This is a genomic window from Flavobacterium azizsancarii (genome assembly GCF_027980145.1).
GTDB classification, from domain to species: Bacteria; Bacteroidota; Bacteroidia; order Flavobacteriales; family Flavobacteriaceae; genus Flavobacterium; species Flavobacterium azizsancarii.
Genome location: NZ_JAMZNK010000007.1, coordinates 57,672 through 165,853, shown reverse-complemented (window position 1 = coordinate 165,853; position 108,182 = coordinate 57,672). Strand labels below are relative to the sequence as shown.

The 108,182-nt window shown below is 34.2% G+C and carries 93 protein-coding genes and 1 pseudogene (1 of these 94 only partly in view); 51 read left to right on the top strand and 43 right to left on the bottom strand.

Annotated features, from left to right (window positions below; translation table 11 throughout):
- Positions 1–429: 429 nt before the first annotated feature.
- Positions 430–606 (bottom strand): hypothetical protein, encoded by a 177-nt coding sequence (locus tag NJT12_RS06845; protein ID WP_271335137.1) that lies wholly within the window; start codon positions 604–606, stop codon positions 430–432.
- A gap of 158 nt (positions 607–764) precedes the next feature.
- Here NJT12_RS06845 and NJT12_RS06840 point away from each other — a divergent pair, with 158 nt between their 5' ends.
- On the top strand, positions 765–2,684 hold the full coding sequence (locus NJT12_RS06840) for a glycoside hydrolase family 97 protein (protein WP_271335136.1): 1,920 nt from the start codon (positions 765–767) through the stop codon (positions 2,682–2,684).
- An 81-nt stretch (positions 2,685–2,765) separates the two neighbouring features.
- Here NJT12_RS06840 and NJT12_RS06835 read toward each other — a convergent pair whose 3' ends face one another.
- From NJT12_RS06835 to NJT12_RS06770, 14 genes are all read right to left on the bottom strand, one after another.
- A complete protein-coding gene (locus NJT12_RS06835; RefSeq protein WP_271335135.1) occupies positions 2,766–3,227 on the bottom strand; it encodes an OsmC family protein in 462 nt (153 codons plus the stop codon).
- Positions 3,228–3,537: 310 nt separating this feature from the next.
- Positions 3,538–4,722: an aldose epimerase family protein gene (locus NJT12_RS06830; protein ID WP_271335134.1), complete on the bottom strand. Its 1,185-nt coding sequence runs from the start codon at positions 4,720–4,722 to the stop codon at positions 3,538–3,540.
- A 103-nt stretch (positions 4,723–4,825) separates the two neighbouring features.
- On the bottom strand, positions 4,826–6,334 hold the full coding sequence (araA, locus tag NJT12_RS06825; RefSeq protein ID WP_271335133.1) for an L-arabinose isomerase: 1,509 nt from the start codon (positions 6,332–6,334) through the stop codon (positions 4,826–4,828).
- Positions 6,335–6,601: 267 nt separating this feature from the next.
- Complete coding sequence (locus NJT12_RS06820) at positions 6,602–7,303, bottom strand: L-ribulose-5-phosphate 4-epimerase (protein WP_271335132.1); 702 nt, start codon at positions 7,301–7,303, stop codon at positions 6,602–6,604.
- Positions 7,287–8,978 (bottom strand): ribulokinase, encoded by a 1,692-nt coding sequence (locus NJT12_RS06815; RefSeq protein WP_271335131.1) that lies wholly within the window; start codon positions 8,976–8,978, stop codon positions 7,287–7,289. Before NJT12_RS06815 ends, NJT12_RS06820 begins: the two co-directional genes overlap by 17 nt.
- Positions 8,979–9,144: 166 nt before the next feature.
- Positions 9,145–11,130 (bottom strand): alpha-L-arabinofuranosidase C-terminal domain-containing protein, encoded by a 1,986-nt coding sequence (locus tag NJT12_RS06810; protein WP_271335130.1) that lies wholly within the window; start codon positions 11,128–11,130, stop codon positions 9,145–9,147.
- Positions 11,131–11,423: 293 nt separating this feature from the next.
- On the bottom strand, positions 11,424–13,406 hold the full coding sequence (locus tag NJT12_RS06805; RefSeq protein ID WP_271335129.1) for a glycoside hydrolase family 127 protein: 1,983 nt from the start codon (positions 13,404–13,406) through the stop codon (positions 11,424–11,426).
- Between the two features lie 12 nt (positions 13,407–13,418).
- Positions 13,419–14,399: an arabinan endo-1,5-alpha-L-arabinosidase gene (locus NJT12_RS06800; RefSeq protein ID WP_271335128.1), complete on the bottom strand. Its 981-nt coding sequence runs from the start codon at positions 14,397–14,399 to the stop codon at positions 13,419–13,421.
- 119 nt (positions 14,400–14,518) lie between these two features.
- Positions 14,519–15,493, bottom strand: a complete 975-nt coding sequence (locus tag NJT12_RS06795) for a glycoside hydrolase family 43 protein (protein ID WP_271335127.1) — start codon at positions 15,491–15,493, stop codon at positions 14,519–14,521.
- Between the two features lie 257 nt (positions 15,494–15,750).
- A complete protein-coding gene (locus tag NJT12_RS06790) occupies positions 15,751–17,373 on the bottom strand; it encodes an arabinan endo-1,5-alpha-L-arabinosidase (RefSeq protein WP_271335126.1) in 1,623 nt (540 codons plus the stop codon).
- 11 nt (positions 17,374–17,384) lie between these two features.
- Entirely contained in the window at positions 17,385–18,932 is a 1,548-nt protein-coding gene (locus NJT12_RS06785) for an alpha-N-arabinofuranosidase (RefSeq protein WP_271335125.1), read from the bottom strand.
- Between the two features lie 60 nt (positions 18,933–18,992).
- Positions 18,993–20,003: an arabinan endo-1,5-alpha-L-arabinosidase gene (locus tag NJT12_RS06780; RefSeq protein ID WP_271335124.1), complete on the bottom strand. Its 1,011-nt coding sequence runs from the start codon at positions 20,001–20,003 to the stop codon at positions 18,993–18,995.
- Positions 20,004–20,192: 189 nt separating this feature from the next.
- The gene (locus tag NJT12_RS06775; protein WP_271335123.1) at positions 20,193–21,755 is read right to left on the bottom strand and encodes a RagB/SusD family nutrient uptake outer membrane protein; all 1,563 of its coding nucleotides are present in this window, start codon (positions 21,753–21,755) and stop codon (positions 20,193–20,195) included.
- Between the two features lie 30 nt (positions 21,756–21,785).
- The gene (locus NJT12_RS06770) at positions 21,786–24,755 is read right to left on the bottom strand and encodes a SusC/RagA family TonB-linked outer membrane protein (RefSeq protein WP_271335122.1); all 2,970 of its coding nucleotides are present in this window, start codon (positions 24,753–24,755) and stop codon (positions 21,786–21,788) included.
- Between the two features lie 643 nt (positions 24,756–25,398).
- Between NJT12_RS06770 and NJT12_RS06765 the strand changes: the two genes are divergently transcribed.
- Positions 25,399–26,088 carry an NUDIX hydrolase gene (locus NJT12_RS06765; RefSeq protein WP_271335121.1) on the top strand — a complete coding sequence of 230 codons (690 nt, stop codon included), beginning with the start codon at positions 25,399–25,401 and terminating at the stop codon, positions 26,086–26,088.
- A 394-nt stretch (positions 26,089–26,482) separates the two neighbouring features.
- On the opposite strand, the gene fsa is transcribed toward NJT12_RS06765, so the two are convergent.
- From fsa to NJT12_RS06750, 3 genes are all read right to left on the bottom strand, one after another.
- Positions 26,483–27,139: a fructose-6-phosphate aldolase gene (fsa, locus tag NJT12_RS06760; RefSeq protein WP_271335120.1), complete on the bottom strand. Its 657-nt coding sequence runs from the start codon at positions 27,137–27,139 to the stop codon at positions 26,483–26,485.
- Positions 27,140–27,148: 9 nt separating this feature from the next.
- Complete coding sequence (locus NJT12_RS06755) at positions 27,149–29,203, bottom strand: transketolase family protein (RefSeq protein ID WP_271335119.1); 2,055 nt, start codon at positions 29,201–29,203, stop codon at positions 27,149–27,151.
- An 811-nt stretch (positions 29,204–30,014) separates the two neighbouring features.
- Complete coding sequence (locus NJT12_RS06750; protein ID WP_271335118.1) at positions 30,015–31,013, bottom strand: GntR family transcriptional regulator; 999 nt, start codon at positions 31,011–31,013, stop codon at positions 30,015–30,017.
- A gap of 64 nt (positions 31,014–31,077) precedes the next feature.
- Between NJT12_RS06750 and NJT12_RS06745 the strand changes: the two genes are divergently transcribed.
- The 6 genes and pseudogenes from NJT12_RS06745 (at position 31,078) to NJT12_RS06720 (ending at position 37,622) form a co-directional block, all read left to right on the top strand.
- Positions 31,078–32,184 carry an aldose epimerase family protein gene (locus tag NJT12_RS06745; RefSeq protein ID WP_338083383.1) on the top strand — a complete coding sequence of 369 codons (1,107 nt, stop codon included), beginning with the start codon at positions 31,078–31,080 and terminating at the stop codon, positions 32,182–32,184.
- Positions 32,185–32,229: 45 nt separating this feature from the next.
- Complete coding sequence (gene galK, locus NJT12_RS06740; protein WP_271335117.1) at positions 32,230–33,390, top strand: galactokinase; 1,161 nt, start codon at positions 32,230–32,232, stop codon at positions 33,388–33,390.
- Between the two features lie 16 nt (positions 33,391–33,406).
- On the top strand, positions 33,407–34,462 hold the full coding sequence (locus tag NJT12_RS06735) for a UDP-glucose--hexose-1-phosphate uridylyltransferase (protein ID WP_271335116.1): 1,056 nt from the start codon (positions 33,407–33,409) through the stop codon (positions 34,460–34,462).
- 285 nt (positions 34,463–34,747) lie between these two features.
- On the top strand, positions 34,748–36,433 hold the full coding sequence (locus NJT12_RS06730) for a sodium/sugar symporter (RefSeq protein WP_271335115.1): 1,686 nt from the start codon (positions 34,748–34,750) through the stop codon (positions 36,431–36,433).
- A 124-nt stretch (positions 36,434–36,557) separates the two neighbouring features.
- Complete coding sequence (locus NJT12_RS06725) at positions 36,558–37,163, top strand: hypothetical protein (protein ID WP_271335114.1); 606 nt, start codon at positions 36,558–36,560, stop codon at positions 37,161–37,163.
- A gap of 66 nt (positions 37,164–37,229) precedes the next feature.
- Positions 37,230–37,622: pseudogene (locus tag NJT12_RS06720) on the top strand (helix-turn-helix domain-containing protein).
- A 76-nt stretch (positions 37,623–37,698) separates the two neighbouring features.
- Here the strand turns inward: NJT12_RS06720 and NJT12_RS06715 are convergent.
- Positions 37,699–38,952: an NAD(P)/FAD-dependent oxidoreductase gene (locus tag NJT12_RS06715; RefSeq protein ID WP_271335113.1), complete on the bottom strand. Its 1,254-nt coding sequence runs from the start codon at positions 38,950–38,952 to the stop codon at positions 37,699–37,701.
- 101 nt (positions 38,953–39,053) lie between these two features.
- Between NJT12_RS06715 and flxA the strand changes: the two genes are divergently transcribed.
- The 36 genes from flxA to dusB all read left to right on the top strand — a co-directional run bounded on the left by flxA (position 39,054) and on the right by dusB (position 74,844).
- Positions 39,054–40,574, top strand: coding sequence for a flexirubin biosynthesis tyrosine ammonia-lyase FlxA (gene flxA, locus NJT12_RS06710; protein ID WP_271335112.1), 1,521 nt, complete (start codon positions 39,054–39,056; stop codon positions 40,572–40,574).
- A gap of 42 nt (positions 40,575–40,616) precedes the next feature.
- A complete protein-coding gene (locus NJT12_RS06705; protein WP_271335111.1) occupies positions 40,617–41,849 on the top strand; it encodes a WG repeat-containing protein in 1,233 nt (410 codons plus the stop codon).
- A gap of 26 nt (positions 41,850–41,875) precedes the next feature.
- Positions 41,876–42,607, top strand: a complete 732-nt coding sequence (gene flxB, locus NJT12_RS06700; protein WP_271335110.1) for a flexirubin biosynthesis SDR family reductase FlxB — start codon at positions 41,876–41,878, stop codon at positions 42,605–42,607.
- Between the two features lie 173 nt (positions 42,608–42,780).
- Positions 42,781–44,016 (top strand): beta-ketoacyl-[acyl-carrier-protein] synthase family protein, encoded by a 1,236-nt coding sequence (locus NJT12_RS06695; RefSeq protein ID WP_271335109.1) that lies wholly within the window; start codon positions 42,781–42,783, stop codon positions 44,014–44,016.
- Entirely contained in the window at positions 44,009–44,263 is a 255-nt protein-coding gene (locus tag NJT12_RS06690; protein WP_271335108.1) for an acyl carrier protein, read from the top strand. The genes NJT12_RS06695 and NJT12_RS06690 overlap by 8 nt, the downstream gene beginning before the upstream one ends.
- On the top strand, positions 44,263–45,141 hold the full coding sequence (locus NJT12_RS06685; RefSeq protein ID WP_271335107.1) for an LpxL/LpxP family acyltransferase: 879 nt from the start codon (positions 44,263–44,265) through the stop codon (positions 45,139–45,141). Before NJT12_RS06690 ends, NJT12_RS06685 begins: the two co-directional genes overlap by 1 nt.
- 387 nt (positions 45,142–45,528) lie before the next feature.
- Complete coding sequence (locus tag NJT12_RS06680; protein WP_271335106.1) at positions 45,529–47,169, top strand: phytoene desaturase family protein; 1,641 nt, start codon at positions 45,529–45,531, stop codon at positions 47,167–47,169.
- Between the two features lie 44 nt (positions 47,170–47,213).
- Positions 47,214–48,116, top strand: coding sequence for an NADPH-dependent FMN reductase family protein (locus tag NJT12_RS06675; protein WP_271335105.1), 903 nt, complete (start codon positions 47,214–47,216; stop codon positions 48,114–48,116).
- A 16-nt stretch (positions 48,117–48,132) separates the two neighbouring features.
- Complete coding sequence (darB, locus tag NJT12_RS06670) at positions 48,133–49,266, top strand: dialkylresorcinol biosynthesis protein DarB (RefSeq protein ID WP_271335104.1); 1,134 nt, start codon at positions 48,133–48,135, stop codon at positions 49,264–49,266.
- Positions 49,266–49,697, top strand: coding sequence for a hotdog family protein (locus NJT12_RS06665; RefSeq protein ID WP_271335103.1), 432 nt, complete (start codon positions 49,266–49,268; stop codon positions 49,695–49,697). Before darB ends, NJT12_RS06665 begins: the two co-directional genes overlap by 1 nt.
- 8 nt (positions 49,698–49,705) lie before the next feature.
- Positions 49,706–50,164 (top strand): hotdog family protein, encoded by a 459-nt coding sequence (locus NJT12_RS06660; RefSeq protein ID WP_271335141.1) that lies wholly within the window; start codon positions 49,706–49,708, stop codon positions 50,162–50,164.
- Entirely contained in the window at positions 50,165–50,473 is a 309-nt protein-coding gene (locus tag NJT12_RS06655) for a hypothetical protein (RefSeq protein WP_271335102.1), read from the top strand. It abuts the gene before it with no gap.
- 15 nt (positions 50,474–50,488) lie between these two features.
- Positions 50,489–50,893, top strand: a complete 405-nt coding sequence (gene DarG / locus NJT12_RS06650) for a flexirubin biosynthesis protein DarG (protein WP_271335101.1) — start codon at positions 50,489–50,491, stop codon at positions 50,891–50,893.
- Complete coding sequence (gene darH / locus NJT12_RS06645; protein ID WP_271335100.1) at positions 50,893–51,891, top strand: BtrH-related acyltransferase DarH; 999 nt, start codon at positions 50,893–50,895, stop codon at positions 51,889–51,891. The genes DarG and darH overlap by 1 nt, the downstream gene beginning before the upstream one ends.
- 61 nt (positions 51,892–51,952) lie before the next feature.
- Positions 51,953–52,651, top strand: coding sequence for an ABC transporter ATP-binding protein (locus NJT12_RS06640; RefSeq protein WP_271335140.1), 699 nt, complete (start codon positions 51,953–51,955; stop codon positions 52,649–52,651).
- On the top strand, positions 52,641–53,930 hold the full coding sequence (locus NJT12_RS06635) for an ABC transporter permease (RefSeq protein ID WP_271335099.1): 1,290 nt from the start codon (positions 52,641–52,643) through the stop codon (positions 53,928–53,930). The genes NJT12_RS06640 and NJT12_RS06635 overlap by 11 nt, the downstream gene beginning before the upstream one ends.
- Entirely contained in the window at positions 53,905–54,354 is a 450-nt protein-coding gene (locus NJT12_RS06630; RefSeq protein ID WP_271335098.1) for an acyl-CoA thioesterase, read from the top strand. Before NJT12_RS06635 ends, NJT12_RS06630 begins: the two co-directional genes overlap by 26 nt.
- 114 nt (positions 54,355–54,468) lie before the next feature.
- The gene (locus tag NJT12_RS06625) at positions 54,469–55,620 is read left to right on the top strand and encodes a beta-ketoacyl-[acyl-carrier-protein] synthase family protein (RefSeq protein WP_271335097.1); all 1,152 of its coding nucleotides are present in this window, start codon (positions 54,469–54,471) and stop codon (positions 55,618–55,620) included.
- A 113-nt stretch (positions 55,621–55,733) separates the two neighbouring features.
- The gene (locus NJT12_RS06620) at positions 55,734–56,345 is read left to right on the top strand and encodes a hypothetical protein (protein ID WP_271335096.1); all 612 of its coding nucleotides are present in this window, start codon (positions 55,734–55,736) and stop codon (positions 56,343–56,345) included.
- A 92-nt stretch (positions 56,346–56,437) separates the two neighbouring features.
- Positions 56,438–57,055, top strand: coding sequence for a beta-ketoacyl-[acyl-carrier-protein] synthase family protein (locus NJT12_RS06615; RefSeq protein ID WP_271335095.1), 618 nt, complete (start codon positions 56,438–56,440; stop codon positions 57,053–57,055).
- A 2-nt stretch (positions 57,056–57,057) separates the two neighbouring features.
- Complete coding sequence (locus NJT12_RS06610; protein WP_017496902.1) at positions 57,058–57,315, top strand: phosphopantetheine-binding protein; 258 nt, start codon at positions 57,058–57,060, stop codon at positions 57,313–57,315.
- 121 nt (positions 57,316–57,436) lie between these two features.
- The gene (locus NJT12_RS06605) at positions 57,437–58,636 is read left to right on the top strand and encodes a beta-ketoacyl-[acyl-carrier-protein] synthase family protein (protein WP_271335094.1); all 1,200 of its coding nucleotides are present in this window, start codon (positions 57,437–57,439) and stop codon (positions 58,634–58,636) included.
- Position 58,637: 1 nt separating this feature from the next.
- The gene (locus NJT12_RS06600) at positions 58,638–59,699 is read left to right on the top strand and encodes a beta-ketoacyl synthase N-terminal-like domain-containing protein (RefSeq protein ID WP_271335093.1); all 1,062 of its coding nucleotides are present in this window, start codon (positions 58,638–58,640) and stop codon (positions 59,697–59,699) included.
- Complete coding sequence (locus tag NJT12_RS06595; protein ID WP_271335092.1) at positions 59,696–60,478, top strand: polysaccharide deacetylase family protein; 783 nt, start codon at positions 59,696–59,698, stop codon at positions 60,476–60,478. Before NJT12_RS06600 ends, NJT12_RS06595 begins: the two co-directional genes overlap by 4 nt.
- Before the next feature lie 78 nt (positions 60,479–60,556).
- The gene (lolA2, locus tag NJT12_RS06590; protein WP_271335091.1) at positions 60,557–61,183 is read left to right on the top strand and encodes a flexirubin biosynthesis/transport protein LolA2; all 627 of its coding nucleotides are present in this window, start codon (positions 60,557–60,559) and stop codon (positions 61,181–61,183) included.
- Entirely contained in the window at positions 61,149–61,784 is a 636-nt protein-coding gene (lolB2, locus tag NJT12_RS06585) for a flexirubin biosynthesis protein LolB2 (RefSeq protein ID WP_271335090.1), read from the top strand. The genes lolA2 and lolB2 overlap by 35 nt, the downstream gene beginning before the upstream one ends.
- A gap of 37 nt (positions 61,785–61,821) precedes the next feature.
- Complete coding sequence (locus NJT12_RS06580; protein ID WP_271335089.1) at positions 61,822–62,424, top strand: porin family protein; 603 nt, start codon at positions 61,822–61,824, stop codon at positions 62,422–62,424.
- Positions 62,425–62,472: 48 nt separating this feature from the next.
- Complete coding sequence (locus NJT12_RS06575) at positions 62,473–63,114, top strand: outer membrane beta-barrel protein (RefSeq protein ID WP_271335088.1); 642 nt, start codon at positions 62,473–62,475, stop codon at positions 63,112–63,114.
- 6 nt (positions 63,115–63,120) lie between these two features.
- Positions 63,121–63,492 (top strand): ApeI family dehydratase, encoded by a 372-nt coding sequence (locus NJT12_RS06570; RefSeq protein WP_271335087.1) that lies wholly within the window; start codon positions 63,121–63,123, stop codon positions 63,490–63,492.
- Positions 63,493–63,494: 2 nt separating this feature from the next.
- The gene (locus tag NJT12_RS06565; protein WP_271335086.1) at positions 63,495–63,980 is read left to right on the top strand and encodes a hypothetical protein; all 486 of its coding nucleotides are present in this window, start codon (positions 63,495–63,497) and stop codon (positions 63,978–63,980) included.
- A gap of 18 nt (positions 63,981–63,998) precedes the next feature.
- Positions 63,999–65,186, top strand: coding sequence for a DUF2062 domain-containing protein (locus tag NJT12_RS06560; protein ID WP_271335085.1), 1,188 nt, complete (start codon positions 63,999–64,001; stop codon positions 65,184–65,186).
- A gap of 148 nt (positions 65,187–65,334) precedes the next feature.
- Complete coding sequence (locus NJT12_RS06555; protein ID WP_271335084.1) at positions 65,335–69,015, top strand: 1-acyl-sn-glycerol-3-phosphate acyltransferase; 3,681 nt, start codon at positions 65,335–65,337, stop codon at positions 69,013–69,015.
- Position 69,016: 1 nt separating this feature from the next.
- Complete coding sequence (locus NJT12_RS06550; RefSeq protein ID WP_271335083.1) at positions 69,017–70,534, top strand: phytoene desaturase family protein; 1,518 nt, start codon at positions 69,017–69,019, stop codon at positions 70,532–70,534.
- Positions 70,535–70,541: 7 nt separating this feature from the next.
- Positions 70,542–72,209, top strand: coding sequence for a C45 family autoproteolytic acyltransferase/hydrolase (locus NJT12_RS06545; protein WP_271335082.1), 1,668 nt, complete (start codon positions 70,542–70,544; stop codon positions 72,207–72,209).
- Entirely contained in the window at positions 72,206–73,495 is a 1,290-nt protein-coding gene (gene flxY / locus NJT12_RS06540; RefSeq protein WP_271335081.1) for a flexirubin biosynthesis putative acyl-CoA ligase FlxY, read from the top strand. Before NJT12_RS06545 ends, flxY begins: the two co-directional genes overlap by 4 nt.
- Positions 73,496–73,851: 356 nt before the next feature.
- Positions 73,852–74,844, top strand: coding sequence for a tRNA dihydrouridine synthase DusB (dusB, locus tag NJT12_RS06535; RefSeq protein ID WP_271335080.1), 993 nt, complete (start codon positions 73,852–73,854; stop codon positions 74,842–74,844).
- A 223-nt stretch (positions 74,845–75,067) separates the two neighbouring features.
- On the opposite strand, the gene NJT12_RS06530 is transcribed toward dusB, so the two are convergent.
- The 3 genes from NJT12_RS06530 to rbfA form a co-directional block, all read right to left on the bottom strand.
- Positions 75,068–76,495 (bottom strand): MATE family efflux transporter, encoded by a 1,428-nt coding sequence (locus NJT12_RS06530; RefSeq protein ID WP_271335079.1) that lies wholly within the window; start codon positions 76,493–76,495, stop codon positions 75,068–75,070.
- A 171-nt stretch (positions 76,496–76,666) separates the two neighbouring features.
- Positions 76,667–77,866 (bottom strand): ABC transporter permease, encoded by a 1,200-nt coding sequence (locus tag NJT12_RS06525; RefSeq protein ID WP_271335078.1) that lies wholly within the window; start codon positions 77,864–77,866, stop codon positions 76,667–76,669.
- 1 nt (position 77,867) lies between these two features.
- Positions 77,868–78,260, bottom strand: a complete 393-nt coding sequence (gene rbfA, locus NJT12_RS06520; RefSeq protein ID WP_140503958.1) for a 30S ribosome-binding factor RbfA — start codon at positions 78,258–78,260, stop codon at positions 77,868–77,870.
- Between the two features lie 240 nt (positions 78,261–78,500).
- On the opposite strand from rbfA, the gene NJT12_RS06515 reads away from it, so the two are divergent.
- The 3 genes from NJT12_RS06515 to NJT12_RS06505 all read left to right on the top strand — a co-directional run bounded on the left by NJT12_RS06515 (position 78,501) and on the right by NJT12_RS06505 (position 83,887).
- The gene (locus NJT12_RS06515; RefSeq protein ID WP_271335077.1) at positions 78,501–78,875 is read left to right on the top strand and encodes a CBS domain-containing protein; all 375 of its coding nucleotides are present in this window, start codon (positions 78,501–78,503) and stop codon (positions 78,873–78,875) included.
- Positions 78,876–79,297: 422 nt separating this feature from the next.
- Positions 79,298–82,288, top strand: a complete 2,991-nt coding sequence (locus tag NJT12_RS06510; RefSeq protein WP_271335076.1) for a SusC/RagA family TonB-linked outer membrane protein — start codon at positions 79,298–79,300, stop codon at positions 82,286–82,288.
- A gap of 18 nt (positions 82,289–82,306) precedes the next feature.
- A complete protein-coding gene (locus NJT12_RS06505; protein WP_271335075.1) occupies positions 82,307–83,887 on the top strand; it encodes a RagB/SusD family nutrient uptake outer membrane protein in 1,581 nt (526 codons plus the stop codon).
- A gap of 102 nt (positions 83,888–83,989) precedes the next feature.
- Here NJT12_RS06505 and NJT12_RS06500 read toward each other — a convergent pair whose 3' ends face one another.
- The 18 genes from NJT12_RS06500 to NJT12_RS06415 all read right to left on the bottom strand — a co-directional run bounded on the left by NJT12_RS06500 (position 83,990) and on the right by NJT12_RS06415 (position 102,869).
- The gene (locus tag NJT12_RS06500; protein ID WP_271335074.1) at positions 83,990–85,270 is read right to left on the bottom strand and encodes a murein hydrolase activator EnvC family protein; all 1,281 of its coding nucleotides are present in this window, start codon (positions 85,268–85,270) and stop codon (positions 83,990–83,992) included.
- A 23-nt stretch (positions 85,271–85,293) separates the two neighbouring features.
- The gene (gene lolB1 / locus NJT12_RS06495; protein WP_271335073.1) at positions 85,294–86,076 is read right to left on the bottom strand and encodes a lipoprotein insertase outer membrane protein LolB1; all 783 of its coding nucleotides are present in this window, start codon (positions 86,074–86,076) and stop codon (positions 85,294–85,296) included.
- A gap of 6 nt (positions 86,077–86,082) precedes the next feature.
- A complete protein-coding gene (locus NJT12_RS06490) occupies positions 86,083–87,435 on the bottom strand; it encodes a tetratricopeptide repeat protein (protein WP_271335072.1) in 1,353 nt (450 codons plus the stop codon).
- A 48-nt stretch (positions 87,436–87,483) separates the two neighbouring features.
- Positions 87,484–88,500 (bottom strand): sugar phosphate nucleotidyltransferase, encoded by a 1,017-nt coding sequence (locus tag NJT12_RS06485; RefSeq protein ID WP_271335071.1) that lies wholly within the window; start codon positions 88,498–88,500, stop codon positions 87,484–87,486.
- 133 nt (positions 88,501–88,633) lie between these two features.
- On the bottom strand, positions 88,634–89,068 hold the full coding sequence (gene dut / locus NJT12_RS06480; protein WP_041519815.1) for a dUTP diphosphatase: 435 nt from the start codon (positions 89,066–89,068) through the stop codon (positions 88,634–88,636).
- 29 nt (positions 89,069–89,097) lie between these two features.
- Positions 89,098–90,558: a lipopolysaccharide biosynthesis protein gene (locus NJT12_RS06475; protein ID WP_271335139.1), complete on the bottom strand. Its 1,461-nt coding sequence runs from the start codon at positions 90,556–90,558 to the stop codon at positions 89,098–89,100.
- A gap of 94 nt (positions 90,559–90,652) precedes the next feature.
- Positions 90,653–91,099 carry a GNAT family N-acetyltransferase gene (locus NJT12_RS06470; protein WP_271335070.1) on the bottom strand — a complete coding sequence of 149 codons (447 nt, stop codon included), beginning with the start codon at positions 91,097–91,099 and terminating at the stop codon, positions 90,653–90,655.
- 588 nt (positions 91,100–91,687) lie between these two features.
- Positions 91,688–92,548 carry an ATP synthase F1 subunit gamma gene (atpG, locus tag NJT12_RS06465; protein WP_271335069.1) on the bottom strand — a complete coding sequence of 287 codons (861 nt, stop codon included), beginning with the start codon at positions 92,546–92,548 and terminating at the stop codon, positions 91,688–91,690.
- Between the two features lie 93 nt (positions 92,549–92,641).
- Positions 92,642–94,219 (bottom strand): F0F1 ATP synthase subunit alpha, encoded by a 1,578-nt coding sequence (atpA, locus tag NJT12_RS06460; RefSeq protein WP_271335068.1) that lies wholly within the window; start codon positions 94,217–94,219, stop codon positions 92,642–92,644.
- 39 nt (positions 94,220–94,258) lie between these two features.
- Complete coding sequence (gene atpH, locus NJT12_RS06455; RefSeq protein ID WP_271335067.1) at positions 94,259–94,792, bottom strand: ATP synthase F1 subunit delta; 534 nt, start codon at positions 94,790–94,792, stop codon at positions 94,259–94,261.
- Positions 94,793–94,796: 4 nt separating this feature from the next.
- Positions 94,797–95,288, bottom strand: coding sequence for a F0F1 ATP synthase subunit B (locus tag NJT12_RS06450; RefSeq protein WP_271335066.1), 492 nt, complete (start codon positions 95,286–95,288; stop codon positions 94,797–94,799).
- 83 nt (positions 95,289–95,371) lie between these two features.
- Positions 95,372–95,575 (bottom strand): ATP synthase F0 subunit C, encoded by a 204-nt coding sequence (gene atpE / locus NJT12_RS06445; protein WP_039113322.1) that lies wholly within the window; start codon positions 95,573–95,575, stop codon positions 95,372–95,374.
- Between the two features lie 40 nt (positions 95,576–95,615).
- Positions 95,616–96,791, bottom strand: coding sequence for a F0F1 ATP synthase subunit A (atpB, locus tag NJT12_RS06440; protein ID WP_271335065.1), 1,176 nt, complete (start codon positions 96,789–96,791; stop codon positions 95,616–95,618).
- Between the two features lie 517 nt (positions 96,792–97,308).
- Positions 97,309–97,530 (bottom strand): AtpZ/AtpI family protein, encoded by a 222-nt coding sequence (locus NJT12_RS06435; protein ID WP_271335064.1) that lies wholly within the window; start codon positions 97,528–97,530, stop codon positions 97,309–97,311.
- Entirely contained in the window at positions 97,511–97,906 is a 396-nt protein-coding gene (locus NJT12_RS06430; RefSeq protein ID WP_271335063.1) for a bactofilin family protein, read from the bottom strand. Before NJT12_RS06430 ends, NJT12_RS06435 begins: the two co-directional genes overlap by 20 nt.
- A 2-nt stretch (positions 97,907–97,908) precedes the next feature.
- Entirely contained in the window at positions 97,909–100,521 is a 2,613-nt protein-coding gene (gene porW / locus NJT12_RS06425; RefSeq protein ID WP_271335062.1) for a type IX secretion system periplasmic lipoprotein PorW/SprE, read from the bottom strand.
- An 87-nt stretch (positions 100,522–100,608) separates the two neighbouring features.
- Complete coding sequence (locus NJT12_RS06420) at positions 100,609–101,304, bottom strand: ABC transporter ATP-binding protein (protein WP_271335061.1); 696 nt, start codon at positions 101,302–101,304, stop codon at positions 100,609–100,611.
- Between the two features lie 104 nt (positions 101,305–101,408).
- Positions 101,409–102,869, bottom strand: coding sequence for a DUF5687 family protein (locus tag NJT12_RS06415; RefSeq protein WP_271335060.1), 1,461 nt, complete (start codon positions 102,867–102,869; stop codon positions 101,409–101,411).
- Positions 102,870–102,997: 128 nt separating this feature from the next.
- Here NJT12_RS06415 and NJT12_RS06410 point away from each other — a divergent pair, with 128 nt between their 5' ends.
- The 3 genes from NJT12_RS06410 (at position 102,998) to NJT12_RS06400 (ending at position 105,176) form a co-directional block, all read left to right on the top strand.
- Positions 102,998–104,050, top strand: coding sequence for a ferredoxin--NADP reductase (locus NJT12_RS06410; RefSeq protein WP_271335059.1), 1,053 nt, complete (start codon positions 102,998–103,000; stop codon positions 104,048–104,050).
- 216 nt (positions 104,051–104,266) lie between these two features.
- Entirely contained in the window at positions 104,267–104,479 is a 213-nt protein-coding gene (locus NJT12_RS06405) for a hypothetical protein (RefSeq protein WP_271335058.1), read from the top strand.
- A 298-nt stretch (positions 104,480–104,777) separates the two neighbouring features.
- Positions 104,778–105,176 carry a hypothetical protein gene (locus NJT12_RS06400; protein ID WP_271335057.1) on the top strand — a complete coding sequence of 133 codons (399 nt, stop codon included), beginning with the start codon at positions 104,778–104,780 and terminating at the stop codon, positions 105,174–105,176.
- An 80-nt stretch (positions 105,177–105,256) separates the two neighbouring features.
- On the opposite strand, the gene NJT12_RS06395 is transcribed toward NJT12_RS06400, so the two are convergent.
- A complete protein-coding gene (locus tag NJT12_RS06395) occupies positions 105,257–106,267 on the bottom strand; it encodes a glycosyltransferase family 9 protein (RefSeq protein ID WP_271335056.1) in 1,011 nt (336 codons plus the stop codon).
- 288 nt (positions 106,268–106,555) lie between these two features.
- Positions 106,556–107,161, bottom strand: coding sequence for a DUF4254 domain-containing protein (locus NJT12_RS06390; protein ID WP_271335055.1), 606 nt, complete (start codon positions 107,159–107,161; stop codon positions 106,556–106,558).
- Positions 107,162–107,271: 110 nt separating this feature from the next.
- Here NJT12_RS06390 and upp point away from each other — a divergent pair, with 110 nt between their 5' ends.
- Entirely contained in the window at positions 107,272–107,925 is a 654-nt protein-coding gene (upp, locus tag NJT12_RS06385; RefSeq protein ID WP_271335054.1) for a uracil phosphoribosyltransferase, read from the top strand.
- Here upp and NJT12_RS06380 read toward each other — a convergent pair.
- Positions 107,920–108,182, bottom strand: partial view of a DUF6427 family protein gene (locus tag NJT12_RS06380; RefSeq protein WP_271335053.1) — the final stretch only. Its footprint extends 667 nt past the window's final position; 263 of the gene's 930 nt are visible here — the last part of the coding sequence; its start codon lies off the right edge, out of view; the stop codon is at positions 107,920–107,922. The two genes, upp and NJT12_RS06380, sit on opposite strands and share 6 nt — an antisense overlap.

The following is a 108,182-nucleotide window of genomic DNA, read 5'->3' as shown; positions in this document are numbered from 1 at the left end:
TGCCAAAGTAAAAGCATTTAGAAGTCAATTTAGAGGAGTACGAAAAGTAGATTTTTTCTTATTCAGATTATGCAATCTTTTTGCGTAATCCCCAACTTTTGCGTTTGATCCGACAGTTTTAGATTATCTCTCTTTATTCTAACGTTAGGCCTCTTAATCCTTTGGCTTATGGATATGAGGTTTCAAGTCAGGATGCTTTGGCTGATTTGGTGGATTAACTCGTCTTCTTTCATCTGGCTTCCCATCTGGTTTGTTAGGCTTCGGACCTGGTTTAATTGCTTGGATTTGTTCCATAATAAATATTTTAAATTAAATGTTGTTTTCTACAAAACTCACCTTAAGTCTATGTATTACAAACAAATAACACCAATAAAACTATTATGCTAATACGGAAAACCATAATCAACGAATAAATTTTACAATTCAATCCTATCTATTAAATAAATGACGAAACTTTTTTTTAGTTTCTTCCATAACATCTTCATGAGTATGAACTCTTCCATTTGCAACATCTTCTAAAGCTTCATCAATGGCTTTTTTTACAACTTCACTAATCTCACATTTTTTAAAACTGTCTTCACAACCTTTTTTATTAACTTTTTTCACAATCATCTTTTTCACAATAATTCGCTTTCCATCACAGATCAAATACTACAATAAGACAATATTCCCTTCTATTCCAAAACCCACTAAATTATTCGAATCAAGCATTTTATATTAAAATAATTTCGCTATGTTTGTAAGTGTAAAACAAACACTTAACTATGAAAAAACTATTATTACTAACCATTTTTGGAATATTTACCAATTCCTTTGCTCAAAAAAAACCAAATTCATTTTTCACAAATTCTGAGAAGACTATAAAAGTAGACTTCGATATGAATGCGAAAAATACTCCAACCTATTCCATTTCTTATAATGGAAAACCCGTCCTAAATGCTTCTGAATTGGGAATTATCCGCGAAGACGCTAATTTCTATTCTGATTTAAAGGTGATTAAAATCTCTGACGCTAAAAAAGTAACTGACCACTACTCGATGCTTCAGGGAAAACGAAAAGATATTTCTTATTCAGCAAATCAATATATAGTAAGCCTTCAAAATACTAAAGGTGAATCAATGGAAATTATTTTCAAACTTTCAAAAGATGGCGTTGCACTTCGATACAACTTTCCTTCAACTTCAAAAGAATTGAAAAGAATCGTTGAAGAAAAAACAACTTATAATTTTGATACTTCGGCGAAAGCCTGGTTGCAACCCATGTCGAAAGCTAAAACAGGCTGGAAAGAAACGAATCCTGCTTACGAAGAACATTATGCAATGGGCGTGCCTTTGAACACAAAACCTGCATTTGGCGAAGGCTGGGTTTATCCGGCTCTCTTTGAAACGAATAACAATTGGGTTTTGATTACCGAAACTGGCTTACACAATAAATATTGCGGAACACGATTGGTTTATAACGAAAGTGCAAAAGCAATGCAGGTGACTTTTCCTCAAAAGGAAGAAATTTTCCCAAATGGCGCTTTGAATCCGGAATCTCAATTGCCCTGGATTACTCCTTGGCGCATTATTACAATTGGTTCATTAAACACAATTACAGAAAGCACTTTAGGAACTGACTTAGCTGATCCTGCTATAAAAATGGATACTTCTTTTATCAAAAGCGGACTTTCGTCATGGAGCTGGGTGTTATTAAAAGACGATTCTGTAAACTATGAAACCACGCATCAGTTTATTGAATATGCATCGAAAATGAACTGGCCGTATTGCCTCATTGATGCGGATTGGGATACGAGAATCGGTGACGAAAAAATGAAGGAATTAGTGGCTTTTGGAAAAACTAAAAATGTAAAATTATTGGTTTGGTACAATTCATCGGGTTCATGGAATAGTACCGAATATCATCCAAAGAATAAATTATTGACGCATGAAGCTAGGGCTTTTGAGTTTAAAAGAATGAACGATTTAGGTATTGCGGGAATTAAGGTTGACTTCTTTGGCGGCGACGGACAATCGATGATTGCGTATTATCATGATATGCTAAAAGATGCTGCCGATTATAAATTGATGATTAATCTTCATGGTGCAACTTTACCGCGCGGATGGCAACGTACGTATCCAAATTTACTGACTACAGAAGCTGTGAAAGGATATGAATATATTACATTCGACCAAAAAATTGCCGATTTAGAGCCAAGTCATTGTACCATGTTGCCCTTTGCCAGAAATGTTTTTGATCCAATGGATTTCACTCCAATGGCATTAGATAAGATTCCGAATATCAATCGAAAAACAACTCCAGCTTTTGAATTGGCTTTGCCGGTTTTGTTCTTATCGGGTATTCAGCATATTGCTGAAATCCCAGAAGGAATGGCCAAAATGCCTGCTTATGTTGTTGATTATTTAAAAGATATTCCAACGAATTGGGACGACTCAAAATTCATTGCAGGTTTTCCGGGGAAATATATTGTAATGGCGAGAAGAAGCGGAAACACCTGGCATATTGTGGGAATTAATGGAGAAAATTCTCCAAAGGAAATTGAACTTGATTTGTCTTTTGTAAAGAATCAAAAAGGATTTATTATTCTGGAAGATGAAAAAGGTTTTAAACAAGAATCTATTTCTAAAAATCAAAAACTGACCGTAAAAATGAAACCTACTGGTGGGTTTGTGGTTAAGATATAAATTCCAATATTTTAAAATTCCAAATTCCAATGATGTTAGCTATCTATTGGAATTTGGATTTTTTTTGTTTTGGAATTTAATTTATATTTCACAATTTGCATTGTGCGAAACAGGAAAATTGCACGAATTAGCAATAAAGCATAATTGATTTGCCTTTTTATGAAGTTCTATTGCTAACTCAACTTTATCATGATTTGAAATCTTAACTTTCGGATTTAATCGAACTTCTATAAAACGCCCGCTTCCGTCAGGAGAAACTTCTAATGTTGCTTCGGCATGGTCTGAGTATTCGAGAACTTCTATTCCGTTCTGAGAGCAGACATATAAATAGGACATCATGTGACACGAAACCAAACTGCTCAACAACAAATCTTCGGGATTGTATAATTCCGGATCACCTTTGAATGCTTTTGCTGCTGAAACATTTAAAATTGGTTTTCCTTCGATTTTAATTTGATGACTTTTACTGTAAAATCTCTTTGCTGAATCTATTGCATCTTGATTGGAAGTCCATTTTACTTCTGCTTTGAATAGGTGTTTCATTTACATTTTGTTTGCTTTAGCTAAATTAAGATTTTTATACATTGCAAATGAATTAATCGCGCAAAGGCGCAGAGGCGCAAAGTTTAAACACAATCTTGTCATTTCGACGAAGGAGAAATCACACACGAAACTCCGCACAAAAAAGCCTTCAATCTTTATCGAGCAACTAGTGTGATTTCTCCTTCGTCGAAATGACAAAAATTCGTGCTAATTCGTAAAATTCGTGGCAAACTTATCCCATAAAAAACCCCGAAAGCATAACTTTCGAGGTTTCTTAGAGAATTACTGAACTATTAAACAAATTCTAAAACTATTTCTTTACTGAGAATTTAAAAGTAGTTTTAGTTTTATAATTTTCTCCCGGGTTTAAAACCGTTGTTGGGAAGTTTTTCTGATTTGGAGAATCCGGATAATGTTCTGTTTCTAAACAAAGACCCGTTCTATGACCGTACATTCCACCTTTGGGAGTTGGTAAAGTTCCGTCAAGGAAATTTCCGGAGTAAAACTGAATTCCAGGTTCATCTGTTGTCATTTCCAAAACTCTACCGCTTGCTGCGTGGTATACTTTTGCGATGATTGTTTTTCCTTTTTCAGGATTGTTCAATACCCAGCAATGGTCGTATCCTTTTCCTCTTTCTAATTGTTCGTTTTTAACCTCGATGTCTTTTCCAATTAATTTTGCTTTTCTAAAATCGAAAGGTGTATTGGCAACATCTTCTAATTTTCCTGTTGGAATAAGAGTTGCATCAACCGGAACTAATTTATCAGCATTTAAAGTCAATTCGTGATCTAAGATTGTTTTTGTAAAATCTCCTGATAAATTAAAATACGAATGCTGAGTCAAATTCACAACCGTTTTCTTATCTGTTGTTGCTTCGTAAAGAACTTCTAACTGATTGTCATTTGTTAATGTATAGGTTACAAAAACTTGTAAGTTTCCCGGATAACCTTCTTCCATATCTTTGCTTAAATAAGATAATTTTAATGTAGCTTCTGCTCCGGATTTTGCTTCTTCAGCTTTCCATACAACATTAAAATATCCTTGCGGTCCGCCATGCAACGCATTTGGTGCATTATTGATTGCTAACTGATATTGTTTTTCATCTAATGTAAACTTTCCTTTCGCAATTCTGTTTCCATATCTTCCGATCAAAGCTCCAAAGAATGGATTTTCTTTCTCGTATTGTGCCAAAGAATTAAATCCAATTACTACATTTTCAGAAACTCCTTCTTTATTAGGCACCTTCAAATCTGTAATTCTTCCTCCAAAAGTGATGATGTCAACTTCCATCCCATTTTGGTTTTTCAGTTTATAACTGTCGACTTTTTCTCCCTTGGCAGTAGTTCCGTAAGCAGATTTTTCGATTGTAACTGTCACTTTTTCATCTGAAGAAACTGTTGTAGCATCCATTTTTTTATCGTTTTTGCATTGAACTGAAATTGCTGCCAAACTCAACAAGCTAATTCCAAAAACACAGCGTTTTAATACATTCATAAATAATAGTTTTAAATATTGTAAAAAGTAAAATGTGAAAAATTTAAAAGTAATAAAAAAACTTAGAACCTTAGCAACTCAGAATCTTAGCAACTTTAAAAAATTAAAGACCGTGTTGAAACAAATGATAATAAGCTTCATTAGCATTAATCTTATCTTTGAAGTCTCTAACGGTAGTTTTCTCATCAATAACCAATAATTCGATTCCTGCGATATCCGCGAAATCTTCCATATATTCTGTTGTGATGGCCTGACTGTAAACGGTGTGATGTGCTCCTCCTGCTAAAATCCATGCTGTTGCTGCGATATCAAGGTTTGGTTTACAATCCCATAAAACTCTGGCTACCGGCAATTTTGGTAAATCTGCTAAAGGTTTTATTGCTTCAACTTCATTCACGATCAAACGGAAACGGTTCCCCATATCTACCAAAGAAACATTGATTGCTGCTCCGGCAGGCGAATTAAACACCAAACGTGCAGGATCTTCTTTTCCGCCAATTCCTAACGGATGTACTTCGCATGAAGGTTTTGCCTCTGCAATAGACGGGCAAATTTCTAACATGTGAGATCCTAAAACATACGATTTTTGTGGTGTAAAATGATAGGTGTAATCTTCCATGAAAGACGTTCCTCCTTCAAGACCAACGTTCATAACTTTTAATGCACGAACCATTGCTGCTGTCTTCCAGTCGCCTTCGCCACCAAAACCATAACCGTCGGCCATTAATCTTTGTGTTGCAATTCCTGGCAATTGTTTCCAAACTCCAAGATTTTCAAACGTATCTGTAAAGGCTCCAAAACCTCCTTCTTCAAGGAAAGCTCTTAAACCTAATTCTATTTTTGCTGCTTCTACTAATGAACTTCTTTGCGCTCCGCCTTCTTTTAATGAATCGGTTAAAGAATAAGAAGATTCGTAAACTGCCAATAAATCATTTAATTGTTGCTCTGTAACTTTCTCGATATGTTTGGTAACATCTGATGAATCATAACCGTTAACAGACATTCCGAAACGAATCTGAGCTTCAACTTTATCACCTTCCGTTACGGCAACTTCACGCATATTGTCTCCAATACGGGCTACTTTTAAGTTTTGAAGTTCATCCCAACCCAAAGCTACTCTTGTCCAAACACCAAGTTTATTTAAAACACGTGGATCTTCCCAATGTCCAACAACCACTTTACGTTTTTTACGCATTCTGGACATGATAAAACCAAACTCACGATCTCCATGCGCCGATTGATTCAGATTCATGAAATCCATGTCGATTGTTCCCCACGGAATTTCGGCGTTGTATTGTGTATGCAAGTGGCATAATGGTTTCTTTAAAATACTTAAACCGCCAATCCACATTTTAGCCGGAGAGAACGTATGCATCCAGGCAACAAGACCAATACAGTTTTTAGCAGAGTTTGCTTCTAAACATAAATCCAGAATTTGCTTAGGCGATTTTAAAGTGTCTTTGCAAACAATTCTTACCGGAATGTGCGATGAAGCGTCTAAACCTTTTGCCATAATTGCAGCATGTTCTGCCACTAATTTTAATGTTTCCGGTCCGTATAATTCCTGGCTTCCTACTACAAACCAAACTTCTTTTTGAGATATATCTATCATTGTCTTTATTTGTTTATTTTGTTTCAAGTTTCAAGTTGTTGGAATCTGTAAATCTTGAATTGTTAATTTTTTGTTTCAGGTTTTCTTTGTTTCAAGTTTGCTTCGCCTGTTCGAGCAGAGCTCTCGAGTCAAGTTTTGAAATGTCGAAAATCTTTGTTATTTATCTTTTTGTTATTGTTATTTCAAGTTTTTCTTTGTTTCCCGTTTCGGGTTTCACGTTCCAACAACTTGAAACAAAGAAAAACCTGAAACCTGAAACAAAATTCCTTACTGTCCGTAATACGAGTCTTTTCCGTGTTTACGATTGTAATGTTTCTTTATTAAGGAATCTTTTAATCTTGGTGCGTTTGGGTTTATTTGTAAAGTCAGATAAGCCATTTCGGCAACGACTTCTAAAACTTTACTGTTGTACACTGCTTTTGCTGCATTTTTCCCCCAGGCAAATGGACCGTGATTTCCAATTAAAACCATTTCTACTTCTTCGTACGAAAGATTTTTTTCTTTAAAACAATCCAAAATCTGGATTCCTGTATTGTGTTCGTAGTTTCCTTCGATAAGTGAATCTGCCATCGGTGGCGCACACGGAATATCAGCTGTTAAATGATCGGCATGCGTGGTCCCAAAGATTGGAATATCTCGTTGCGATTGCGACCAGGCAACTGAATACGTTGCGTGTGTGTGTGCAACGCCTCCAATATTTGGCCAGTTTTTATATAAATAAGCATGCGTTTTAGTGTCTGAAGACGGACGCATAGAACCTTCGATAATATTATTATCAAAATCGACAATTACGATATCTTCCGGTTTTAAATCTTCGTACGGAACACCGCTTGGTTTTATAGCAAAAACACCATTTTTTCTATCAACCGCACTTACATTCCCAAAAGTATACACAACCAAATTCAATGCGTTTAATTGCATATTGGCTTCGTAACATTCTTGTTTTAAATCTTTATAAAGAGAACTCATGTTTTGCTATTTTTATGGTTGGATCTTCAAAAGCACTTAACTGATCGTACGCCAGCAATAATTTGTGATATGCTGCTACTTTATCTAATTGAGGAAAATATTCTCCGTCAAAATCACTTCCTATTTTTTGGCTTGCTTCAATTACATTAGGGTAAATTCCGGCTGCAACTGCTGCATAAATCGCTGCTCCTAAAGCTGGAGTCTGATCTGAAGCTGCAATTTTAATTGGCTTGTTTAAAACGTTAGCCAAAGTCTGCATGATAAAAGGTGATTTTCTGGCAACACCACCAATCCCGATAACGCTGTCAATTTTTACTCCTTCTTCTTCAAAACGATCTACAATTTTCTTTGCTCCAAAACAGATAGCATTTACTAAAGCTTTAAAAATATGTGGTGCTTTTGTTCCTAATGATAAATTCGAAATTGCGCTTTTTAATTCTTGGTTTGCATCTGGAGTTCTGCGTCCGTTGATCCAGTCCAATGCAATTGGAAGAGAATCTGAAACCGGAATTTTCTCCGCTTCTTTCGTTAATTCTACAATTAATTTATCGCTGAATTCTTCTCTTAATTGTTCTTTTTGAGCATCATTTAAAACTGTTGAAGCAGTCAATAAATGATCTGTTGGCCAAAGCAATAATTCTTTGTACCAAGCCAATAAATCTCCAAAAGCAGATTGTCCGGCTTCTAAACCAATAAATCCGGGAATTACAGATCCGTCCACTTGTCCGCAGATTCCACGAACCGTTTTTGTACCAACTTCATCATAAGAACCAACCAAAATATCGCAGGTTGAAGTTCCCATAACGCGAACCAAAGTATTCTCGCCAATTTTTGCTCCAACAGCTCCTGAATGTGCATCAAAAGTTCCCACGGCTACAACTGTCTCTGAAGAAAGTCCTAAACGATCTGCCCATTCTTTGCTTAAATTTCCGGCAACAACATCAGAGGTATACGTTTCATCATATAAATTCCCACGAAGTGTTGCTAAATATGGATGCAGTTTTCCTAAAAATTCTACTGGTGGCAAACCATTCCAGTCTTCGTGCCACATTGCTTTGTGACCCGCGGCGCAACGGCTTCTTTTAAAGGTTTTTAAATCTTTATCTTCAATTAATAAATAAGTCATTAAATCGCAATGCTCCATCCAGGTGTGCGCTGCATTTCGAACGGCTTCATCTTCTCTGGCAATGTGCAAGATTTTTGCCCAAAACCATTCTGATGAATAAATCCCGCCTACATATTTGGTTACGTTTTTTCCGCCCCAGCTTACTGCCAATTCGTTGATCTCGTTTGCTTCATTTATGGATGTATGGTCCTTCCACAATACCATCATCGCATTTGGATTTTCCTCAAAATCTTTTGTTAAGGCCAACGGAATTCCGTCTTTCGTAACAGGAACTGGAGAAGATCCGGTCGTATCAATGCAAATTCCGCGTACTTGTGAAGGATCAACTTTACTTTCTTTTATAACGGTTTGAATCGTGATTTCTAATCCTTCAATATGATCTAATGGATGTTGACGAAATTGATTTATAGATGCGTCACAATATTGCTTGTTTTTCCATCTTTTATAATGAGAAACATTTGATGCCAGCTCTTGCCCATTTTCAGTATCTATTAGCATCGCCCGAACAGAATCTGTTCCGTAGTCCAATCCTATAACGTAATTTTTCATTGAATTCATTTTTTAATAATGACAAATATAAATATAATTATTTTATAAGTGTATAAAAAACACTTAACAAAAACAGCTGTTGTAATTTTTACAAATAATGCATCAAAACAGCGCTTTAGCATCAAAACAGAAAACAAACGTTGATTTTACATTTATTATGTTGCGATTATTTCATCTTTATCTTCAAAACGGTAACTGAGTATGCCGGAAAATCATACTGCACTTTACTTCCGTTTACCTTAAACTCAGTTTCTTTTGGGCTAATTTTGATTGGAGACTCAAAAGAATTTTCATCATTTATTCCGTCTCCTTTTAAAGTTATCGCTGTTCCTTTTGAATTTAATTTGGCTCCTTTTACATCAATTGAAGCATTTTGTGCCGATGCAGAAGCATTTACAATTTTCAGGATTACTTCCTTAGAGTCAATATCTTTTACTGCTGATGCAAACAAATCGTTTTGTCCTGTAACTGCTTTTCCGTCTTTTGTAATATTGATTAAATCAGTTCCTTTATTGTTAGAGAATAATTTCTGAACATAATAATTGGGCGTTCCATAAGATTGCAAATTGTTGAACCAAATCATGTCCGGTGTCCATTGCCATCCTTCAACATGAGCCAAAAGTGGTGCGTAAGAAGTCAGGTGCACTACCTCAGCATTACGTTCCATTCCCGTCATAAAAGCCGCTTCAGAGAAAGCACATTCCCAGTTATTTTTATTGTCCGGACTTGCAATTGCTACACTTTGCGCTGCATATTCTCCTGCAAAAATCTTTGGTCCTTTACGATCGTAATTATCGTAACGTGTTACATTTTTACGAAACCATGCCGGATCTTTATAATAATGTTCATCAACGATTTCTGCGTTCAGTTTTTTAAGTTCGGTCATACCGTAATCAAAATAATCTCCATCAGGATAAGGTCCAGTTCCGGAAACGATTATGATGTTTGGATATTTTGCTTTGATGGCTTTTTGAAACACTTTGAAACGCTCGATATAATCAGGTCCCCATTGCTCATTTCCAACTCCGATATGTTTTAAGTTGAATGGTTTTGGATGTCCCATATCAGCTCTGACTTTCCCCCAGGCAGTAGTTTGATCGCCATTTGCAAATTCAATTAAGTCTAAAGCATCTTGTACATAAGGATCGATTTGATCCATTGGAACCAATTCTCCTGTGTTGAATTGACACGCCATTCCGCAGCTTAAAATAGGTAACGGCGCAGCTCCAATATCTTCTGAAAGTTGGAAATATTCGAAGAATCCTAAACCAAAACTCTGGAAATAATCCGGCGCCAATTTATGTGCAAACTCGGTATTCCAACGGTTGATCATCGTTTCTCTGTCTTCTACATTTCCAATTGATTTTTTCCATTGGTAACGCAACGCCAGTGTTTTTCCTTCTACAATACATCCGCCCGGAAAACGTAAAAATCCTGGTTTCAAATCGTATAATAATTGTACTAAATCAGCACGCATTCCGTTTTTTCTGCCTTTCCAGGTATCTTCCGGAAATAACGAAATAGCATCTAAATCAATAACTCCGCTTCCTTGAAAAGTGATTCTGATTTGTGCTTTTGCTTCGGTTGCAGTTGCGGTTAATTGTGCAGTATAATTTGTCCATTCTTTTGATGTTGGCGTGATTGAAGTTTCTCCTAAAACCTTTTTGTTTTTATCAATGAATTGGATTTTTATCTTAGAAATATCTCCTGAAATTTTTGAAGCTTTCAAGGATAAATTATATTTCAAATCTTTCTTGATTCCCATTCCTCTGAAACCTTCGTTGATCATTTCATAACCGTTTGCATCGTTGATTGTAACACGGCAATAATTATGATTGGTTCCTTTTTGCGAATACTGAATAATATTGGCGATTCCGGATTGAAGGTTTAATTTGTGGCGGTCGCTGTTGGGTTCGTTCCATCCCATCATAGGCGTTTCGAATTCGAATGATCTGTTTTTGATCATTTCGGCATACAAACCTCCATCGGCAGCAAAATTGATATCTTCAAAAAAGACTCCATACATCGTTGGCTGAATTTTGGTAACTGATTTTGCAGCGTCTACCTGAAGGTTATTTTTTTGTGCCGAAGCATAAAAGCCATTCAGCAATAAACCACAAAGGGTAATTTTGGTAATTAAATTGGACTTCATTTTTATTTTGTTTGTGTTTTAATGGCACGCGGATTATACTGATTCACTAAAGTGAAAACGCGGATAAAAACGGATTTTTATTTTTGTTTCACGCAGATTTTTGCAGATCTGAGCAGATTTTTTTTAATCTTTTTAATTCTTTATTCTGATTGTGCCTGACGGATTGAAATCCGTCTCTACAATATAAATCGTTCCTCCGGAACTTTTTTAAATCTTTTTTAATCCTATTATCTACGGTATTATCTTTCTTCTTGCCTCTTTGTTCCATTTTCTTTGTTCTATTCTCTTTAATCTCAATTCTTATAATCCAACCAAACTTTCATTTTTCCAACACCTCTATTCGACCAGCTGTAATAAGGTATTGCTTTGAATTTTGAATTTTCGATGACGTTTACGCCTTGCAATAAATTCGGTTCTTTTTTTACTGTGAAAGTATCTTTGGCGGCTACATCTATTTTATCAAAATTGGTTTTGTTGTCGATTTCTTCTACGGCGTAAACGATCGGTCCGTATTCTAAAGAGACTTTGTTTTTATTAGATTCTACTTTCGCGTTTGTTTCTACTTCCTGAACTTCCATTTGGAAATTAAGATTGATTTTATCACCTTTTTTCCAATTTCTGGTAATGGTGAGATAACCGTCTTGTGGCTGAATCGCCAATGTTTCTCCGTTCAGATTAATTGATACTTTTTGAGTAGAAGCTTTTTTATAAGTGTATAAATCGCCCGGCAAAACTTCATTTCTTGCCCAACCCGGAACTCTCAATTTGATCGTGAATTGGCTTTCTTTTTTCGGGTTAACCGAGATTACTACTTTTCCATTCCAGGGATATCCTGTTTGTTGTGAAATCTCTAAATCGGTTTTTCCTAAAGTGAAAGAGGCGTTGTTTGAAGCGTATAAATTCACATATAATGCATCTTTTGATTTTGAATAAATCAATCCCGGAATCGATGGCACAAATCGAATTAAATTCGTTGGACAGCAAGAACAGTCAAACCAAGCCTGACGTGTGCAAGATCCTCTGTTTGATTTAAAAACACCATCAGATTCTAAGGCATTTGGATAGAAAAATTGTTTTCCGTTTAATGAAATTCCAGAGATTAATCCGTTGTACATCGTTCTTTCGATCACATCAAAATATTGTGATTTACCCGTTAAATTATGTAATCTGTGATTCCAATATACATCTCCAATGGCAGCGCAGGTTTCGTTGTAAGCGGTTAAATTTGGCAATTCATAATTTTCTCCAAAAGCTTCTCCGTCATGTCTTGAACCAATTCCGCCTGTGATGTACATTTTTTTGTTGACCATATTATCCCATAACTTATTTACGGCATCGGTATATCCCTGGTCTTTTGTCATGGCGGCGATATCTGTCATTCCTGCATACATATAAACGGCTCTTACGGCATGACCAACCACTTCATTCTGTTGTACGACCGGAATATGATCTTGTGCATATTCGCCATATAATTTGTGATTGTTTGGATTTCCGCGATTGTCCAAAAAGTATTTCGCCAGTTTTAGATAGTCTTCTTTTCCTGTAATTTGGTATAATTTGATCAAGCCCGTTTCTACAATCTGATGCCCTGGAACGCCTTTTACCTGACCTGGTTTGTCGCCAAAAGTTTTTACTAATAAATCTGCATTTTTGATCGCAATGTCAAGGAAATTTCTTTTTCCGGTTGCTTCATAATGCACGACGGCAGCTTCAATCAAATGTCCTGAATTATAGCATTCGTGACTGATTTGTAATGATTCCCAACGTTTTCCCTCGATTACGGGAACCCACGGCGCTGGTGGTTTTGCCGGATTTATAGTTCTCCAGGTTGTTAGGTAACCGTCTTTTTCCTGACCAATTTTTACAATGGCAATTAAGGAATCCAATACTTTTTCAAGTTTTGGGTTTGGCGCACTGATCAAAGTATTCGATGCTCCTTCGATAATCTTGTAAACATCCGTATCGTCAAAAGGCATTTCCCCTCTGACTTCTCCTGTTTTTTGTTTTCCTGCGATTAAAAAATTCTCGAATCTCCCTTCTTCATTACATTTCTGAATGGCGTATGCAATCGTAATTTCCTGCACTCTTTTAATAATCGGCAACCAAAAAGAATCTGTCAGTTTTACATTTTGAATGTTGACCGGTTCAATTTCGTAACCCGCTTTTAATGCTGAAGTTTTGCTCGATTGCACTACATCATTCTTCGTTTCTTTACAGGAAACAAAAATTATAAGCGATAGAAAAATCGTTAAAATTGGAAAAGTATATTTTTTCATTATATTGTTATTCTATTTTAAAACGGGCCATAAATCATTGTCCCAAACCATTTCTTTAACTATTAATCTTGGCACTCCATTGGTTTTCTTTTCGTAAGCGTGGTAAAAAATATAATCTTTTCCATCAAATGTATAAGCGCTGTTATGGCCTACGCCAAAGTAATTTTCATCACCCTGAACTACAATACTTCCTCCGCCTTCGTTTAGTGATTTTCCATTTTTATCGACATAAGGTCCTGTTACGTTTTTAGATCTTCCAACAACGACTTTATAGGTGCTTTTTTCTCCGCGACAGCATAAATCCCAAGAAATAAATTGATAATAATAGCCGTTTTTCCTGAAGATAAAAGGAGCTTCAATTGCGCCATCGCCCGGATCTGAATCCGCTAATTCGAAGGTTCTTTTGCGTTTTGCAATCGTATGCCATTCTTGTGGCTGTGCGATTGATTTTAAATCCGGATTTAGTTTTACCAATTTCAATCCTTCCCAAAAAGAACCGAATGATAACCACGGTGTATTGTTTTCGTCGAAGATTAAATTAGGATCGATGGCATTCCACATATCACGATTGGGTTGCGATTGAATCACAATTCCCTGATCGACCCATTTGTAATTTTTATCTTTTGGATCTAAAGTTATATTGGTCGCCACGCCAATCGCCGATGTATTTTTGGCGAAAGCCGAAACGGAATAATACAGATAATAAACCTTGTTGTGTAACGAAATATCCGGTGCCCAAATGTGATTTTTGAAATCGGCTGCAACGCCATCTGCCCAAACTGGTTTGTCTTTGAAAACTTGTGGCTCGGGATTCCAGTTTTTTAAATCTTTAGAACTGAAAACACTGATTCCGTTACCGGTACAATACAAATAGTAAGTGTCTTTTTGTTTGATGACAACAGGATCGTGCACTACTATTTCCTGCGCAAATGAGAGTGAACCAATCAATAAGATTAGAATAAAAAATGTCTGTTTTATGTTTTTATAAACCATATAAGTGATATAAGTAAATTTAAATTTTGCGCTGACTTGAAACTTTTTAAATCATATAAGAAAACTGGAAACTGCGACTGAAAACTTTTTCTATTCTGAAAACTGCGACTGAAAACTATTTACTGAATTCCTTCAGAAGTCATCACTACTCGTTTCATTGTTCCATCTTTATTGTAATACAATTTATCGACACAAACAGATCTTCTGAAACTTCCTCCGTTTGGAATTGACGCTCCATTGTGATAAATAAAATACGATTGTCCTTTAAAATCTATAATTGCTTGATGATTAGTGTTGCTGTTTCCTGCTAATTCATTCAAGATTCCTTTAAATTCCCACGGACCATTAATGGATTTACTCATCGCATAAGCTATTTTTTCAGGAAACTCATAAGCGTATGATAAATAATACCAGTCTTTATGTTTGTGAATCCAAGGCGCTTCGGTAAAGTGAGGTAGATCGATGTGCTGAATTGCCCCGTCTAATTCCAGCATATTGTCTTTTAATTTTGCGTAATGACACGCGGTATTTCCCCAAAACAAATAGGCTTGTCCATCGGTATCGATATAAACCGTTGGATCGATATCGTCCCAGCTTATATTGGCAAATTTGGTCATGTCATTTGTAATCAAGGCTTTTCCTAAAGCATCTTTAAAAGGCCCTGTTGGACTATCCGAAACTGCAATTCCAATGGCTTTTCCGGGTACTGAACCATGCTCAACCGTTACATACCAATAGAATTTTCCGTTTCTTTCAATTACTTGCGAAGCCCATGCGTCACCTTTTGCCCATGCAAAATCAGATGCTTTTAAAGGCACCGGATGCGATTCCCATTTTTTCATATCTGATGAAGAATAGACTACCCATTCGTTCATTTTATAGAAGTTGAAATCGTTTGGCGCTTCGTCATGACCAGCGTATAAATAAACTTTGTCTTTGTAAACCAATGCCGCAGGATCGCCTGTGTATTGATCTTTGATGATCGGGTTATTGAATTTTTTGGGATCGATTTGAGTTTTATTAGATTGTGCCTGAACTACTGGAAAGCAGGCAAGCAAAACTAAAAGCGACAGGCTTGTAATTGTATTTTTCATTATGATTTATTTACACATTATTTTTTCACGCAGATTTTTATTTTTTAAGTCATGATAAATAAGTCCCGTCGGGGTGACATATTTGCAATTCTTGAGAAAAACTTATATATCGCTCCGCTGGAGCTAATAGAAACAACCTATTATATTCGCTATAAATATTACGCTCCGCTGGAGCTTTTAATACCCTAAACTACTTTCTTGAAATCTGTGGCTATTATTGAATGTTGGAATTTGGGATTTAAAAAATTGGAATTTTCTTAATTCATTTTCTTGCCCCAAACCGGTAATCCTGCTGATGTTAAACCGGAATAACTCAAAGTCACTTTTCTGGTGGCCAGTTCCCAATCCCAGGCATCAGATACATTGCATTTTACTCCGTTTACGGTTAGGATCTTTTTGGAGCTGTCATACGACCAAGCACCTGTAACATCTCCGCTTACTTTTTTATCGGCAGTTAAATAAACCGTAACGGCTTTCTGAATGACTTTGTATTGATAATTCATTGTTATTTGTTCCCAAGTTCCCACAAAACTAGCTTCTGTAATTGTTGTTGCCGGAACTCCGGCATAACGTTCTGCTTCTACAACCGGCCAACCATCTTCTGTCCATTGAATACCTCGAACGTGTCCCATCATTACAGCATTCGAAACTGCAATTCCCGGAACTCCTTCGGGCAAACGCGCTTGTGATGCATAATACCATTGTTTGGTATCAGGATTTTGGAAGATTCCACAATGTGAGATTCCTACCCAGCCTGTATGATTTTTAAAAGAATAAGGATGTGTCAACATTGGGAAACAATCTGCTCCTGATGTAATGCTGCTTCCGCTAATGGTTTGATAAGGTCCTAAAATGCTTTTTGAACGAGCTACACGTGTATTATAGGCAACAGATAATTCGTCATAAGCCAGAAATAAATAATAATATTGAGTCTCCGGATTGTAGATAATTTCGGGTCCTTCGAGTGCTTGCCAACGGTTTGAATTTACATTTCCGCGTCCTGCAATACGTGTTCCGTAATCGTCAATTGTTTTTAATTTATCCGGCTTTCCCGTTGTTGGATTCAGTTTTAAGGCTGCGATTCCGGAATGCCATGAACCGTAAATTAAATACTGATCGCCTTCAGGAGTTTGTATAAAACTTGGATCGATGGCGTTGAATTTAAAATAAGCATCCCAATCGTTTCCTCCGTTTCGAACGTAACTTTTTACACCGTCAGGTTCTGAGCAAACTACCATTCCCTTGTCTATCCAATTATTGGAAGCCAAATCATCTGTCTCGGCTAAGCCAATAAAAGCACGTTCTGTCCAGGAAGTATTGGTGTCTGTTCCCACAATTGGGTTTGTTACTACGATGCTGTAATACATTCTGTAGATATTACCCACTTTGCGAACACAAGGTGCCCAATATCCATAATTAGGGTTTGTAATGGCGGGCAATGCAGGAGACATTCTGGCTCTTTTATTGTTTAGGGAATCTTTTACCCAAGCCGGAGCTTCGGTCATGGATGATCCCATAAATTCCCAATTGATTAAATCTTTTGATCTTCTGTAAAAGAAATGACCGTGTCCGTCAGTTGCATTTCCATAAGAAGCATCGGTTTGATACATATAATAGTATTCACCACATTTTTCTACTGTTGGATCGTGCACGTTGGCTAAATTCCATTGTGCTTTACTTCCCCAACTTGAGATTGCGGTATAATTATCTGCGTAAGTTGGTCCGGGAAAAGCAGGCGGAACTACTACAACAGGTGGCTCAACAACCGGATCAGGATCTTTTGTAGGATCATCACTTGAACATCTTGTCAATGCAACTGCAATTAAAAAGAGCCCTCCTATATATGAAACTATTTCTAAAATGGAATTTGATTTTTTCATTTTTTAGCTTTTTATTTTCCTTCTAAAACTACTACGGAGAAAGGAGGAATTGTGATTTCAAGTTTTCCTTTTTTGTTTTCGAAACCTTTAAAAACTGTTGGTACAATTTTGTTTGGCGTATCGAATGAATTGTAATCTTGTAATTTTGCCGATGTTAAAATGATTCCTGTGAAGTTTTTTACACCAAGTTCATTTACATCAATTTCTATTTTATTTTTATTCTTTGCATCCACATTTACTAATGAAATATGAACTGCTCCGCTTTTGTCTTTTGATGCCGAAGCCGAAACTGCCGGAAGTGATTCTCCGTTGAAAGTGTATAATGGTGATTGAAAACTTATTGGTAATAATTTGGCATCCTGATGAACGCTGTATAATTTCATGACATGATACGTTGGCGTTGTAATCATTTTTGCTTTATCTGTAAGGATTACAGCTTGCAAAACATTGACACATTGCGCTAAGTTTGCCATACGAACTCTGTCAGCATGATTGTTGAAAATGTTCAATGTTGCTCCGGCTAAAACCGCATCTCTCATGGTATTTTGTTGGTACAAAAAACCAGGATTTGTTCCTTTCTCTACTTCGTACCAAGCTCCCCATTCGTCAACGATCATGGCTACCTTTTTCTCCGGATCATATTTGTCCATAATGGCTGAATGTTTGGTCACCAATTCTTCCATTTTTAAAGCCGATTGAATGGTATGAAAATAGCCGTCTTCTGTAAAGTTTACGCCATCGCCTTTTTTACCCCAATTGATTACGGCATAATGATGAACACCTAATCCGCCTAACATATTGATTGGAATGTTTTTCATTAAAACTTCTGTCCAGTTATAATCAGCACTGTTTGATCCTGATGCGATACGGGTGATTCCGCCTGTGTTTTCCCAATCTGACATGAAGGTGGCATATTTGCGGTATTCATTAGCATAATATTCTGCAGTCATATTTCCTCCGCATCCCCAGGCTTCGTTTCCAATTCCCCAGAATTTCACTTTCCAAGGTTCTGTTCTTCCGTTTTTTTTACGCAAATCGCTCATTGGGCTTTTTCCGCTAAAGTTGGTATACTGAACCCAATCTGCCAATTCCTGAACGGTTCCGCTGCCTACGTTTCCTGATAAATACGGTTCTGCACCAAGCAATTCACACATATTCAGAAAATCGTGCGTTCCAAAACTGTTGTCTTCTGTTGTTCCTCCCCACCATTTGTTTACAATTGTTGGTCTTTCCGGTTGTGGTCCAATTCCGTCTTTCCAGTGGTACGTATCGGCAAAACATCCTCCGGGCCATCTTAAATTTGGGATTTTCAATTCTTTCAAAGCTTTAATAATATCATTTCTAACTCCTTTTGTATTCGGAATTTTAGATGTATCTCCCACAAAGAAACCTCCATAAATAGAACGCCCTAAATGCTCTGCAAAATGTCCGTAAATATTTTTATCTATGGTTGGAGCATCCGCCGTATTTTTGATTGTAACCACTGTGGCTTGGTTTTGAGCGAAACTTACCTGATTGCAAATGGTAAAAAGAAATGTGATTAAAAGTGCTTTTTTCATAGTTTTATTTATAAGTTATAAAGAGGAAAGCGATATGAAACTTTCCTCTAAATAGTGTTTTTAATACGAAAGTGTTGGCCATCCTGATGACCATGTAAAATAGACGATTTCGAGCTTTGGATTTCCGCTATCGGCTCCGTCATAATAATGAACAGATCCTTTTTGGGTTCCTACAATTCTGGATAAATGTCCTGGTCCTATATAGTTTCCTTGTGTAGCCAAAACTGTTGTTCCACCGCCACTTGTCAGTGCTGTTCCGTTTTTGTCTACAAATGGTCCAAACGGACTTGTCGAACGACCTACTACAATATAATAGGTACTGTTTACTCCATTACAGCAATTGCCTCGGTTAACGAACATGTAGTAATAACTTCCTTCTTTGATTAAACAAGGAGCTTCCCAACTGGCGCTGCTTCCGCCTGCTACAATGGTTCTGCTTCCTGTTGTTTTTCCTGTCGATGGATTAATTTGAATAACTCCAATTCCGGCATGCCAGGAACCGTAAGCCATATAAACGTTGCTTCCGTCTACTAATATTGAAGGGTCAATTGCATTTACATCTGAAGCCGAAGACGACGAAACAACAACGCCTCTGTCTGTCCAGGTTGTTCCTGCTGAAGCACTGATGGCCGGAGCAGTTACCAAACCAATTGCTGATGTGGCTGAACCAAAAGTAGAACAGGAATAATACATGTTCCATCGATTGTTGAACCAGGCTACATCCGGCGCCCAAAATGTTTTTACAAAACCGGGAACATATCCTGTGATCCAACTTGGTGTAGAAGTAAATACTGATGCTCCCCAAGTCCAGGTTGTTAAGTTTGTAGAGTAGGTCATTGGGATATTATCGCCTGTTGTAAAGACATAATAATTGACTCCGCTTTTTACAATTGTGCTTGGATCGTGTGACGGAACTGTTCCGGTAACTGTTTTTTCTGTTAGATTTTTTGTTTGAGAATTTTGAGTTGCTGCAATTGCGGCTGCATCCTCATTGGAAGGGATTATGACATCTTCATTTTGACAACTTACTAATAATACTGCTAATAAAACCAAACTTGTAATTGTTTTCATTTGTTATAATTTTTAGTCTTTGTGTTAATAATTATCTCTTAAAATCTCATTCTATATTTTTAAGATAATATCATGTAAAAATTTTTAGGTCTCTACATGATATTAGTATTCTTAGTTGCAGTTTGCAGTCTCAGTTTTCAGTTTTTCAGTGTAGAATGTGACTACAAACTGTGACTGCGACTGAAAACTTTAATAACTATCATTCTGTATTGTTCCGGGATTGTTATCCATTTCTAATTGCGGAATTGGATAAAATTCTCTTCCCGCTGTATACGAATTAAACTCAGCATCCCTGGATCTTAACCAAGCTAATTTTGTAGCATCCTGCAACCATCCCCAACGACGAATATCATCAAAACGGTGTCCTTCAAGTGGGAACTCCAGGAATCTTTCGTGCCCTATTTGTTCTCTCATTTGAGCTTGTGACATTCCTGGTTTTGTAGTGGCTAAATTTGGTAAACCAACTCTGTTTCTTACCATTTGAATATATCCGTATGCCCCAGGAGTATCACCAGTTTCATTTAAAGTCTCGGCATACATTAAAAGGATATCGGCATATCTTAATAAACGTTCATTAATACCTGAACGCCAATCCATTTCGCTTTCAAATTCTCCATCTGAATTTTGATATTTTCTACAGAATATATCATTCAAATCAGCAGGGCTTTTTGCGTAGTACGTTGCAAAATCTTGTCCATACAATTTCATCCCGCCTGGTTTATTGTAAAATATAGTGGCATCTAAACGAGGATCCAGATCTCCTGATTGGGTTTTCTCATCATGAAATTCGTTGAATAATGCATGCGAAGGCTGCACATCCGTCCATCCAAAACCTCTTGGTGCATAAGTGATAGCGCGCGCTGAAGTTTTCCCCCAATTTGAAGCTGGAATACCTCCCCAGCCTAATGCAACGCCTCCGGCCTCTCTGCTCATTTGTACTTCAAAAAGTGACTCTGAATTATTTTCATTAGCAGTTGTAAAATTATCGCGATAGTTTGATACTAAGGAATAAACGCCTAAGTCTATAACTTGTTTGAAAGTAGCTTTGGCTTTATCAAAATCCTTAGTAAACAAATACGCTTTTCCCAGATACCCCAGAGCCGCCCCTTTTGTTGCGCGTCCTGCCTCCCCGCTATCTAAACCTGAAACACTAGCGTATGAAGCAGGTAATAACTCCGCCGCAGCTGTAAAATCTGCAATGACTTGTGCCCAACCTTCTGCTTCTGTTTTCTGTGGATATTTTACTGCAATGTTTCTTGGAACCGGCACGTTTTTAAACATGTTTACTGCATGAAATAAGTAAAGTCCTCTCAAAAAATAAGCCTGCCCTAAAATTCTGTTTTTTAGCGCTGCATTAGTCATTGCGATATTTGGAACATTTGCCAAAACTTGATTCGCACGGTAAATTCCCTGATAATAGGTTTCGTAAGCCCAGCCATATATGGAAGCATCAGCTACATTTGAATTGAATCTGCCTGCATTATACATCGATCCCCAAGGACTATTCGTGCGGGCATCATCAGATCTTGCATCTAATAATAAAGGGGTACTTCGCATATAAGTACCATCCGTTATTAAACTACTATAAACAGCGTTTATACCTGCAACCGCATCCTCATCTGTTTTCCAGAATGAGCCTGCTGTTTCAACATTAGGATCAACCTGAAGTAAGTCTTCATTATCAACGCAACTTGTTGTTAGCACAGTTACTGAAAAGAAAACCGTTATATAGTTAAATATTTTATATTTCATTTTAATACGTTTTTAATTGATTAGGCTAGTTTAAAAATTTACTTCAACACCCATAGAAATTGTTCTTGGATTAGGGAAAGATCCCGCATCGTATCCTCTGGAAAATAATCCGTCATTGTAATTAAAATCCGGATCGTAGCCTTTGTATTTACTAATAATTAATAAATTTTGTCCGTTGATAAATATCTTCGCTTTTTGAATAAAAGTGTCTTTAGGAACAGGGATTAAATATCCTATTTCCAATGTTTGCAATTTGATATAATCGCCACTTTCAATAAATCTGTTAGAGTCTCTTGAATTTGCATTTGGATCTCCAATGATCGGACGTGGTACATCTGTATTTGTATTTGTTGGAGTCCAGTAATTCAATGCATCAACACTGCTGTTTCCGTATTGTTCTGTCATTAAATTGCGGTACAATCCATTGAACACCTTGTTTCCACCGCTTCCTTGCCAAAACATCGAAAAGTCGAAGTTTTTATAATTAGCACTAAAATTAAATCCGTAACTGTATTTTGGAATCGCAACTCCCTGAAAAGTTCTGTCTGCATCTGTAATTTTACCATCGCCATTTACATCTTTGAACTTAATATCTCCAATACCTGCATTAGTTTGCGTTGGTGACGCAGCTAAATCTGCAGCATTCTGAAAAATCCCTGCCGTTTCATAAGCAAAAAGTTCACCAATAGATCTTCCTACTTCTGTTTTTGAAGCTGCCCCGTAAATTGGATTTCCGTCACGGCCAATTTGTAAAACCTCATTTTTTAAAGTTCCTACATTGGCCGAAACGCTATATTTAAATTTATGATGGTTATTGTTATAACTTGCTGAAAATTCTAAACCACTGTTTTTAACTGCTCCTGCATTTGTTACTACGTTTGCCGGAAATGCTCCTGTTGAAAAAGGCAACGGAACTCCAATTAATAAATCCGTAGATTTTTTTTGATAATATTCCGCCGTAATTTGTAAATCGTTATTAAAGAATCCTAACTCAAGAGCAACATTCGAAGTCGAAGTTTCTTCCCAGTGCACATCCGGATCAATTGCGCTTACTACCGTAGTTCCAGGTGCTAATGCATTGTTAAAATCATATCCTGCAAAAGCATTAATAGTTGGTGAATACGCATATACTCCAATCGTATTATTTCCTAAAATACCATAACCTCCTCTAAGTTTAATTGTATTCCACCATTCCGGTAAGTGAATAAACTTTTCGTTACTCAATTTCCACGCTCCTGAAAAAGAGTAGAAATTACCTGTATTATTCTCTTCACTAAAAAGTGATGTTTTATCTTGTCTGAAGTTTCCGGTAATAAAATAACGATCATCATAAGAATAATTTAATCGGCTTAAATACGAAATATTCGTAATCGTACTTTTATATTCTCCTCCATCTCTTGAATCAGCATATTGAAGTTGACTGATCTCTCCCGGCGTATAGCCAACACCTTTATTCCATAGTTTATAAAAATCCTTTTTCTCCTGAATCCACCCCGCTAGCGCATCAATTTTATGTTTACCAAGTGAAACTTCATATGTCAATAAATTATTCAGGAATGTTCTGGTCTGATTTCCGGTTTCAAGATCTAATGCAGCTTTCTCATTCGTTGTAATATAGTACCATCCTAGATTGCTTGGTGGATTAAATTTTCTGTTTTGCCAATCTAATCTATCATAACTTACATCTAGTTTATATTTAAGTCCTTTAACGATTTCAAGTTCTCCCCAGATATCTCCAATGAAACGATTTCTTTTTCCGTTATTCGTTATTAAATTATTAAACCCAATTACATTCATCGAAATGGCTCTTTGCGTTAAAACATCTGTACCACCGTAACCGCCAAGTCTGTTTGGATCATAAACAGGCATTGTTGGAATAGCGCCCAGCAAATCAACAATCGCTGATTGACCTGCATTATATTCGTTGAAATTCTCTTTGTCAGATTGTGTATAACCTATCTTAGAACCGTATTTAAATTTTCCTTTTTTACCGTATAAATTTAAATTGGTCGATAATCTTTCATAATCTTGCGGAGAATTTAAATAGCTTGTATTTTTAAAATAATCTACATTCATATTATAGCCTAAATTCTCAGCTCCGCCATTAAGTGTAAGCGATTGATTTTGGATAATCCCTGTCTGAAAAGCCTCTTTTTGCCAATCTGTATTTACATTTTTTATATAAGAAGGACTTGTTGGGTCATTTCCCGGAGCAACAGTTAATCCGGCATTTAATTCGGCAGCAGTTGTAATTTTCTGATAGCCGACTCTGTCTGTCAGGTCCCATTTTTTAGCCACATTCTGAAGTCCTACTAATGATTTGAATTTAATGTCAAGTTTGCCATTTTTACCTTTTTTGGTCGTGATAATTACAACTCCGTTTGCTCCCTGAACTCCATAAATAGCAGCCGAGGATGCATCCTTTAGAACTTGCATCGATTCGATATCACCAGGCGCAAAATCATTTGGACTATCAACGATCATTCCGTCAATAACAAAAAGAGGATTGTTGTTTGTAAATGAATTTATACCTCTGATTTTTACATTTACAAAACCTCCTGGTTCTCCTGACGATTGTACTGTAACACCGGCAACCTGGCCCTGAAGCATTTTTGCAGGATCATAGGTTATCGTTTTTTTAGCAGCTTCCATATCAACCACACTTATCGAACCTGTAAGATCAGATTTCTTTTGTGTTCCGTATCCTACAACTACTACCTCATTTAGTTTATTTGTGTCTTCGCTCAAAGCAACATTCACTTTTGTTTGATTTCCTACTGATATTTCCTGATTTTGAAATCCTATAAATGAAAAGACTAAAACATCATTTGGAGATGCTTTAATCGAATATTCTCCATCAAAACCACTTGTAACAACTGTTTTGGTTCCTTTTATCAAAATATTTACACCCGGCAAAGGCAGTTTGTCCTGAGCCGAAGTAACAACTCCACCAATCAATTTGTCCTGCGCCGACATTTGATGGGCTGAAAATACTAGCATTATTAATGCTAAAAGCCATTCTTTTTTTGGCAATAAAAAATTGCAATAAAAAAATAATTTTTGGTTTGTTATCATATTGGTTAGTTTAAGTTGGTTAGCGTATAATTATAAGTGTTAATTCTACATTTGTAAATTTAAATAAAAAAAAACCTCAAAAACAAATTAATTTCACAAAAAAAGGTTGTAAAAAAAATGCATATCGCAAATTAAGTGTAAACATAACATTTAAAAAATCACGTTTATTTCAAAAAGAAAGCTCTTTTCTAATACTTATTTGTGTAAAATCTACACTTTTTATCAAAAAGGCTCTTTTTAATCAAAAAAAGGGAGTCTGAAAAAATTTACTAAATAGGCTTTTTTATAAATATTTGAAGGGAATAAAATCGTTATTTTTGTAAATAAAAACTGATTTTGACTACTAATTTTCAAATTTTGTTTGTACATTTTTTCAAAAAAGTATCCTGTATCTATCCTGTTTTGCTCTTAAAAAAATCACAAAAAGAAAAAGTCGTCATTAATTTTATGTGAAAAGTTGTTTTTTTAACTCTATTTTTGAGTAGGAATTAATGTAAGTGTAAAATCTACATTAATAAATTATGAAACGAATTAGGAAGTTTATATATTTACCAATAAAAAATTGAATATGCTAAACAGTTATAGCACTGCAGATAAAGTCTTATTAGCAGTAGATTGTATCATTTTTGGATTCGACCATGAGGGGTTGAAAATCCTTTTAATCAAGAGAGATTTTGAGCCTGAAAAGGGAAAATGGTCTTTGATTGGAGGTTTTCTAAAACGCGATGAAGTTTTAGATCATGCTGCTATCAGAATCTTAAATACCTATACCGGTTTAAACGATATCTATATGGAGCAATTATATGCGTATAGCGAAATCGATCGTGATCCTGTAGAAAGAACCATTTCAGTTTCTTATTATGCTTTGATTAATATCGAAAATCATAATGCTGAATTGATCAAGAATTATCACGCACAATGGTTTAGTATTACGGATGCCCCAAATTTGATTTTTGACCATGACGAAATGGTACAGCAAGCAATTAGAAGACTTCGTTACAGAACTTCGATAAAACCAATTGGTTTTGAGTTGTTGCCGGAAAAATTTACCATGCGTCAATTGTTAGAATTATATGAAGCAATCTTAAGCAAGGAATTAGACAAACGAAACTTTATCAGCAAGATCAATTCTTTAGAAATTCTAAATAAATTAGAGGAAAAAGATATGCAGTCTTCCCGCAAAGGATCTTATCTATACACTTTTAACAAGGAAAAATATGAGGAAAAATTACTTAACGATTTTGTATTGAATTTGTAGAGAAAGTTTAGCCCACGGATTAAACTGATTTTCACTGATTTTTTTAAATGACAAATATTAAGATTAAAAAAGTTTCACGCAGATTTTGCAGATTAGAGCAGATCTAAATTTAAATCTGTATGAATCTGTAAAATCTGCGTGAAAAAACAAATAAAAATAAAACCCTGAAAGCCACAAACTCTCAGGGTTTTTTCTTCAAATAAAATTACTAAAAAACTAAACAAAAATTATTATTTATAATTAGCCACGGATCAAACAAATTAAACTGATTTTCACGGGTTTTTATCCTTATCAGATCTGCCTGATAAATTTAAATTTGCTATCCCTTTTAAAAAAAATTAAATCTGCGACAACCAATTTCATCCGTTAAATCCGTGGGCCAAAAAAAATTACTTTAACTATTTCCTTTTTGATAATCAGCCAAAAAAGTAGCTAACCCAATATCCGTTAGCGGATGTTTTAGCAAACCTTCAATTGCACTCAATGGTCCGGTGATAACATCTGAACCAATTTTGGCACAATTTATAATGTGCATTACATTACGCACTGAAGCTGCCAGTATTTGGGTTTCGTAACCATAATTATCATAAATCAATCTGATATCTTCAATCAGCACCATCCCGTCAGTAGAAACATCATCAAGACGGCCAATAAATGGCGATACATACGTTGCTCCCGCTTTTGCCGCCAATAATGCCTGACCAACAGAAAACACCAGTGTACAATTGGTTCTGATTCCTTTATTCGAAAAATACCTGATTGCTTTTACACCATCTTTGATCATCGGGATTTTTACCACAATCTGCGGGTGCAATGCCGCCAGCTTTTCTCCTTCTGCAATCATGCCTTCAAAATCTGTCGAAATTACTTCGGCACTTACATCACCATCAACCAATTCACAGATCTTAATATAATGGTCCAGAATATTCTGAGCTCCTGTAATTCCTTCCTTGGCCATTAACGAAGGGTTTGTGGTTACACCATCTAAAACGCCTAAATCATTGGCTTCTTTAATATCTTTTAAGTTTGCTGTGTCTATAAAAAATTTCATTTCTTTCTGTTATTTTGATAAGTTATAATTGTTTTCTTCTAAATATTTAAGGATCTCTTTACGGGCATTTTCACTCGTGAATCCAAATTTCTGATCTAAAACTGATGCCGGTGCTGAATAGCCAAAATGATCCAATCCAAAGACCTTTCCGTTACTGCCCGCCAGATTTTCTAAATTAACAGGAAGTCCCGCAGTAAGCCCAAAGACCAATGAATTTTTTGGAATAACGCTTTCCTGATATTCTAAAGATTGAGTTCTAAAAAGTCCTTCTGAAATAATAGAAGCCACATTTATATTTAATTTAAAATCCTTTTCGAGCTCATTTGCGGCTTCTATAAGTGTTGCAACTTCTGATCCGTTTGCGATCAAAGTGATATCTGGATTCTGATTTGATTTTACCAGATAACCTCCTTTTTTAGCCTGGGAAGCTTCCTCAAATCTTGATTTCCCATTTGTTGGAAGATCTTTGATATCTTGTCTGGAAAGAATTAAACCTGTTGGTGTCTTTTTATTTTCAAGTGCCATTTGCCACGCAACCGAAGTTTCGACAGCATCTGCCGGACGCAAAGCCAATAAACTCTGAGCGCCGGAATGATTTTTAATTTTTTCCAATAATCTAATTTGGGCTTCCTGCTCGATTGGCTGGTGTGTTGGCCCATCTTCGCCTACGCGAAAAGAATCGTGTGTCCAGACATATTTTACCGGTAATTCCTGAATTGCCGCCAAACGAATTGCCGGTTTCATATAATCTGAAAACACAAAAAACGTTGCCACAACGGTGATAACACCACCATGAAGCGCCATTCCGTTCGCAATTGCTGCCATCGTCAATTCGGCAACACCGGCTTGTAAAAATCCTCCTTTGAAATTATTCTTTTGTAAAATCGAAGATTTTTTCAGGAAACCATCTGTTTTGTCACTATTGGATAAATCTGCCGAAGAAACAATCATGTTCTCTACATTTTCAGCCAAATATCCCAGAACTGCCGCCGATGCATCACGAGTTGCTGCATTTGCTTTTTGAGTAATACCGGCAAAATCCAGAGTGGGAAGATCTCCATTAAAAAAATGTTTCATCTTTGTTGCCAATTCAGGATTCTGTTTTTTCCAGGCTGAGATTTGTACTTTTCTATTCGAAGCTTCTTCTGTTTTATTTTTTAAAATTTCTTTATAATGAACTGCAACATCGTTATAAACTGCAAATGAATCTTCTTGATTTGCACCAAGATTCAGCAATGTTTTTTCGAAATTCGCCTTTGTAGCACCAATAGGTTTTCCGTGCAATTCGCATTGTCCTTCGTACATAGTTCCGTCAGCAGTTACACAGCCTTTTCCCATTATAGTACGCCCAATAATCAAAGTTGGTCTTTCTAATTCGGCATGAGCTGCATTTAATGCTGAACGAATATGAGTATGATTATGTCCATCAATTGTAATTACTTTCCAACCCCAGGATTCATATTTCATCGCCGTATTCTCCGTTGTAACCTCATCTGTCATCGACGAAAGCTGCACATCATTTGAATCATAAAACATAATAAAATTGTTCAGTCCAAGATGCCCCGCAATTCTTCCTGCGCCTTGTGAGATTTCTTCCTGAACTCCTCCATCAGTTATAAAACCATATATTTTATGATCAAATAAATTCTCAAATCTTGCTGATAAGAACTTCGCAGCAATTGCCGCTCCAACTCCCATCGCATGACCCTGACCCAAAGGTCCTGAAGTATTTTCGACCCCTCTTTTTACATCAATTTCAGGATGACCGGGAGTTACAGAACCCCATTGCCTGAAATTTTCAAGATCTGATTTTTCGTAATTGCCAAGCAAATGATATTGTGCATACATTAAAGCCGAAAGATGTCCGGCATCCATAAAAAAACGATCTCTAAAGATCCAGTTCATATCTGTTGGATCGTATTTTAGATATTCAGTATATAAAATATGCATGAAATCTGCGCCTCCCATAGATCCTCCGGGATGGCCTGAATTTGCTTTTTCGACCATCGAAATGGCCAGAGCTCTTATATTATCTGCCGATAATTGGTCTATTTTTTCATTCATTGCTAAGTTGTAATTTTAAGTTGGTTTGGTTTGGTCAATAGTGGTTTTTATCTGTTTCAACTCAATTTCAAATAGAGCTCGTTCTATATAGCAGGAAACAAATTATAAGTGTAAAATTTACATTTACAAATGTATGTAAAATAATTCTACAAAAACAAAAAAATTGTTTCCTTGTTTTTTTAATTAAAATTTTAGGAATTTAATACATTAACGGTTTGTATTATGAGATATTGGTTAAAAAAATTAATCTCACAAAAGCGTTAAGAAGCAAAGTTTAAACACAATATTCATTTTCAACAGAACGAAGAATCTCACTCGTAACACAACAAAATAATTACGCAGTCTTTGTCATAGCACGCGGATGATACGGATTTGCTTCGTAAAAACGCGGATTAAAAACAGATTTTTATTTTTGTTCATAAATTAACCACGATCTTGTCATCCTGAGGACGAAGGATCACACTCGTAATTCCGTAATCTTTGTCATAGCACACGGATGACACGGATTTACTTCGTAAAAACACGGATTAAAAACGGATTTTATTCTTTTTTATTTATTCAATATCAAGTAACCATAATCTTGTCATCCTGAGGAACGACGGATCACACTAGTAATTTCGCAATTTTTGTCGAGCTTCTTGTGGATCATTCCTGCATCAGGATGACAAACTAAACGAAAATATTGTTATGAAAATGAGTGTCCTAGCCCCGATAGAAGTGGAAATCCTTTTGTGGCTTCCGATAGCTATCGGGAGCCACAAAAGATTGAAACGGATAGCGGGATTAGCTCCTAAAAAAAAATAGAAAGCCTTTACAAAGAATTACGCATTGTAAGCGATGATTTATTTTCTATTTGTTCTTTCTTACCTTTAAGAACCATGTCTGCCAGAATTTTTCCCATTGTTTCAAAATGGGTCGAAATTGTTGTGATTCCGTTAGCTACAATCTTTTTTAATGGCGTTTCATTATAGGATATAATCCCCAGGTCGATTCCTAATTTCAGGTTCTGATCTCTTGCTTTTTCGATTACGCGCACTAAATCACGATCATTGGGTATAATGTATAAATCTCCTAAAGTAATTTTGCGATCAGTAAATTCTGTGATGATTTCATATTCAAAATTATATTCGGCACAAAAAGCTTCAAAACCAATTTTCATTCCGAGTGGTTCTCTGAATCCGGGAAAAATCAAAATCAGTTTTTCATATTTTCCTAACCTCGATTTCCCATTAAACAAACCTTCAAAAATATCTTTTTCATGATTTTGATAAATTGCCGGATACAATTTAAGCTCCGGATTGGTCTGATCCAGTATGATAACTTCACTTACTGGTAGGGTTTTTATAAATTTTGCCACATCAGTGAAGTTGGTGGGCATGATGATGTATTTTGTATAATTTCCGCTGCTGTCGTTTATGAGTTTTTGAAAAACCTGCGGATTAAAATGATGAAAGAAAATATCGACCTGTACATTTTTACCAATATGCTGCAAAAACGAATTATAGATGTCTTCCTTGAAACTATTTAATTCGTCAAACAACAGAAAAACCTTCTGTTTTATAGTGACTTCAACGCTTTTAACATAATATCCCTTGCCTGGAATAGCATAAATAATACCTCTTTTTTTGAGTTCATCGTATCCTAATAAAACAGTATCACGCGATAACGAAAATGCCAGACACACTTTATTAACAGACGGAAGACGATCGCCTTTTACCAATTTTTCTTCTTCAATTGCTTTTTCTATTGAAAGAATTATCTGCTTATATTTTGGCAGACCGATGTTGTTTTGAATCGAAATAATATTCATAAAAAAAGTGATTTTGGTGCAATATACAAAAAACTGGTAGGTACTGGTATGGAAAGATAACGAAATGTTTCTATTTTTGGATTTCACTTTTGGTAATAATAATATGGAAATAAAACATATATCGCATTTTCAAGATGTATCTATATCTAAATCATTTGGTTTAACACCAGAAAACGAAGAAATTCTTGCTTTTGAATTGTCTAATAAAAACGGAATGAAGGTACAGATAATTAATTTTGGTGCTACTGTAACTTTATTGCAAATTCCGGTTTCAAATGATAGTCTTATAGATGTTGTTTTGGGTTTTAATACCTTAGAATCTTATTTGGCTTCTTATAACCTACCAGGTGCTCCTTATTTTGGTGCAACTGTTGGCCGTTATGCGGGCAGAATAAACAAAGGCAAGTTTACATTAAACGATAAGACATTTCAGTTAAATATAAACAATGGCAAAAATGCATTGCACGGCGGTAATATTGGTTTTGGACAGAAAGTATGGAATGTTACTAATGCAACTTCCGGAGAAAATCCGTCAATAACATTAAGTCTTTTAAGTGAGGATTTAGACGAAAATTTTCCCGGAGAATTACACGTAGATTTAACGTATACGATAACCGAAGAAAATGAATTAAAGCTGGAATACAAAGCTACCCCAACAGAAGATACTGTTATCAACTTAACGCATCACAGTTATTTTAATCTCGATGGTCATGAGGGTTCTGTTTTGGATCAAAAACTGTTTATTGCTTCTGATAAAATACTGGAAATAGATTCAGAGAATATCCCAACAGGAAATTTCACTGCTCTTTCTGATCATGATTTTGACTTTAGAATACCTAAAAATGCTCCGGCATCTATTGATAATTCATTTGTAATTGAAGCTACAAATGATGCTGTTGCAAAATTGTACAGCTCTAAAAACAATTTGCAAATGAGCGTTTACACGGATCAGCCAAGTGTACATATATATGTAGGCGGGAAATGTTCTGATACTTTAAAAGGAAAAGCAAATACAAAATACCATTCGTCAAGCGGAATTTGTTTTGAAACTCAAAATTATCCGGACGCACCTAATCACACTCATTTTCCGAATTCGGTTTTGAAAAAAGGTACGGAATACCAGCAGAAAACAGTTTATAAATTTGAAAATATAAACAAATCGATCAATTAAAAAAGTTTACGAATTATAAGATATTACCATTTCAATTACAAAATAATGAATGACATTTTAATACAGAACACTACTGCTTTTTTTGAGAAATCTTTTGGATCTGCTGCTCAAAAAGTGGTACTTTCTCCGGGAAGAATCAACATCATTGGGGAACATATTGATTATAATGACGGTTATGTTTTACCTGCAGCAATCGACAAAGTTATTTGTTTTGCCTTCGAGAAGAGCAACACCAAAAAATCTAAAATAATCGCGATCGATTTAAACGAAGAATTTGAGGCTGATCTGACTGAGGAAATCAAATTAAGCGACGTTGTCTGGACCAATTATATTCGCGGCGTTATCAAACAATTGCAGGATAACGGATTTGTGTTTGAAGGTTTCAACTGTGTTTTTAGCAGTAATATTCCGGTTGGTTCGGGATTATCCTCTTCGGCGGCTTTAGAATGCGGAATAATCTATGGAATTGCAGCGCTTTTTGATTTAAAGATTGAAAAAATTGATATTTCTTTATTAGGACAAAAAGCAGAACACTGGGTGGGTATCAATTGTGGTATTATGGATCAGTTTTCAAGTGTTCACGGTCTTGAAAATAAAGTGATAAAATTAGATTGCAACACATTGGATTTTGAATATCACAATGCTGATTTTAAAGATTACTCTTTGATTTTGTTTGATAGCAATGTAAAACATTCTCTTTTTACATCTGAATACAATACCCGAAGAATTGAGTGTGAGCAAGGGCTGGCCATTATAAAAAACAATTTTCCTGAAGTAAAAAGTTTCAGGGATTGCACTGAAGAGCAGCTTTTAAGCATTCAGGATAAAATAAATCCTACTGTTTTTAAGAGGGTATATTATGTTGTAAAAGAAATTAATCGTGTTATAAAGGCTTGTGAGGCTCTTGACAGCGGAAATATAGAACTTTTAGGACAATTACTTTTTGAAACTCATTATGGTTTATCGCAAGAATATGAAGTAAGTTGTGCCGAGTTGGATATGCTGGTAGATACTGCAAAATCTGATGATGCTATTATTGGTTCCAGACTAATGGGAGGCGGTTTTGGAGGCTGTACTATCAATTTGATTAAAAAAGGACATGAAAATGAGGTGAAAAGTAAGTTTTCAAATCTTTATTTAGATACATTTGGGATTGAATTAAAATTCTATGATGTAAAAATCTCAAACGGAACTACACTACTTTAATACCACAAGAATTACAATGAAAAATTTTGACATTAATGAAGATCCTCACAGACGTTTCAATCCCTTAATCAACGAATGGGTTTTAGTATCACCTCATCGTGCAAAACGACCTTGGCAAGGACAAAACGAAACAATTGCAACTGAAGCATTACCTAATTACGACCCAACTTGTTATTTGTGTCCGGGAAATGTTCGCGCAAACGGAGTAAACAACCCGAATTACGAGAGCAGTTTTGTGTTCGAAAATGATTTTGCTGCTATGAAGCAGGACGAGATTATTTTTGAAGAAGATATAAAACATACTTTTTTTAAAGCAAAACCGGAACAGGGAATTTCCAGAGTGGTTTGCTTCTCGCCAAGACACGATCTTACCTTACCTGAAATGGAAATTGAAGGAATTGAAAACATTATCAAGACCTGGCAAAAAGAATATACTGATTTAGGAAATATCAAGTATATTAACCACGTTCAGATTTTTGAAAACAAGGGAAGTGTTATGGGTTGCAGCAACCCGCATCCGCATGGGCAAATCTGGGCGCAATCATCATTGCCAACTCAGGTAGAGAAAACACAAAACAGCCTAAAAACTTATTTTGATAAAAATAACAGAACACTTCTTGAAGATTACCTGCAAGCGGAATTAAAAACCGGAGATCGTGTTGTGATCGAAAATGATCACTTTGTAGCACTTGTTCCGTTTTGGGCAATCTGGCCATACGAAACTATAATTATCAGCAAAAGGGCTGTTAATAAGATTACGGATTTTACAGCTGATGAAACGAATGCTTTTGCTGTTATTTTAAAACAATTAACGATTAAGTACGACAACCTGTTCAGTACTTCATTCCCTTATTCATCAGGAATTCATCAGGCTCCAACAGATGGTTTAGACCATCCTGAATGGCATTTCCATATGCATTTTTATCCGCCGTTATTGCGTTCAGCAACGGTTAAGAAATTCATGGTTGGATATGAAATGTTGGGCGAATCGCAGCGAGATATCACTCCTGAAAAAAGTGCCGAAATTTTAAGACAACAATCAGATGTGCATTATAAATCGACTAAGAAATAAACCATCAAAAGTCCTTTTACAGAAAGCCAATTTAAAATTTAACATAATAATTTATTTATAAATGTAAAAAACACATTTGTAAATAGCGTATTTATAATTTTTTATTTTACTTTTGGCTTTCATTCTTATTTTGATAAAAAAATAACAGAATAAAAACACATATCTTATTTTTAAAGGAATACAAATAACAAAATCTTAGTTTGAAAATTATCCTAAACTAATGATTTTTAAAAAACCAAATTAAACAAACAATCACCTATACTAATTTTTAAAATACTACTAACAATGAACCAGAACCTCGCTTTCGCAGATTATGCGGTTTTTATTATTTATTTCATCGTAGTTTCTGCCTACGGTTACACTGTTTACCGCAAACGTAAACAAGACGAACAAGATGCTAAGGCTTACTTTTTGGCCGAAGGAAACTTAACGTGGTGGGCTATTGGAGCATCATTAATTGCATCAAACATTTCAGCTGAACAATTCATCGGGATGAGTGGTGAAGGTTTCTTTTTAGGAATCGCTGTTGCTGCTTATGAGTGGTTAGCCGCTATTGCTTTGATTATCGTAGCAGTCTGGTTTATTCCGGTATATCTTAAAAATAAGATTTATACGATGCCTCAATTCTTAAAAACACGTTACAATGAATCGACTGCATTAATTATGGCAGTTTTCTGGTTGTTTTTATATGTATTTGTAAACTTAACTTCTATTTTATATTTAGGGGCTGTTGCTATTAATGGTTTAGCGGGGGGAGAATATCTGCACGTGATCATGATAGGTTTGGCAGTGTTCGCTTTATTTATCTCTTTGGGAGGTATGAAAGTCGTGGCGTATACAGACGTTATTCAGGTTGCTGTTTTGATCATTGGAGGCTTGGTTACTTCATACATCGCACTAACAACTGTTGGACAATATTTTGGAGTAGGTGAAAATGCTATTGCCGGTTTCAAGGTTTTAATGAGAGAAGCTCCTGAGCATTTCAAAATGATTATCCCAAAACCAACTGCAACATCTTCTCAGCTTGATATCGATAAATATTTAACTTTTCCTGGTTTGATGTCTTACCTTGCCGGTATCTGGATCATCAACTTAAACTACTGGGGTTGTAACCAATACATTACTCAAAGAGCTTTAGGTGCTGATTTGCAAACTGCCCGTACTGGTATTTTGTTTGCAGGGATGCTTAAATTATTAATGCCATTAATCGTAATGTTACCTGGTATTGCTGCTTACGTTCTTTACGAAAACGGACATTTACCTCAATTGGTCGGAGGAAAAGACGGAGCTTATTCTGCTGTATTGACTTTCTTGCCAACAGGTTTAAAAGGACTTTCTGTAGCAGCATTAACAGCTGCAATTGTGGCTTCATTAGCCGGAAAAGTAAACAGTATCTCGACTATTTATACATTGGATATTCATAAAAAATACATTCAGAAAGACGCCGGAGAAAAACAACAGGTAAATATTGGTAGAATTGCCGTTTTTGCTGCAATGCTTTTAGCGGTATTATTTACATGGAATGATATCTTAGGAATTGGCGGAGTTGGTGGATTTACCTACATCCAAAAATACACCGGATTTATTAGCCCCGGAGTTTTCGCGATGTTCTTTCTTGGTATGTTCTGGAAAAGAACTACCGGAACTGCAGCAATTGTGGGTGTAATTTTAGGATTTGTTCTTTCTGTATTGTTCAACGAATACGCTCCAATGATTTTTGGAAACGAGACTTTATTGTACACAGCGTATCCTAACGGAAAAGGTGCATTCGAAATCCCTTTCCATATTTGTATGGGATTATCATTCTTCTTTACTATGCTTGCGATGATCGCAATCAGTTTTGCAGGACCAAAAGTAAATCCAAAAGCGTTTGAAATAGACGCTGAAATGTTTAAAGTAAAACCACAAACTACAGTTTTAATCGTAATTACATTATTGGTTATCGTGGCTTTGTATGTTAAATTCTGGTAGTATAATTTTTTACTATATTATTTTTTGAAGATTAAAGAGGATGCTACAAACAGCATCCTCTTTTTTATTCTACAAAGATTTCACTTACATTTACCCCCGAATAATTAACCAACATTATAAAAAAATGAAAAGACTAATATTTGCATTATTCCTTATTTCCGGAGTTGCCTTCGCACAGGACATGAAAGTCGTTCAGGGTAATTTTGATTTCTTAAAAGATCAAAAAGAAATCAACACTCAGTTTGATTATAGTAATTTTACTATGATGAAAGAAAATAAATCTGAGGCACAATATATCGAAGAACACAAAGCCGATTTGGATAAAAAAGCAAAAGGAAACGGCAATCTTTGGGAAAAGAGATGGGTGGTTTCTAAAGACCAGATCTGGACGCCTAAATTTTTAGAAATAGGAAACATTGTATTGTCTAAAGCAAAAAAAGATCTTAACTTTCAGGAAGGCTTAAATACTCCTTATACCTTAATTGTACAAACCGTTTGGATTTACCCGGGTTGGGATGCCGGAATTATGAAACAACCTGCAAAAGTTACTACAAATCTAAAGTTTGTTGAAACTGCCAATAAATCAAATGTCCTGCTAGAAATAACAAGCGAAGAATCTCCGGGAGATCAATGGGGAAGTAACTTTAGTAATGAATCCAGAATTGGTGAAGGATATGCTAAAACAGCAAAATCTCTTTCGAAAATGATTATAAAGAAAGCATACAAATAGTATTTTACCAAAACATTTGTTTTTTTATCAATACCTATTATAAAGAATTTTAAATACCTTTGAAATATGGGCACAGCAACCAAACCCAAACATATTGGCCGAAATATTAGCCGTATCAGAGAACTTCGTGGTATTAAACAAGAAATACTTGCAGAGGCCATGGGAGTAAGCCAACAAACGGTTTCCAGCATTGAAGGAAGCGAAGAAGTTGATAGTAAAAAGCTGGTATAAATAGCAAAAGTACTTGGCGTTAAGGTTGAAGCAATTTAAAATTTTTCAGAAGAAAACAGATTAGTTATTTTAATACTTTCAACGATAGTCCTAATAACTTCTTTGGAAATAACATTAATACTTGCAACTTTTAATCCTCTTGATAAAGTGATAGAACTTTACGAACGCTTAATTCAGGTTGAAAAAGAGAAGAATGAATTTTTAGAAAAAATGTTAAAAGAAAAATAATATTCTTTATAAGGTTGTTTTATAAAAAAAGCGCAAAATCATAAAAGATATTTGCGCTTTTTTCTTGGACATTATATTAAGAACCTTGATTTTCTTCTTTTTGCATATTCAGTAAATACGCCATATTCTTGATTACGTGATCATGTTTCTTAACAAACGGATTTTCTTCATTCCATACATATCCTGCAAGAACAGAACATATTTTTTCTTTAACATCAGGGTTTTCCGGTTGGTGAAAGAATAAAGTCTGAAGATTTCCGGTGTACCATTCTTTTACATAAGTGGTAAAAACAGCAATACCGCGTTTCATGTATTCAGTAAATTCAACTTCCCAGTCTACTTCAATTCCTTTTGATTCTTTAAGGTATAATTTTGCTGCGAGCATACCGGATTCGGTTGCAAAAGCAACTCCGGATGAAAAAACAGGATCTAAAAACTCAGAACTATTTCCGGTCAGGGCAAAACCATCTCCGTACATTCTTTTTACGGCTCTTGAGTAATTCTCCAGTTTTACGGGTTCAAATAAAAATTCAGTTCCTTTAAACCTTTTGATATAATAATCTGATTTTTGAATCGCATTTCGCAAAGCCTCAGCATTGTCTTTATTTTCAGAAAGAGAATTAATATAATCCGTTGGGCCTACAACCCCTAAACTGGTGTTTCCGTTCGAAAACGGAATTACCCATAACCAAACTTCTGTTTCGAGAATATCAAACGAAATCTGAGTTCCTTCCTCTCCTTCAGTTCTGTTAATGTCTTTTACGTGTGTAAATATCGAAGAATGCGGATCTAGTTTTGATGGCGTATCGAGATCTAAAAGTCTTGGCAGAACACGCCCGTATCCGCTGGAATCTATAATAAAATTAGCATGAATTTCTTTAAGATTTCCGTCCTTATCCTTTACGATCGTTTTCGATTTTTTACCTTCAAAAGAAACCTCCAGCACTTCAGATTCAAATTCAAGATCAATCCCTTTTCGAATCACTTCCTGCGCCATTGTATGATCAAAATCAGCTCTTGGCACCTGCCAGGTCCAATCCCAGCCCTCACCAAATTTTTTACTGAAATCAAAAACGCATATTTCTTCTCCTCTGATAAATCGGGCACCTAATTTCTTTTCAAAATTCATTGCATCAAGACATTCAAAAAGCTCAGCTTCAGCAAAATGGTCCATTACCCGGGGTATAAGGCTTTCCCCAACCACAAGTCTTGGAAACTTTGTTTTTTCAACAACTTTTATCTTAATATTGTTTTTGTGAAGATACGATGCCGAGACACATCCGGAAGGTCCTGCACCAATCACTAAAACATCAACAAACTCCTTTATCATATTAAAAATATTATCAATTATTAGCCTACATTTGCCATCATCAAAATAACTACATTTATTTTGATAAATAAAATTAAATTAGCACAATCAAAACCAGTTTAATGAATACAATTAATGAATATTTAAGTTTAGCAGAATTCGAGTCCATCATTTTTGGAAATAACAAAATTGTCATTAGCGATCTTGTTTTAAATCGGGTAAACGAAAGCTTCAATTTCCTGAAAGAATTTTCAGGAAATAAAGTAATATACGGAGTAAACACAGGCTTTGGGCCAATGGCTCAATATAGAATTAAAGAATCTGACCAAATTCAGTTACAATACAATTTAATCAGAAGTCACTCTTCAGGAACAGGAAAACCTTTAAGTCCTGTTTGTGCAAAAGCAGCAATTTTGGCTCGATTAAATACTTTATCATTAGGTAATTCAGGTGTTCATCCGTCAGTAATTCACCTTATGGCAGAATTGATCAACAAAGATATTACACCCCTTATTTTTGAGCACGGTGGTGTTGGTGCTAGCGGAGACTTAGTACAACTATCACATTTAGCTTTAGTTTTAATTGGTGAAGGCGAAGTTTTTTATAAAGGAGACAGAAGACCAACTCCTGAAGTTTTCGAAATCGAAGGTTTAAAACCAATTCAGGTAGAAATCAGGGAAGGACTTGCGTTAATCAACGGAACTTCTGTAATGACGGGAATTGGAGTTGTAAATGTGCACCACGCTAATAAATTATTAGACTGGTCATTAAAATGTTCTTGCGCGATCAACGAATTGGTTCAGGCATATGACGATCACTTCTCTGAAGAATTAAACCAAACCAAACGTCATAAAGGACAACAAGAAGTAGCTTTAAGAATGAGACAAAATCTTTCTGACAGTACTTTGATTCGTAAAAGAGAAGACCATTTATATTCTGGCGAAAACACTGAAGAAATTTTCAAGGAAAAAGTTCAGGAATATTATTCTTTACGTTGTGTACCTCAAATTTTAGGTCCGGTTTTAGAAACAATCAATAATGTTGCTTCTATTCTTGAAGACGAATTCAACTCTGCAAATGACAATCCTATTATAGATGTAAAAAACAAACACGTTTATCACGGAGGAAACTTCCACGGCGATTATATTTCGCTTGAAATGGATAAACTGAAAATTGTTATTACAAAATTAACCATGTTGGCAGAACGTCAGTTGAATTATTTACTGAATTCAAAAATCAACGAAATCCTTCCTCCATTTGTAAACTTAGGAACTCTAGGCTTTAATTTCGGGATGCAGGGTGTTCAGTTCGTTGCAACCTCAACAACTGCCGAAAACCAGATGTTATCGAACCCAATGTATGTTCATAGTATCCCAAACAATAATGACAATCAGGATATTGTAAGTATGGGAACAAATGCAGCAGTCATTACATCAAAAGTAATCGAAAACTCTTTTGAAGTATTAGCAATCGAAATGATTACAATCGTTCAGGCAATTGACTATTTAGAACAAAAAGATAAAATTTCATCAGTTACTAAAAAATGGTACAATGACGTTAGAAATATCATTCCTGTATTTTCAGAAGATCAGGTAATGTATCCGTTTGTTCAAAAAGTAAAAGATTATCTAATCAACAGTTAATAAATACCTTTTTTCACATTATTAATATTGAACCTTAAAATCATGAAAAAACCGCTTATTTTTTTATTAGTATTCTTTATTCAATTTGTTAATAGTCAGGAACTGGCTTTGGTTAAAAAAAATGGCAAGATTGGATACATTTCTAAAGATGGAAACTTTAAGATTGAACCTCAATACAAATCAGCCAAAAGTTTTTCTGATGGTTTAGCAGCTGTAGAAAACGGTGGAAAATGGGGTTTTATAGACACTAAAGGAACCTGGGTAATTCCGGCAACTTTTAATGATGCAAAAGATTTTAACAGCGGAATTGCAATTGTAAAAAAAGATAAGGACTGGGTTTATATTGATACTAAAGGAGAAATTCAGAAAGCACCGTTTTCTGATAAATTATTTGATTTTAATAATGGGGTTGCTTTTATCAGACAAAATACCAGAGTTGGATTAATCAATTCAAAAATGGCCATTGTTCTGGAACCAAAATACGATCAGATTAAATCTTTTGAAAATGGTTTTGCAAGGGTCGAACTGAACAAAAAATGGGGAATCATCAATACTGAGGGAAAAGAAATTATTGAACCTGCTTATGCCGAAATAGGAAACTATTTTAAAAATACCGCGTGGGCAAGAATGGACAAAACTTTTGGACTCGTTAGCGCAGGAAAATTTATTCCGGTAGATGGTGCTGAAAAGATCTGGGATTTTGAAACTCAGGATCTGACTTATGCCAAAAAGAACGGGAAAATTGGATTCATTGACTTAAAAGGAAACTGGACGATTCTACCTATATATGATAAAGCAAAAGCATTCTCAAAAAACCTGGCTCCGGTTTGTATAGGATCTAAATGGGGATACATCAACCCAAAAGCTGAATTTGTGATTCCGCCAACATATAGCGATGCCGAAGTTTTTAGTTCAAACGGGCTTGCTCCTGTAAAAGAAAAAAACTGGGGATTCATTAACGAGGCCGGAAAACTAGTTATTCCAACACAATATGGTATTACCGCAAACGGACTTATTGCCATGTTTGTACAACAAGACAAAGGATTTATTGATGGTGTTGCCAGAGTTAAAAATGAAGGAAAATGGGGTTTTCTTAAACCAGACGGAACTGTATTATCAAATGAATGGTTTGAAAACGCTGAACTGTTTTCGAAAACAGCAGAAAAAACAATAGAAAAAAAGGTTATAACTGAAACTGCTACTGATAAGTCAAAAGCAGAAACAAAGACTGCTACAAAACCTGCGGTGAAACCTGCAGCTAAAAAGAAGAAGTAACATCTAAAAAATAAATTCTACATAATATGAAATGTGTATTAGTAACAGGCGGTTCAAGAGGAATCGGAAGTGCTATTTGTAAAAAATTAGCCGTTGAATCTAGTTATCATATTCTGATTAATTATCATTCGAATAAAACTGCTGCCGAAGCAACACTTCAGGAAATTCAAAAATTAGGAGCAACCGGAGAAATCTTAGGTTTTGATGTTTCTAATTTTGAAGAAGTACAAAAAACATTAACACAATGGCAGGATGCAAATCCTGAAGCGATTGTAGAAGCAATAGTAAACAACGCCGGAATTACAAAAGACGGTCTTTTTATGTGGATGACTCCCGAAGACTGGAACGGTGTTATGAATACAAGCGTAAACGGATTTTTTAATGTAACGCAATTTTTAATTCAAAAAATGCTACGCAATAAATATGGCCGAATCGTAAATATAGTTTCTGTTTCAGGCGTAAAAGGAACGGCCGGACAAACGAATTATTCGGCTGCCAAAGGCGCAATCGTGGCTGCTACAAAAGCATTGGCCCAGGAAGTTGCCAAACGAAATATTACTGTAAATGCTGTTGCCCCTGGTTTTATAAAAACCGATATGACAAGCCAGTTAGACGAAAAAGAATTATTGAAACTGATTCCCGTAAATCGTTTTGGCGAAGCCGAAGAGGTAGCAGATTTGGTAAGCTTTTTGATTTCAAAAAAATCAAGCTATATTACAGGAGAAATTATCAATATAAACGGAGGAATATATTCTTAATAGTTCCTATGTTTGAGAGACTATTTTAAGTTTTTTTTAAACGTTGAAAATTGCACGCAAAGACGCAAAGTTTTAATTAAAAAAACTTAAAAAAAGAATAAACTTTGCGACTTTGCGTCTTTGCGAGATAAAAAAAATTATACTTTAAGGATAAAAAATTACTTTGAAAGACGATGAATAAGAGAGTTGTAATTACTGGAATGGGAATTTATTCTTGTATCGGAACTTCTTTAGAAGAAGTAAAGGAATCGTTATACAACGGGAAATCCGGTATTCAGTTTGATTCTGAAAGAAAAGAATTTGGTTTTCAATCAGCACTTACAGGGATGGTCCCGAAAGCTGATTTAAAAAACTTATTGACCCGCAGACAACGTATGAGCATTGGTGAAGAAACCGAGTATGCTTATATGGCTACTATCGAAGCATTGAAGAATGCCAATATCGATGACACTTTTTTTGACAATCGTGAAGTAGGTATTATGTACGGAAATGATAGTGTCTCAAAAGCCATTATTGATGCTACAGATATTGTTCGCGAGAAAAAAGACACCGCACTAATAGGTTCCGGAGCCATTTTTAAATCAATGAATTCTACGGTAACGATGAATCTATCTACGATTTTTAAACTCCGTGGCATCAATCTTACCATAAGTGCTGCTTGTGCAAGTGGCTCACATTCTATAGGTCTGGCTTATTTTTTAATCAAAAGCGGCTTTCAGGATATTATTATTACCGGAGGTGCTCAGGAAATCAACAAATATGCGATGAGCAGTTTTGATGGTTTAGGCGTATTTTCGAATAGAGAAAATGAACCTCAAAAAGCTTCTCGTCCTTTTGATGCAGATCGAGACGGGTTAATTCCGAGTGGCGGCGGCGCTACTTTAATTCTTGAAAGTTACGAATCGGCGATTGCAAGAGGCGCCAACATTATTGCCGAAGTCGTAGGTTACGGTTTCTCTTCAAACGGTGGACATATTTCTACGCCAAATGTCGAAGGCCCGTCTATAGCCATGCAACGAGCGCTTGATGATGCAAAAATAAAAGCAACGGACATTGATTATATAAATGCTCACGCAACCTCAACACCAGTTGGAGACGGTAATGAAGCCAAAGCTATTTTCGAAGTTTTTGGTGAGAAAAATCCGTATGTAAGTTCCACAAAATCAATGACTGGTCACGAATGCTGGATGGCAGGAGCCAGTGAAGTAATCTACTCGATCTTAATGATGCAGAACGATTTCATTGCTCCAAACATCAATTTAGACAATCCTGATGAAGATGCAGCCAAATTAAATTTGGTCAAAACTACTTTATACAAAAAATTTGACATATTTTTGTCCAATTCCTTCGGATTCGGAGGAACCAACTCTGCGTTGGTGGTTAAAAAGTTTAAATTAAACGATGAATAAAGAAGAGATTATAGCAAGAATTAATGGTTTTTTAGTTGATGAATTTGAAGTAGATAATGATGATATTGAACCAGATGCTAATTTAAAAGACACACTTGGGTTAGATAGTTTAGATTATGTTGACTTAGTAGTTTCAATAGAAGCTAACTTTGGCGTAAAACTAGTAGAAGTTGATTTCGTAGGAATTGATTCTTTTCAAAGCTTTTATGATCTTATTGAAAACAAATTAAAAGCCAAAACTGCTTAATGAGCAAATGGGATGGCAAATCAAAAGGAACTGTTTTAGGATATAGAATATTCGTTTTTTTAATAAAAAAAGCGGGGGTTAAAGCTGCTTATGTTTTACTTTATTTTGTTGCTTCTTACTATTTTTTATTTCTAAAAAAAAGCAACAAAGCTATTTCTTATTATTTCAGAGAAAGGCTGAAGTATTCTCATTTCAAATCTAAAAAAATGGTTTTCAAAAGTTACTACACTTTTGGACAGACTATTATTGATAAAATTTCCATTTCGGCAGGAATGCGAAATAAATTTACCTATGAATTTGATGGAATCGAAATCCTGAAAAATCTTTTGGCAGAGAAAAAAGGAGGCGTTTTAATCAGTGCTCATATTGGAAATTTTGAAATCGCAGAACATTTTTTAGGCGATATCGACATTGATTTTCAGATTAATCTGGTTACTACAGATTTAGAACATTCGGCTATTAAGAATTATCTGGAAAGCGTTGCTCAAAAACCTACCGTTAAATTTATCATTATCAGCGATGACATGTCTCATATTTTCGAGATCAATGCTGCACTTGCAAATAATGAGCTGGTTTGTTTTACAGGCGATCGCTATTTTGAAGGTACCAAATCACTATCTGAGAAAATCCTTGGTGAAGAAGCAAACTTTCCTGCAGGTCCATTTTTAATCGCTTCAAGATTAAAAGTTCCCGTAGTTTTTGTTTACGTAATGAAAGAGCCAAACCTGCATTATCACTTGTATGCAAGAGAAGCGATAGTCAAACACCGTGACGAAAAAGGATTGTTGAAAGCTTATATCGAAAGTGTAGAATCGATGTTGGCAAAATATCCTCTGCAATGGTTCAATTACTTTGATTTTTGGAATCAATTGAAATAAAAAATTAAAGGGAATTTAACCGCAAAGTCCGCAAAGTTTTTTACATATCGGATTTTATAAAAATACAAAGTTCGCAAAGCTAAATCAATACAAAGCTTTGCGAACTTTGTGTTTCTAAACATACCATTAAATAAAAAACTTTGCGGACTTTGCGGTTAAATCATTAGACAGGACAAAAGCTATGTTCCTATGTGTTTAAACCGCCAAAGATTAGAAAAGAAATCTGCTCAAATCTTTTAAAATCTGCGTGAAAAAATTAAACACATAGATTTAATTTCGAAATCAACACAAAATATCTGTTTAAGTTTTTTTACAAATTACGTCAAAGCGTAAAAATTATTTAATTAAAAATCGTTCTTTTATACCCTACAATTCTTAAAGTAAAATATGCAGGAATTTGACACCATTATTATTGGTTCCGGAGTTGGCGGTTTATCAACTGCTATATGTCTTGCAAGAGCCGGACAGAAAGTTTTGGTACTCGAACAACATTATGTTCCCGGTGGCTGGAGTCATAGTTTTACTTTAAAAGGGCAGCGTTTTAGTCCGGGCGTACATTATGTAGGACAACTTGAAGAAGGACAATCTACCAACGAATTGTACAGGGGTTTAGGAATTGCGAATGACATGGTCTTTTTCCGAATGAATAAAAAGGCTTACGAACATTGTTTGATTGGAGATGAGACTTTCGATCTTCCGGCAGGAATTGACAATCTCAAGAAAACCCTTTCTTCCCATTTTCCACACGAAGAAAAAAACATCAACGAATATCTTTCTTTGGTTGAAAAAGTAAGTTACGAACTGCAATTGATTCCAAAACTAAAAGGTTGGTGGCAAAACATTACCGTTCCGTTCCGTACCAAACATTTTGGCAAATTTGCTTTGTTTCCTTTAAAGAAAGTAATTGGATGGCATGTTAAAGATCCAAAGCTAAAAGCAGTATTGAATATTCAGTGCGGCGATCACGGACTTCCTCCCAGTCGTGCTTGTTTTCCGGTACATTGTTCCGTAATGAGTCATTATTTTGATGGCGGATTTTATCCAATGGGCGGCGGCGGCGGCATTGTAAAAGCCATGACAAACGGTATAAAAAGACATAACGGAGAAATTCGCGTAAAACAAAACGTACGCAAAATCATTATCGAAAATAAAAAAGCCATAGGTATTCAGCTTGAAAACGGCGAAGAAATACGAGCCAAAAATATTGTTTCGAATGCTGATCCTTCAATCACTTATTTAAATTTAATTGATATAGAACATTTAAGTAAATCACTTCTCAAAAAACTTGACAAGACTAGATACTCCGTTACTTCTTTAATTTTATTTTTGACCCTTGATATTGATGTTACCTTATATAATATAGATTCCGGAAATTTCTGGATGATGAAAGATGAAAACGACGATGCCAATTTCGAACATTTAATGAGCGATACAATTGATTCCGGCGATTCATTTCCCTCGGTATTTATAAGTTGTACGACACTCAAAGATCCGGCAAGTTTTAACGGACGTTACCATAATTTCGAAATTGTAACCTACGTCAATTACGATCATTTGAAAGATTTTAATGGATTAGATGATTATCATAATCCAGCCTATAAAATATTCAAAGAAAGAATCGTCGAAAAACTGATGAACAACGTCGAAAAAATAATCCCAAATGCGAAGCAACATATTATACAGGCAGAATTAGGAACTCCTAAAACCAATGAATTCTATATTAATTCGACAAAAGGAAATGTTTACGGCACCGAAAAAACATTAAATCAGGTAGGGCCTTTCTCTTACAAGAACAAAACCGAAATCGAAAATCTGTTTCTTTGTGGTGCCTGTACCTTATCTCACGGTGTTGCAGGAGCAACATATTCCGGAGTTGCAGCAGCTGCAGCGATTCTGGGCTGTACCTCTGATGATTTATTAATAGAAGATGCAAACCAAAAAATCCGAATTTATGATGCCGAAGATGCTGCGACATGGCCGGATTGGGTACACATAAAACGAACAGATAAAATAAGGAAATTCGTTTAAAAAAAATACTTATTTTTGCGCAACCACCAAAGCCATTAAACCAAATGAAAAATGTTCTTGTTATTTATTATTCTCAGTCAGGACAACTAGAAGAGATTGCGCGGAATATCGCAAAACCTTTCCTGAATTCAGAAGAAATAAATGTAACGTTTCACGAAATACAATTAGAGAAACCCTTTCCCTTTCCTTGGGATAAGGATTCTTTTTTTGACGCCTTTCCAGAATCTTTTCTTCAAATCCCAACAGCATTAAAACCTGTTCCTCAAGAAATTCTAAACACAAAATTCGACTTAGTTCTTTTCCATTACCAGGTTTGGTATTTGTCGCCTTCGATTCCTGTCAATTCATTTTTGAAAAGTGATGATGCAAAAAAAATCCTGAACAATACGCCAGTTGTTACTATAAGCGGTTCCCGAAATATGTGGATTATGGCACAGGAAAAAATCAAAACATTACTAAAAGAAGCCAATGCTCAATTAGTAGGAAACATTGCCCTGGTAGATCGGGTTGGAAATTTAATCAGTGTCATTACAATCGTAGAATGGATGTTCTCCGGAGTAAAGAAAAAGTATTTGGGAATACTTCCTTTACCGGGAGTCTCTGACAAAGACATTCAGGAATCTAATAAATTTGGAGAAGTTATTTTCTCCCAACTAAATCAGAACAAACTAGAAGATTTACAGCCAAAATTACTGGCAATTGGCGCAGTAAAAATCAGCTCATATTTAGTTACAGTAGATAAAACAGCCAATAAAATTTTCAATAAATGGTCAAATTTGATTTATAAGCATCAAAAAAACAGAAAACTGCTTCTTAAAGTATTTAATGTTTATTTATTCCTTGCAATATGGTTAATCTCACCAATAGTATATATATTGCACCTTATTACCTACCCATTTAAGTTAAAAACCATAAAAAAAGAAACTCAATATTATAAAGGAGTTTAGTAGACGAAATTAGATTATGTTTGAAGTATATATTACCAAAGCCGCAAAGTATTTGCCAAATGAAGCTGTTTCTAATGACGAAATGGAAGATTATTTAGGTCTTATTAATGATGCTGCCTCTAAAGCAAGGCGTATTATCTTGCGCAATAATAAAATTTTAACCCGTTATTACGCCATAGACAAAAACGGAAAAAGCACGCATAACAATGCTGAATTGACCCGAAATGCTATTGTGCAATTATTTGACGATAACTTTACCGCACAAGATCTTGAAGTGCTTTCCTGCGGAACCTCAACACCTGATATTTTCTTGCCTTCGCACGCAGCGATGGTACATGGATTATTAAAAAATAAATCGGTAGAATTAAATTCATCAACTGGTGTTTGCTGTGCCGGAATGAATTCATTAAAATTTGGTTTTCTGTCTGTAAAATCAGGAAACTCTAAAAATGCAGTTTGCACAGGGTCCGAAAGAGTTTCGACCTGGCTGAATGCTCAAATGTACAATCATGAAGCAGCAAATCTAAAAAGTCTTGAAGAGCAGCCTATTATTGCCTTCAAAAAAGATTTTTTACGTTGGATGTTATCTGACGGAGCCGGTGCATTTTTATTAGAAAATAAACCAAGTGGTGATATTTCTTTAAAAATCGAATGGATGGAAGCTTTTTCGTATGCTTACGAATTAGAAACCTGCATGTATGCCGGTGGTGATAAATTAGAAAATGGAGAAATTAAAGCATGGAGCGATTATCCTCCGGAACAATGGCTAAACCAATCCGTTTTTGCGATTAAACAAGATGTGAAATTACTGGATGAATTTATTCTTTCTAAAGGAGCTGAAAGTATGAGCGATGCCATGTCTAAAAATAATATTACGTCAGATCAGGTTGATTATTTTATTCCTCACGTTTCTTCTAACTTTTTTGTCGAAGGATTAAAAAAAGGATTAAGCGAGAAAGGAATCGGAATGGCTGATGAAAAATGGTTCATGAATCTTTCAAGAGTAGGAAATGTAGGCTCTGCCTCTATCTATTTAGCTGTTGAAGAATTGATGAATTCAGGAAATTTAAAAAAAGGAGATCGTATACTGCTATCTGTTCCTGAAAGTGGAAGATTCTCTTTTGCATATGCTTATTTAACTGTTTGCTAATGGAAACAACTTTACTTTTAGAAAAAGAAGCTGTTGAAAATTTATTGCCGCAAAAGTTTCCTTTTGTTATGGTAGATCAAATGTATTCATATACTGAAACTTCATTAGTTTCAGGTTTTAAAATTCAAAACGATACTTTTTTTTTTGACAACGATACTTTTTTAGAAGCAGGTTTAATAGAACATATGGCGCAATCTGTGGCTTTGCACACAGGTTATCAATTTTTCTTAAAAAACGAAATAGCCCCAACGGGATATATAGGTTCAATCAAAGAAATTGTGATTAAAAAATTGCCAAAAATTAATGATACAATTCAATCGACGGTAACAATTTTACAGGAATTTGCCGGAATTACACTGGTTGATATTGTAACTACTCTAAACAACGAAGAAATTGCCAACGGACAAATGAAAACTGTTTTAGCAAAATGATAGCAGAAATGAAAACCGGAGTTGATATACAAAATTACCTTCCCCACCGAGCTCCAATGCTTATGGTGGATTTAATTTTGGATATAGACGCTAACTTCGTAGAAACGACCTTCCTGATAAAAAAAGACAATGTTTTTATTGACAATAACGTTTTTATAGAAGCAGGTCTAATCGAAAACACAGCGCAAACCTGTTCTGCTATTGTAGGCAAAAAGTATTTTTTTGATGAAGACGGAACAGAAAACGAAAACGTAAATGTATTGGGTTTCATTAGTGCAATAAAAAATCTTAAAATACATTTGCTTCCAAAAGTAGGCGATACGATTATTACCAAAGCAACTTTGGTTTCAAAATTCACAGGTGACGATTATACCTTGTGTACAATGAAATGCGAAAGTATATGGGGACATAAGTTACTTTTAGAATGCGAGATTAATTTGTTCATCCAGAAGACAGCTTCGGTGTAAATGAATGCTAAAAAAATCATTTTGCATTTATTAATCCGGATTGTGATTTTAGTTCTTCTGGTCGGATCTGTTTTTTTACTTTGGTATCTTACCGTTGATCGTCATAAACATTGTCACGGAGACGATCACAAACATTTTGATAATGGTTTAGGATTCTTTATTATGGAATTCATGGCAATCCAGGCATTTTGTTTGGGAATGCTCATAGAAATGATTTATTTATTTGTGAAGAAAAAACAAAATTTAGCCTTCACAAATCTGGGGTTTTTAATAATTAGTTTATGTATCGCATTAGCCGTATGTATCTAATAAATTAATAATGAAATGGAAAAAGAAAAAGTACCACAAGACAAAAGCAACTTAACAAAAAACAACGTTAAAGAACTTTTGTATGCTACCGATGAAAACGGAGAATATACTACAACTTTAAGTACCGGTTGGGAACCTAAAAGCATCGCACTATCCAATTCAATAGACGAAATAAACGAACGAATTGCTGAAGCAAAAATGCAAGTTCAAATTGGAGAAGTAAGCCCTATTTGTTATTATATGGAGCTCTCTAAAATGGATCTTACTATTTTGTCGAGTTATGTTGGAATGTGGAAATGGCGTGTAAAAAGACATTTTAAACCAACTGTTTTTGCCAAACTAAGCAATACCATTTTACAAAAATATGCCGATGCTTTTGAGATTTCGGTAGCTGAATTAAAAAATATTAAAACAGATTAATGCAAACTAATTTTACACATCATCAAGCCGCTCATTGTGAGAATGGAGTAGCTTCGAATTTGTTAAAAAACAGCGGACTCAACATCAGCGAACCTATGGTTTTTGGTATTGGCTCCGGACTTTTCTTCGTGTATTTACCTTTTCTAAAAGTAAATCATGCACCAGCAATTAGCTACAGAACTTTGCCAGGACAAATTTTTAATAAATTGGCAAGTCGTTTGAATCTAAAAATAAAAAGACAAAAATTCTCCTCTACAGTAAATGCAAACAAAGCTTTAGATGAAAATTTAAAAAATAATATTCCAACCGGATTACAAGTTGGAGTGTATCATTTGAGTTATTTTCCTGATGAATATCGCTTTCATTTTAATGCACACAATTTAGTTGTTTACGGAAAAACTGAAACCGATTATTTGGTCAGCGATCCCGTTATGGAAACGGTTACGACTTTAACACATGACGAATTAGACAAAGTACGTTTTGCCAAAGGTGCTTTTGCGCCACGAGGGCAAATGTATTACCCGATTCAGATTCCTGAAAATGTTGATTTGAAAAGTGCGATCATCAAAGGAATCAAAAATACCTGTCGCGATATGCTGGCACCAATGCCAATTGTTGGTGTACGCGGAATAAAATTCGTATCGAGACAAATTCGTAAATGGCCTGTAAAACACGGCACCAAAAAAGCCAATCATTATTTGGCGCAAATGGTCCGCATGCAGGAAGAAATAGGAACCGGAGGCGGAGGTTTCCGTTTTATATATGCTGCTTTTTTACAAGAAGCTTCGGTTATTTTAAACAATGAAGAACTAAAAGCACTTTCTAAAGAAATGACTCAGATTGGAGATTCATGGCGTGATTTTGCTGTTGAAGCTTCCCGAATTTATAAAAACAGAAGCGCCAAAGAAGATGCTTACAATGCCATTGCCGATGAACTTTTGAGCATTGCCAATAGAGAAGAAATCTTTTTCAAAAAACTAAAAAAAGCGATTAGCTAAATATATTTTGAAACCCATTATAAAAATAGAATCCCTTTCGAAAAAGTACAAAGATGCTGACATGTATTCTTTGAACGATGTTTCGCTGGAGATAAACGAAGGACAGATTTTTGGATTATTAGGTCCAAATGGTGCCGGAAAAACAACATTAATTTCCATGCTTTGCGGATTGATCAAACCAACCTCAGGACATTTTACAATTGATGATCTGAACTACACCAATCATTCTTCTAAAATCAAAAAGATCATTGGCGTTGTTCCTCAGGAATATGCCTTATACCCTACTTTGACCGCAAGAGAAAATTTACATTATTTTGGGAGTATGTACGGTTTAAAGGGCGCTTACTTAAAAGATAAAGTCGTTGAAACTTTAGATCTTTTGGGTTTACTAAAATTCGCAGACAAACGCATTGAAACTTTTTCAGGCGGAATGAAACGCAGAGTCAATTTGATTGCCGGAATTCTGCACAATCCTAAAGTTTTATTTTTAGATGAACCAACTGTTGGCGTTGATGTTCAGTCTAAAAACGCTATTATAGATTATTTGAAAGTTCTCAACCAAAACGGAACTACAATTATATATACGTCACATCATTTGGCTGAAGCCGAAGATTTTTGTACCCATATTGCCATTCTGGACCGAGGCAGAATTTATGCACAAGGAACGCCATCAAGTTTAATAGACTCGACAGATGAAGCACGTAATCTTGAAGAAGTTTTTATTTCATTAACCGGTAAAGATTTTAGAGATGGTCAATAAAATTTGGATGTCCGTAGTAAAAGAATTTCTCTTGCTTAAACGAGATTTAGGCGGATTAATCATTCTGTTTATCATGCCGTTGGTACTTGTAATCACGGTAACTTTAATTCAGGACAGTACTTTTAAAACTATCAGCGATAATAAAATTCCAATTTTATTGGTTGATAATGACAATGGTTCTGTTTCTAAAACAGTTTTTGATAACCTTGAAAAAAGCAATTTATTTAGCGTTGTTACGCAAATCGACAATAAAGTAATTACGGAAGAAGTAGCTAAAGAAGCCGTCTACAAAGGAAAATTTCAATTAGCGATTATAATTCCGAAAAATCTAAGTGTCGATTTACAAACCAAAATCGATCAGAATGTCCAGAACATTGTGAGCAAAATGGGCTTAACAGAAACAGATAGTACAGCTCAAACTGAAAAACCTAAAGTAATCAAAGAAAAAGAAGTAAAACTGTATTTTGATCCGGCGGTTCAGATGAGTTTCAAAAATGCCGTGATGAATTCGATTGATAAAATGATTTCTCAAATCGAAACCAAATCAATTTATACGACTTTTCAAAATCAATTGGGAGAAGGAACTGTTGAATTCGATCAAAAGAGTTTCATTACTTTCAAAGAAATAATCCCAAGAATTAACAACAAAGAAGTTCGTCCAAACTCAGTACAGCATAACGTTCCGGCATGGACACTTTTTGCGATATTTTTTATCGTGATTCCGTTGTCTATTAATATTGTAAAAGAAAAATCACAAGGAACATTTGTTCGATTATTGACCAATCCGGTTTCTAATTTAGTAGTGATTATTGGTAAAACCATTACATATTCAGCCATTTGTATGATTCAGTTTTATATGATGGTTGCTGTAGCAGTGTTTTTATTTCCACATATTGGTTTGCCTTCTTTAAACATCGAGGGACATCTATTCTTAATGAGTATTGTCGCTTTGTTTTCAGGTTTTGCTGCCATCGGTTTCGGAATTTTATTAGGAACCGTTGCCAATACACAAGAACAATCGGCTCCGTTTGGTGCAACAAGCGTACTTATTCTGGCTGCCGTTGGCGGTGTTTGGGTTCCAGTTTTTGCAATGCCAACTGTCATGCAGTATATCGCTAAATCATCACCTATGAATTGGGGATTAGAAGCTTTCTATGATGTTTTATTACGCAACGTTTCTTTCCTTGAAATCATCCCAAAAATAAGTTTGTTATTTTTGTTCTTTATTATCACAACATCTATTGCCTTATTTTATGACAAAAAGAAAAGAACAGTATAACGAAGCCACTGACTTAACCGTTTCTCACGAAATCAGAATCCGTTTTAACGAAACTGATCCGCTTGGAATCGTTTGGCATGGTAACTATATTACCTATTTTGAGGATGGACGAGAAGCTTTTGGGCGTCAACACGGACTTACCTATCTCGATATTGGTAATACAGGTTATACAACGCCAATTGTAAAATCAAAATGCGAACATAAATTATCTTTACGTTACGGAGATGTTGTAACCATAGAAACAACGGTTGTAGATACTCCAGCTGCCAAAATGATTTATCGTTTTAGAATATTAGATGCAAAAGGCGAAGTTGCCTGCACAGGAGAAACCGTTCAGGTTTTTTTAGATGGCGACGGAAATTTAATGCTTACCAATCCTCCTTTCTACGAAGAGTGGAAACGAAAAGTGGGATTATTAAAATAAAAGACAAACACGAATTACACCAATTTTCACGAATTAAAATTAAAAAAAAATCCGTGCAAACCAGTTTAATCCGTACAATCTGTGGGCCATTTTTCACCCATCAAAAAAGATAAAATGATAAGAGAAGTATATATCACCGAAACCAATTGTATCACACCTTTAGGATTTGATGTTCAATCGAATGTCGAAGCAATTCTTCTTGGTGATTCCGGTATTCAATTGCATAATGATATTTCTTTAATGCCAAATTCATTTTATGCTTCAATTATTTCTAATGAAAAAATAAACAGTGCTTTTGAAAAAATCAGCACTGAAACAAAATATTCACGTTTAGAAAAAATGATGATTCTGGCTTTAGAGCCCATTATCAAAAATTCGGGAGTTGAATTAAATTCGAAAACTACCTTTATACTTTCGACTACAAAAGGAAATATTACGGCGTTAAAAGATGCTTCAGGCGACAATTTCAATAATGCTCATTTAGATGTTTTAGCTCGAAATGTTGCCGATTTCTTCGGGTTCAAAACACAACCTATTGTGGTTTCGAATGCTTGCGTTTCCGGAATTTTGGCCGTCTCGGTTGCTAAGAGAATGATTCAGTCTGAATTGTACGACAACATTTTTGTAGTTGCCGGAGATGAAGTTTCAGAATTTGTTTTATCTGGATTTAATTCATTTCAGGCAATGAGCGATTTGCCTTGTAAACCCTATTCTAAAAACAGAACCGGAGTCAGTTTAGGCGAAGCAACGGCAGCAGTTTTACTTTCGGCGAATCCTGCAACTGCTAAAATAAAAGTAATTGGAGACAGTTCGATAAACGACGCCAATCATATTTCGGGTCCGTCAAGAACAGGCGAAGGTTTGTTCAGAAGTATTCAGAATGCTTTAAAAGAATCTCAAATAGATGGTAATAAACTTGATTTTATTTCAGCACACGGAACGGCAACACCATTCAATGACGAAATGGAAGCCATTGCATTAAACCGTTTAAGTTTACAAAATGTTCCCATAAATAGTTTAAAAGGTTTTTACGGTCATACATTAGGCGCTTCAGGATTATTAGAAACCGTAATTGCAATAGAATCAGTAAACCAAAATATGCTTTTTGAATCGAAAGGTTTTGATGAAATTGGGGTTAGTGAATCGATTAATGTTATTGAAAAAAATGAAGAAAGAAACATTGATTATTTTTTGAAGACAGCTTCTGGTTTTGGAGGTTGTAATACGGCTGTTGTTTTTGAAAAAGTTAAACACGAATTGCACTAATTTTCACGGATTAAAATATAAATAAAGTTTGAACTGTTCGAAAATTCCGAACAGTTCAAATGAAAAAATCGAACTTACAAGGAAATCTTGAAAGTTCAAATTTTTGAAGTAAAATGAAATTATCAAAATTCATATTTATAACACTAGTTCTTCTTTCATCTTTTGGATGCAAAAAGAAAGAAGTATCTGAATCGGATTTTGAAAAAGACGTTATGAATAGTGTCTTTGTCGAAATTGTAGATTCTATTTATATGGATAGAAGAACTCTGGAACCGCCTCCGATGCCAAGGCTAGATTTTAAGACTAATAAAGAAGATACTATTGGTTATCATGATAAATTAAAAAGATATCAGATAGAACAAGACAGTATTAAAAATTACAAAAAACGAATTTTAATCAGTGTCTATGATTTTGTAGTAAGCAATGGAATCAATGATGATAAATTTGATTTGACTCCATTCAAAAATAACAAAAAGTTTAATTTTCAATATGCTTCTAAATTTCCTGAGGAAATATATTGGGACATAAATGATAAAAAAAGCAAAATGCCAGTTGGCACTATTAAAGTTTATAAAATTCATTTCAATGAAACGAGGACATATGGAGTTTTATCTGCCAAAGCTTCATGTGGGGGAGGAAAATGCGGAAGAGGATTTGAGATTACAATTGAAAACAAATCTGGAGAATGGCATATTACGAATATTGTTGATACTTGGGTTTCCTAAAAAAGAAGATACTAATTTTCACAGAGTAATTAGTGTAATTTAAACCCAAACCAATCCGTGCTAATTTGTGGAATTAGTGTTAAATTAAATAAATGACTCAAAACAAAACATATATACACGATTATATCACCATTCAAAACAACGAAATTGTTTTGAACGGAACTTCTGTATTCAAAATAGAACCAACAGATTTTGGGGATTTCTCTAAACAAGCCTATCGTAATTTTGACATTCAATATCCGAAATTTTTCAAAATGGATGCTTTGAGTAAACTGGCTTTTCTTGGATCCGAATTGCTTTTGAGTCCGATAACTTCTTTAGAAACTGAAAACAATATCGCTTTGGTTTTAGCCAATAAATCCTCAAGTTTAGATACTGATGTTAAATACCAAGAATCGATTTCAGACAAAGAAAACTACTTTCCGAGTCCTGCAGTTTTCGTTTATACGCTCCCAAATATATGTTTGGGCGAAATAAGTATCCGCCATCAGCTGAAAAGTGAAAATTCTTTCTTTATATTTGACGCCTTTAACACTGAATTTATGTCGAACTACTCGGATATTCTTCTGAATACGAATAAGGCAGATATAGTTCTTTGCGGTTGGGTAGAATTTTTTAATGATAATTACAAGGCTTTTCTTTGCACCATTAGCAAAGAAGAAAGCGCAAAATATAAAAACGAAAATATCAATACATTATATAATAAATAATCATGGAAGCATTAAAAGAAGAATTAAAAAACAAAATCATTACTACTTTAAACCTTGAAGATATCGCAATTGAAGATATTGCTGATAACGATCCTTTGTTTGGAGATGGTTTAGGTTTAGACTCGATTGATGCGCTTGAATTAATCGTGATTTTAGATAAAGATTACGGAATTAAATTGGTAGATCCCAAAGAAGGAAAAACCATTTTTCAGTCGATCGAAACTATGGCAGCTTATATTAGCGCTAACAGAACAAAATAGATTTCTGCCTGCGGATCAAACAGGTTAAACAGGTTTTCGCAAATGGTGTACAACTTTGTCAAAGTTTGAAACTTTGACAAAGTTTTGGAATCTACAATCTAAAATCAAAACTCTAAAATTAATGAGTAAAGGTGTTGCAATAACGGGAATGGGAATCATCTCTTCGATTGGAAATTCAGTCGAAGAAAATTATATTTCGTTGATCGAAAATAACATTGGCATTTCCCGTATCACAAATATTTCGACAATTCATGCGGATGTTATTAAGGTAGGAGAAATCAAAAAAACCAATGAAGAATTGGTTGAAGAATTACAACTTACAGAAGATAATAACTTTTCAAGAACGGCAATGATTGGTACTTTGGCAGCCAAACAAGCTGTTGAAAATGCAGGAATTACATCGATAAACGAATTCAGAACCGGACTTATTTCGGCTACAAGTGTGGGCGGAATGGACATGACTGAAAGACACTATTACGATTATTTCACACATCCGGAACTTATTAAATACATTACTTGTCACGATGGCGGCGATGTTGCAGAAAAAATTGCCGAGGAATTGGGTTTAAAAGGAATCGTTACAACAATTAGTACGGCTTGTTCCTCTGCAGCAAACGCGATTATGCTGGGTGCCAGATTAATTAAAACCGGAAAATTAGATCGTGTAATTGTGGGCGGAGCTGATGGTTTGGCAAAATTCACCATTAACGGATTTAAAGCTTTGATGATTTTATCAGACGATTTCAACAAACCGTTTGACAACGAACGCAAGGGATTAAACCTTGGCGAAGCAGCAGCATATTTGGTTTTAGAATCAGATGAAATTGTGGCGAGACAAAACAAAAAAGTACTGGCTCGTGTCTCTGGTTACGGAAATGCAAATGATGCTTTTCATCAAACTGCATCTTCAGAAAACGGAGATGGTGCTTATTTAGCAATGAAAAAAGCTTTTGATATTTCAGGTTTAAAACCTTCGCAAATAGATTACATTAATGTACACGGAACGGCAACGCCAAACAATGATTTATCTGAAGGAAGAGCTTTAAAGAGAATTTATCAGGATGAAAAAGTTCCTGATTTTAGTTCAACGAAACCTTTTACAGGACATACTTTGGCAGCAGCGGCGGCCATTGAAGCTGTTTACAGTGTTTTGGCAATTCAGAATAATGTGGTTTACCCGAATTTGAATTTCGAAAATCAGATGGAAGAATTTGATTTACAACCTCAAACTTCCTTAAAAAATAAAAACATCGAACACGTTTTATCCAACTCTTTTGGTTTTGGAGGAAATTGTTCTACCCTTATATTTTCAAAAAGCTAAAATGAAAAGAACATATATAAATGGAGTAGGCTGTATTTCGACTCAAAAAACATTTGATACTGTTTTTTTAGAAGAAGCCGTTGTCAATCATAATCAAAATGTATTAGCAATCGTTCCTCCTGTTTACAAAGATTATATTTCTCCGGCAGCAAGCAGAAGAATGGCAAAAGGCGTGAAAAACGGAATCGTTGCTTCGGCCCTTGCTCTGAAAGATGCAAACATCGAAAATGTTGATGCAATTATTACCGGAACCGGTTTAGGATGTATCGAAGATTCTGAAAAATTCCTAAAAAGTATTCTGGATAATAACGAAGAATATCTCACACCAACTTCTTTTATTCAATCTACGCATAATACTGTTGGTGCTCAAATCGCTTTGTTGCAGCAATGTAAAGGTTATAATTTTACGTATGTAAATGGCGCTGTTTCTTTTGAATCGGCTCTTTTAGATGCTAAAATGCAAATCGAAGAAGACGAAGCCCAATCTGTTTTAATTGGGGGAGTTGATGAAAATGGCGATTATACTACTGCCCTTTTCAAATTAAACGGACGTATCAAAGCTGATAATTTAGCGCCTTATGATCTTTTGAATTCTACAACAAGTGGTGCTGTTTACGGAGAAGGTGCCAGTTTTTTTGTTTTAGAAAATGAAAGAAAAGACAATACATATGCTGAAATTCTGGATATTGCTATTGTAAATACACTGGAAGAAAATGAAATTGAGGCAGAAATTAAATCCTTTTTGAAAGCTAATAATTTAGAAATTTCAGATCTAGATGCTTTAGTTTTAGGTTTTGACGGAAATGCAGATTTCGAAAACTATTATAGAAATCTTGCTGAAAATGCTTTCGCAGAAATACCTCAATTATATTATAAACATTTAAGTGGTGAATACGATACTGCTTCTGCTTTTGCTTTATGGATGGCTTCTAAAATTATTAAAACTCAGGAAATTCCTGAAATCATAAAAGTAAATTCGGTCGAAAAACCAGTTTATAATACCCTTTTATTGTACAATCAATTGAATGGTAAAAACCATAGTTTTACGTTGATATCAAAATGATAACGCATAAAAACATTTCGTTATTCTTTCTCTTTTTATTGCTTTTACTCGTTCTTCTGAACTTTTATACAGCAATTAGCTGGTTATGGTTTATCGCAATTGTTTTGATTTGGCTGGGAATTAACGCCATTGGCTCTTCCCGAATTTCTTCTGATTATCATGTAAAAGCTTACTGCAATAATTCCTCAGAAACAGAAAAGAAAATTGCCATTACTTTTGATGACGGACCAAGTATTTTTACTTTAGAAGTTTTAGATCTATTAAAAAAATACGATGTAAAAGCGATTTTTTTTTGCATTGGAAAAAATATTGAAGCGCATCCTGAAATCTTAAAACAAATTATTGCTGACGGACATTTGGTTGGAAATCATTCGTACAGTCATTCTAAATTTTTTGATTTTTATAATGCTGAAACGATCAAAGAAGAAATTGAAAAAACAGATCAGCTTCTGGAAAGATTTACTTCTGGAAAAATAAATTTCTTTCGTCCGCCTTATGGAGTTACAACGCCTTCGATCAGGCGAGCATTGAAAATAACCGGACATAAAGTAATTGGCTGGAATATTCGGTCGCTTGATGGAGGAACAAAAAATAAGGAATTGATTTTCAATCGCATTATAAAACGTGTTTCTCCCGGCGGAATCGTACTTTTGCATGATACCGCATCACACTCGGTTTTGGTATTGGAACAGTTTTTGCAATTTTTGCAACAAAACAATTACAAAGTGATTTCAATCGAAGAACTTTTGAATCTTAATGCTTATGGAATTGAACGCTAATAGAACAGGAACTCATCAGGTTAGACCTAACAGGTTTTAAAAACCTGTTAGGTCTTGCTAAACACCTTATAACAATCTATGAAAACTAAAATAGCCCTACTAATTCTATTTATTTCAGGCAATTTGTTTGCTCAGGAACAAAAAATGACGGATGCTGAAATTGCAGCTTTCAAGCAGGATGTAAATGTGGTTTCGAAAAAAATCAAAACCTTAAGTACTGATTTTGTACAATACAAACATTTGGATTTTTTATCGAAAGACATTGAAACTTCGGGTAAAATGATTTTTAAAGAACCTGGTCTTTTACAATGGCAATATAAAAAACCATACAATTATAGTATCGTTTTTAAAAACGGAAAAATCCTGATCAATGACGAAGGAAAGAAAAGCGCGGTTGATATTGGCAACAGCAAAATCTTTGGCCGTATCAATAAATTAATCGTTGGAAGCGTGAGCGGAAATATGTTCGACGATGCAGCATTTACGATTTCGTACTTTAAAATAAAGGGACAAAATTTGGCGAAATTTGTTCCGAAAGATGCAACGCTAAAAAAATACATCAAACAAATTGAACTCACTTTTGACAAAGATGAAGCAACGGTGGTTCAAGTAAAATTATTAGAATCATCTGAAGACTATACCCGAATTGTACTTAAAAACAAAGTGATCAATGCAAAAATCGACGATTCAATTTTCACTAATTAATTGCTTTCTGGCGATTGTTTTAATTTCTTGTGGCTCTGTCACAAAAAATTACATCCCTAAAAAATTAGACAAAACATCTTATGAGGTTCCCTATTTCTCAGATTCAAAAACAGATTATGTTTATAAAACCAATATCACAGTCTACGGAAATGAAATTAGCGGAATTTTTATTGCTAAAAAAATAAATGACACAGTACATAGAATCGTTTTTACAACTGAATTTGGTAATAAATTGCTGGATTTTGAGATCTCTGACAACAGTTTCAAAGTCAATTCGATTGTATCAGAATTAGATCGAAAGATCCTCGTCAATACTTTGAAAGAAGATTTTCGTTTACTGCTAAAAAAAGAATATCTGGTTCAGGAACAATTTGAGAATGACTCAGATGAAATCTATAAATCGAAAGACGGCAAACGTGATAACTATCTCTTTATCTCGAAAAAAGATCATAAATTAGAGAAAGTCGTTCATTCTTCTAAAACAAAAGAAAATTTTACACTGATATTTAGTTCAGAAAACAATATTTTTGCCGAGAAAATTCAGATTATTCATCAGAATATTAAGTTGAAAATTGAGCTGAATTATTTCAAATCAGAATAAAATTTTAATCGAATCATAAACTTAAAATCAAACCAAAATGAAAAAAATAACCGTAATTGTCTTTGTTTTATTTATTGGTATCATAACATCGACTGCACAGGTAACGGTTAGTCCGGGACTTCGTGGAGGTCTGAATTTATCAACTTTAACGAATATTGATGATAATCGATCTAAAGCAGATTTTTATATTGGTGGATTAGTGAACATTAAATTTAATAAATATTTTTCGTTACAGCCTGAGATAACGTATTCAAGACAAGGCGATGAAGGAAGAGAATTTTTTGGAAACGGCTATAGTGATCGTTATGTAAATTATGAATTAAACTACTTAACGCTAGGTGCTGTTGCAAAATTTAACATTGGTGGTAAAGGTTTTCACATTTTAGGAGGACCGTCTTTTGATTTAAAAATTTCTGACAATTATATCAACAGTAATCCTGAAAATTTTGACCTTGCCATTGTTGGTGGTGTTGGATATACATTGCCAAACGGATTAACGTTTGAAGCAAGATTAAAACAAGGTTTAATTGATATTTATGGTTACGACGGAGTTGATAATGATAATGGTTATCGCTACAACGATTTTATCCTGAATCAGGTTTTCCAGATAGGTATTAGTTACACTTTTAAAGTAAAATAAATCTTAACTATTTTAATTTAAACTAACCTTAAGACCATACAAACAAAGATGAACAAACAAATTGCAATTACTCTTCTGATAGTAATAGGGATTTTCAAATCAAATGCTCAAGTTACTTTTAGACCAGGAATTCATGCCGGATTAAATTTATCAAAATTAACAAAATCAGAACTTGACAGCAAAACAGATTTTTATATAGGTGCTTTTGGAGCCTTAAAACTTTCCGGATTTTATACGCTTCAACCTGAAATAACCTACTCAAGACAAGGAGCAAAAGGAACTGCGAGTATGGGAAGCACAAGCAATTACAATCCGCAGACTAATACTTACAGCACTACATATGATAGCGGAACTGTAAATGCCTCATTACAGTATATTTCGGCAATTACCATAAATAAATTTAATTTTAGTGAAAACTTTTATGTTTTAGCCGGACCTTTTTTTGATATTTTAGTTGCTGACGATATTAAAGCAAACCCTAAAGCAAAAGATTACAATTTTAATAAAGGTGATGATATTGATTTGGGAATGATTGCAGGATTAGGTTACAGTTTAAAAAATGGTATTGCATTTGAAGCAAGAGTAAAAAAAGGTTTTACGAATGCTTTTACCAATTATTATGCTGATTCTACAAATAATAATAATTTGGTTTTTCAATTTGGAGCCGCTTATACTTTCAAAGTAAAATAAAAAATTATGGTATTAAAAGACTTTTACAAAGTAATTTCTGAAGAAAAAACAGGAGATGCTAAATATAATATTCGTATATTAGTTAATGCCAATCATGAGGTTTTTAAAGGTCATTTTCCAGGAAACCCAATTATGCCGGGCGTTTGCATGATTCAAATTATCAAAGAACTTACAGAATCTATTACAAAAAGTACTTTGATGATTCAAACTCTTACAAACGTAAAATTCATGGCATTGATTAATCCGGAAACAAATCCCGAATTACGTCTGGAGCTTGACGTTACAACCACAGAAGATGATTTGGTAAAGGTGAAAAACACCACATATTTTAACGACACTGTTGCTCTGAAATTAAGCAACATGTATAAAAAACTATAACTATGAAATTACTATTATCATTACTTCTTTGGGTCAATTTTGCCGGAACTCCAGATTTGGCCACTATCAGAAAAATTTATCCTGATGTTGCAAAATCAGAAGCAAACGCTAAAGAATTTACAGAAAAACTTTCCGCAATTTCAAATAACGATGAGAAAATTTTAGTGGCTTATAAAGCGGCTTCTATTTTGGTAGATTCGAAATTTGAAAATCTTATAGGAAGTAAAATCTCTCGTTTCAAAGAAGGCGCAAAATTGCTTGAAGCTACTTTAAAAAGCGATCCGAACAATATCGAAATCAGAATGATTCGATTGAGTATTCAGGAAGATGTTCCCGGAATTACCGGCTATAAAAAGAACATAAAAGAAGATAAAAAATTCATCACCGATCATTACGCTGCACAAACCGGTGTTTTGAAAGAATACATAAAAGACTTTGTTTTGCAATCGAAAAGTTTCTCTGAAAAAGAGAAGCAATTTGTGAAGTAGGCAAAGAAAAAAATCCCAATGCAACCAAACCTGTCTCAGCAAGAATTACTTAATTCAACCAATTTTTGTGTTATTGTGCCAACTTACAATAATCACAAAACGTTGAAAAAAGTGCTGGATTCTATTTTAGATTTTACTTCTAATATAATCATCGTCAATGATGGTTCAACAGATACAACAAACGAAATTTTAAAGCAATATTCGGAGCTTACCCAAATTCATCATCCTAAAAATATAGGAAAAGGAAGGGCGCTCCGAAATGGTTTTAGAAAAGCAATCGAAATGAATTTCGAGTACGCCATCACAATTGATTCTGATGGACAGCATTTCGCTTCTGATATTCCCCATTTTATTTCCACTATTCAAGATGAGCCAAATTCCCTTTTAATTGGAAGCAGGAATATGACACAGGAAAATGTACCCCGGAAAAGTAGTTTTGGGAATACATTTTCAAATTTCTGGTTTAAGTTCGAAACCGGAATTAAACTGGATGATACCCAATCCGGATTTCGATTGTATCCTTTGCGATTGATTCCAAAACAATTTTATACCAATAAATTTGAGTTCGAAATTGAGGTAATTGTTCGTTCTGCCTGGAAAGGTATTGTAGTCAAAAACATTCCGATTCAGATTTTGTATGATCCTGCAGAACGTGTTTCACATTTTCGTCCGTTTAAGGATTTTACCCGAATCAGTATTCTAAACACTGTTTTGGTGATCAATGCATTATTGTACATCAAACCCCGAGATTTTTTTAGAAGAGCAAAAAAAAAAGGGTTTAAAAAATTCTTTCTTGAAGACATTTTAGAAAGTTCTGATTCTAATTTTAAAAAATCTGCGGCGATTGCTTTGGGCGTTTTTATTGGAATCTCTCCTTTTTGGGGATTTCAAACCGTTTTGCTTTTTACTTTTGCTGCTTTATTCAGGCTCAATAAAGTCATTGCTTATCTGGCCTCGAATGTGAGTTTTCCGCCTTTTATCCCTTTCGTTATCTACGGTTCTTTAAAAATGGGAAGCTTTTTTGTTTCCAATGACGCACCACTGGTTTTAGATAGTTCGGTCACATTGAATGATATTCAAAAAAATGCTACCCAATATATCGTCGGAAGTCTTATTTTAGCATCCGTTTTGGCGCTGACATTTGGTCTTATAAGTTATTTACTTTTAACCGCTTTTAGTGCTAAGAATAAAACGAATATTACGTAACGTTTTGCCACAGATTAAACCGATTAAAATAATTTTACAATCTATGTCAAGTTGCCACGAATTGCACAAATTTTCACGAATTAATTAGTGTAAATTCGTGAAATTCGCGGCGAAAAAAAACTACAGCAAAAAACAATAATAAATAATTATGCATCAATACTTCTACGCCATTCACTTATTTGTAAACCGACGAAAAACTTTATCGGTTGTATTGGCCATTTTGATGTTAGTCGCTTTCGGCTTTTTTGCTTCCCGAATTAAATTTGAAGAAGACATTACCAAACTTATTCCAACAAACGATAAATCTGATGTTACAGCAAAAGTTTTGAAACAACTTAACTTTGCTGATAAAACAACCGTTATTTTCAAACTCGAAAAAAACGGAACCGAAGAAGATCTAAAAGAAATGGCAACTATTTTCTCAGATAGCGTGGCCAAATCCTGCAAACCTTACGTAACAGGAATTCAGGGAAAAATTGACGAAGAAAACATTCAGGAAACTATCGATTTTGTTTACAATAATCTGCCTCTTTTTTTAGAGAACAAAGATTACACTGCTATTCAGAATAAACTCGAAAAAGATAGTATTGCCGCAACGGTTCAGGGAAATTACAAATCGATTATTTCTCCATCAGGATTTGTAACCAAAGATTTTATATTGCAGGATCCGCTTGGGATTTCGTTTATCGCTCTGAAAAAATTACAACAACTAAATATTGGTGACGATTTTACGCTCAACAATGGTTTTGTAATGACGAAAGACAAAAAGAAATTGTTGCTTTTTATTACCTCAAATCTTCCTTCGAGCGAAACAGAAAAGAATACCATTTTTGCTAATAAACTAAAATCGATTCAGGATAATTTAAATCAAAAATTCAAAAGCAAAACGTCTATTAGTTATTTTGGTTCGGCTTTGATTGCCGTTGCAAATGCCAACCAAATCAAAAGCGATATTATCTTAACGACAACAATTGCGATGATTACGCTAATGTTGATTTTGATTTTATTCTATCGAAAAGTATGGATTCCTTTGATTATTTTTCTTCCAACTGTTTTTGGTGCTTTGTTCGCAGTAGCATTTTTATATCTTGTCAAAGAACAAATCTCAGCCATTTCATTAGGCATTGGTTCTATTTTATTAGGAATCACAATCGATTATTCGATACATATACTCACGCATTACAAACACAATAGTGACGTAAAAACCTTGTACAAAGACATTACGATGCCGGTTATTATGAGCAGCTCAACAACAGCTGTTGCCTTTTTATGTTTGCTATTTGTAAAATCAGACGCCTTAAATGATCTAGGGATTTTTGCTGCGGTAATTGTTATGGTAACGGGTATTTTCTCGCTTTTGATTGTGCCTCACTTGTATAAACCAAAAGAAAACAATTTTGATCACAAGAAAAATGCGATCGATAAATTGGCTCATTTCTCGTTTCACAACAATAAATATCTGATTGGCTTTTGTGTTATAATCACCATTATTTGCTGCTTCACTTATAACAATGTTGGCTTCAATAACGATTTATCACAATTGAATTTTGTTCCAAAAGAAATCAAAGCAGCTGAAAAAGATCTGGAAGAAAGCACCAGCTTAACTGAAAAAACCATTTATGTTGCTTCCTATGGAAAAAGTATGGAAGAAGTTTTGCAAAACAACTCTCAGCTTTTTGCCGATTTATCAAAAGAAAAACAAACAAACAAAATATTAAATTTTAGTTCAGTTGGCGGCATTATGCTTTCGCAAAAACAGCAACAACAAAAAATTGATAAATGGAATTCGTTTTGGGATGCTCATAAAAAACAAATTTTAAAATCTGAATTAATTGCCGAAGGTTCAAAACTAGGATTTAAACCTACAACGTATTCAATTTTTTATGATCATTTAGATTATGATTTCAAACCCATTTCGGCACAAGAATACCTAAAAGTTCAAGCCTTACAACTGAAAGAATTTGTAACCGAAAAAAATGGTTTCTTCACGATCTCAACTTTAGTAAGGGTAACGCCGGAACAAAGAGATGCTTTTGTAAAATCAGCTTCAGCTAAAAATAATGTGATTGCGATTGACCGTCAGCAAATGAATGAAACATTTTTTAGTACGCTGAAAACCGATTTTAACTCTCTTGTTAATTATTCATTTGTTGCCGTGATTCTGATTCTTTTTTTCTTTTTCAGAAGACTCGAACTGGTAATTGTAAGTTGTATCCCAATTGCTTTAACGGGAATTGTCACAGCTGGAATTATGGGAATCTTTGGTATTCAGATGAACATTTTCAGCATGATTGTTTGTACACTTATTTTTGGTCATGGTGTCGATTTTAGTATTTTCATGACAAGCGCACTTCAAAAAGAATATACTACGGGAAAAAATGAAATTGCGATTTACAGGACTTCAATAATTCTTGCTGTAATAACGACCATTTTAGGAATTGGCGCGATGATTTTTGCACGTCACCCGGCTTTGAGATCGATATCGTCTGTTTCTTTGATTGGGGTTTTTGCAGCGTTGATTATTACATTCATCTTCTACCCTATCTTATTTAAACTATTTATTTCGAATCGTGCTAAAAAAGGAAATGCACCTTTTGTATTGCGAACATTTATTCATGGTATTATCTCGTTTACTTATTACGGACTTGGCGGAATTTTGATGTCACTTTTTAGTATTACGATTATGCCGATTCTTCCTGTAAAGGAAAAAACAAAAATGAAAGCATTTCGTTATTGCATTTCAAAATTTATGAAATCCGTATTGTATTCGAATCCGTTTATTCATAAAAAAATCATCAATAACTTTAATGAACATTTCGAAAAACCCGCTATCATTATTGCCAACCATTCCTCGTTTATCGATATTCTGGCGATGGGAATGTTGAGTCCTAAAATTATATTCCTGGTAAATGATTGGGTTTACAACTCTCCTATTTTTGGCGGGACGGTTAGAAAAGCAGGCTTTTATCCGGTTTCTGAAGGTATCGAAGGCGGAGTCGAACATTTGCGTCAAAAAGTAAAAGAAGGATACTCACTTATGATTTTTCCGGAAGGAACAAGATCAGAGAGCAATCAGATCAAGCGTTTTCATAAAGGTGCTTTCTATCTGGCTGAGGAATTTAATTTAGACATTGTTCCGGTTTTAATTCACGGCGCTTCAGAAGCGATTCCGAAAGGCGATTTTGTCATTCATCACAGTTATCTTACGCTTTCTGTTTTAGAAAGAATTGCTCCCGATAATCTTTCTTTTGGAAAAAATTATGTCGAAAGAACCAAAAAATTAAGTACCTATTTTAAAACTGAATTTCAGAAAGTACGTCAGCAATTAGAAGGTCCTGATTATTTCAAAAAAATGCTTATTCATAGTTATGATTACAAAGAAAATGAAATTATCAAAAGCGTCAAAAATGATTTAAAAAATAATATGGAGACGTATTACCATCTGAGTAAGCATATTTCGACGAAAGCTAAAATAGTGCATTTATCAAATGATTACGGGCAATTAGACGTTTTATTAACGTTACAAGAACCTCAACGAAAAATAGTTTCGTATAATTCTGATGAAGAGAAACGTGAAGTTGCCAAAACGAATTATTTCCTTAAAAAGAGAAAGATCTCCTATCCGGATACTATTGAACTTACTTTAGAAAATCAATATGATGCTGTTTTAATTTCTGATGAAAATTATAAAGATGATCTTGAAAAAGTCGTTTCTATAACTTCCTGCATTATCTTAATTAATAGTTCAAGCCTTAAAGAATCAATAATTAACCTTGGTTTTGAATTTGTTTCAGAGGATAATTCTATAATCGTATTAAAGAAAAATTAAGATGAAGGAACAATACGATGTAGTAATTACAGGCAGTGGTTTAGGCGGATTGGTCTCGGCAATTATCTTGGCTAAAGAAGGATATAGTGTTTGTGTACTTGAAAAAAACAATCAGTACGGTGGAAATTTGCAGACTTTTGTTCGGGACAAAACCATTTTTGACACTGGAATTCATTACATCGGAGGTTTAGGAGAAGGACAAAATTTATATCAGTATTTTAAATATTTGGGTATTATGGATCATCTTAATTTGAAAAAATTAGATGAAAATGGTTTTGATGTTATTTCCTTTGAAGATGATGAAAACGAATATCCACATGCACAGGGTTATGATAATTTTGCCAATCAATTAGTGAATTTTTTCCCAGATGAAAAGGCTAACATTGAGGAATACTGCAAAAAAATAAAGACGATTTGTGAGTCTTTCCCTCTTTATAATTTAGAATGGGATGGCAAATATGATAACGAAATTTTAAGTCTTAATGCCAAAGAAACGATTGACGAGTGTACGCAAAATGAAAAACTAAAAGCTATTCTGGCCGGTTCTAATTTTTTGTATGCCGGCATTGCTGATAAATCTCCTTTTTATGTTCACGCGCTTTCGGTAAACTCTTATATTCAAAGCTCCTGGCGATGTGTCAATGGCGGAAGTCAGATTACCAAGCAATTACTGAAACAGCTAAAAAAACACGGTGGCGAGTTTTATAAATACAAAGAAGTGATCCGTTTTAATGTAGAAGATAAAAAAGTAACTTCGGTAGCGATGAAAGACGGAACTCAACTTTCCGGCACTTATTTTATCTCGAACATAGAACCAAAAACTACGCTAAAAATGGCGGGTGAAGAAAACTTCCGCAAATCATTTTACAGCAGGGTTCAAAGTCTCGAAGGTGTTATTTCTGCGTTTAGTTTATACATTGTTTTTAAACCGGAAACCTTCAAATACATCAATCACAATCACTATCATTTCAAGAAAAGTTCTGAAGTCTGGACTTCTCATGATTACGATGAAAATTCGTGGCCAAAAGCTTTTATGGCCTCAATGAATGCCTCAAAAAAGCAGGAAGAATGGGCAGAAGGAATGACTTTTATCACCTACATGAAATATGATGATGTTGCACCATGGATGGAAACTTTTAATACAACAGTAGAAAAAAATGATCGTGGAGAAAGCTATGAAGAGTTTAAATCCCGAAAAGCAGCTAAATTTTTAGATGAGATCGAGATAAAATTCCCAAATATAAAGGAATGTATTCAATCTGTTCATACCTCGACACCACTCTCCTATCGGGATTATATTGGTGGAGATAACGGAAATATGTACGGTTATGTAAAGGACTCAAACAATCCAATGAAAACTTTAATTCCCTCTAAGACCAAACTGGATAATTTATATCTTACCGGACAAAGTATTAATATGCACGGGGTTTTAGGTGTAACAATTGGAGCTGTTGTAACCTGCTCAGAAATTGTTGGAAAAGAATATTTAGTTACAAAAATTAATCAGGCATCTGAATGAATAAGGTATGAAAAACCTAATTAAATTATTATTTTTCTTTAGTTTTTTATTGATGTTAGCAGCTTGCGGAACATCAAAATCGATGCGTCATAAACCTGAAATTTCTCAATATAATACAGCGAAACCAATTGTAAGAAAACAATCTGACAGCGTATTTGTTTCAGGAAAAAATTCACTTTTAAAAAACAAACAAGGTCTTTGGGAATTATACGTTGAAGGTGATCCTCTTGAAATTGGTCTTAATACTGGCGCTTTATCAGATTCTCTTTTAAAAAATCAGGAACATATCTTTTTTTCTAAAATAAAGGATATCGTTCCTTCGGAATTTCAACAGAACCTACTTCGTAATTTTCTAAAATGGTACAATCGAAAATTATACCTGAATGTACCTGAAGAGTATCAAACGGAGATTTTTGGAGTTTCGCAATACACTTCACATGATTTTGATAACATTGCACCGCAATATCAACGCAGTTTATACTTGCATGCCGCACACGATATTGGTCATGCCCTTCAAGATTTGGCTTTGGTGGGCTGTTCTTCTTTTGCTGCCTGGGGACAAAAATCTGAAAACGGAAATTTAATCCTGGGACGTAATTTTGACTTTTATGTGAATGACGCTTTCGCGGAAAACAAAATCGTTGCCTTTATTAATCCGAAAGAAGGTCACCAATTTATGATGGTTACCTGGCCCGGAATGATTGGTGCTGTTTCCGGTATGAATAAAGAAGGTTTGACGGTTACGATTAATGCTTCTAAATCTAAAATCCCATTAATTGCTAAAACACCAATTTCGATTTTGACCCGTGAAATTTTACAACACGCCAAAAATATTAATGAATCCATTGCGATTGCTAAAAAGAGGAAAGTCTTTGTTTCAGAATCTATTATGGTAGGAAGTGCATTTGATAACAAAGCTATTTTAATTGAAGTTTCACCTAATAAAATGGATATTTATGAAGTGCCAAACAGTGATCAGTTATTTTGTTCGAATCATTTTCAGGGAGAAGATTTAAAAAACGAAAAGCAAAATCAATCTCAAATTGCGAATAGTCATTCTCAATATCGCTTTGGAAGAATGCAGGAACTTTTTGCAGAAAATCCTAAAATCAATCCTGAAATTGCCTCACAAATTCTAAGAAATAAAGACGGGCTAAAAAATACGGCGCTGGGTTACGGTAACGAAAAAGCACTGAACCAATTGATGGCGCATCACGGAGTTATTTTTAAACCAAAAGAAAAACTAGTTTGGGTATCTGCAAATCCCTATCAGTTAGGCGAATTTGTCTGCTATAATTTAGATTCTATTTTTAAAGAAAGAAAAGCGAAATCAATTGTTTCTTTCCAACAGAAAAATTTAAATATTGCCAAAGACCCTTTTCTGAAAACCATACAATATAAAAACTATCAGCAATTTAGAATTGAAGACGATAAAATAGATCTGTATCTAAAAAACAAAGAAGTTATTAGTCCTGAATTTATTCAACAATATCAATCCTTAAACCCTGATTATTGGGTTGTGTATTACAAAGCAGGGTTGTACTTTTATCAAAAAAAACAATACCAGCTTTCTCAGACTAATTTTGAAAAAGCTTTAACCAAAGAAATCACTACTGTACCTGATAAAGCAGGCATTGAAAAGTATTTAAAAAAAATCAAAAGAAAATTACAATGATTCCATTAATAGAAAAAGATTCTTTAGAACAAATTAAAAATTTTCAAGAGCAGAAATTAGCGGAACTTTTACAGTATATCAGTCAAAATTCACCTTTTTACAAACGTCTTTTTGCGGGACAAAACATTGACATTTCGAAGGTTAAAACTCTCGAAGATTTACAGCATTTACCGGTAACCACAAAAGAGGATTTACAGGAATATAATGATGATTTTTTATGTGTTCCACAAAATAAAATCATCGACTACGCTTCTACTTCCGGAACTTTAGGTGATCCTGTAACGTTTGGCTTAACTGATTCTGACCTTGACCGATTGGCTTATAATGAAGCTATTTCGTTTGCTTGTGCCGGAATTGCAGAAGGCGATGTAGTGCAGTTGATGACAACAATTGATAGAAAATTTATGGCCGGTTTGGCTTATTTTCTTGGATTGCGAAAACTAAAAGTAGGTGTAATTCGCGTTGGAGCCGGAATTCCGGAATTGCAATGGGATTCTATTTTAAAATATAAACCTTCGTATTTAATTACCGTACCTTCATTTTTATTGAAGCTAATTGAATATGCGGAAGCTCATGGAATCGATTATAATAATTCAAGCATAAAAGGTGCAATTTGCATTGGAGAATCGCTAAGAAATCAGGATTTTTCGATGAATATTTTGTCGAATAAAATCACTGAAAAATGGAATATTAAGTTGTTTTCGACTTATGCTTCTACAGAAATGAGCACTGCTTTTACAGAATGCGAGCATGGAGTTGGCGGACATCACCATCCGGAATTGATTATTGTAGAAGTGCTGGATGAAAATAATATTCCTGTAAAAGACGGTGAAATTGGCGAATTGACTTTTACCACTTTAGGTATTGAAGCCATGCCTTTATTGCGTTTTAAAACAGGTGATATTGTACAGTTACACAACAGTCCCTGCGCCTGCGGAAGAAATACTTTGCGTGTTGGTCCGGTAGTGGGACGTAAAAAACAAATGATCAAATACAAAGGCACAACACTTTATCCGCCAGCGATGAACGATGTTTTGAGTGGCTTTGACAATATCGAAAATCATATTATCGAAATCTCTACCAACGATCTGGGGACGGATGAAATTGTGATTAAAATTGCAGCAAAAAACCAATCTTCTGAATTTTTGCAAGAGATAAAAGATCATTTCAGAGCTAAACTTAGAGTAACTCCAAAGATTGAATTCGCCTCAAAAGAAACCTTGAATCCTTTGGTTTTTAACCCAATGAGTCGAAAACCAATCCGCTTTTTTGATTACAGAGTTTAGGAAAAAGGGACAAAGTTACAAAGGTTCAGAGGGACAAAGGTTTCTCTCTATATGGTAAAAGTCTTCTACGTGTCATTTCGACTGAAGAGAAATCACACTCGGGATTCGACAAAGATTAGCGACCTTGATTGCGGAGTTTCTAGTGTGATTTACTTCGTCTGTTCGCTATCGCTCGGGTCTCCCTTCGGTCGAAATGACAAAACACTGCAAAAGTTAAGAAAACCAACCCTTTTTATTAAATGAACTATCTAACTTATAGGATTTAAAAACCTTTGAACCTTTGTTACTCTGAACCTTTGAACCTCAATTTGGTACAAATTAAACTAAATGTTGTAATTTTGCACAAAATATTGAAGATGGTCAAGATTGGCAACATAGAATTACCCGAATTTCCTTTATTACTTGCTCCGATGGAAGATGTGAGCGATCCGCCGTTTCGCAGATTATGCAAAACGCATGGCGCAGACATGATGTACTCTGAATTTATTTCGTCTGAAGGATTGATTCGTGATGCTATCAAAAGCAGAATGAAGCTGGATATTTTTGATTACGAACGTCCGGTTGGCATTCAGATTTTTGGTGGAGATGAAGAAGCAATGGCACTTTCGTCTAAAATTGTTTCTACCGTAAAACCTGACTTAGTGGATATTAACTTTGGATGTCCGGTAAAAAAAGTAGTTTGTAAAGGTGCTGGAGCAGGAGTTTTGAAAGATGTAGATTTGATGATTCGTTTGACAAAAGCAGTTATCAGAAGTACTGATTTGCCTGTAACAGTAAAAACTCGTTTGGGTTGGGATGATAACTCGATCAACATTGATGAAGTTGCTGAAAGACTTCAGGACATTGGTGTTCAGGCTTTGACGATTCACGCCAGAACCCGCGCACAAATGTATAAAGGCCACGCCGATTGGTCGCATATTGCACGTGTAAAAAACAACCCGAGAATTACAATGCCTATTTTTGGAAATGGCGATATCGACAGTCCTGAAAAAGCATTAAAATATAAAAATGAATACGGAATCGACGGCATCATGATTGGTCGTGCCGCAATTGGTTATCCGTGGATTTTTGACGAAATAAAGCATTATTTTAAAACGGGTGAGCACTTACCTGCTCCAACAGTGGCTGATCGTGTAGAAGCCGCCAGAAACCATCTTATGTGGTCGATGGAATGGAAAGGGGAACGTTTAGGAATTGTTGAAATGCGTCGTCATTATACCAATTATTTCAAAGGAATTCACTCTTTTAAAGAATACAAACAAAAATTAGTAACGACTGATGAACCAGAAAATCTATTCAATATCATGAAAGAAATTGAACAGGTTTATGCAGGATATGAGTTTGTTTAAAATATCATAATCTTTGTCAAATTTTTAAAACTTTGACAAAGATGCTTATACAAGAAAGACCTTCAAATTTGAAGGTCTTTTTCTATTTTATTAATCATCATAATGAAATCTACATTATAAGATTACACATTTTTGATCTATGCCCTTAGTTCCTGAAACTTTATATACTAAGCGATGTTCTCCATTAATTTTTTTTTTTTATTACAGTATCGGTATCATTTTATTAGACTTCAATTCGTTTCCATTTTCCTCTTTTATAAAAGAAAATACTCGCTAGTGTTATGGCAGTTTCTGCAACCGGAATTGCAATGAAAACTCCTGTTGGTCCCATATTAAAATGCTTCGCCAATACATAGGCTAGCGGAATTTGGAACAGCCAAAACCCAAAGAAATTAATTCCGGTTGGTGTCCAGGTATCTCCTGCCCCATTAAATGTATTGATCAAAACCATTCCTATTCCGTAAAAGATAAAACCGATACTCATGATTTGTAACGCTTCGACTGCGATTGTTTTTACCAATTCATCATTGGTAAAAAACGAAATAATATACTGGCCAAAACATAATGTAATCACCATGATCGTTGCCATAAAAATGACATTGTATTTGGCTGTTGTGTAAACTGATTTTTCGGCACGATCGATTTGTTTGGCTCCCAGATTTTGCCCTACTAATGTTGCAGCGGCATTACTTAATCCCCAAGCCGGAAGAATAAAAAACATCATAATTCTAAGTGCTGTCTGATATCCTGCAGAACCGTGATCTCCACCTGTTGTGGCTACTAATTGCGCCAGAAAAATCCAACTGCAAGAAGCAATTACAAACTGCAAAACTCCCGGAGCTGCTATTTTTATTAATGCTTTTATCTGATCAAAATCGGGAATGAAATAGGAAAGTTTAATTTTTAAAGCGCCATTTCCAAAAAACAAATGATACACTTGATACAATACTCCAATGCTTCTTCCTAATGTAGTTGCGATCGCTGCACCTGTTAATCCAAAAGCAGGAATTGGTCCAAATCCGTTGATTAATATTGGACATAAAATAATATTACAAATATTCGCCAGCCATAGACTTTTCATGGCAATGGCTGCATTTCCGGCTCCACGAAATATTCCGTTGATCAAAAATAAAAGCATGATACACAAGCTTGACCCAATCATAATTTGTGTAAACATATATCCATGTTCTGCGGCAGCTTCAGACGCACCCATGAGAATCAGGATTTCTTTGGCATAAATAACACCCAAAATGCTGATTACGCTAATAATCAAAAATGCAACTATAATAGCCTGCATTCCTGCCTTTGCAGCAGCAACAGGATCTTTTTCGCCAATGCGTCGTGCTACAACTGCAGTTGCAGCCATACTCATACCAATGGCGACTGAATAAATAATAGTAAGCACAGACTCTGTTAAGCCTACAGTTTGAATGGCAAAACTGCTATGTTCTAAATGTCCTACGAAGTATAAATCGACTAAAGCAAAAACAGATTCCATCATCATTTCTAAAACCATGGGAATGGCTAATAGAATAACTGCTTTTTTGATGCTTCCTATAGTATAATCAAAAGATTCATCTCCTTTGATGGCTTGTTTTAAAGTGGTAAAAATTTTAGAAAATAAACTTTTCTTTATTGTAGTTTCTGTCATGATATATTAGGATAAATGATAAGATTAGTCCAGATGCAATGATCTGAACTGAAGAAAAATAAACGTAAGTATCCTAATTATTCGAAAAATAAAATAGGATTAGGCAGAAACAATCATAATCTGTAGTTTTTTGAGAGGATAAATATAAGTAATATTTTTTAAGAGAAAATATTAATCCAGCAACTTTTTACTCACGCGGCTGCTGGCAATTAAAGAAGCCATAAAACCAAGTGATACAATGGTTCCCATAACAATAAGGACGTTTTCAAGATTAAAAACCACTGGGTAAGCTAAAGTTGGGGTAAGCATAATAAGTTCGTAATGCTGTTGCAACAGAACTAAAATAATCCCGAGAACAAGACCTGTTATACCTCCAAAAACACTTAATATCGTTCCCTGAAGCAGGAATATTTTTCGAAGACTATTGATTTCTGTTCCAAGATTAAAAAGAGTTTTCAGGTTTCCCTTCTTTTCTAAAATCATCATAATCAAAGCTCCAACTAAATTAAAAAGGGCTACAATAATTACCAAAGTAAAAATCAGGTAAACCACTATATTTTCGGTGTTCAGCATTTTATACAAAGACTCATTAAGTTGTGCTCTGTTTTTTAATGTGATCTTATTATGAAAAATTGTTTTCAGTTGAGCACCAACAGCATTTTCATCTGCATTATCTTTCAGCTTAAATTCAATTCCTGAGATTTGATTGTGCTTGTACATCAATAATTCCTGTGCTAAACCCAAATCTGCAAAGACATATTTTGAATCTAAATCTTCGCTTACAGAATAGGTTCCAACCGGTAAAACATCCGTTTTATTAAATGCCTCTTCAGGATTTTCGATTGCTCCTTTTCCTGGTTTAGGTGCAAATATTTGCAATGGATTTTCGAAATCAAGTATTCCTAAAGAAAATTCTCTGGAAATTCCGTAACCAATAACTACCTGATAAGTATCCGGTTTTAGCCATTGTCCGTTAAAAAGTTTTTTCTTAATATCGTTTACTACCGGATAATTTTTGTCAACACCTTTTAGGTATGTTACTTGTTGTTTGTCTTTAAACAAAAACAAAACACGTTCTTCGATAATTTTAGTGTACGAAACAACGCCATCAATTTTTTTAATCTGATTTTCCTGCTCCGGCGAGATTAAAAATGATTTTCCGTAAGTACTGGTAATTTTTAGGTCAGGATCTATGTCATTTGTAAATGAAAGACTAAAGACCTTTAATCCGCTAAAAACAGATAAAACCACAAACAAAGCCATCGTGCCAACAATAATTCCCATGCTGGCAATGCGATTGATAATATTTATTGCATTGTTTTTACTTCTGCTAAAAATATAACGTTTGGCTATGTAAAGGGGGAAATTCAATTTATAATTTTCTTCTTTTGTCTAAAAGATCACGATTTTCAATTGGGTTTTCTCTATTTGATAAAGCGTTATCAATTTTTTCAATATAATCTAATGAGTCATCTATAAAGAATACCAGGTTTGGTACGCGACGTAATTGCAAACGTACACGTTGCGATAAATCATGTTTGATCAAAGTACTGTTTGATTTTATACCTTCTAAAGTTTCCTTGGCTTTCTCTTGTGGAAAAATGCTTAAATAAACTGTTGCCACAGATAAATCTGAAGTAACACTAACTTTGGATACCGAAATTACCAAATTATTAATTCCGTTTTTTCTCACTTCACCTTGCAGAATATCAACCAAATCTTTTTGGATGACACCGCCTATTTTTTTCTGTCTATTTGTTTCCATGTTGCAAAAATACTATTTTAAATTTCAATGGATACAATTTCAAATGAACAATAAGGATGATTTTTATACTCTTATCTGTTTTATCTTTTATAAAGTTACAATTTTGATCCTTTTTTTAAATAAAAACATAAAAAAGAAACTTATTAAAACTTAAACCAATTACATAGGAGACATGACAAAAATCATGTTTTTTATGAGAAATATTCTACATATTTGATTTAACATTAAAACGTATCAATTATGAAAAAAAGAGAACCAATAAGTCATATAATGACTAAAAGTGTTGTGACTGTAAACGAGAATGATGGTCTGAGAAAAGTAGTAGAAACATTAAAGAAACACACTATTCGCCACATTCCCATTCTTCGCGGCAAAGATGTAATTGGTATTATTAGCAGATCTGATATTAACAGATTGACTTTTGGTGCTTTATTTGAAGGACAAGAAGGTGCTGATGAAGCAATCCTGGATATGCTGACTATTGCTCAGGTAATGACTACGAAGCCAAAAACAGTATCGTCTGATACTATTATAAGAGATTTGGCAGAAATTTTTGCAAAAGAAGAATTTCATGCTCTTCCTGTAGTTGATAACGGGAACTTAAAGGTATTGTAACTACAACTGATGTTTTAAAGTATTTTCTGGAACAATACGATTAAATTATAATTCATTACAAAAAGGGAGCTAATTAAGCTCCTTTTTTTGTGGCTATTTTTTAATTTATCGATCTATTAAAATCAAAATATTAATACTTTATATGTCATAATTATAAAATAAACAGCTTTAAATGAATATTAGACAAATTTATTATTGACAATAAAAACCTATTTTTATAAAAATAAATCATCTTTTTCGCAAAAACATATTTTAATTTCAACAAACATAAGAACCAGTAAATCAACCACTCAAAGGAAAATTACTGGCATAAGAGTAGTCAAAAACACTTATACACTTCAAAACTAGCAGGATAGAACAGGATACAAAGAGATCAGGATATAAATAAGTTTAGTTAACTATAACTAACCAAATTTATATTTATGAAAACCAAAATTAATCATTTGATTATTTTGATCTTTTCCATTTTGATGCACTGGACAGGTCTTGCGCAGAACAAAATGGTGACCGGATCAATAACCGATTCAAACGGAGTTCCAATTCCGGGTGCAAACATTATAATTAAGGGATTTCAGGTCAGTTCGATCTCTGATTTTGACGGAAATTATTCTATCAGCGCAAATACAGGAAGTATCTTGATTTTTAGTTCTACAGGGTCAATGACGATCGAGAAAACCGTCGACCAGTCTTCTGTTATTAATATTATCCTTGCTGACGAAGTTTCGGAACTTAAAGAAGTTGTTGTCGTTGGCTACGGAACAATGAAAAAGAGTGACCTGACAGGTTCTATAACTCAAATTAAGGGAGATGTTCTCAACACTGTTACCAGTTCAAATCCTCTTGAAGCTGTTCAGGGTCGCGCTGCTGGTGTTGCAGTTCTTAATAATGATTCTTCTCCCGGCGCTTCTCCTAAAATAAGAATTCGTGGTAATGGTTCTGTTAGTGCGGGCAATGATCCTTTGATTGTTGTTGACGGATTTCCGTTGGTCAACAGCAACCTAAACGATATTAGTTCTAATGATATAGAATCAATGGAGATCCTTAAAGATGCCTCGTCTGCAGCGATATATGGTTCCAGAGGTGCAAATGGTGTTATTCTTATTACAACCAAAAAAGGAAAAAAAGGACAAAACAATTTAGAGATTGTTGGTACCAGCGGTATTTCGACACCAACACGATTACCTAAAACATTGGACAGGGATAATTTTATCAATTTCATCAACACGGCATATACCAACTCAACAGGTAAACCTGTTTACTCTTCTACCAATCCTGCCCCAAATATCAATGTGAACTGGCAGGACGAAGTCATCAGGAATATGGCTCAAATGCAAAATTATTCTCTGTCTTTTAGTGGAGGTAAAGACAATACGACTTACTTGCTTTCCGGAAACATTTTTTCGCAAGACGGAATTGTAGAGGCTTCCGGGTTTAAAAAAATGACTCTTAGGACGAATCTGAACCATGAATATAAACCGTGGCTTACGGTAGGAACTCATTTGCAGGTGGGACGTTCGCAAAGGGACATTCGTAATAATCCTACCGGAGACATCTTTCGATACGGATGGCCAACAATACCGGTTAAAAATCCTGACGGAAGCTGGCATTATGCTACAGAAGATCCTTCTATCAGTTCTTACTTTGAAGGTACCTGGAATCCTGTTTCAGAAGCAGCAGAAATGACGAATGAAACATCTTCTGATCGTGTTTTGGGGGATGTATATGCTCATTTTAAACCTATCAAAAATGTAACTTTTAATACCAATTTTGGCGTTGATGTTTCTAATGAAAAACAATACGAATATTATACCTCAAAATCAACCGCAGGAATAGGATCCGGCAGTACAGGGACAGGATCTCAATATTACAGAAGACAAACTTCTCAGTTAACAGATAATATTTTAAGCTATTCTAATACCTGGAATGACAAACACAGTTTTACGGCAACCGGGGTATATTCATGGCAGGAATATGTATATGAAGATTTAGGTGTCAGGGGATCCGGTTTTCAAAATGATGCTACTGGAGCAAATGATATTACTTATGCTGACAGGGGAAGTATTACAAATTCTTCTAACAAATATTCAAGCAAACTAATTTCCTGGACTGCCAGAACATCTTATGCATATGATGAAAAATATCTCATCACATTAACTGGCCGCTATGATGGATCCTCTCGCTTTGGGGATAATAATAAATGGGGATTTTTTCCTTCTGTGGGACTAGGCTGGAGAATTGACAAAGAAAAGTTTTTAAAAGATAATGCTACAATAACTGCATTAAAACTAAGGGCTAGTTATGGTGTTACCGGAAATCAGGAAATTGGTAATTATCAATCACTGTCTAAACTTGTAAAAGCAAATTATGTTTATGAAAACAATCCTATTTTCGGATTTGTAGAAACGATTGGAAATCCGGATTTAAAATGGGAACGCAATATTCAATACAATGTTGGAATAGACCTGACTTTATGGAAAAGGTTTGATCTGAATTTAGATTTTTATCAAAGACAAACTTCTGATTTATTATATAATGTCCCTATTCCTACGACTTCAGGTTATTCAAGTATGCTGCAAAATATTGGTGAGGTCAAAAATATTGGATTTGAAGTTACGGCGAAAGTTCAAATAATCGATTCTGATTTTAAATGGGATGTAAGTACCAATTTCTCTAAAAACAAAAACGAGATTGTAAGTTTATATGGGGATGTACAACGCATTAATATTGGAAGTTCATCAGCCGGAATTGCTAAATATCTAATTGTAGGTCAACCTGTAAATAGTGTTTGGGCACGTGAATCTGCCGGTATTATCAAAACACAGGAACAACTTACGGCTTATCAGCAAATTCGTCCAACAGCAAAACTGGGTGAAGAAATGTATGTTGATAAAAATGGAGATAAAATCATTAACAATGATGATTATATGAATATCGGATCAACTTCTCCGGATTTCTTCTATGGAATTTCTACTAATCTAAGTTATAAAAATATGACTTTGGATATCTACGGACAAGGGGCAACTGGTCTTGCTTCTGATGAGGATAATAATTACATGATTTTTGGTGAAAATCAAATTCAGAACAGAAACTACATTCCAACCCAATATGCTTATGACAGAATGTGGAGTCCTACCAATCCGAACGGAAATTTTCCAAAAGCTGGTGCACAGGAAGTATATCTTTCAAATCGTACCAATGGTGACTGGAATTATTTTGTAATTAAAAACATCAAATTAGCTTACAATCTGTCCAGTATAATCAAGCATAGTGACTGGATAAAACAATTGAATGTATATGTAAATGCACAAAACTACATCAATATTGCCAATCACAGAGGATACAATCCGGAGAGCGGCAGTGTAAATTCACCGTATGTAAAAACGATGCTTGTTGGTTTTACTGCTAAGTTTTAATTCTAAAAATATATAAAAATGAAATTTCTAAAATATATCTTTTCAGGTTGTGCGGTATTGTTTTTTTCGCAATGCACAGACCTAAACGAAGAACCGTATACTTTTTTATCTCCGGCCAATTACTATAAAAATGCCGAAGAACTAAATACAGCACTTGTTGGTGTATATGATGGTTATCAAAATGGATTTAATGGTTATTATAAATACATCATGTATTTAGAGGTATTAACTGAATTTGGTTCTCCGGCTTATGCAAAAGACGATGCACAACTTTGGAATGTGTGGTCTGATATGAATAATTCAGATAAAATGGTGATTACAAATTGGGATGATGCTTACAACATCATTAACAGAGCGAACCTGGTTATTGGCAGAGGCGCAAATGTTGAAATGGACGAGAATTTAAAAAAGCAATATTTTGCAGAAGCCCGTTTCCTGAGAGCTGCCACCTATTATAATTTAGTACGTATGTATGGTGGTGTCCCTATTCCTGAAACTTTTACAGAAGGGCTTAAAAACCTCGCTATTGCAAGAAAAACAACGGATGAAACGTATGCTTATATCATCGCCGATCTGGAATATGCCGAAGAAAATTTACCTCTGAAATCTGATTATAAAAATGGGAATATCTGGAGAGCATCAAAAGGAGCCGCACAAGCCTTACTTGGTGATTTATATTTAACCAGAGGTGGCATGACGGGTGATAAATCGTATTTCCAGAAATCTAAAGATTATTGTGGTAAAGTAATTCAGTCCAGTCAATATAACTTACAGCCTAATTTTAAAGATCTTTGGTTTTGGTGGAATACTAATAACAAAAACGGAATGGAATCTGTATTTGAACTCCAATATGGATCTGTAGAAAATGAATTCAATAACAATCATGTAATGTTTGGTGTAAACATAACCGAAACTACTCTTGGCTGTTATATGTACCATAGATTTGGTCCATCAATACAACATTACCTTTCTTATAGTAATGATGACACACGAAAAGAGGGCAGCTTTTTAACACGTGTAAATGTAACTGAAAAAGGAAATTCGAGCCATATTATACAAACGATAGAATTTGTACCTGAAGACAAAGGTTTTTTTCCGGGATCTAAAGGATGGAAAACTGCCTCACCCGGAAATCTAAAATTTTATGACCGTACAGAAAGTTCTGCCTCATTAAAAAAACCTCAGACAAATTCTTATGCAATTCGATATGCTGATGTATTGTTAGATTATGCCGAAGCAGAGAATGAAATCAACGGACCGGCAGCTGCTTATACTTATATCAACAGAATACGAAACAGGGCAAATTTGCCTGATCTGACACCAGGTTTAAGCAAAGAAGATTTTGCAGATGCTATTTACATAGAGAGAGGATGGGAATTTGTTGGTGAAGGTGTTTTGTTTTTTGATGAATTGAGAACGAATCGTATTGGTAAAAATGTTTCGAATCATGTGAAGTGGGGAAATGACAATAAGATTAATATGTATGTGAACAATCCGCTGCAATTTATTCCTTCTAAGAATTTCTTATTTAAGATCCCACGATATGATCTTGACTCTAATCCTGCATTAATTCAGAATCCAGATAACGTAAGCAATTAAAAAATAAAAAATCCTTTTCGCCAGTTTGATGCTGGTGAAAAGGATTTTTTTAAAGCTCAAATCAATTGGCTTATTGTATATTTTAACCTTTTAGATGCTCTACTATCTGTTTTGCAGCCATCCTTCCGGATTGTTATTTGATGTATTTTGAAGGATCAGAAACTTAATAATTGTTTTTCCTGTATCTCCACTAGTTCTTACTTTTCCAATAACTTGTTTCACTTTTACTTTATCACCTTGTTCAACAGATACCTGACTTAGGTTTTGATATACTGTAAAGTAATCTCCATGCTGAATAAAAACAGCTCTGTTTACAGGAGACAAGGCGATAACTTTTGATACTACTCCTTCAAATACTGCACGTGCACTTGCTCCTTGTTCAGTCGTAATCTCTACTCCTGAATTATGAACAGTAAGTGTTGGATATATCGGATGGGGCTGATCTCCATAACCAAGTGATATAAATCCTTTTTCTACCGGCCAAGGCAGTTTTCCTCTGTTTGCTTTAAAATCTGCAGCTAAAATTTTACCTTCCGGAGTTAATGTAATTCTATCTGATGAATAACTTTTAGGTGCTGCTGACTCTGCTTTCTCTGCTTCACTGGCTTTTCCTTCTGCAATTCTCCTACGTCTTTCTTCTTCGGCTCTTTGATTGGCTAATCTAATTTGTTCACGGATAAGCTCCTTAATTTTAGCATCGATTCTTCTCGATTCCTGTTGTTTCGATTTTGTATCGGCAATAATTTTATTTTTATCTTTCTTAAGAGAGTTAACAATCTTTTGCTGTTCTTGTTTCTCTACTTCTAAACTTTGTTTTTCCTTTTCATTTTCAACAATAATTTTTTTCTTAACCTTTCTTTGTCCATCCAGTTTGGAATTATAATCAACTAATTGCGCTGTTTTTGATTGAATTTCAAGACCTTGATTTTTTCTAAAATTGGTATATTGTTTTAAATATTGTGCTCTTTTATACGCTTGCAAAAAACTTTCTGAAGATAAAATAAACATTGCCCTGCTTTGTTCAGATCTGCTTTTATAAGATTTTAAAATCATTTTTGCATAATCTGCTTTTAGTACTTCCAGTTCCTTTTTTAGTTTATTAACCTTAACCTGATTAATATACATATCATTACTTAAAAGTTTCTCTTGTTTTGCTGTAGTATTAATCAGTTTCTCTTTCAGTTTAATTTTATTTGCCTGAATCAAAAAAACATTTACTGCTGATTTTTCTTTTGTCTTTACAGACTGCAGCATTTTTTCATTATCTCTAATTTCCTGTTGAATCTGAGCTTTACGCTGTTCAAGTTTTTCTTGTTGCGAATCTTGCGCCCACATAAATGTAGTGGCACATATAAAAATTAGACTTAGGAGAAATTTTGGCATGTTTATATTTTCTTTTTGCAAATTTACTTAATTATAACTTTTTTATAACCACTTGGCACACTATAAGGAAAAGAAAGTTCTTCATTAAACGAAATGGTATTGTAATTCAAATTAATATTCGTTTTTCCTTTTGGCTGAATTGCACTAATCTCAATACTCGTAGGAAGTATTCCCTGATTATAAGTTTTGCTGTCAGCGTATGAAATTTGCAACAATCTGTTTTCTGATGGTTGAGAAATCTCTTCTTTTTGCACTAAATATTTATCCGCATCTAAATAGAAGGATTTTTTTATACTAGCCTCTTTTTCATCTTCCAGTTTAAAAAGGTTTTCAACAATTGTTTGCGCATATTTTCCCTTTCTTAAATCATCAAGCGCTTCTCCAACTAATAAATTCTGAACTTTACTATAATCTAATTCAGTACCTAGCCATTTGCTTAAACTGCTAAAATCACCATCGTAATAAGTACTGTTTATTTTTTCATAATAACTTACAGATGTTGGTGTTATCAAGGCCTTTGCCATTGTAATTCCCAAAAAACGAACACTCACTAAAATTTGTTTGTCTTTTTCGATTCTAATATCTGCCGTAACATTTTGGCTTTGTTTTTCATCAGCATATTTTGCACTTGCTTTTATATATAAAGTCGAAAAATCTAACTTATTATCATAATGTTTGTCAATTGCTTTTCTGTCTACTTTTGTAATAACTTCCTTTGTGTCGTTATTATTTTGTACCGCAACAGCCTTTGATTTACAAGAAACCATAAAAGCAGTTACCAATACTAATGCTATATATCTTTTCATCTGAATTTACTTTTTTTTCTTTAATAACTCATTTGCCTTCAAAAAGTATTCCTCTTTTTTCTTAGCATCTCCCAAACCATTATAAGCCTCTCCTAATTGAATATTAAAATTTGCTTCGAGCGTATTATCATCCACTACATAATCCAGGCCCATTTCTAAAACGGTTTTTGCGTTTTTAAATTGTTTTAACTGATTATTTCCTAAACCGGCATAATAATAAAACTGAGGCTGGCTTGGATATACTTCGATCATATTCATTGCTCTTTTTGTCATTGGCTCGTATTGTTTTGCCAATGTATAGACTTCAAGTAACAACAAATTGGTTTCACGATCTGTATCTGAATTTGCTTTTAAATCTTTCTCATAATACTTGATTGCATTTTCATACTGACCTTTACTATGATAAAATTTTCCTATTTCTTTTGCAACATCTACTTCTTTATCATTATCGAAATAAGCAATTGCTTTTTCTAGATCCGGAGCGTATTGCGGATTTTTATTCACATAAATCAAAAATTCATTCAATGTACGATGCTTTATTTTTAAATCAATTTTTGGGCTTGACAAAATCATATTCATCGACTTAATAGCTTTATCAGCCTGGTTGGCATCAAGATATACTTTAAACATACTGACTTGAGCCCATTCAGAGTTCGGAATTTCTTTTGCCAATTGTTTCATTACCTCTAAAGCCTTATCGGTTTCCTCTGATTTCGAATATAAAAAAATCAGGTTCAAATAATTCGATTCTTCTTTTGGATGTTGCTTGATCTGATCAGTCAAATTAGCTATTTCAGCATTCTGATACTTTCCCTGAGATAAAATCTGCAATTTATAACGATCGCGATCTTCTGATTTCCCGAATTTATCATTCATTTCATTGATAGTCACCAACGCCTTATCAAATTGATTGGTGATCATGTACAACGAAATCAAATCGTCTTTATACTCTTCATCAAAAGCAATTATTTTTTGAATTGTCTCAATTGCCAAAGGATAATTCTTGGTTTCATAACTTACATCGTAAATCCCTAACCAATACCATTTGTTTTTTGGATCTAATTGTGTCGCTTTTTCAAACGAGTCCTGTGCATCCCGATAATCTTTTAAGGACAGATAATTTTTGCCTAATTCAAAATAAGCAACGGCATCATTAGGTTTTAGTTTAACACATTTCTCTAATGAGGTAATGGCTTTATCATAATTTTCAATTCCTTTTTGTTTTAATGATTCATAAAAAGCATCTTGATATTCATCAGTCGCCATAGCAATATCTTCCGGTTCTGTCTGTGCCATAACCGAAATTGGATTGCCAAGCAAAACGAAAAATAAAATAACTATAACTCCTTTTTGTATCATCTCTACAATTTAATCTTTAAACAAAAACGAATCTCTTTAAACTTGCATTTATTCTAAAACTGAATAATCACCAATACTGATACTGGTAAACTTACCATCATAAACAACGTGATTTCCTATCATTGCATTGTCTAAATTTGCATTTTTTATTTGAGAATAAGTTTGTACTAAACTGTTTTTGATAGTACTGTCAATAACATGACATCCTTTCCCGATAGATACATTAGGACCAACTGTTGCATTTTTCAACACTACATTTTCGCCAATATAACAAGGAGGAATAATCGTTGAGTTTTCTAATGTAACATCATAATCTACTAAATGTTCTCCATCATTATGTAAAAACCCTAACATTCTTGAATTCGTTTCAACGGTTACATCTTTGTTTCCGCAATCCATCCATTCGTCAACGCTTCCGGTTTTAAAAACTTTACCGTTCGCCATCATCGCTTTGATTCCGTCGTTGATTTGATATTCTCCCCCATTCTGGATATTGTTATCCAAAACGCCCTGAAGTTCTTTTTTCAAATCGCCAACTTCTTTAAAATAATAGATTCCGATAACTGCCAGATCACTTACGAATTCCTTTGGTTTTTCGACTAATTCTACGATTTCATTATTAGTGTTTAATTTTACTACACCAAATGCTTCCGGCTGTTCTACTTGTTTTACCCAAATTACAGCATCAGCAGAAGGATCTAATTCAAAATCGGCTCTGATCAAAGTATCTGCATACGCAATAACTGCCGGTCCTGATAAAGAATCTTTTGCACACATAATAGCGTGACCCGTTCCTAATGGTAAATCCTGGCGATAGATCGAAGCTTTTGCTCCTAAGCTTCCTGCCAATTCTTCTAAACTTGTTACAAGATCATCTCCAAAAAAAGCAGGATCTCCCAAAATAAAAGCAACTTCTTCGATAGGTTCTTTTAATATTTCAGCAATGTCTTCGACTAAACGATGAACAATAGATTTTCCCGCAACAGGAATTAATGGTTTTGGAACAGTTAAAGTATGTGGCCTAAGTCTTGATCCTCGACCCGCCATTGGAACGATTATTTTCATTTGTATTTTTTTATTTAACCGCAAAGTTCGCAATCCTGATAGCTATCGGGATTTGCAAAGTTTGCTATGTTTATTCATTTCATTTTTAAGAACGCAAAGTGCAAAAACTGATTTCTGAGACTGAGACTGAAGACTACTTCACTCCAGTACTTCCAAAACCGCCTTCGCCTCTTGAAGTTTCAGAAAGTTCTTCTACTTCAATCCATTCTGCTCTTTCGTGTTTGGCAATAATCAATTGTGCAATTCTTTCTCCGTTTTCGATTACAAAAACTTCATTTGATAAATTTACTAAAATTACACCTATTTCACCTCTATAATCAGCGTCAACAGTTCCGGGAGAATTTAAAACAGTTACTCCTTTTTTCGCCGCTAATCCACTTCTTGGTCTAACTTGTGCTTCGTAACCAATTGGTAATTCAATAAAAAGTCCTGTTTTTACAATAGTTCTTTCTAATGGTTTTAACGTAATTGATTCAGTTAAATTGGCACGTAGATCCATTCCTGCCGAAGCAATTGTTTCGTAGTTTGGTAAAGCGTGCTGTGATTTGTTGATAATTTGTATTTTCATTTTTTATTTTAAAAGATTAAAAAGTAAAACTACTTTCTATTCATAATTCCTTTGATAGTCTCTTTTTCATTGTGATACACAAAATACATGAATCCTAATAATAACGGAACTCCAACGAAATAATTCTCTCTAAATCCGTAAAAAGAAATAGCCGAAAATACGATTGAAATTCCCAAATAAGCTCCAATTTTGTTCATATCATAGGGTATTGGATAGTATTTGTTTCCTAAAAGATAAGAAATCAACATCATACTTCCGTAAGCTGAGATCGTTGCAATTGCTGAACCGTAGTAGCTGTATTTTGGAATTAAAAAATAATTTAAAACCAATGTTATAACGGCTCCGACAATAGAAATATAAGCTCCAATTTTTGTTTTGTCTGTTAGTTTATACCAAACCGACAAGTTGTTGTAAATTCCTAAAAAGAAGTTCGCCAATATAATTAGCGGTACTACTTTCATCGCTTCCCAATAGGCTTTATTGTCAAGCAAAAGATATTTTAAAACATCTGCAAAAACAATAACTCCTAATAAAATTAAGGAACCCAGAATAACGAAATATTTTGTGATTACAGCATATGTTTGTGGTGCATTTGCATTTTTTGCATGACTAAAAAAGAAAGGTTCTATTCCTAATCTAAAGGCTGTTGCAAACAAAACCATAAACAAACCTAATTTGTAACATGCAGAGTAAGCCCCAACTTCAGATTTTGCAAGATTTTGTGGTAACAAATATCCCAGAAGAATTTTATCAAAATGCTCGTTAACAGCAAACGCCAGTCCTGCAACCAAAATTGGCAAACCGTATTTCATCATTTTTTTCCAAAGTACGGGATCGAATTTTTTTCCAAGTGAAAGATAATTTGGTGACAGCACTATAAAAGTAGCTAAACTGGCCAACAGATTGGCTATGAAAATATAAGCGATCTGGAAATTCTCAACATACAAATTATCCCAAACCGAATTAGGATGTGAAGCTGCAAGTTTAGGTAAATAAATTAAGAAAAATATATTCAGTAATAAGTTGATTACTACATTTCCTATTTTAATTGCTGCATACATCATTGGCCTTTGATTGGCTCTAAGTTTAGAAAAAGGTATCAAAACCAAAGCATCCAAAACTAAGATCCAAACGGTGTATGTAATATACTGTACATCAACTTCCGCAAGATTTGCCAGTGTATTCCTGAAAATCAAGGCTACAAATAAGAAAATAATTGACGACCAAAAGATTGATATCGTCGAAGTGGCGATTACATTTTTCTTATCATCCTCGGCACTGTAGAATCTAAAAAAAGCTGTTTCCATTCCGTATGAAAGAACCACATTAAAGAAAACCATCCATGACAAAACGATCGAAACCTCGCCATATTCTGCAGTTGGTAAAATACCAGTATACAATCTTACCAATAAAAAACTTAGCATTCTTGGTAATACCGTCGCTAGTCCGTAAATAGCAGTTTGTTTGAACAGATTTTTATATAATCCCAAAATAATTGTATAATAAAGTTTGTAAAACAAAAATAACCAATTCTTTGGTTTATTATTGATTTTGTAGGTTCAATAAAAAAATTGGCTTGTTATTTTATTGTGTAAGTTTTTTTTCGTCCAGAATTTTAACAAAATGAAAACCCTTTGGTTCATAACCCTGATTGTAATAAAAGCGATGAGCAGCAAAATTTCCGGTAAAAGCATCTAAAACTATAGAACTGCAGTCAAGATATAAAGCCTTTTTTTCGATAAAATCTGTAAGGAGTTTTCCAATTCCTTTAGAACGAAAATTAGGATTTACTACAAAGTTATCAATTTCAAGATATTTGCCAGTCCATAATTTAGTCGCAGACCAACACCCCGTAATTCCCATACAAACATCTTCATCAAAAACTGCAATCTGTATATAGTTATGAGGAACCATATCAGAAAGATATTCATGATATTTTGCTACAGATAGATTAGGATACAGAAATCGCATCGTTTCAATTTCACTCAGCATTGCTTCTATCGTAGTAAGCTCTTTTATTTGTAGATTCATTGTAATAAAAAAATAGACGTCAAAAATACTCATTTTTTTTTCATTGTCGCTGATATAATGCTTTCATAAGGACAAGTGTGAAATCTATAATAAAGAAAAAAAATTGTATAAACTATTCCAAGCACTTCTATACTAACTTTGTATCAAAGGGAATGAGTAAAGCTAAAATACAACCCTTCTAAAAAAAGCAAAGCATTGGGACTAATAAAGCTAGTTTGTTCCCACGAAAGACAAAGCAAAGGGATTGATTCTGCTGAAATGTAACCCTCAAAAAAAACAGAGCATTGGGACTAATAAAGCTAGTTTGTTCCCATGAAAGACAAAGCAAAAGGGAGTGATTCTGCTGAAATGTAACCCTCAAAAAAACAGAGCATTGGGACTAATAAAGCTAGTTTGTTCCCATGAAAGACAAAGCACTACAGAGGTGATAAATCTGTCAAATAATTTTATAAAATGGTACTGATTCTCAGTTTTTGGATAAATTGAGGATCACCATTTTATAAGTTTTAAATCAAAAAAACTAAACTACTATATAAATAAAAAGAGCCGATAATTACTTATCGGCTCTTTTTGTATGTCTTGAATAAATTATCCTTTTAAAGCTTCTGCTCCACCAACGATCTCAAGGATTTCGTTTGTAATAGCAGCTTGACGTGCTTTATTGTATGTCAATTTCAATTGGTTTCTTAATTCAGTTGCGTTGTCAGTTGCTTTGTGCATAGCTGTCATACGCGCTCCGTGTTCTGAAGCAAATGAATCACGAATACCTTTGTATAATTGTGTTTTTAATGATTTTGGAATCAAAGTCAATATAATTTCCTCTTTTGAAGGCTCGAAAATATAATCTCCTGCAGTAACAGGAACATCCGATTTAATTGGTGCTAATGGCAAAAACTGCTCTGTCTGAACGATTTGTGTCGCAGCATTTTTAAATTGATTGTAGATCAATTCGATTCTGTCATATTCACCTGATAAAAACTTCTCAGTTAAATTATCAGCAATTCCACCAACATTATCAAAAGTTAAATGATCAAAGATTGCATTATGATGACCGTGTACTTTGTGCGTTTTACTTAAAACATCATTTCCTTTTTTACCAATAGCAAAAACGTCTACTTGTTTTCCTGCATAAAATACAGTACGGTTTTTTATCTCTTTAATTACATTTGTATTAAATGCACCACATAAACCTCTATTTGAAGTTATAGCAACAAGCAATACTTTTTTTACTTCACGTTGTGTTGTATAATCTCCTCCAACTTCACCATCAAGTGTAGCCGAAAGGTTTTGCAACAACTCCGTTAATTTCTCGGCATAAGGGCGCATTGCAGTGATTGCATCTTGTGCTTTCTTAAGCTTTGCAGCAGAAACCATTTTCATAGCCGATGTAATTTGCATCGTCGATGAAACGGAAGTAATTCTATTACGGATTTCCTTTAAATTTGCCATTTAGTTGATTAAAAAAATGTGACAATTTGAAAATTAGACAATTAGAAAGTCTGTTGAGACATTTTCTAATTATCTAATTTACCAATTATCTAATTAGATATATTTTGCTGAAATTTCTTTTGCTGCTTTTTCGATAACGTCAGTAATGTTGTCATCTAATTTACCAGCTTTCAACGCGTTAAGCGTATCTTTATGTTTACTGTTTAAGTAAGCTAAGAAATCAGCTTCAAATTCTTTTACTTTATTTACAGGAACGTTTCTTAATAAGTTTTTAGAACCAGCGTAAATAATAGCAACTTGATTTTCTACTGTATAAGGATCATTTAAACCTTGTTTCAAGATCTCAACGTTTCTTTTTCCCTTTTCAATTACGTTTAAAGTAACTGAATCCAGATCAGAACCAAATTTAGCGAAAGCTTCTAATTCACGGAATTGAGCCTGGTCTAACTTTAAAGTTCCTGAAACTTTTTTCATTGATTTAATCTGTGCATTACCTCCAACACGAGATACAGAGATACCTACGTTAATAGCAGGACGAACTCCAGAGTTGAACAAATCTCCATCAAGGAAAATCTGACCATCTGTAATCGAAATTACGTTTGTTGGGATATATGCAGAAACGTCACCAGCCTGAGTTTCGATAATTGGTAAAGCAGTTAATGAACCACCACCTTTTACGATAGACTTAAGAGAATCTGGTAAATCGTTCATGTTTTTAGCAATTCCATTATCTGCAATTACTTTACAAGCACGCTCTAATAAACGAGAGTGTAAGTAGAAAACGTCTCCAGGATATGCTTCACGTCCCGGTGGTCTTCTTAATAAAAGAGAAACCTCACGGTAAGCAACAGCTTGTTTAGATAAATCATCATACACAATAAGTGCCGGACGACCTGAATCTCTAAAGTATTCTCCAATTGCTGCACCTGCGAAAGGAGCATAAACTTGCATTGGAGCCGGATCAGAAGCATTAGCTGCAACAATAACTGTATAAGCCATTGCACCTTTTTCTTCTAACATTTTAGCAATTCCTGCTACAGTTGAAGCTTTTTGCCCAATTGCAACATATATACAGAATACAGGTTTTCCTGCATCGTAAAATTCTTTTTGATTTAAGATTGTATCGATACAAACAGTTGATTTACCTGTTTGACGGTCACCAATAACAAGCTCACGTTGTCCACGACCAACCGGGATCATAGCATCAACAGCTTTAATACCTGTTTGCAATGGCTCAGTAACTGGCTGACGGAAGATAACACCAGGTGCTTTTCTTTCTAAAGGCATTTCGTATAAGTCTCCACCAATTGGTCCTTTTCCATCAATTGGAAAACCAAGAGTATTAACTACACGTCCTACCATTTGCTCACCTACTTTAAGAGAAGCAATACGTTGTGTTCTTTTTGCTGTTGAACCTTCTTTAATTCCAGTTGATGGTCCTAAAAGTACCACACCAACATTGTCTTCTTCAAGGTTCAATACAATAGCTTCAAGTCCGTTATCAAATTCAACTAACTCACCATATTGTACATTAGATAGCCCGTAAATACGAGCAATACCGTCTCCAACTTGAAGTACAGTTCCTACTTCCTCTAGTGTAGCACCAGATTCAAAACCTTCTACTTGCTTTCTTAATATTGCTGAAATTTCAGCAGGTTTGATTTCCGCCATCTTAAATTTATAATTTAGACACTTTTATGTGTAATAAAACTAATTACTTAACTCTCTTTTTAATACCTGCAATCTGTTTGCAACAGAAGCATTGTATTGTTGATCACCTATTCTTAAAATAAATCCTCCAATAATTGATGGATCTACTACATTTTCAATTGTTATTTTTTTATCTGACAACGTTGCGATTTTAGCTAAAACTTTAGCTTCTAAATCTGCATCCATTGCAATGGCAGTTGTAACTTTTGCTACTTCTGTACCATTACCTTCATCAAATAACTTACTGTATTCTAAAGAAATTGCCTCTAGAATCTCGAATCTTTTGTTTTCGAATAATAAATGAAATAAACCTTTAGTTACACCATTTATATTTGCAAAAACTTCTAAAAGTGCACTTTCTTTAACTTCAACTTTTATAGTTGGGCTTTGAATAAAAGTACTCAATTCTTCATTACCGCCAATTGTCGAAGCAATTGATTTCATGTCGTTATTTACAGCTTCGGCAATACCTTTAGAGTTTGCTAAGTCTAGAATTGCTTTTGCATAACGAATTGCTGCTCTTGTACTTGCCATAATATTAGTTTAACTTTACGTCACCTAACAACTTCTCTACTAATTTAGTTTGAGATTCTTTGTTAGATAATTCCTCTTTCAATAATTTTTCAGCAATGCTTAATGATAAAGTTGAAACTTGTAATTTCAATTCTGCCATAGCAGCATTTTTTTCATTTTCTATCGCCAATTTAGCTTGCGCTATTAATTTTTGACCTTGCTCTTGTGCTTCATTTTTAGATTCAGCTATCATTTGCTCTTTCATTTCACGAGCTTCTTTTAACATTGCATCACGCTCTGCACGAGCTTCTCTCAAGATACGCTCATTATCAGCAGTTAAATTCTGCATTTCTAAACGAGCTGCTTCAGCTGATGCTAAAGCTTCATTGATAGATTCCTCACGACTTTTTACAGCACCTAAAATAGGTTTCCAAGCAAATTTTGCTAAAAGAAAGAAGAAAACAATAAAGATAATTGTTGTCCAAAAAATTAAACTTTCTGGTGAAGTTAATTGCATAACATTATATATTTAAAAATTGTTTGTCGTTTTTGAAAAAACTTCCTGAAGCCAACCGCTACAGGAAGTTTAATTTTTTTTAATTATGCGTTTGTGATTAACGCAACAACTACTGCGAAAAGTGCAACACCTTCAATAAGTGCAGCAGCAATAATCATAGCAGTCTGGATTTTTCCAGCAGCTTCTGGTTGACGAGCAATAGCGTCCATTGCAGAACCACCAATTTTTCCAATACCAAGACCTGCACCAATTACAGCTAATCCAGCTCCGATTCCAGCTAATACCATAATAATAAATTTATATAGTTAATAATTAATAAAACTCTGATTAATGATGATCATGCTCTTCAACAGCCTGACCAATAAATAATGCTGAAAGCAAAGTAAATACATACGCTTGCAAAGCAGCAACTAATAATTCTAATACACTCATGAACAAAACAAATGCTCCGGCAACTGGCCCTACTGCAATGCTTTTGAAAATGAAGATTAAAGAAACTAAACTCAAAATGATAATGTGACCAGCAGTAATGTTTGCGAACAAACGAATCATTAATGCAAATGGTTTAGTCAACATTCCGATAATTTCTACAGGAATCATAATTGGAGCCAACCAAACCGGAACTCCAGGTGTGTTGAAAATATGTCCCCAGTATGATTTGTTTCCGCTTAAAGTTGTAACGATAAAAGTAATAAAAGCCATTACAAATGTAAAATAGATATTACCTGTTAAGTTTGAACTGAATGGGAAGAATGGAATTAATCCAATAAGGTTATTGATCCAGATAAAGAAAAAGATAGTCAAAAGGTATGGCATATATTTACCTGCCTTTTTTTCACCAATATTTGGAACAGCAATTTCGTCTCTAACATAAGTAACTAGTGGCTCTAAAAATCCAGCTAATCCTGTTGGTGCTTTTGGATTTTTCTTATATGATCTTGCTACAGCAAAAAATAAGAAAAACAAAATAATTGCTGACATCAACATAGAGAAAACATTTTTAGTGATAGAAAAATCTAAAGGTCTTGCATCAAAAGCAAAAGCACCTGTGTTTTTCTGATCCGCTGTCATTGTCTCAAATTTGTCAGCATAAAAAATTATTTCTTTATAGCGAACTAATTTCTGACCATTAATATCAACAACATGTTCTCCTGAATTATCGTGGTGAAATTTTGCAGATGAAAAAATCTCCAATCCATTATTAGTCCATAAAATAACCGGAAGGCTAAAAGAAATAGGGTGACCATTCCAGTCAGCAATATGAAAATCGTGAGAATCCCCAATATGTGAATTGATTAATTCACTAGCATTAAATTCTTTTTCTATTTCGTGACCAACAGATTCTCCGTGACCTGCTGCTTCTGTATGACTTGCTTCTGTTGACTCAACAGTTTCATGTTTTACAGAAACACTATCAACAGGGGTTGAAGCGAAATTAATCGACGAACTAAGTGCTAATAAGGTAACTAATAAGTACTGGACTGGTTTATTTGAAATTATCATTATAAAATCTGTATCTAATTTTAGGTTCCAAAAATTTTTTGCAAAGGTACATTTAAAATTGAAAATTGAAAATTTATGGGTGTAATTTTTAATATTTAGATTTTTAAAGACCAATCTTCCTGTTAATAAAGCAATTAACCTTTATTTATTAACCGAATAGTAAAATAGGTTTCGAATAGTAAAAATAAAAAATAAGGTATAAAAAAAGTACTCAGGTCAAATATTGGGTCTTTAACATGTGCTTTTATTAATGGAATCAAAAATACAATAGCTGCCATCATTCTAAAAAAACTGGCTCCCAAAAAAGCAAAACCTGTGTATTGAGGAGCATTTTTATGCACAAAAATTAAAAAAAGATAGACTAAAAATGTAGCTATTATATTAAACAAATAAATACTCCACGCGGAATAAAAAAAAACTAATTTCTCTGATAATGATTGCATCGCAAAATATTGCGCAACAAATAATGCAACTGAAAAAGGGATAAAATACTTAAGAAAATCGATCGTTTTATTCATTATTTATTTAAATTTTTAACTTGTCTGATAACATTGTAAAGTGCCAGGAAAACAGAAAATAACGAAAGAATTATAGTCCATAAAGAACCTCCGTTTGAATATTTTTTATCTAACCAGACCCCTAAATAAGAAAACAAAAATATAATAATTCCCATTTGAATTGGAATATTCATTAATGCCAGCCATTTATTATTTGATTTATTATTCGGTTCCTTTTCCATCCTTTAAGGTTACTTCTTTATTATTTGTTAGCATGGTACAAGTAGCTGTAAAATCAGCTCCCGGTTCTATAGAAAGTTTACCCACGGCAACTTCTCCATGAATCTGTGCAGATGCTTTTATATTAAGGATTTCCAGTACTTTAATTTTTCCCTGAAACTCTCCTTCTATATCCGCATTATTGCAAATAATTTCCCCTTTTACAACACCTGATGCTCCTATAACCAATTTTCCCTGCGAGGTAAAGTTTCCAATTAATTCGCCATCTAATCTAAAATCAGCTTTAGAAACAATATCTCCTATTATTGAGGTTCCTTCTACTATTCTATTGGTTTTTCCTAAAAGGTCAGTGCCGTTTTTTTTGACTTTATCAAACATGATTATGGGTTTTTTGGGGCTAAATAAGCCTCAAGATTTTTCTTAATTTGTATTACTTTATAATTTTCACTCGACATAATAATTGCCGGATGTGAGATTTTATATTTTTTATCGTCTCTTAAAACTCCTGAAACATCTTTGGCATACGCTTCAGATTTAACTCCGTGAATAACCACAAAACTTTCTGTTTTGTTATATTTATCTAATGAAGTGGTCAATCTTTCGAAGTTTTCAACTGCTAAAAATTTCTTGATTGCTTCTTCAATTTGTTTTGCTGTTTTAGTGTCGTCTTTTGGAATTGCATAAATAATTTTCCAATTTTTAGTGTCGACTGATGAAAAATCAAGTTTCTCTAAACCAGGAATTTGCTTCTCTAAAATTTCTCTTGCATTTTTACCTTCATCACTATTTGGATAATTATCGGCAACATTTTCTAACCCTTTTTTGTAGGCTGCCAAACCATTTACTTTTCCTAAAATATTTGCTTTCAGCAATTCGTATTTAGAAACAATTTCATCACCGGAATATTGATTGATCAAATTATCGATATTATCCAAAACGGTATCAAACTGTTCTTCCTGAAATAATTTATACCATTTTTGATATTCTTTTTCAGGAGATGCTAAATCATCTGTATTTGCATTGTTTATAATTTGTGCATATCTCGAATTTGGATATTTCGTCGTAATATCAAATTTGACAGATTCTGCTTTTGCCGGATTCGTAATTTGATATATTTTGTACAAATTATACATCGATGGTAAAATCAATTTTTCCTCCGGATTATTTTTTAATAATTGCTCCAGTTTTTCACTGGCCAAATTATATTCCTTAAATTTCTCTTTATAAATAAGTCCTAGCTGGTAATATGCAAAATTACGTTCCACACCAATACTATCTATAGCAGACTTTGTTTTTGGAAGTTGTTTTTCGTAAAAATCAGTGGTGTATTTTTCAACAACTACAGAATCTTTTAATTTATTGGCTAAATCCTGATTGTCGCTTATTGTATCATTCATTGCGGCATTATTAGCTGATTTTATTGCGGCTAATCTCCAATTTCCGTCTACGGTTCTGTTACCCCATAATTTCTTAAATTGTAATTTTCCATAAGCAACAGTGGTTGGATTATAAAAATAAAAAGTGCTTGCTGTTTCATTTCCAGCTGGAGGATTAAATGCTCCAATACCTGGATCGCTTTTTCCTATTGCATTAGGATTTACGGCCGTTGGTGTATTGCCTGAGTTTGTATTACGATCTATATTGGCTAATCTTTCCTTTTCCTTTTCTTCTAAAATGCGTTTTGCTTCATCCTTCTTTTTAAGTTCTGCAATATAATTTTCGAAATATAATTTTCTGTCAGGAGCAGGAAGACCATATACATTAATGATACTATCATTGCGTTTTGCAATTCCTTCGTATTTAATAACGTTATCTAAATTTTTTCTGTTTTTTTGGATAAAAGCAAATTCTCTGGTTTTAGGATCCAATTTTACCAATGTACTGTCATAATATTTGGCAGCCAATGTATAATTGGTGTTTTTAAAATACATATTCCCAATATTTCTATATGTGGAAGCGATCAAATAAGAATCTTTAGATTTTCTATCCAATGATTTATTATAAAATATCAAAGCACTGTCCTGTACTTTATAGTTATCATAAAAAACTCCCATCTCATAAAACAGGATATCATAATAGGGTCTGTTTTCACGGTCTGTAACTAGCTTATTATAGGCTTTGAGAAACATTTTTTTATCATCATATTTATAATCAAACATTTCTGCTTTATTAGCATAAGCATGCATCATATATTTTCGATCTGCTTTTCGATTCATGTCAATTACGCCGTTGTAAAAATAATTTGCACTGTCTTTTTTACCGGCTTGCTGATACATCTGAGCTAAAATAAAGCGATATCGCGTTTTGTCTTCATTTATTTTAGTAAATTTTTCTGCAATTCTAAGTTTGGCAACAGCACTGTCTTTTTCTTCCATATTCAAAAATGCTTCTGCTAATAAAGCATTTGCATCTGAAAAGGTTTGCTTATTAAGGTCTGTGTTTTTTAATAATAACTTAATGTTTTTTAAGGCAATAGCATCATTTCCTAAACGCATATTGGTTTTTTCGCGCCAGATTTTTGCCGTATAAATATTACTGCTGTTAGGATATTTATATAAGATATAATTGAATGCTTCAAGCGCCGGAATAAAGCGCTGATCATAATATCTGGCTTTCCCGAGCATTAAATATGCTTCATCAATTTGTGAATTTCGTTCTCTTCCTCCAATATTCATGGAGTGTTTTTGAATGGCTTTTGTTGCTTTGGTCTCTGCCTTTTCAAAATCTGCGTTTTTTGCTTTTTCTTCTTCCGAAAAATTTTCATCGATTTGCATTTTCTCAATCGGCAGAGTCCTCCAGAAATTATCCTGATTATTGGCCTGAATAGATTTTAAACCTTTGTCAAGGCCAATTCCACCGTTGTACAAAATGTTATATTTTGTACTTAAGGCATGCGAATTCCTGGCTAAAAAAGTATTTTTCTTGGTAGAACAAGCTATCAAAAGAAACAAAAAGACAAGAAAAAAACTATATTTTAGGGTATTCTTTTTCAATAGAAAGAGTTTAAATCAATTAACTTCTAAAATGAATTTTTAGTATAATGACTTGTAAAAATACGCTTCTTTTTGAAATATAGAAGCTTATACCGCAAAAAACGATTCTAATTCTTGTAAGGTTTCTTTTGAAGTTTGAATATCTTTCACAATCTCACCTTTATTAAGTGCTACTATTCGATCGCAAACCTCTACTGTATGCTGTAAATCATGGCTGGAAACCAAGACGGTAACATTTGGATTTTCAGCCAGATCTTTTATTATTTTTTTTAATCTGCTTACGGTTGTCGGATCTAAATTAGCAAAAGGCTCATCAAGAATAACCACTTCAGGATTACCAATAAGCGTGGCAATTATCCCCACTTTCTTTTGATTTCCTTTGGATAAATCTCTTAAATATTTTTTATTATTTAGAATTTCTCCATTAAAAAACTCTTCATGGCTGGCTAACAAAGCATCAATATCGGCTTTGTTTTGATGACGCAAATCGCCAATAAAATAAAAATATTCCTCAGGAGTTAAATATCCTATCAAAAAACTTTCATCAAGAAACGATCCTGTAAATGATTTCCAGTTTTCACTCGTATTCACCTGAATAGTATTGCTAGTGATATTTCCTGTCGAAGGCTGAATAAGATCTAATAATAAACTGAAAAAAGTTGTTTTTCCTGCTCCGTTATTTCCCACTAATCCAAAACTTTGTCCTTTTGGAATTTCAAGATTATCAATGTTTAAAACTTTTATTCCGTTATATATTTTTGAAAGTTGATTTACTTGTATCATTTTCTATCTTGTTTAATTGTTGATTTGGTTAATCGTTAATTTGTTTCGTTTTAATCCGATAAAAAAATTATCTCATTATCAAATTAGCACATTCTCTAATTATTCTAATTCTTTTGTTTATAAGCACTTATCGTACTGTATTTCTCGATTTTATATCTTTTTTCGATCAGTGAAAAAACCTTGTCTTTTAAGATAAAACCTAAAGCCCCTGCTCCTGCAACTAATGATAATCCAAGAGTTTTATTTCCTAGATAAAGACCAATGGCATAAAGTCCCAAAGGCAATAATATTTTAGGTAATGTCAATAACATTGCGCTTACATTAAAAGCTTTTTTATCTCCAAAAGCTCCACCGGCAGAACTTAAATCAATTGGTGTTTTTGTAAATGCCCCGCCTAAAAGTACTAAGTGTGAATTTACTCCAATATTATAAATCGCACCAACAATAATTGTCAGGTAAATTTCCCATCCGTAAAAAAGATAAAATGATGCAATTATTGTCGAAATAAAAGTAGCAATAACAATCAGCCACCATTTTGAAGTGATGTAACCGCGATACGGAATGTTTTGTGTCATCATTAATTGATAATACGAACTATCCCAACTTGGTACAAACTGACCAAAGACAAACAAAAATCCTCCTGAAACAAATATTCCGGCAAAAATATGCATTACTTCAGGCTGTTGCGTGTTTCCAAAAAAGATGAAACCGTAAAACAAAAAGAAAACACTCATGACAATAGTCGTTTTAGATCTTTTATTTCTCTTAATTAGTTTGATATCATTTTTAAGAAAAGTTCCCAAAGTCCCAAATTGATTCAGCCATGCAAGATTTTCAGTTTCTGCAATATCCGCTTTTTTAGAAAGTCCGGCATCTAAAAATAAATTATTTTTAAAGTACTTAAAAGTAAATGCATACAATGCAATTAACACTAAAACGGGAATCAAAAACAATCCTTTTACAGCATAAAATCCCTGAAACGCCGGAGTTGTAAAGCTCGTAATATCAAATACCTTATAATATTGTGCCGCCGCCAGTAAAAGAATTGCTCCTATAAAAACAACAAACAATTTATCGATATTACTTAAAATAATATTTAAAAAATTGTTGATATATATTAATGAGAAAGCTGCTAACAGCCAAAAAATAACTCCTGCAATATCATAACCTTCCAGAGCTAGCACAACCGAAAATGGAATGAAGAAAAGAGCGTGTACCCAATTAAAAAAAGACAATGCAGTTTTGCCTAAAGAGAAATGAACAATTGTTGGTTTTTTGAATGGTAAAATCAATAAAGGTTTTATGTTCAAAACCGGAATTGCCTGCATTAACAACCGAATTACGAGGTCAAACAGAAAATAATAAATCAAAAATTGATTGATGGTAACTAATGGTTCCAGGTTCATTTTTCGCAATACATAAAATGCTCCTACTCCCATACCTATAAAAAGTATCGAAAAATAGATCATCAAAAAACCAATTAAAATTTTCATTGCCACATTTACTCCAAAGGAGGCAGATCTGGTAAAGGCTTTCCATTCTAGATAAATAAACTTTTTAATCATGGTTATTTGGTTTTCAGTTTTGTAGTAAGAGATCAAATGTAAGTAAACGTTACAAAAAAAGTTAAAAATAATTATTTCGTACCTGACATTTAATCTCCGTTTGCTACTTTTGCATAAAATATACAATCATGCCTTCATTTTTAAAACTCATAATTAAAGAGGTAAAACGCGAAACATCAGACGCCGTTTCTGTACTTTTTAATGTTCCGGAAGTACTAAAACCAGACTATAAATTTATAGCTGGACAATACATAAATCTAAAATTAACTCTTGATAATCAGGAGATTCGTCGTGCTTACTCTATTTGTTCTGCACCGGAAAGCGGTGAATTGCGAATTGCTGTAAAAGCTGTAAAAAATGGTTTGTTCTCTCAGTTTGCCAATACCAGACTTAAAGCCGGTGATGTTCTTGAAGTTGGTCATCCTGAAGGAAAATTTACTTTTGAACCTGATGCTGAAAGACAAAAAAACTATGCTGCTTTTGTTGCCGGAAGCGGAATTACTCCGGTACTTTCGATTATAAAATCAGTCATGAAAAGCGAGCCAAAAAGCTCATTTATAATTGTTTACGGAAATAAAACTCCTGAAGAAACTATTTTTTACCAGGAATTACACGATTTACAATTGCAATATGTAGGCCGCCTTTTCGTGCATTATGTTTTTAGTCAGGCTAAGGCAGAAAATGCTTTGTTTGGCAGAATCGAAAAATCAGCAGTAAATTTTGTTCTCAACAACAAACACAAAGAATTACAATTTGATAAATTTTTCCTATGCGGACCAGAAGAAATGATTGATACTGTTTCTGCTATTTTAAAAGAGAAAAATGTAAAAGAATCAGCTATTAAATTTGAACTTTTTACCTCATCATCACAAGAAAATCAAATCAATACTTCATTAGAAGGACATACAAAAATCACAGTTTTAGTAGATGACGACGAAGTTTCGTTCGAAATGTCTCAAAAACAAACCATATTAGATGCGGCCCTAAAACAAGGAATCGACGCTCCATATTCTTGCCAAGGCGGAATTTGCAGCAGCTGTCTTGCCCGTGTAACTTCTGGAACTGCCGAAATGACTAAAAACTCTATTTTGACAGACAAAGAAATTGCTTCAGGATTGATCTTAACTTGTCAGGCACATCCAACATCAGAGTCTATTTATGTAGATTATGATGATGTTTAGATTTTAAAATTCCAATGGCGTAATAAATTCCAATAAAAAATTCCAAATTCCAAATTCCAACTTTACAATTGGAGTTTGGAATTTTTTTTGTTTTATAATTATTAGCAATCTTTGCAAATTTGAAATTGAATTTATTTTTATGAGATCTGTACGAGAAATTTTTAAAGGCAAGGAATATCTTTTAGATGAACCTGAAATTGAGAAACTTGTAGAATATTGCGAAGAACTGCAAGAATTGTCGAGTTTAAATATCAGAAGACGAACAATAAAGAACTCGCAATGCTGGATATGCTCAAAGAAGTCATAAAAGGTTGTAATGCCATGGAAAAAGAACAAATGGAGCATGAAAGATTTGGTTATGAAGCTACAAATTCGAACCTTAAAAATTATATTTATAGCAGATGTCGCGATGAGAAGATAAGGTTGTAATAAATTTCAATCTCCAAGCTTCGGCATAAATCCCAACTATACAATGAAATGTGGTGAACTATTTCTTTATCAGAGCTTAAAACCTGACAAAATTTTACTCTCTATTTTCCCTTTTCTAACTATAATCAAAAAAACACTATTGAGCAATAAATAAAAAAGCATGTAAGTTTTTGGTTATTTTCTAAAAAATGCGGCAAAATTTTACTATATTAGTAGTTCAATACAGCTGATCATTCTTCTATCTCTTAAAATAGATTTGTAAAGCTATTTCTGATTGTCAACATAAAATTTAAATATCATGGCAATGCATCACTACCTTCGTCTGTCTTTTATATTACTTTTTGTAATAACAGCTTTTATTTCTATCTACTTTATAATAAAAAAAAGGAAAAACAAAAAAGTACCTAAACTACTTTCAGAAGAAAAGTATAATTTATCAATGGCCGAGGGAATGACAGAAATATCAGTCTCTAATGATCTTTTTTTTAATATTTGGCCTTATGTAAGTGAATTAAAAGCAGCCAAAATTTTATCAAGAAAAATTAAAGAATCTGAATTGGTACATAAAGTTTACAGAAATTCAACCGAAAATTTTGAACATATTTTACTCGCTACTGAAAAAGAAAATCATTTTGTGAAAGTCGTAGTTGATACAAACAAAAAGAAAGCAATGGGTTATCTTTTTCTTGATTTATGAGTAATGAAGTAATCTTTGTCAAAGTTTAAAACTTTGACAAAGATTACTACGTATTTCTAATGCAATAAAATTAGAATTTTCTATGATAACTGTGACTGAATCCTGGAAACTATTTTCTCTGGAGAAATCGTTCTCATCGCATCTTCATAACCTTCAACAATTTTGTTTCCGTAAACTGATGTTGGTAATTTTGGATATTGATTTCTGTCTGAGGTTAAAACATTTTCCATAGTTTGATTGAATGGCAAAAATCCTGCGTACGGATGTGTCGCTCCCCAAAGTGTAACAACTTTTATTCCTAACATTGCCGCAATATGAGCGTTTCCGGAATCCATAGAAAGCATAACATCAAGATTACTAATCAATTGTAATTCTTGCTGAAATTTAATTTTTCCAGCCATATTGATTACATTTTCAAATGGTTTTGCAAGTGAATCCAGAATTTCGATTTCTTTCTTTCCTCCTCCAAAAAGTAAAATTTTATACGACTTATTCTCAGCTAATTTGGCAATTACTTCCTGCATTAAATCCTGCGGGTAAACTTTAGAATCATATTGTGCAAAAGGAGCAATTCCGATTAATTTTTGATTATTGTCACCGATAATTTCTAAGATATCTGCGCTCAATTTTGCCTTTTCAGGGAATGTTGGATTCGATAAATCTAAAGGAAATCCAAGTTCTTCGAACACTTTTGCATGTCTTTCGAACATTGTTGGCAATTGCTTGAAAATCTTATTTTCCGCCCTTGTTAGTTCTTTTTTACCTTCTCTTCCTTTGTCGACTGTGGCTCTTTTTTTTCCGCTTAAAGCGAAAAGTAAGCTCACAATTTTAGATCTAAGAACGTTATGAAGATCGGCAAAAGCATCAATTTTAAACTTTTTAACATCTCTAAATAATCTCAAAAGTCCTGAAAAACCTTTATGACGCTCTTTTTCATCAAAAGCAAAAAACTCTAGATTGGGAATTCCGTCAAAAAATGGCCTGAAAAACGGACGTGAAATTACGGTGATTTTTACCTCTGGATATTGTTTTACAAATGCGCGTAAAACAGGAACCGTCATGGCGACATCTCCCATTGCGGAAAGTCTCATGACGGCTATATGTTTAATTTTATTGGACAAATTTTGACTTTTAAAAATTAATTGTGAACAACTTCCTTATTCTAACTTACTAAAAAACATTCTTTTATAAAATTATATTCTTTTCTAATTTTGCTTTTTAGCCCAGATTGAAATGGAAATCCTGGAGCAAAAAAATAAAGTTTCCTGTTTAAAAAAAGCGACCAGCGGAAGCTCTTTTTTGAACAATAGAAACTCTATTTTTTTGTGTCCCGATAGCTATCGGGATGAAATGAAAAGCTGGAAATATACCTCCAGAAATTATTTCTTATTTTGATATAAAACAGGATTTAATTCATCGTCATTGTACATTTTCATTTGTTTGTACACTTTCATGAATTTATCTCCGTTTTCGATGTCAGTCAATAAATCATCAATCGCTGTTGATAAATCAGTTCTTTGTTCTAAAAGAATGTTTAATTTTTCCTGGCATTTATCTCTATGTTCTTGCGAAGCTTCTGCACGATTAGCTTCTTCATTCATGTGATAAATTTTTAGGGCCAAAATAGACAATCTGTCAAAAGCCCATGCAGGACTTTCAGAATTGATTTTTGCACCATCTTTTACTTTTACATCGCTGTATTTTTGTAAAAAATAGCTATCGATATATTCCACCATATCAGTACGTTCCTGATTAGATGCATCAATTCTTCTTTTTAAAGTCAAAGCTGCTACCGGATCAATTTGCGGATCACGAATAATATCTTCAAAATGCCATTGAACAGTGTCAATCCAGTTTTTTAAATATAATAAATGCTCGAATTTATCCTTAGGATAAGGATTGTTTATAGGTTGATCAACATTATCAAATTGATGATAATCTTTGATGCTTTGTTCGAAAACAGAATATGCTAATTTTGAAAACATGTCTTTATTTGTTAGAGTTACAAAGATACTTTTTATACTTTTATCGTGCGAATAAAACGATGAAATTTTCGTTATCGTACTGTAACCATTGATAATTCTAAAATTTTACTATGAAAATCCATTATATATCTGAGAATAATAGCGTCTTGAATCATTTTTTAGGTCAAATAAGGAATATAAATGTTCAGAACGATAGTATGCGTTTTCGAAGAAATATAGAGCGAATTGGCGAAATTATGGCTTATGAACTGAGTAAGGATCTTGCTTATAAAAATGTAGCAATTCAAACTCCGCTTGGTATTAAACAAACTACCGAAATTGAAAGTGACCTGGTTTTATGTTCTATTTTAAGAGCTGGTTTACCGCTTCATAATGGTTTTTTGAACTATTTTGATCACGCCGAAAATAGTTTTGTTTCGGCTTGCAGATATCATCCAAATAATGATGCTGAATTTGAGATTAGAGTTGAATATCAAGCTGTTTCAAACATCAATGATAAAACTGTTTTGCTTCTTGATCCAATGTTAGCAACGGGTCAGTCTATCGTTGCAGTTCATGAAAAATTAATTCAGAATGCAACCCCAAAAGAGATTCATATTGTAGTGGTTATTGCTGCCCCTGAAGGAATTGCTTTTCTTGAAAAAAGCCTTCCTGAAAACTGCCATTTATGGGTCGCTTCTTTAGACGAAAATTTAAATGAAAAAAATTACATTGTTCCAGGTCTTGGTGATGCTGGCGATCTTTCTTACGGCAGTAAATTATAGCTGAGAAAAAAACGTAAATAAACTACACAAAATCAATACATAAAAGACAATTTCGTTGTTGAGTTTTTGCTGCATATATTCTACATGACTTGAAGCCATAATGGTCAAAGGCGCAATACTAAACAATAACAAATCATTGCTTTTATCCGGTGAAACAATGAAAACAAGAGCTGCAATAAAAAAACAGGCTACTATTTTTTTGTATGAAGAATGTACTATTTGAGGTCGATTTGACAACGTTGTAAGCATTGAAGTTA

Coding starts and splice junctions, on each gene's coding strand:
- NJT12_RS06840 (WP_271335136.1), top strand. CDS start 765: ATGAAAAAACTATTATTACTAACCATTTTTGGAATATTTACCAATTCC.
- NJT12_RS06835 (WP_271335135.1), bottom strand. CDS start 3,227: ATGAAACACCTATTCAAAGCAGAAGTAAAATGGACTTCCAATCAAGAT.
- NJT12_RS06830 (WP_271335134.1), bottom strand. CDS start 4,722: ATGAATGTATTAAAACGCTGTGTTTTTGGAATTAGCTTGTTGAGTTTG.
- araA (WP_271335133.1), bottom strand. CDS start 6,334: ATGATAGATATATCTCAAAAAGAAGTTTGGTTTGTAGTAGGAAGCCAG.
- NJT12_RS06820 (WP_271335132.1), bottom strand. CDS start 7,303: ATGAGTTCTCTTTATAAAGATTTAAAACAAGAATGTTACGAAGCCAAT.
- NJT12_RS06815 (WP_271335131.1), bottom strand. CDS start 8,978: ATGAAAAATTACGTTATAGGATTGGACTACGGAACAGATTCTGTTCGG.
- NJT12_RS06810 (WP_271335130.1), bottom strand. CDS start 11,130: ATGAAGTCCAATTTAATTACCAAAATTACCCTTTGTGGTTTATTGCTG.
- NJT12_RS06805 (WP_271335129.1), bottom strand. CDS start 13,406: ATGAAAAAATATACTTTTCCAATTTTAACGATTTTTCTATCGCTTATA.
- NJT12_RS06800 (WP_271335128.1), bottom strand. CDS start 14,399: ATGGTTTATAAAAACATAAAACAGACATTTTTTATTCTAATCTTATTG.
- NJT12_RS06795 (WP_271335127.1), bottom strand. CDS start 15,493: ATGAAAAATACAATTACAAGCCTGTCGCTTTTAGTTTTGCTTGCCTGC.
- NJT12_RS06790 (WP_271335126.1), bottom strand. CDS start 17,373: ATGAAAAAATCAAATTCCATTTTAGAAATAGTTTCATATATAGGAGGG.
- NJT12_RS06785 (WP_271335125.1), bottom strand. CDS start 18,932: ATGAAAAAAGCACTTTTAATCACATTTCTTTTTACCATTTGCAATCAG.
- NJT12_RS06780 (WP_271335124.1), bottom strand. CDS start 20,003: ATGAAAACAATTACAAGTTTGGTTTTATTAGCAGTATTATTAGTAAGT.
- NJT12_RS06775 (WP_271335123.1), bottom strand. CDS start 21,755: ATGAAATATAAAATATTTAACTATATAACGGTTTTCTTTTCAGTAACT.
- NJT12_RS06770 (WP_271335122.1), bottom strand. CDS start 24,755: ATGCTAGTATTTTCAGCCCATCAAATGTCGGCGCAGGACAAATTGATT.
- NJT12_RS06765 (WP_271335121.1), top strand. CDS start 25,399: ATGCTAAACAGTTATAGCACTGCAGATAAAGTCTTATTAGCAGTAGAT.
- fsa (WP_271335120.1), bottom strand. CDS start 27,139: ATGAAATTTTTTATAGACACAGCAAACTTAAAAGATATTAAAGAAGCC.
- NJT12_RS06755 (WP_271335119.1), bottom strand. CDS start 29,203: ATGAATGAAAAAATAGACCAATTATCGGCAGATAATATAAGAGCTCTG.
- NJT12_RS06750 (WP_271335118.1), bottom strand. CDS start 31,013: ATGAATATTATTTCGATTCAAAACAACATCGGTCTGCCAAAATATAAG.
- NJT12_RS06745 (WP_338083383.1), top strand. CDS start 31,078: ATGTTTCTATTTTTGGATTTCACTTTTGGTAATAATAATATGGAAATA.
- galK (WP_271335117.1), top strand. CDS start 32,230: ATGAATGACATTTTAATACAGAACACTACTGCTTTTTTTGAGAAATCT.
- NJT12_RS06735 (WP_271335116.1), top strand. CDS start 33,407: ATGAAAAATTTTGACATTAATGAAGATCCTCACAGACGTTTCAATCCC.
- NJT12_RS06730 (WP_271335115.1), top strand. CDS start 34,748: ATGAACCAGAACCTCGCTTTCGCAGATTATGCGGTTTTTATTATTTAT.
- NJT12_RS06725 (WP_271335114.1), top strand. CDS start 36,558: ATGAAAAGACTAATATTTGCATTATTCCTTATTTCCGGAGTTGCCTTC.
- NJT12_RS06715 (WP_271335113.1), bottom strand. CDS start 38,952: ATGATAAAGGAGTTTGTTGATGTTTTAGTGATTGGTGCAGGACCTTCC.
- flxA (WP_271335112.1), top strand. CDS start 39,054: ATGAATACAATTAATGAATATTTAAGTTTAGCAGAATTCGAGTCCATC.
- NJT12_RS06705 (WP_271335111.1), top strand. CDS start 40,617: ATGAAAAAACCGCTTATTTTTTTATTAGTATTCTTTATTCAATTTGTT.
- flxB (WP_271335110.1), top strand. CDS start 41,876: ATGAAATGTGTATTAGTAACAGGCGGTTCAAGAGGAATCGGAAGTGCT.
- NJT12_RS06695 (WP_271335109.1), top strand. CDS start 42,781: ATGAATAAGAGAGTTGTAATTACTGGAATGGGAATTTATTCTTGTATC.
- NJT12_RS06690 (WP_271335108.1), top strand. CDS start 44,009: ATGAATAAAGAAGAGATTATAGCAAGAATTAATGGTTTTTTAGTTGAT.
- NJT12_RS06685 (WP_271335107.1), top strand. CDS start 44,263: ATGAGCAAATGGGATGGCAAATCAAAAGGAACTGTTTTAGGATATAGA.
- NJT12_RS06680 (WP_271335106.1), top strand. CDS start 45,529: ATGCAGGAATTTGACACCATTATTATTGGTTCCGGAGTTGGCGGTTTA.
- NJT12_RS06675 (WP_271335105.1), top strand. CDS start 47,214: ATGAAAAATGTTCTTGTTATTTATTATTCTCAGTCAGGACAACTAGAA.
- darB (WP_271335104.1), top strand. CDS start 48,133: ATGTTTGAAGTATATATTACCAAAGCCGCAAAGTATTTGCCAAATGAA.
- NJT12_RS06665 (WP_271335103.1), top strand. CDS start 49,266: ATGGAAACAACTTTACTTTTAGAAAAAGAAGCTGTTGAAAATTTATTG.
- NJT12_RS06660 (WP_271335141.1), top strand. CDS start 49,706: ATGAAAACCGGAGTTGATATACAAAATTACCTTCCCCACCGAGCTCCA.
- NJT12_RS06655 (WP_271335102.1), top strand. CDS start 50,165: ATGAATGCTAAAAAAATCATTTTGCATTTATTAATCCGGATTGTGATT.
- DarG (WP_271335101.1), top strand. CDS start 50,489: ATGGAAAAAGAAAAAGTACCACAAGACAAAAGCAACTTAACAAAAAAC.
- darH (WP_271335100.1), top strand. CDS start 50,893: ATGCAAACTAATTTTACACATCATCAAGCCGCTCATTGTGAGAATGGA.
- NJT12_RS06640 (WP_271335140.1), top strand. CDS start 51,953: ATGTATTCTTTGAACGATGTTTCGCTGGAGATAAACGAAGGACAGATT.
- NJT12_RS06635 (WP_271335099.1), top strand. CDS start 52,641: ATGGTCAATAAAATTTGGATGTCCGTAGTAAAAGAATTTCTCTTGCTT.
- NJT12_RS06630 (WP_271335098.1), top strand. CDS start 53,905: ATGACAAAAAGAAAAGAACAGTATAACGAAGCCACTGACTTAACCGTT.
- NJT12_RS06625 (WP_271335097.1), top strand. CDS start 54,469: ATGATAAGAGAAGTATATATCACCGAAACCAATTGTATCACACCTTTA.
- NJT12_RS06620 (WP_271335096.1), top strand. CDS start 55,734: ATGAAATTATCAAAATTCATATTTATAACACTAGTTCTTCTTTCATCT.
- NJT12_RS06615 (WP_271335095.1), top strand. CDS start 56,438: ATGACTCAAAACAAAACATATATACACGATTATATCACCATTCAAAAC.
- NJT12_RS06610 (WP_017496902.1), top strand. CDS start 57,058: ATGGAAGCATTAAAAGAAGAATTAAAAAACAAAATCATTACTACTTTA.
- NJT12_RS06605 (WP_271335094.1), top strand. CDS start 57,437: ATGAGTAAAGGTGTTGCAATAACGGGAATGGGAATCATCTCTTCGATT.
- NJT12_RS06600 (WP_271335093.1), top strand. CDS start 58,638: ATGAAAAGAACATATATAAATGGAGTAGGCTGTATTTCGACTCAAAAA.
- NJT12_RS06595 (WP_271335092.1), top strand. CDS start 59,696: ATGATAACGCATAAAAACATTTCGTTATTCTTTCTCTTTTTATTGCTT.
- lolA2 (WP_271335091.1), top strand. CDS start 60,557: ATGAAAACTAAAATAGCCCTACTAATTCTATTTATTTCAGGCAATTTG.
- lolB2 (WP_271335090.1), top strand. CDS start 61,149: ATGCAAAAATCGACGATTCAATTTTCACTAATTAATTGCTTTCTGGCG.
- NJT12_RS06580 (WP_271335089.1), top strand. CDS start 61,822: ATGAAAAAAATAACCGTAATTGTCTTTGTTTTATTTATTGGTATCATA.
- NJT12_RS06575 (WP_271335088.1), top strand. CDS start 62,473: ATGAACAAACAAATTGCAATTACTCTTCTGATAGTAATAGGGATTTTC.
- NJT12_RS06570 (WP_271335087.1), top strand. CDS start 63,121: ATGGTATTAAAAGACTTTTACAAAGTAATTTCTGAAGAAAAAACAGGA.
- NJT12_RS06565 (WP_271335086.1), top strand. CDS start 63,495: ATGAAATTACTATTATCATTACTTCTTTGGGTCAATTTTGCCGGAACT.
- NJT12_RS06560 (WP_271335085.1), top strand. CDS start 63,999: ATGCAACCAAACCTGTCTCAGCAAGAATTACTTAATTCAACCAATTTT.
- NJT12_RS06555 (WP_271335084.1), top strand. CDS start 65,335: ATGCATCAATACTTCTACGCCATTCACTTATTTGTAAACCGACGAAAA.
- NJT12_RS06550 (WP_271335083.1), top strand. CDS start 69,017: ATGAAGGAACAATACGATGTAGTAATTACAGGCAGTGGTTTAGGCGGA.
- NJT12_RS06545 (WP_271335082.1), top strand. CDS start 70,542: ATGAAAAACCTAATTAAATTATTATTTTTCTTTAGTTTTTTATTGATG.
- flxY (WP_271335081.1), top strand. CDS start 72,206: ATGATTCCATTAATAGAAAAAGATTCTTTAGAACAAATTAAAAATTTT.
- dusB (WP_271335080.1), top strand. CDS start 73,852: ATGGTCAAGATTGGCAACATAGAATTACCCGAATTTCCTTTATTACTT.
- NJT12_RS06530 (WP_271335079.1), bottom strand. CDS start 76,495: ATGACAGAAACTACAATAAAGAAAAGTTTATTTTCTAAAATTTTTACC.
- rbfA (WP_140503958.1), bottom strand. CDS start 78,260: ATGGAAACAAATAGACAGAAAAAAATAGGCGGTGTCATCCAAAAAGAT.
- NJT12_RS06515 (WP_271335077.1), top strand. CDS start 78,501: ATGAAAAAAAGAGAACCAATAAGTCATATAATGACTAAAAGTGTTGTG.
- NJT12_RS06510 (WP_271335076.1), top strand. CDS start 79,298: ATGAAAACCAAAATTAATCATTTGATTATTTTGATCTTTTCCATTTTG.
- NJT12_RS06505 (WP_271335075.1), top strand. CDS start 82,307: ATGAAATTTCTAAAATATATCTTTTCAGGTTGTGCGGTATTGTTTTTT.
- NJT12_RS06500 (WP_271335074.1), bottom strand. CDS start 85,270: ATGCCAAAATTTCTCCTAAGTCTAATTTTTATATGTGCCACTACATTT.
- lolB1 (WP_271335073.1), bottom strand. CDS start 86,076: ATGAAAAGATATATAGCATTAGTATTGGTAACTGCTTTTATGGTTTCT.
- NJT12_RS06490 (WP_271335072.1), bottom strand. CDS start 87,435: ATGATACAAAAAGGAGTTATAGTTATTTTATTTTTCGTTTTGCTTGGC.
- NJT12_RS06485 (WP_271335071.1), bottom strand. CDS start 88,500: ATGAAAATAATCGTTCCAATGGCGGGTCGAGGATCAAGACTTAGGCCA.
- dut (WP_041519815.1), bottom strand. CDS start 89,068: ATGAAAATACAAATTATCAACAAATCACAGCACGCTTTACCAAACTAC.
- NJT12_RS06470 (WP_271335070.1), bottom strand. CDS start 91,099: ATGAATCTACAAATAAAAGAGCTTACTACGATAGAAGCAATGCTGAGT.
- atpG (WP_271335069.1), bottom strand. CDS start 92,548: ATGGCAAATTTAAAGGAAATCCGTAATAGAATTACTTCCGTTTCATCG.
- atpA (WP_271335068.1), bottom strand. CDS start 94,219: ATGGCGGAAATCAAACCTGCTGAAATTTCAGCAATATTAAGAAAGCAA.
- atpH (WP_271335067.1), bottom strand. CDS start 94,792: ATGGCAAGTACAAGAGCAGCAATTCGTTATGCAAAAGCAATTCTAGAC.
- NJT12_RS06450 (WP_271335066.1), bottom strand. CDS start 95,288: ATGCAATTAACTTCACCAGAAAGTTTAATTTTTTGGACAACAATTATC.
- atpE (WP_039113322.1), bottom strand. CDS start 95,575: ATGGTATTAGCTGGAATCGGAGCTGGATTAGCTGTAATTGGTGCAGGT.
- atpB (WP_271335065.1), bottom strand. CDS start 96,791: ATGATAATTTCAAATAAACCAGTCCAGTACTTATTAGTTACCTTATTA.
- NJT12_RS06435 (WP_271335064.1), bottom strand. CDS start 97,530: ATGGAAAAGGAACCGAATAATAAATCAAATAATAAATGGCTGGCATTA.
- NJT12_RS06430 (WP_271335063.1), bottom strand. CDS start 97,906: ATGTTTGATAAAGTCAAAAAAAACGGCACTGACCTTTTAGGAAAAACC.
- NJT12_RS06420 (WP_271335061.1), bottom strand. CDS start 101,304: ATGATACAAGTAAATCAACTTTCAAAAATATATAACGGAATAAAAGTT.
- NJT12_RS06415 (WP_271335060.1), bottom strand. CDS start 102,869: ATGATTAAAAAGTTTATTTATCTAGAATGGAAAGCCTTTACCAGATCT.
- NJT12_RS06410 (WP_271335059.1), top strand. CDS start 102,998: ATGCCTTCATTTTTAAAACTCATAATTAAAGAGGTAAAACGCGAAACA.
- NJT12_RS06400 (WP_271335057.1), top strand. CDS start 104,778: ATGGCAATGCATCACTACCTTCGTCTGTCTTTTATATTACTTTTTGTA.
- NJT12_RS06395 (WP_271335056.1), bottom strand. CDS start 106,267: ATGAGACTTTCCGCAATGGGAGATGTCGCCATGACGGTTCCTGTTTTA.
- NJT12_RS06390 (WP_271335055.1), bottom strand. CDS start 107,161: ATGTTTTCAAAATTAGCATATTCTGTTTTCGAACAAAGCATCAAAGAT.
- upp (WP_271335054.1), top strand. CDS start 107,272: ATGAAAATCCATTATATATCTGAGAATAATAGCGTCTTGAATCATTTT.